Below are 115,343 nucleotides of genomic sequence, written 5' to 3'. Positions count from 1 at the left end.
TCGTGACCGTCCCCTGCCCGCCATCGAGGGAAGGCCACCTGATCCGTCCGGCGCGTCCCCGGGCTGCGCGTTCCGCGACCGCTGCCCGCGTCGACTGGACCGGTGTGCCGTGGAGAGCCCCGTGTTGTCCCCGCTCGGCCCGGAGCACGAGGTCGCCTGCTGGCGACCGGCGCCCCCGGCCCTGTGCCACGGACGGAGCGAGACCGAGGAGGCGGAGCGGTGAGGGAAGGGACGGGACTGACGCTGGACGACGTCACTGTCCGCCACCACGGGCCGTTCGGGCCGGTCACGGCGGTGGACGGGGTGTCACTGGAGGTTCCCCGGGGCACCACGGTCGGCCTGGTCGGCGAGTCCGGTTCGGGGAAGTCCACTCTGGCCCGTGCGGTCGTCGGGCTGCACAGCCCGTGCGCCGGGCGGATCACGGTCGGTGGGCGCGAGTACCGTGGGCGCCGGGCGGCCGATCGGCGCCGGCTGGGGCAACAGGTCCAGCTGGTGTTCCAGGACCCCGACACGGCGTTGGACCCTCGCATGACGGTCCGTCAGTCGCTCGCCGAATCAGCGGGGGCCTTCGTCCGGCTGGACCGCCGCGGCCGCGAACAGCGCGTCGCCGGACTGCTGGAACTCGTCGGTCTCGACGCCGGCTGTGCCGACCGGGTGCCGCGGCAGCTGTCGGGCGGCCAGCGCCAGCGCGTGGCCGTCGCCCGCGCGCTCGCCGTCGATCCGGCGGTTCTCGTCGCCGACGAGGTCACCTCGGCTCTCGACGTGTCGGTCCGGGCGGCGCTCCTCACCATGCTCCGGGACCTTCAGCGACGCATGGGCTTCGCCATGCTGTTCATCAGCCATGACCTCGCCGCCGTCCGCCAGGTGGCGGACGACGTCGCCGTGATGTACCTCGGTCGGATCGTCGAGACCGCCCCCACCGAGAACCTGCTGCGCGGCCCCCGGCATCCCTACACCCGAACGCTGCTGTCCGCCGTGCCGAGCCTGCACGCCGGGCGACGACCGGTCGCGGAACCGGTCCTCGTCGGAGAGGCACCCGACCCCGCGTCACCACCGACCGGATGCCGCTTCCACCCGCGCTGTCCCGTCGGGCCGAACCGGCGTCCCGGACGGGACGTCTGCGCCGCACGGGACCCCCAGCGGGACGCGGCCGGACAGCCGCACCGCGCCGCCTGCCACTTCCCGTTCCCGCACCCGGCCGGCGACTGCCCGCCCCCCGCCGGCGGCGGGCACGAGGACGTGCACGGTGACCGGCCTGCGCGGACCCCCGGGGACCTGCCGTCATGACGGCCACGGAACCGGGCACGCTTCCGTCCGGCGCGGACGCGGTCGTCGTGGGCGCCGGTGTGATCGGTGCCGCGGTGGCACTGGAACTGGCGCGCACCGGTCGGCACGTGGTGGTCGTCGACAAGTCCGGCGGCGTCGGCCACGGATCCACCAGCGCCTCCAGCGCGATCATCCGTTTCAACTACTCGACCTGGGACGGTGTCGCCACCGCCTGGGAAGCCCAGCACTGCTGGGCGGGATGGGCGGAGCACCTGGGCACCGCGGGCGGCCCCGGCCTGGCATCGTTCCGACGGACCGGAGCGGTGCTCCTCGACGCGCCGGGCTCCGGGACATCGGAGGTCATCGCACTGTTCGAGCGGGCCGGCGTGCCGTACCAACGCTGGGATGCCGCAACGCTGCGCAGCCGGGTCCCCGGCATCGACGCGGGACGCTACGGGCCCCCCAGACCCCTGCTCGACGAGGCGTTCTTCTCCGGCCCGCAAGGGGAGCTGGGCGCGCTGTTCACCCCCGACGCGGGTTTCGTCGACGACCCCCGGCTCGCCGCGCAGAACCTCGCGGACGCGGCGGCCCGCATCGGGGCGCGCTTCCTCTTCCACCGCACGGTCGTCGGTGTCCTGCGCCGCGAGGACCGGGTGGCGGGCATCCGGCTCGCCGACGGCACCGCGATCACGGCACCCGTGGTGATCAACGCCGCCGGGCCCTGGTCGGGCGCGTTCAACCGGACGGCCGGGGTCGGAGCCGAGTTCACCGTCGGTGTGCGCCCGCTGCGCGAGGAGGTCCACCAGGTGGCCGCACCGGACTGCCGGGGCGACACCACCTCGTCCAGCCCGGGCGGCGCCGGGACCGGGCGCGGCCCGATCGTGGCCGACGTCGACCTCGGGACCTACCTGCGCCCGCTCGGCGGACACGTCCTCATCGGCAGCACGCTGCCCGCCTGCGACCCCATGGAGTGGCTCGACGATCCCGACGCGTGCAACCCGCACCCGACGCCCGCCCGGTTCGACACCCAGGTGACCAGGGCCGCACGGCGGTTCCCGCTGCTGTGCGTCCCGAACCGGCCGACCGGCATCGCCGGTGTCTACGACGTCGCCGACGACTGGACCCCGATCTACGACCGCACCGATCTGGCCGGCTTCTACGTCGCCATGGGAACGAGCGGCAACCAGTTCAAGAACGCTCCACTGGCGGGCCGATTCCTCGCCGCGCTGGTCGACCGCGTCGAGTCCGGCCACGACCACGACGGCGATCCGCTGACCTACACGGGAGAACACACCGGCGTCGTCGTCAACCTGGGCGCGTTCTCCCGCAAGCGCCCCGTGGCCGAGGGCGCCGCCGCCCGAACCGTCCTGGGCTGACCCGTGGCGCGGCGGGGCCGGTGCCGTCCAGGAGCCGCCGCGCCGGACGACACCACCGGCCCGTGACGTCGGAAGGAGCTACCAGCGGCCGCGCGGCGGTGCGGAGCCGAGCTTGGAGCTCAGCACCTTCAGGAAGACCGGGAGCCTGTCCACCGCGGATTTGGGGACGGGAGTGACCTGGACCGTGTCCCGCACCACGTCCTGTACGACGAGCCGGTAGGCACCGTCCTCCTGGACGAGTTCGGCGGCGTAGAGCAGTGTTTCCACCAGGGGTCCTTCGGTTGTGTCGTGTGACGAGTCAGGCGCCGTTGGTGAGCCAGGCGGTCCACGCCTTCGTGGCCTGCTGTTCGTCCGCGTCCTCGGCGAACAGGTGGTGGCCCAGCCAGATCGGCCAGTTCCAGGAGCTGCCGTTGAAGAACCGGTACAGCGCGTCCGGGCCGCGCAGGCCCACGAAGTCGGGGCTGAGCCAGTCCACGACCACCTCCTGCGGGCCGCCGTCCGCACCGGGGACGTCGAGCGACAGCCGGTCGCCGACGGTCGCGTCGTCGGCGAGGCCGAGGCGTCGGCGCAGAGCGGCGAAGTCGGCGGGGTCGTCGGTGCGCTCGTCGCGGCCGGCCTTGATGTAGACGGCGGGGCGGGCGGCGAAGTGCCTCAGGTACTCGGCGAGACCGTGCTGGTAGAAGTCGACGTGCTTCTCGGCCGCGTCCGCCTTGGTGTCCCAGTAGTCGTCGACGACTCCCGTGTGCACCCAGTGGATTCCCATCCGCAGGTGGCTGGTTCCGTCGTCGAGTGGCTCGATCCGGTAGGTGAGGGTGTTGGAGAACCCGTCGTCCAGGGCCACGCGCACGGCGAAGTGGTGCGGCGGGTCCCACGCCACGACGGTGCCGTCCGCCCGGGTGACCTTTCCGCCGACGTGCGGCTCGACCTCCATGGGGTACAGCCAGCCGAGGTTGCCGGCGCCGGTGGCGACCGCCTGCCAGACCTGTTCGGGCGTGGCGGTCAGATCCTGCTCCCGGCGGACCTGGAACTCTCGGGCCATGGTCAGTTCTCCTTCGTCGTCGTTCATGGGGGTCAGTAGCTGAGCGGCAGGGCGTTCAGCCGCCGTTGCAGGGGGTTGGGCCGCCATTCGAGGGCCGCCCCGTCGGCCAGCCGCAGGTGCGGGAGCCGACGGACCAGCGTGCCGACGGCCACCTCGGCCTGGAGCCTGGCCAGCGGGCCGCCGAGGCAGAAGTGCGGTCCGTTGCCGAAGCTCAGGTGCCGGTTCCCGGGGCGGGTCAGGTCGAGCCGGTCGGGGTCCTCGAAGCGCTCGGGATCACGGTTGGTCGCGGCGAGGAACAGGTACACCAGCTCGCCCTCGCGCAGCGTCCGCCCGCCGATCTCGACGTCCTCGGCGACGACCCGGACGATCGCCTGGGTCGGCGTGTCGTAGCGGGTCAGTTCGTCGACGGCCGTGCGGATCAGCGCCGGGTCCTCGCGCAGCCGGGCCAGCTGGTCGGGGTGGCGCAGCAGGGCGAGCATGCCGTTGCCGACCAGGTGGGTGGTGGTCTCGTCTCCGGCGGTGATCAGCACGAAGCAGGTGGACAGCAGTTCGGAGTCGGTGAGCCGGTCGTCCTGCGCCTGTGTCGCGACCAGGGCGCTGACCAGGTCGTCGCCCGGGTCGGCCCGGCGTCGGCGGACGAGCCGGGCGAGGTACTCCTCGTACTGCTCGATGGCGGCCTCGGACTTGTCGATGTCCTCGGAGAGCCGGCCGAGGCGGCGGAACCAGCTCTTGACCTGCGGGCGGTCCTCGGGCGGAATGCCGAACAACTCGCAGACCACGGACAGCGGCAGCGGGGAGGCGACCGCCTCGATCAGGTCCATGGACGACCCCGCCGCGACCGCCTCGTCGACGAGCCGGTCGACGATCCGCTGGATGCCGTCGCGCAGGGCTTCGACCCGCCGGGCCGTGAAGGCGCGGTTGGCCAGCTTGCGCAGCCGGGCGTGGTCCGGCGGGTCGGTGTTGCTCATCACCCGGCCGAGCCGGTCGGTGAGCCTGCTGAAGGCCTTCAGGTCGCCGCCGAGCGCGCCGTAGGCACGGGTCATCCGGTCCCGGTCGTTGGACAGCCGCAGGTCTCCGAGGGCCGCCTCGACGTCGGTGTACCGGGTGAGGTACCAGATGCCCTGGTCGCTGCGGTGGACCGGGCTCTCGCGCCGCATGCGGGCGTAGAACGGGTACGGGTCCCGGCGGGCCTCGGGCGTCCGCAGCGCCGCGGCGAGGTCGCCGGGCCGGACGAGGCCCGCGGCGTCGCGGGCCTCGTCCAGGGTGTCGGTGGAGGTCAACGTCGGCCGCGCTACCGCTGGGCGTCCATGGCGTCGACGAGGCTCTTGGGCCGCATGTCGGTCCAGGTCCGCTCGACGTACTCCAGGCATGCGGCGTGGGTGCCGGGGCCGTGGGCGACGGTCCAGCCGGCGGGGACGTCCGCGAACTGCGGCCACAGCGAGTGCTGGTTCTCGTGGTTGACGAGCACGAGGAAGGTGCCCTCCTCGTCCTCGAACGGGTTGGTCATGGGAATCAGTCCTCCTGGTTGTGGGTCGGGGTGTCACCGGTGGCCTCGACGAGCCTGGCGGCCAGAATCGGTCCGATCTGGGCCAGCGAGCCGGCCTGGGTCATCCGGTCGTGCCGGGTGGTGATCTCGTGCGACTCGATCCGGCCGGCGATGTACGGGCGCCAGGTTCCGGGCCCCGCGTCGTTCCCGTCACGGTCGATGGTGGAGTTGAACAGCAGCAGGTCCCCGTCGAACCTGCCGGGGACGAAGTCGACCGCCAGCCTGGCGTTGTTGATCATGATCTGGACGACGACCTCGATCTGCTGCCCCGTCAGTCCGGCCAGCGCGCTGCCCCGCTCGCGCAGGATCTCGGCGACCTCACCGTAGGTCAGCGGCCGGTCGCCCAGCTCGTCCGGGCTGCAGTCGAGCACACCGACGAGCACGTCACGCTCCGTGGGTACGGGTACCTCCTCGAACGCCACGTCCTTCACCGGGTAGGCGTCCAGGATCGCCAGCAGCGCGGTCCGCTCGCCGCGCGCCTGAAGCTCGCAGGCGATCGCGTGGGCGATCAGCCCGCCGGCGGACCAGCCGAGCAGCAGGTACGGGCCCTCCGGCTGGACCTTGCGGATCTGGTTGACGTAGTCGGCCGCCATCTCCTCGAAGGACGTCGGCCGGGGCTCGGGGCGGCCGAGGCCACGCGCCTGGATCGCGTAGACCGGGTACTCGGCACCGATGTGGTTCAGCAGCCCGCTGTACGACCAGCTGATGCCGCCCCCGGGGTGGATGCAGAACAGCGGTGTCCGGCTCCCGGTCGTGCGCAGCGGCAGCAGCACGTCCAGCGCGTCGTCGGGATCGTTCATGATCAGGCGCTCCGTCAGCCCGGCCACGGTCGGCGCTTCGAACAGCGTGCGCAGGCCCACCTCGACGCCGAGGGTCTCGCGGACGCGGGAGACCAGGCGGGCGGCGAGCAGCGAGTGGCCGCCCAGGTCGAAGAAGCTGTCGTCGAGGTACACCTGCTCCCGGCCGAGGACCTGGGCGAACAGGTCGCACAGCAACTGCTCCTGCGGCGTCCGCGGTCCGCGCCCGGCGCCCGGCGCACCGTAGTCGGGGGCCGGCAGGGCGGCCCGGTCCAGCTTGCCGTTGGCGGTCAGCGGCAGCACGTCCAGGCCGACGAACGCCGACGGCACCATGTAGTCGGGCAGTTCGCGGCGCAGCCGGTCGGACAACTCGCCTGATTCGGGCGCACCTTCGGGAGCGGGCACCAGGTAGGCGACGAGCCGCTTGTCGTCCGGCTGGTCCTCCCGGACGACGACGGCCGCCTGGGCGACGCCCGGGCAACTCGCGAGCACCGCCTCGATCTCGCCGGGCTCGATCCGGAAGCCGCGCAGCTTGACCTGGTGGTCGGCCCGTCCGGCGAACTCCAGCGTGCCGTCGTCCAGCCACCACGCCAGGTCGCCCGTGCGGTACATCCGGCTCCCGGCGGGCCCGTACGGGTCGGCGGTGAACCGCTGTACCGTCAGGCCGGGCCGGCCGATGTAGCCCCGGGCCACGCCCACCCCCGCGAGGTACAGCTCGCCGACCACGCCGGGCGGCACCGGCCGCAGCCCGGCGTCGAGTACATAGGCGCGCATGTTCGTCATCGGCCGGCCGATCGGCACGGTCGCGGCGTGTTCGGAGAAGGTGCGCACCGGGTGGCAGGTGGCCAGGGTCGTGGCCTCGGTGGGCCCGTAACCGTTGACCACCGTGATGCCGGGGCAGGCTGCCAGCACCCGGGCGACGGCGGCCGGGGAGACCACGTCACCGCCGGTCCACACCTCGCGTACCCCCGCGAGCAGGTCCGGCCGCTCCTCGGCGACCAGGCGGAACAGGCCGGCCGTCAGCCACAGCCCGGTCACCTGATGCTCGCCGACCGCCTGGTGCAGCAGGTCGAGATCGAGCCGTCCGGGCGGCGCGACCACGATCCGGCCGCCGATGAGCAGCGGCACCCAGTGCTCGTACGTCGACAGGTCGAACGCGGTGGGGGAGTGCAGCAGCACCCGCTCGTGGCCGCCCTCGCGCCAGCAGGGGGTGAGGGCGTGGGCGATCACGTCACGGTGGGTGACGGCCACGCCCTTCGGTCGCCCGGTCGAGCCGGAGGTGTACATCACATACGCCAACTGCCGCGGATCACACACCACTTCGGGGTCGCCGGCATCCGACTCGGCCTGGATCAGCGCGGTCAGCACGTCCTCGGTGAGGACCAGCGCGGCCCCGGACTCCCGGAGGATCAGATCGATGCGGGACTGCGGGAACCGCGAGTCGAGGGGCACGTAGGCGCCGCCCGCCTTGATGATCGCCAGGATCGCCACGACCAGATCCGCCGAGCGCTCCAGCAGCACCGCGACCGGTGTCTCCGGCACCACGCCCTGGCGGATCAGTGCCCGCGCCAGGCGGTTGGCCCGCAGGTCGAGTGCGCGGTAGGTCAGCTCGGTGCCGCTCGCCACGACGGCCACCGCGTCCGGGGTGGCCCGTACCTGACGGGCGAACAGCTCCGGCAGGGCGGCCTCGGGCAGCTCGGCGGCGGTGTCGTTGAACTCGTGCAGCAGCCGGTGGCGTTCCTCGCCGGACAGGATGTCGATCCGGCTGACCGGGCGGCCGGGGTCGGCGACCACCGCGCGCAGCAACCGCGTCCAGCGGGCGAACAGCAGCTCCACGGTGCCCGGGTCGAACAGATCGGTGGCGTACTCGACCGCACCGGCCATGCCGTCGAGGCTGCCGTCCGGTCGGTACTGCTCGGCCAGGCTGAACGTCAGGTCGACCCGCGCGGTGCCGGTGGGTGCCTCCAGGTAGCCGGTCGACAGTCCCGGCAGCGTGAACTCGCCCAAGGGCGCGTTCTGCAGGGCCAGCATGATCTGGAACAGCGGGTGGTGCGACAGCGACCGGGCCGGGTTGACGACCTCGACCAGGTACTCGAAGGGCACGTCCTGGTGGGCGTACGCGGAGAGCGCCTTCTGCCGTACCCGGCGGAGCAGTTCGGTGAAGCCGGGGTCGCCGCTCGTGTCGGTGCGCAGCACCAGGGTGTTGACCATGAACCCGACGAGGTCGTCCAGCGCCTGGTCGGTGCGCCCGGCGATGGGACTGCCGATCGGGATGTCGGTGCCGGCGCCGAGCCGGGTGAGCAGCGCGGCGAGACCGGCCTGGAGCACCATGAACATGCTGGCGCCGTGCGCGGTGGCCAGGTCCCGCAGTGCCTGGTGCAGTTCGGCGTCCAGCCGGACCGCGAGCCGGCCGCCCTGCTGGGAGGCCACGGCCGGCCGGGGCCGGTCCGCGGGCAGGTGCAGCCGTTGCGGCAGCCCGGCCAGCTCCTCGTTCCAGTAGGCGAGCTGTCGGGCGAACAGGCTGTCCGGGTCGGCGGCGTCGCCGAGCAGCTCGCGTTGCCACCGGGTGTAGTCGGCGTACTGCACCGGCAGCGGGGACCACGGCGGTTCCTCGCCCCGGCAGCGGGACGCGTAGGCCGTCGCCAGGTCGTGGGAGAGCGGGCCCATCGACCAGCCGTCGGCCGCGATGTGGTGCACCACGAGCAGCAGCGCGTGCCGGTCGGGGGCGAGCGCGTACAGTTCCGCGCGGATCGGCGGCTCGGCGGCCAGGTCGAAGCCGCGCTGCGCCCCCTCCGCCAGCCGGCCGGCCAGCCGTACGTCATCGAGCTCGACGACCGGCAGCTCGGGGCGGGCCTCGTCCGCGCTCAGCACGAGCTGGTACGGCACGCCGTCCGCCTCCCGCAGGACCGTCCGCAGGCTCTCGTGCCGGGCGATCACGTCGGCGAGCGCGGCCTGCAGCGCCGCACGGTCCAGGTCGCCGTCCAGGCGCAGCGCGAGCGGCATGTTGTAGGTGGCGCTCGGCCCGTCCAGGCGGTGCAGGAACCACAGGCGCTGCTGGGCGAAGGACAGCGGGATCCGGTCGGGGCGCGGACGGGCGGCCAGCGCGGGCCGCTCCGTGACCGAGCCGTCGAGGCGGGCCGCCAGGGCGGCCACGGTCGGGTGTTCGAAGAGCGTGCGGACTTCGAGCTCCGCGCCGAAGGTCGTGCGGACCCGGGCGGCCAGGCGGGTCGCCAGCAGGGAATGCCCGCCGAGGTCGAAGAAGCTGTCCTCGACACCGACCCCGGGCAGCCCCAGCACATCGGCGAAGAGTTCCGCGAGCAGTTGTTCCTGCGGGGTGCGCGGCGCCCGCCCGGTCGCGGCCGTCCCCAGGTCGGGGGCGGGCAGCGCGCGGCGGTCGACCTTGCCGCTGGCGGTCAGCGGCAGTGCGTCCAGGACGACGACGGCCGAGGGCACGAGGTAGCCGGGGAGCCGGTCGCGCAGCCGGTCGCGGAGCGCGCCGACGAGGGCGTTCACGGCGCGGCTCCCGGTCGGGCGGTTGGTGAGCGAGGACAGCGCGGTGCCGGACTTCCGCAGCGGCCGGTAGGCCTCGACGGGAGCGTCCTGCGAGGGGCCGCCGATGACGACGTCCAGGGCGTCGGGCGCGACGGCCGACCAGGTGACGTCCACCCGGCGGCCGAGTTCCTCGCCCAGCGCACGGAAGTCCTCCGGGTCGGGCAGGTCGTCGTGGTCCGGGCCGTGCAGCCGGTCCAGCAGTTCGGCGAGTGTGCCGTCCCCGTTCTGCACCGCCCGCGCCAGTGCCGCCTCGCGGGCGACGCGCCGGTTCGGCACCCCGGTGACGCGCACCGGGTCCGTGCCGGTGCGGGCGAGTCGCTCGCGCACCTCCGCGAGGCCGGCGACCTCGCGGCCCCACGTCAGCTCCCGAGGCGCGGCCGGTGCCGTCGGGACGGCCGACCGCTCGTGCAGCGTGACGTCGTAGCGGTAGCGAGTGAGCTCGTTGTGGTGCCGGCCGCGCTTGACCTCCACGGCCACGGCACCGACGGTGCCGCGGTCGCGCAGGACGGTGAAGAAGTCCGGGTCGACCAGGAGTTCCTTCTCCACCAGAAGGGCCTGCTCCACGGCACGGCGCACCGAGGGCAGGTCGGCGCCGTCATCGGCCCGGTGGAGCTGGACGGCCGTCGCCAGGGGGCGCAGCAGCCGCAGATTGCGGACGTCGCCCACGAAGAGCGCGCCGCCGGGGGAGAGCAGCCGCATCAGCCGGTCGATCACGTCCGCGAGGTAGTCGGCGGACGGGAAGTACTGCACCACCGAGTTCAGCACGATGGTGTCGAACCGCCCGGCCGGCAGCCCGTCGGTGTCGTGCGCCGGGCGGGTCTGCAGCACCACCCGCCGGGCCAGCCGCTCCTCCCGCGCCACTTGGGCGGCCAGCGCGTCGATCGCGGTGGCGGAGAAGTCGGTCGCCCAGTAGGTCTCGCAGTGCGGTGCGATCTGCGAGAGAAGCAGACCGGTGCCGACACCGACCTCCAGCACCCGGCGGGGGCGCAGGGCCAGGATGCGGGTCACGGTGGCGTCCCGCCACTCCCGCATCTGCTCGACCGGGATCGGGCTCGCGTCGTAACTGCTGTTCCAGCCGACGAAGTTCTGGCCGAAGGCGGCTTCCTCCGGAGCGATGGGCAGGGCTTCGTAGATGTCCCGCCACTCGCCCACATGGTCCGCTTCGAGGCCGCTGTCCCGGGACGCCTCCTGGCGCGGGACGACGTAGCCGACGAGCCGGTCGTCCCGGGCCAGGACGGCGGCCTGGGCGACGTCGGGGTGCTCGGCCAGGGCCGCCTCGATCTCGCCGAGTTCGATGCGGAAGCCGCGTACCTTCACCTGGTCGTCGGTGCGGCCGACGTACTCCAGGGCACCGTCGGTGCGCCGGCGGACGAGGTCTCCGGTGCGGTACATGCGCTCGCCGTCCGTGCCGAACGGGCAGGCGACGAACCGCCCGGCCGTCAGCCCCGGCCGGTTCAGGTACCCGCGCGCCAGGCCCGCCCCCGCGACGTACAGCTCTCCGGCCACGCCCGGCGGCACCAGCCGCAGCCGCTCGTCCAGGACGTACACCCGGGCGTTGGCGATCGGTCGGCCGATGGGCGGCACGCCCGATCCCGGGGAGAGCGGGTCGCTCATCGTCGCGCAGACCGTCGTCTCCGTCGGCCCGTACGCGTTGATCATCCGGCGTCCCGGGGCCCAGCGGGCCACCAACTCCGGTGCGCAGGCCTCACCCGCCACCACCAGTGTCGACACGCTCAGCGCGTCCTGCGGCAGGGCGGCCAGGACGGACGGCGGCACGGTCACGTGGGTGACCGCGAGGTCCCGGTCGGTCAGCGCGGCGACGGGCTCCGCCGGGGGCAGCACCAGGGCCGCGCCGCGCAGCAGGGCGGTGAAGACCTCCGACACCGAGGCGTCGAAGCTGGGCGAGGCGAACTGGAGCACCCGGCTGTCGGGTTCGATCGCGAACCGCTCGATCTGGGCGGTCACCAGACTCGCCACGCCGGTGTGGCTGACCATGACGCCCTTGGGGCGGCCGGTGGAGCCGGAGGTGTAGATCACGTAGGCCGGGTGGCGGGCGTCGAGTGCGACCTGGGGGTCGGTGTCCGGCCAGTCGCCCTCGGCCACGGTCGCGGGGTCGTCGATCACCACGGTGGGGCGGGCGTCGTCCAGCATGAACGCGATCCGCGCCTCGGGGTAGGACGGGTCCACCGGCAGGTAGGCGGCGCCGGCCTTCAGCACGCCGAGGACCGCCACGACCGACTCCACCGATCGCGGCAAGGCGACGGCCACGATCTGCTCCGGGCCCACGCCCCGGGCGATGAGCGCGTGCGCGAACCGGTTCGCCCGTGCGTTCAGCCGGCTGTACGTGAACTCGGTGTCGCCGCAGACGAGTGCGACCGCGTCCGGTGCCGCCGCCACCCGCGCCGCGAACGCCTCCGGCACCGGTACGGCGCCCACCTCGCGGGCGGTCGCGTTGTTGTGCTCCAGCAGCCGGTGCCGCTCGTCGGCGTCCAGGAGGTCGACCGTTCCGATCGGCTGCTCCGGATCGGCGGTGAGCTTCTCCAGCAGGAGTGTCCAGCGCCGGGCGAGGGCGGCGACGGTGTCCCGCTCGAACAGATCGGTGGCGTACTCCAGCACGCCGACGATCCCGGCCGGGGTTCCGTCCGGCCCGAACTGTTCGGCGAGGTTCACCCCCAGGTCGAACTTGGCGGTTCCGGTGGCCACCGCGTAGGTGGTGACCTCCAGGCCGGGCAGTGAGAAACGGCCCATCGGCGCGTTCTGCACGGCCAGGATGGTCTGGAACAGCGGGTGGTGGGACAGCGACCGGGAGGGGTTCAGCACCTCCACGAGGTGCTCGAAGGGCACGTCCTGGTGCGCGAAGGCCGACAGCGCGGTCTCCCGCACCCGGCCGAGCAGTTCGGTGAACGTCGGATCGCCGCTCGTGTCGGTGCGCAGCACCAGCGTGTTCACGAAGAAGCCGACCAGGTCGTCCAGCGCCTCGTCCGTACGTCCGGCGACCGGGCTCCCGATCGGGATGTCGGTGCCCGCGCCCAACCGTGTGTACAGCGCGGCGAGGGCCGCCTGGAGCACCATGAACAGACTGGTCCCGGTGCGCCGCGCCAACCCCACCAGGGCCGCGTGCAGTTCGGGACTCAGCTCCAGGCCGACCTGGTCTCCGTGCCAGCGGGCGACGGCCGGCCGGGGCCGGTCGGCGGGCAGCTGGAGCAGCTCCGGAAGCTCTGACAACTGCTGCTTCCAGTAGTCGAGTTGTTCGGCGAACCGGCTCTCCGGGTCTGCCGCGTCACCGAGCAGATCGCGTTGCCACAGCGTGTAGTCGGCGTACTGCACCGGCAGTTCCGGCCGGTCCGGTGCGCGACCCTCGCACCGAGCGGCGTACGCCTCGGCCAGGTCGCGGGCCAGCGGACCGGTGGACCAGCCGTCACCGGCGATGTGGTGCATCACCAGCAGCAGTACGTGCTCCTGCGGTGCGAGCGCGAACAGCTCCGCCCGCAACGGCGGCTCCACCGCCAGATCGAAGGGCAGCCGGGCGGCCTCGGCCAGCCGCTCCGGCAGTCCGGCCTCCGACACCCCGGTCGACCGTACCCGGGGCCGGGCCGCGTCGGGTGCCAGGACGAGCTGGCACGGTACGCCGTCGACCTCCGGGAACACCGTCCGCAGGCTCTCGTGCCGGGCCACCACGTCGAAGAGTGCCGCGTCCAGCGCCGCCGCGTCGAGCGTCCCGGTCAGCCGGAGCGCCAGCGGGATGTGGTACGTCGCGGCGGTGCCGTCCATGCGGTGCAGGAACCAGAGCCGGCGCTGGGCGAAGGAGAGCGGTACCGCCTCCGGCCGCACCCGCGCCGTCAGTGCCGGGCGGGCCCGGCCGGCCTCGGCCAGCGCCTCGGCCAGGCCCGCCGGAGTGGGCGTCTGGAAGAGCGTGCGCAATGCCAGCTCCACGCCGAGCACCGAGCGGATCCGTGCGACCAGCCGGGTGGCGAGCAGGGAGTGCCCGCCCAGGTCGAAGAAGTCGTCGTCGGGCCCGATCCGGGGCGCGCCCAGCACCTCGGCGAACAGCTCGCACAGGATCTGCTCCTGCGGCGTCCGCGGCGCCCGGCCCACCGCCGTGGTCGTCCACCCGGGCGAGCGCAGCGCCGCCCGGTCCAGCTTCCCGTTCGGCGTCAGCGGGAGCGCGTCCAGCAGGACGAACGCCGACGGCACCAGGTAGTCCGGCAGCCGGTCGCGCAGATAGGCCGTCAGCTCCGCGGGGTGTACGACCGCCCCGTGGCGCGCCGCCACGTAGCCGACGAGCCGGTCGTCCCGGGCGAGGACGGCGGCCTGGGCGACGTCGGGGTGCTCGGCCAGGGCCGCCTCGGACTCGCCGAGTTCGATGCGGAAGCCGCGTACCTTCACCTGGTCGTCGGTGCGGCCGACGTACTCCAGGGCACCGTCGGTGCGCCGGCGGACGAGGTCTCCGGTGCGGTACATGCGCTCGCCGTCCGTGCCGAACGGGCAGGCGACGAACCGCCCGGCCGTCAGCCCCGACCGGTTCAGGTACCCGCGCGCCAGGCCCGCCCCCGCGACGTACAACTCCCCGGCCACGCCCGGCGGCACCAGCCGCAGCCGCTCGTCCAGGACGTACACCCGGGCGTTGGCGATCGGTCGGCCGATCGGCGGCACGCCCGTCCCCGGGGAGAGCGGGTCGCTCATCGTCGCGCACACCGTCGTCTCCGTCGGCCCGTACGCGTTGATCATCCGGCGCCCGGGTGCCCACCGGGACACCAGCTCCGGCGTACACGCCTCACCCGCCACGACCAGAGTGGCGGCCGTGACGTCGGTGTCGTCGAGTGCCGACAGGGCCGAGGGCGGCAGCGTCACGTGCGTGACGTCGAGCCCGCGGTCCGTCAGGGCCTCCAGGGGGGCCTCGGACGGGGCCAGGACGAGGGCGGCACCCGTGAGCAGGGCGCTGCACAGGTCCCAGAACGAGGCGTCGAAGCTGGGCGAGGCGAACTGGAGCACCCGGCTGCCCGGTGCCACGCCGAGCCGCTCGACCTGCGCCGCGACCAGGCCCGCCACGCCGGTGTGGCTGACCATGACGCCCTTGGGGCGGCCGGTGGAGCCGGAGGTGTAGATCACGTAGGCCGGGTGGCGGGCGTCGAGTGCGACCTGGGGGTCGGTGTCCGGCCAGTCGCCCTCGGCCACGGTCGCGGGGTCGTCGATCACCACGGTGGGGCGGGCGTCGTCCAGCATGAACGCGATCCGCGCCTCGGGGTAGGACGGGTCCACCGGCAGGTAGGCGGCGCCGGCCTTCAGCACGCCGAGGACCGCCACGACCGACTCCACCGATCGCGGCAAGGCGACGGCCACGATCTGCTCCGGGCCCACGCCCCGGGCGATGAGCGCGTGCGCGAACCGGTTCGCCCGCGCGTTCAGCCGGCTGTACGTGAACTCGGTGTCGCCCCAGACGAGTGCGACCGCGTCCGGTGCCGCCGCCACCCGCGCCGCGAACAGCTCCGGCAGGTCCGATGCGGGAGTCCCGCTCACGGGGGCGGGCAGCAGCTCGCGGCGCTCCTCCTCGGACAGCAGGTCGATCCCGCCGATCGGCCGGTCCGGAGCGGCCGCGACCGCGCCCAGCAGCCTGGTCCACCGGGCGAAGAGGGTCTCCACCGTCGAACGGTCGAACAGGTCGGCGCTGAACTCCACCGCACCGCTCAGACCGGCCGGCGTGCCGTCGGACCCGTGCCGCTCCGCCAGGCCGAAGGTCAGATCGAGCCGGGAGGTCCCGGTGGGCACGGCCATCCCGGTGGCCCGCAGGCCGGGCAGTTCGAAGTCGCCGCCCGGTGCGTTCTGCACGGTCAGTCCGGTCTGGAACAGCGGGTGGTGGGACAGCGACCGGGAGGGGTTCAGCACCTCCACGAGGTGCTCGAAGGGCACGTCCTGGTGCGCGAACGCCGACAGCGCGGTCTCCCGCACCCGGCCGAGCAGTTCGGTGAACGTCGGATCGCCGCTCGTGTCGGTGCGCAGCACCAGCGTGTTCACGAAGAAGCCGACCAGCTCGTCCAGCGCCTCGTCCGTACGCCCGGCGACCGGGCTCCCGATCGGGATGTCGGTGCCCGCGCCCAACCGTGTGTACAGCGCGGCGAGGGCCGCCTGGAGCACCATGAACAGACTGGTCCCGGTGCGCCGCGCCAACCCCACCAGGGCCGCGTGCAGTTCGGCGTCGATCCGCACGTCCAGCAGGTCACCGCGGTACGACATGGCGGCCGGACGCGGCCGGTCGACGGGCAGGTGCAGCTGGTCGGGCAGCCCGGCCAGCGCCTCGGTCCAGTAGGCGACCTGGCGGGCGAAGACACTGCCCGCGTCGTCCTCGTCGCCGAGGATCTCGTGCTGCCACAGGGTGTAGTCGCCGTACGTCACCGGCAGCGGGGGCCAGTCGGGCGCCGCACCGTCCCGCCGGGAGGCGTAGGCCGAGGCGAGGTCGCGGGCCAGCGGGTCCATGGACCAGCCGTCGCCGGCGATGTGGTGCAGCACCAGCAGCAGTACGTGCTCCCGCGGCGCGAGCGCGAACAGCTCCGCCCGCAACGGCGGTTCCGACGTCAGGTCGAACGCGCGCACCGCCGCCTCCCGCAGCAGGGTGGGGACCTCCGCCTCGCCGACCGCGCGCACGGTCAGCGGGACGGTGACCTCGGCGGCGTCCAGGACCCGCTGGTGCGGAACGCCGGAGGTGTGCGGGAACACCGTGCGCAGGGTCTCGTGCCGGGCCACCACGTCGGCGAGCGCGGCACCCAGCGCGGCCCGGTCGAGGTCGCCGGACAGCCGCAGGGCGAGCGGCATGTGATACGTGGCGCTCGGCGTCCCGAACTGCTGGAGGAACCACAGGCGGCGCTGCGCGAACGACAGCGGCATGGGCTCGCGGCGGGGCCGGGGAACCAGGGCCTGCCGCGCGGCGCCGGCGTCGTCCAGGCCGGCCGCGAGCCCGGCGGGCGTCGGCGTCCGGAACAGGCTGCGCAGTTCCAGCTCGACGCCGAGGGTCGCCCGGACCCGCGAGACCAGCCGGGTGGCGAGCAGGGAGTGGCCGCCCAGCTCGAAGAAGTCGTCGTCGACGCCCGCCCGGGGCAGGCCCAGCACCTCGGCGAACAACTCGCACAGGATCTGCTCCTGCGGGGTGCGCGGCGCGCGGACGTTCCCGGCGGTGTCCGGCTCGGGCGCGGGGAGCGCCGCACGGTCCAGTTTCCCGTTCGCCGTCAGCGGCAACGCATCCAGCAGCACGAACGCCGACGGCACCAGGTGGTCCGGCACCCGCTCGCGCAGGTACGTCGTCAGCGCCGCAGCCGTCGCCCCGGACCCGGCCGAGGGCACCACGTAGGCGACGATCCGGGTCTCGTCCGGCCGGTCCGCCCGGGCGAGCACCGCGACCTGGGCGACACCCGGATGCGTGGCCAGCTCGGCCTCGATCTCGCCCGGCTCGATCCGGACCCCCCGGACCTTCACCTGGTGGTCCGTACGGCCCCCGAACTCCAGCTCGCCGTCGGCGCGCCAGCGGACCAGGTCACCGGTGCGGTACATCCGTGCGCCGGCCGGACCGTACGGGTTGGCGACGAACCGGGTGGCGGTGAGCCCGGGCCGGTTCAGGTAGCCGCGGGCCAGCCCCGCCCCGGCGAGGTACAGCTCGCCCGGCACACCGGGGGCGACCGGCCGCAGGGCCGCATCGAGGACGTACACCTGGCAGTTGGCGATCGGCCGGCCGATCGGCACCGGCAGTGGGCAGTCGGCGGGGTCGGCGGGCAGCGGGTAGGCGGTGATCACATGGGTCTCGGCGGGGCCGTAGTGGTTCTGCAGCACCCGGCCCGGCCGCCGGGCCTGGAGACGGCGTACCGCACCGCCCAGCCGCATCGCCTCGCCGGCCTGCGCGATCAGCCGCAGGGCCGGCAGCTCCAGTCCGGCCTCCTCGGCGGCCTCGGCCAGCGCCTCGACCACCAGGTTGGGCGCGAACAGCTCCTCGACGGCGTGCCGGTCCAGCCAGCGGGCGAACAGCTCGGCGCTGCGGCGCTGCTCCTCGGTCGGCACCACGAGGGTCTTGCCGTACAGCAGTGCGGACAGCATCTCCTGCACCGAGACGTCGAAGCTGATCGCGGTGAACTGCGCGGTGCGCGTGCCGGGTTCGCCACCGACGGCCCCGTGATGCCACGCCAGCAGGTTCAGCAGCCCGGCGGCGGGCATCACCACGGCCTTCGGCCGGCCGGTGGAGCCGGAAGTGTAGATGACGTAGGCCGGGTGGCGCGTGTCCACGGCGACGGCCGGATCGTGCTCCGGCTGCTCCTCGACGGGGGTGACGGCCGCGAGGTCGTCGAGCACCACGGCCGGACGCGCGTCCTCCAGCATGAACGCGATGCGGGCGGCCGGGTAGTCCGGGTCGACCGGCAGGTACGCCGCACCCGTCTTGAGCACCGCGAGGACGGCGACCACCAGCTCGGTGGAGCGCGGCAGCCGCAGGGCGACGACCTGCTCCGGCCCCACCCCGCGCGCGATCAGCGCGTGCGCCAGGCGGTTGGCCCTGCGGTTCAGCTCCCGGTAGGTCAGCGCGGTGTCCTCGAACACCACTGCCGGGGCGTCCGGGGTCGCCCGGACCCGCTCCTCGAACAGGGCCGGCAGACCGGCGACGGGAGCCGGGCCGGCGGTGTCGTTGCGCACGACCAGCAGCTCGTGCCGCTCCTCGGCGGCGAGGACGTCGATCCGGCTCAGCGGCCGGTCCGGCTCGGCGACCACCGAAGCCAGCAGGCGCAGCCACCGGGCGACCAGCCCCTCCACCGTGGCACGGTCGAACAGGTCGGTGCTGTACTCGACCCGCCCGACGATGCCCCCGGCCGGTCCGCCGGTGCCGCCGCGCTCCAGCAGGTGGACGGAGAGGTCGAACATCGCCGTGGGCGTCCGCACCAGCACGATCTCGCTGCTCAGACCGGGCAGGGCGAACTCGGTCCGGGGCACGTTCTGCAGGGCGAGCAGCACCTGGAACAGGGGCTGGCGGGCCGGCGACCGGGCCGGGTTGAGTGCCTCGACGAGGTGCTCGAACGGCAGGTCCTGGTGCGCGTACGCCGCCAGCGCGTTCTCCCGGACCCGTCCCAGCAGCTCGGCGAAGGTCGGGTCGCCCGAGGTGTCGGTGCGCAGCACCAGGGTGTTGACGAAGAACCCGACGAGGTCGTCCAGGGCCTGGTCGGTCCGGCCGGCGATCAAACCGCCGACGGGGATGTCCGTGCCCGCGCCGAGCTTGTCCAGCAGGGCCGCCAGCGCGGCCTGCAGCACCATGTAGACGCTGGCCCCGTGCTCCCGGCCCAGGCGGATCAGTCCGGCATGCAGCTCGGCGTCCAGCTCGACCGCGAGGTGACCGCCCGCATAGGAGGGCACGGAGGGACGGTGGCGGTCGGCAGGCAGCCGGATCTGCTCCGGAAGACCCGCCAGCGTCCGCGTCCAGTACGCCGTCTGGCGGGCGAACAGGCTGTCCGGGTCGGCCGCGTCACCGAGCAACCGGTGCTGCCACAGGGTGTAGTCGGCGTATTGCACGGGCAGCGGCGCCCACTGCGGTTCCTCGCCACGGCGGCGCGCCGCGTACGCGGTGGCCAGGTCGGCCGACAGCGGGCCCAGTGACCAGCCGTCACCGGCGATGTGATGGACCACCACCAGCAGGACGTGCGCGTCCGGTGCCACCTCGAACAGCTCGGCGCGCAGCGGTGGTTCGGCGGCGAGGTCGAAGCCCTGCGCCGCGGCCGCCACCAGCAGCTCCGGCAGCTCCGAGTCGTCGGCCGGGGTGGCCCGCAGCTTCGGCCGTACCGCCCCGGGTGCCAGGACCTGCTGGAACGGCACGCCGTCCGCGGCCGGGAAGAGCGTGCGCAGGCTCTCGTGCCGGTCGGCGACGTCGGCGAGCGCCCTTTCCAGGGCCGCCCGGTCCAGTGGTCCCGAGAGCCGCCACGCCAGCGGCATGTTGTAGACCGGTCCGGAGCCCTCCAGCTGGTGCAGGAACCACAACCGCCGCTGCGCGGACGAGAGCGGTACCCGGGCGGGCCGCTCCACCCGCCCGAGGGCGAGCCTGGCCCGGTCGGCGCCCCCCAGAACGGCGGCCAGCCCGGCCACCGTCGGGGTCCGGAACAGGGTGTGCAGCGCCAGCTCGACGTCCAGGGTCGCCCGGATACGAGCCACCAGCCGGGTGGCCAGCAGGGAGTGTCCGCCCAGGTCGAAGAAGCTGTCGTCGACGCCGACCTGTGCCAGGCCCAGTACCTCGGCGAACAGCCCGGCCAGCACCTGTTCCTGCGGGGTGCGCGGCGTCCGGCCGGCCCGGGACCCGGTGAACTCGGGCTCGGGCAGGGCACGCCGGTCGAGCTTGCCGTTGGCGGTCAGCGGCAGGGCGTCGAGGACGACGAACGCGGCGGGCACCATGTAGTCCGGCAGCCAGGCGCCGAGACGGGTGCGCAGCTCCTGCGGCCGGAGCTCGGCGCCGGGGGCGGGCACCAGGTAGGCGACCAGGCGGGTGTCCTCCGCCTGGTCCTTCCGGGCGATCACCGTGACCTGAGCGACCTGCGGGTGTTCGGCCAGCGCCGTCTCGATCTCGCCGAGTTCGATCCGGAAGCCGCGCACCTTCACCTGGTCGTCGGCACGGCCGAGGTATTCCAACTGCCCGTCGGCGCGTCGGCGCACCAGGTCCCCGGTGCGGTACATGCGCTCACCCGCGGTGCCGAACGGGCAGGCCACGAACCGCCCGGCGGTGAGCCCGGGCCGGTTCAGGTAGCCGCGGGCGAGGCCCGGGCCGGCCACGTACAGCTCCCCGGTCACGCCCGGCGGCACCAGGCCCAGCCGCTGGTCCAGCACGTACGTCCGGAACCCGGCGACGGCACGCCCGATCGGCGGCACGCCCGGCCCCGGCGACAGCGGCTCGCTCATCGTCGCGATGACCGTCGTCTCGGTCGGACCGTACGCGTTGATCATCCGGCGCCCCGGCGCCCAGCGTGCCACCAGTTCCGGCGGGCACGCCTCACCCGCGACGGCCAGCGTCGGCACGGTCACCGCGTCCGGCGACAGCGCCGCCAGCACGGACGGCGGCACCGTCGCATGGGTGAGAGCGAGGTCCGGATCGGTCAGTGCGGAGACCGGCTCGGCCGCGGGTGCCGGCACCAGCGCGGCACCGGTGAGCAGGGCTCCGCACAGGTCCCACAGCGAGACGTCGAAGCTGGGGGAGGAGAACTGGAGCACCCGGCCGGTCGCGTCGATGCCGAGCCGCTCGACCTGCTCGGCCACCATTCCCCGCAAGCCCGCGTGGCTCACCACCACACCCTTGGGCCGTCCGGTCGAGCCGGACGTGTAGATCACGTACGCCGCGTGCTGGGCGTCCACCGCGACGGCAGGGTCGGTGTCCGGCCACTCGGACACGTCGGCCACCGTCGCCGGATCGTCGACCACCACGGCCGGCCGCGCATCCTCCAGCATGAACGCGATCCGCGACTCCGGATACGCCGGATCCACCGGGAGATAGGCGGCTCCCGTCTTCAGGACGCCCAGGACGGCCACCACGAACTCCACCGACCGCGGCAATGCCACCGCCACGATCCGCTCCGGACCCGCACCCCGCGCGATCAGCGCATGAGCGAACCGGTTCGCCCACGCGTCCAACTGGCCGTACGTCAACTCGCTTCCCTCGCAGACCAGGGCGACACCCTCGGGCGTCGCCGCGGCCTGCGCCGCGAACATCTCCGGCAGACTGGCGGTGCCCGCCCCGCTCCCGGCGGCGGGCAGCAGCGCGCAGCGCTCCTCGCCGGAGAGCAGATCGACACGGCCGAGCCGCTGCAGCGGGTCGGCGACGGCCGCCCTCAGCAGCCGCACCCAGCGCGCGACCATCGTCTCGACGGTGGCCGGATCGTACAGATCGCTCGCGAACTGGACGAACGCGTCGATCCCGTCCGGGGAACCGTCCCCGGTGTGCCGCTCGGACAGCGAGAAGACCAGGTCGAACTTGGACGCGCTCGTGGTCAGCTCCACCTCGCCGACGCGCAGCCCCGGCGGGGCGAAGTCCGCCCGGGGCGCGTTCTGCAGCACCAGCATGACCTGGAACAGCGGGTGGTGCGCCAGCGACCGCACCGGGTTGAGGGCCTCCACCAGGTACTCGAACGGCAGGTCCTGGTGGGCGTACCCGGCCAGCGCGGTGTCCCGCACCCGCCCCAGCAGCTCGGCGAACGTCGGATCGCCGGAGGTGTCCGTACGGAACACCAGGGTGTTGACGAAGTAGCCGACCAGCTCGTCGAGCGCCTGGTCGGTCCGGCCGGCGATCGGGCTGCCGAGGGGGATGTCGTCGCCCGCGCCGAGCTTGCTCAGCAGCGCCGCCAGCCCGGCCTGGAGCACCATGAACAGACTCGTCCCGTGTGCGCGGGCGAGCTCCCGCAGACCACGGTGCAGCTCCGCGTCCAGCCCGGCACGCACGAAGCCGCCCCGGTGCGAGGCGACCGCCGGGCGGGGCCGGTCACCGGGCAGCTGGATCTGCTCCGGCAGACCGGCCAACTGCTCCACCCAGTAGGCCGACTGGCGGGCGAACGGGCTGTCCCGGTCGGTGGTTTCGCCGAGCAGCTCGTGCTGCCACAGGGTGTAGTCGGCGTACTGGACCGGCAGCGGCGCCCACCGGGGCTCCTCGCCACGGCAGCGCGCCGCGTAGGCGGCGGTCAGGTCCTGTGCGAGCGGGCCCAGCGACCAGCCGTCGCCCGCGATGTGGTGGAGCACCACCTGGAGCACGTGCTCGTCCGGCGCCAGCTCGAACAGCTCGACGCGCAGCGGCAGATCCACCGCCAGATCGAACGGCCGGGCCTTCGCGGTCGCCAGCAGGTCCGGCAGCCCGGCCTCGGCGGCCCGGCTCACGTCCAGCCGCGGGCGAGCCGCCACGACGTCCAGCACCCGCTGGTACGGCACGCCGTCCACCACCGGGAAGACCGTGCGCAGGGTCTCGTGCCGGGCCACCGCGTCCGTCAGGGCGGCTTCCAGGGCCCCGCGGTCCAGGTGTCCGGACAGCCGCCAGGCCAGGGAGATGTGGTAGTCCGCGCCGGCACCCTCCAACTGGTGCAGGAACCAGAGCCGCCGCTGCGCGAACGACAGCGGGATCTGCTCGGGGCGCGCGTGCGGCACCAGCGCCCGCTGCGCTTGGCGGGCACCTGTCAGGGCGGAGGCCACGCCGGCCGGGGTCGGGGTCTCGAACAGGGTGCGCAGCTCCAGCTCCACCCCCAGGGTCGCGCGGACCCGGGCGGCCAGGCGGGTCGCCAGCAGCGAATGCCCCCCGAGGTCGAAGAAGCTGTCCTCGACGCCGGCCTCGGCCACCCCGAGGACCTCTGCGAACAGCTCGCACAGGATCTGCTCCTGGGGCGTACGCGGCGCGCGGCCGGTGTGCGCCGGAGCGAGGTCGGGGGCGGGCAGCGCACGTCGGTCCAGCTTGCCGTTGCCGGTCAGCGGCAGGCTCTCCAGGGTGACGAACGCGGCCGGCACCATGTACTCCGGCAGCCGTTCCCGCAGGTGCTCGCGCAGTTCCGCCGAGCGCGGGACGGCCCCCGGGGCGGGCACCAGGTAGGCGACCAGCCGGGTGTCGTCGGCCCGGTCCTGGCGGGCCAGGACGGCGACCTGGGCGACACCGGGGTGCGTGGCGAGCGCCGTCTCGATCTCGCCGAGTTCGATCCGGAAGCCGCGGACCTTCACCTGGTCGTCGGCCCGGCCCACGAACCGCAGGCTGCCGTCCGCACACCGGCGCACCACGTCACCGCTGCGGTACATGCGGGCACCGGCCGGCCCGAACGGGTCGGCCACGAAGCGTCCGGCGGTCAGACCGGGCCGGCGCAGGTAACCGCGCGCCAGCCCGGCGCCCGCGACGTACAACTCCCCGGGCACGCCCGGGGCCACCGGCCGCAGATGCGCGTCCAGCACGTACGTGCGCAGGTCCGGGACGGCCGTGCCGATCCCGCCGGCGGCGGTGCCGGACCGGTCGAGCGCGGCGTGGGTCACGTGCACGGTGGTCTCGGTGATGCCGTACATGTTGACCAGCAGCGGCGCGTCGTCCGGGTGCCGCTCGTACCAGCTCGTCAGCCGGGCGTGCTCCAGCGCCTCACCGCCGAACACCACGGTGCGCAGGGCGAGCGAACGGCCGGTCTCCGGTGCCTCCTCGTCCGCCTGCATCAGCTGGTAGAAGGCGGACGGCGTCTGGTTGAGCACCGTCACCCGCTCCCGGGCGAGGAGCTCCAGGAACGCGTGGGGCGAGCGGCTGGTCTGGTGGTCCACGACCACCAGACGGCCGCCGTGCAGCAGCGGGCCCCACAGCTCCCACACCGAGAAGTCGAAGGCGTAGGAGTGGAAGAGGGTCCAGACGTCCTCGGCGCAGAAGCCGAACAGCTCCCGGGTGGTGCCGAACAGCCGCACCACGTTCCGGTGCGGGACCACGACGCCCTTGGGGTCGCCGGTGGACCCGGAGGTGTGGATGACGTAGGCGGGGTGGCCCGGATCGAGGGGGACCTCCGGGTCGGTGTCCGGCAGCCCGCCCAGGTCGGTGGCGTCCAGCAGCAGCCGGTCCACCGCGTCCGTGCCCGGCAGTTCGCCGATCAGGTCCGTCGTGACGAGCAGTGACGGCCGGGCGTCCCGGAGCAGGTAGGCGATCCGGGCGGCGGGGTACTGCGGGTCGACCGGAACATAGGCGGCTCCCGCCTTGAGCACGGCGAGGACCGCCACCACCAGCTCGGCCGAGCGCGGCAGGGCCAGCGCCACCAGCTGCTCCGGCCCCACGCCCCGGGCGATCAGGTGGTGCGCGAGCCGGTTGGCCCGGGCGTTCAACTCGCCGTAGGTCAGCGAGACCTCGCCGCTCACCACGGCGACCGCCGCCGGGTTCGCCCGTACCTGCTGCTCGAAGAGCGCGGTGATGCTGGTGTCCGGCGACTCCCCGCTCCGGCCGACGGCGGCCGGCGACAGTGCGCGGAGCTCGTCGGCGGACAGCACGTCCACCTGGCCGATCCGCCGGCCGGGATCGGCCACCACGGCACGGAGCAGCCGCAGCCACCGATCGACGATCCCCTCCACGGTGGTCGCGTCGAACAGGTCGGTGCTGTACTCCACCAGGCCCGACAGCCCGTGCGCGCCGGGCTGTTCGGTCAGCATGAAGGTCAGGTCGCACTTGGCCGTCCCGGTGTGGACCAGGTCGGTCGCCACGCGCAGCCGCGGCAGGTCGAACGTGCCGAGCGGCGCGTTCTGCAACGCGAGCATGGTCTGGAACAGGGGGTGGTGCGCCAGCGACCGGGTCGGGTTCAGAGCCTCCACGAGGTGCTCGAACGGCACGTCCTGATGGGCGTACGCGGCCAGCGCGTCGGCACGCACCCGGCCCAGCAGTTCGGTGAACGACGGGTCGCCGGAGAGGTCGGTGCGCAGCACCAGGGTGTTGACGAAGAAGCCGACCAGGTCGTCCGCGGCCTCGTCGGTGCGTCCGGCGATCGGCGTGCCGACCGGGACGTCGGTGCCCGCGCCGAGCTTGCTCAGCAGGGCGGCCAAGCCGGCCTGGAGCACCATGAAGAGGCTGGCCCCGCCGTCACGGGCGAGCGCGCGCAGACCCCGGTGCAGCTCGGCGTCGATCCGCACCGGCAGGAGGGCGCCCCGGTGGGACGTCACCGCCGGCCTGGTGCGGTCGAACGGCAGCTCGACCTGCTCGGGCAGGCCCGCCAACTGACGCTTCCAATAGTTCAGTTGAGCGCTCAGCAGGCTGTCCGGGTCGGAGCCTTCACCGAGCAGCTCCTGCTGCCACAGGGTGTAGTCGGCGTACTGGACCGGCAACGGTGACCACTCCGGCTTCGCTCCTTCGGAACGTGCCGCGTAGGCGGTCGCCAGGTCCCGCGAGAGCGGACCCATGGACCAGCCGTCGCCGGCGATGTGATGCACCACCAGCAGCAGTACGTGCTCATCGGCTCCCAGCCGGAACAGCTCGGCGTGCAGCGGCGGCTCCTCGGAGAGCCCGAAACCGTGCCGGGCCGCCTGTGCCAGCCGGTCCGGCAGCTCGCCCTCGCCGACCTCGGTCACCCGCAGACGCGGCCGTGCCTCGTCGAGGTCCAGCACCCGCTGGCACGGCACGCCGTCGACCACCGGGAAGGCGGTGCGCAGAGACTCGTGGCGCTCGACCACGTCCGCCAAAGCGGCTTCCAGGGCCCGCTGGTCGAGGTCGCCGGACAGCCGCAGCGCCAGCGGGATGTTGTACGTGGCGCTGGGTCCGTCCATGCGGTGCAGGAACCACAACCGGCGCTGCGCGAAGGACAGCGGGATCGCCTCGGGCCGCTCACGCCGTCCCAGCGCCGGCCGGGCCCGGTCCGCGCCGTCCACCGCCGCCGCCAGTTCCGCCACCGTCGGCGCGTCGAACAGGTCGCTCAGCCTCAGCTCCACCCCCAGCGCCGACCGCGCCCGGGCGACCAGCCGCGTCGCCAGCAGCGAATGCCCGCCGAGGTCGAAGAAGCTGTCCTCCGGCCCGGCCTCGGCCACCCCGAGCACCTCGGCGAACAGTCCGGCCAGCACGTGCTCGGTCGCGGTGCGCGGCGCACGGCCCGGGGCGGCCACCGCCTTCTCGGGGGCCGGCAGGGCCCGTCGGTCGAGCTTCCGGTTCGGCGTCAGCGGCAGTGCGTCCAGCATCACGAACGCGGTCGGCACCATGTACTCCGGCAGCCGCTCGCGCAGGTGCTCGCGCAGCGCCGGCACGGCCACCGGAGCACCGGGCGCCGGCACGACATAGGCGACCAGCCGGGCGTCCTCCTCGGTACGCACCAGCACGGCGGCCTGCGCGACCTGAGGGTGCTCGACGAGCACGGCCTCGATCTCGCCGAGTTCGATCCGGAATCCCCGGACCTTGACCTGGTCGTCGGTGCGGCCGAGGAACTCCAGGTTCCCGTCCGGATCCCACCGCACCAGGTCGCCGGTGCGGTACATCCGCGAGCCGGCCGGCCCGAACGGGTCCGCCAGGAAACGCTCGGCGGTCGGGCCCGGCCGGTTCAGGTAGCCCCGTGCCAGGCCCGCGCCGGCGATGTACAGCTCACCCGCCACACCCGCGGGCGCCGGCCGCAACGCGCCGTCCAGCACGTACAGGCGGGTGTTGCCGACCGGCCGGCCGATCACCGGACGCGGGCTCGACGCCAGCGGCGCGACGACCGAGTTCACCGTGCACTCGGACGGGCCGTAGAAGTTCAGGCAGGACACCCCGTCGGCCGAGCGCAACCGCTCCCACAGCTGCTCCGGGACGGCCTCCCCGCCCGCCGCGACCATGGCGGGACGCCACCGGGGATCGTCCAGCATCCCCTGCGCGACCAGAACGCGGAGGTACGACGGAGTGGCCTCGACGAAGTCGAGCCGGCAGCGCCCGGCGTACGCGACGAAGGCGTCGGGGTCGGTCCACGTCGCCTGGTCCAGGACGTGCAGCTCATGGCCCGCGAACAGGGCGAGCAACTGGTTCCAGCACGCGTCGAACGAGACCGACGTGGTCAGGGCCACCCTCAGCCGCTGTCGTTCGGCGAGCAGGGGCGGGTACAAGGTCCGCTGCTGGTCGGCGAACAGGTTGAGCAGGCCGCCGTGGGTCGCCAGCACTCCCTTGGGCCGCCCGGTGGACCCGGAGGTGTAGATGACGTACGCCGGATGCTCCGGAGCGACGGCCGCCCGCGGGTCCGTCGCCGGACGGCCCGCCACCATCGCGGCCGTCTCCGGTTCATCGAGCACCAGCCGCTCGGCGGGACCGGCCTCGGGCAGCCGCTCCCGGACACGGGTGTCGGTCACCACCAGGACCGGCCGAGCGTCGTCGAGCATGTACCCGATGCGGGCGGCGGGGTACTCCGGGTCGACCGGGACGTACGCGGCCCCGGCCTTGAGTACCGCGAGGATCGACACCACGAGTTCCGCCGAGCGCGGCAGGGCCACCGCGACCAGCCGCTCCGGCCCCACCCCACGGGCGATCAGGGCGTGCGCCAGCCGGTTCGCCCGTGCGTCCAGTTCCGCATACGTCAGGGACGCGTCCGGCCCCACCACCGCGACCGCGTCGGGTGCCGTCCGCACCTGCGCCCGGAACACCTCCGGCAGGCTCTCGGTGCGGGCCCGGGTCACCGTGCCGGTGCCCCGTGTCAGCAGCGCACGCTCCTCGTCCGCGCGGAGCAGGCCGATCCGGCCGACCGGCCCCTGCGGTGCGCGGTCCGTGAGGGTGTCCAGGAGCGCGATCAGCCGCCGCTGGTGGGCGGCGAGTTCGTCCCGGCCCCAGGTCCCGGGCGCGCCCTTGAGTTCGACCCGGAGTTCGTCGTCTCCCCGCCGGCCGGTGACCCAGAGGGCCAGCCCGGCGGTCGGTTCCGGGAGCAGGTAGTGCAGCGTGGCGGGGTGCCCGGCGAAGCTCGACGCGGAGTCGAAGACCATGATGTTGACGACGAGCGGGAACGTCGCCCCGGGGGAACCGGGGACGCCGAGGTCCCGGAACAGATCCTCGCTGCGGTAGCGCTGGTGCGCGAGGGCCGCGTCGGCCTCCCGTGCCACCTGGGCGACGAGGTCGTGCCACGGCGTGTCCGGCCGCATCGGCAGGCGCAGGGGCACCACGTTCGCCATGCTTCCGGGCGTGGTCAGCAGCGTGCGTCCGGCTCCCTCGCGTCCGGTGACGGGGAGGCCGATCAGCACGTCCCCGTCCCCGGTGAGCCGGTGTGCGTAGAGAGCCGCCGCCGCGATCAGCGGACGGGACCAGTGGATCTCGTTCTGCGTCGTCCCCGCTCGCAGCGCGTCCACGGGGAGCACCGCCGGTTCCACCGCGGCGTGCGGGCCGCTCCCGTCGCGCGGAGCCCGGCCGGTGAACCGCGTGGGTTCCGCCTGGCCGGCGAGCCGCTCCGCCCAGTACGCCTGATCGGAGGTGAACTGTTCCGAGGCGCGGTAGTCGGCGTCGGCGCGGACCAGCTCGGTCAACGAACGGAACGGCGACGGCGGGACCGGAGCGCCCGCGGCCAGCGCCGTGTACGTCCGCGTGAACCGCCGCCGGACGAGGGAGAGGCCGAATCCGTCCATCACCAGGTGGTGGTAGTTCTGGTAGAGGAGGTGGTGTGCGGGCGACAGGCTGATCAGCGCGAAGCTGAAGAGCGGATCGCGCGCGAGGTCCAGTGGACGCATGCGGTCCCGGGCCATCCACGCCAGGGCCGCCGCCCGGGGGTCCGGCTCGGCGCTCAGGTCGAGCAGCTCGGGTGCCCAGTCCCATGTCCCGCGGACGACCTGTCGCGGTTCCTGCCCGTCGTCGGCGAACGTCACGTGCAGCGCGTCGATCTCGTCGACCACCCGGCGCAGCGCGGTCTCGAAGAGCGCCGCGTCGACCGGGCCGTGGACCTCCAGATAGTCGCCGATGCGGTAGGCGTCGACCGCTGTCCGCGCGCGCTGCTCGGCGAGCCAGATCTCACGCTGGGCCGCCGTCAGGGGAAGGGCGTCGCCGTCGCGACGGGACATGGGGGTACCTCCAGAAGTGTGGGCAGGCGTGGGCGCAGGGCGTGCCGGGACACGCCGACCGCGGTGATGTCACGCGGTCGGCGGTCGGGTGGCGCGGCAGCTGCGGTCAGGCAGCGAGTTCGCCGGCCTGGAGTTGCCAGAGGGATGCGTAGAGTCCGTGCTGGGCGAGGAGTTCGTCGTGGGTGCCCTGCTCGGCCACGACTCCGCCCTTGTCCAGGACGTAGATCCGGTCGGCGTGGCGGACCGTGGAGAGGCGGTGGGCGATGATCACCATGGTCCGGTCACCGGCGAAGACCCGGAGCGTGCGCTGGATGGCGGCCTCGGTCTCGTTGTCCACGGCGGAGGTGGCCTCGTCGAGGATCACGACCGGCGCGTCCTTGAGGATCGCGCGGGCCAGCGCGATCCGCTGCCGCTGGCCGCCCGAGAGGGCGGCGCCTCGTTCACCGATCACCGTGTCGTAGCCGTCCGGCAGCGTCGCGACGAAGGTGTGTGCCTCGGCCATCGTGGCCGCCTCGACCACGGCCTCGTCCGAGGCGTCGAAGCTGCCGTAACGGATGTTGTCGGCGATGGTGCCGTCGAAGAGGAAGGGGTCCTGGGCGACGAACCCGATCGCGTGGCGCAGATCGTGCCGTGACATGTCGCGCACGTCCCGACCGTCGAGCAGCACGCTGCCGAACTCGGCGTCCTGGAACCGCATCAGCAGCTTGGCGATCGTCGTCTTGCCGGAGCCCGTGGCGCCGACGAGGGCGGTGACCTGCCCGGCGGGCATGGTCAGGGAGAGGTCTTCCAGCGCCGGCGGGCGACCGGGGTAGGCGAAGGTCACGTTGTCCAGGACGAGTTCCCCGCGCACCGTCTCGGCGTCGAGCGGTCCGCCGGTGCCGTCGGTCTCGGCGGGCAGGGCGCGCAGCCGCTGGACCCGGTCGTACGCGGTGATCGTGCGCTGGTACTGGTCGACGATGCCGCCGAGCCGGTTCATCCGCAGCAGCACCATCTGGGGCAGTCCGATCAGCGGGCTGAACACCTCGAACGGCAGGCTGCCGTTGAGTACCGACCGGCCGCCGATCAGCAGGGTCCCGGCCATCGAGCTGGTCGTGCAGACCCGGACGATCTCGCCGTGGCGGATCGTGCTCCGGTCGGTCTGCTCGCTGCTCTCCTGGGCCTGTCCGCTCAGCCGGTCGATGCGCTCGGCCTCGTAGTCCTCGGTGCAGAAGCTCTTGACGGTGGCGCCGGCCTCCAGCGTGTTCACCAACTGGCTGTGCAGCCGGGCGCGCTGCTCGCCGGAGACGGCGTAGTCGGCCGCGACCTTGTCCTGGTAGTGGAACGACAGCCAGGCGACGACCGGGATGGGCAGGAACGCGATCCAGGCGATCTGCGGCGCCAGCAGCAGGAACAGCGGCACCAGGAGGGCCAGGCTGGTACCCAGTTGCAGCAGGTCGTTGGCCGACGTGGCGAAGAAGGTGCCCAGCTGCCGGACGTCCTCGGTGAGCGCGCCGGCGATCCGGGTGGTCCGCTCGCCTTCCAGGTGCCGCAGTTCGAGGTGCTGCACATGGGCGTACGTGCGGTTGCGCCAGTCGTGCTCGATGTCCTGGCCGAGCCGGCGCCACTGGAGGTTGGAGGAGTACGAGAGGCCCGCCACGGCGGCACAGGCGGCGGCCACCAGCCCCGCCAGCCCCCAGAGTTGAGCGGACGCGGTGGTCAGGCCGAAGCGGACGAGCGGCGCGGCCTCGCCCTTGATGAGGATCAGCGCGGTCCAGCCGAGGAAGGTGCCGAGCGCCATCTCCGAGACCTGGCAGGCGACCGACAGCGCGGACGCGCGGTAGAGACGCCGGCGGTGCGGTCCCACGATCTCCAGCAGGGGATGCCGTTCGGCTCCGGTTCCGGGCAGGTCCTGGGCCGCGTCGACCGTTCTGCGCCAGGCCTTGCGTACGACGGCCCCGGTCGCCACCGCCACGGCGCCCAGCGCCACCAGCTGCTTGCTCAGCGCCGTTCCGCGGATCAGGGCGATGCCGGCCGCCACCCCGCCCCCGACGGCGAGCACGGGGCGTACGGCGCCGTGCTCCGCGGGCGGGGTGGCTGCGGCGGCGGGCCGTTCCGGCGCCGGACGTCCCGCTCCGGCGGAGCCCTCCACGACCAGGGTGACGGCTCTGCGGAGGAGTCGGCCCACGTCCGCGGCCTGCACCCGCGCGTCGTGCCGCACGAGGACCCCGCCGGTGATCGGGCTGGCCTGCGCCTCGGTGATCCCGGGAAGGCGTCGCAGGACCGCGGCGAGGACTTCGGCCGCCCGAGGCCGCCCGAGAACCGGCTTCACGTCCCAGCGCTGGCGGCCCGGAATGACGGAACGCGGACGCACGTCCACATCCGCGGAGCGATTTCCGGCTGCGACAGCCAGCAGAGATGGCATGTGTACGATCACCTGTTTGTGGAGGTCGCAATAACCGTGACGAGCGCGACGAATCAATGCGACGGAGTGGAAAGTCCCGGGGAAAACGATGCGGCCGGCGGATGTGCGGCCGACCGCCACTCGGGCGCATTTCCCCGAGCCCGTGCGGCGGCCCGGGCCGCTGGACGAACCTTCAGCGCGCCTTGCCGGCGCCGGCCGTCGTCCGGATCTTCGGAGCCCTCGTCTCGCCCTCGGTCCGGGCGGCGGCCTCTCCGGCCTCGGCCTTCGGGGCGCCGCTCTCGGCGGCCTGCCGGCCGTCGGCCGTACGGGCTCCGACGTCACCGGCGGCGATCTGCGCCGACACCACCTCGGCGGCCACTTCGGCCGCGAGGTCGTGGAGGTTCTCTCCGGCCTCGTGGGTCGCCTTCTTCACCTCGAGGGCGAGACTGACGGACGTCTTGACGACGCCTCGCATCAGCGGCTTGATGAGACGCTTCGCCAGCGGCGCGGCGATGAGGCCGATCAGGAAGGGCGGTACTACGGGCGGCATGGTGCTCCATCCTCTCTACGCATACGTATGACGGGGACCCCCGGCACTGCAAAAACGGAGCAGTGCACAGTCGGGCGGACGGAAGCACCCGTTTCCTGAATGAGCGAATTCCCTGCGGGCCGAATATCTCGTCGAGAAGGTCCAGCACCCGCTCGTCCATCACCGTAGTCGACCCCTGTCCATCGGAGCCAAATAATCTCGACCGGTTTCACTCATGCGAGTGTTGTTGATCTTCCCGGGCAACGTTGATCGCCTTATGCGCCACTCACCGGTCGGTCTATTGGGCTGATATTCCTATGAATTAAGGGCTGTCGCGTTCGCGGGATGACGGGCCGGGTCGCCCGCGTGCCCCGCGTGTCGCACACCGTGCCGCCGTACGCTGGTCGGCGCGCCGGCACGGCGCGGGGGCGGCGGAGCGAGGGGAAGAGCGTGGCGGGTGCGGGGGAAGCGTACGAGGTGCGGCCGATACCGGAGTTGCTGCGCGACAACTCCGCACGGCACGGAGCCGAGGCCGCGTTCGCCGACGACCGGCGCGAAGTGAGCTGGGCCGAACTGGAGCGCAGGACCGGCCGATTGGCGGTGGGGCTGGGCGTCGGCCGAGGCGCCCGGGTGGCGTTCTGCCTCGACGACGCCGTGGAACTGGCCGAGGGACTGCTCGCCACGGTGCGGGCCGCCGCGGTCGGCGTGCCGTGGAGCGCGCGCGGCACCGACGCCGAACTCGCCGCGCTCCTCGCCGACTGCGACCCGGCCGTGCTGGTCACCGACCGGCGGAACCTGCCGCGCGTCACCCGGCTGACGGCGGGCCGGGCGATCCGGCTGGTGGTGACCGGTGAAGGCCCCCTGCCGGACGGCGCCACGGGCTACGAGACCCTCACCGCCGTACCCTCCGCCGCGCCGCCGGACGACCTGGGCCTGGACGAACCGGCCTGGCTGCTCTACACGTCCGGGACCTCCGGCACCCCCAGGGCCGCGGTCTCCAGCCAGCGCTCCGCGCTGTGGTCCTCGGTGGCCTGCTATCTGCCACGGCTCGGTCTGTCGGCGTCCGACCGGGTGCTCTGGCCGCTGCCGCTCGCGCACACCTACGCCCACTCGCTGTGCGTGCTGGGCACCACGGTGGCCGGGGCGAGCGCCCGGATCACCGCGCACGCCGAGCCGGCCGCGCTGGTCCGCCTGGTGGACGCGTACGCGCCGACGGTCCTGGCCGGTGTCCCGCTGACCTACCAGCGGTTGCTCGACGCCGGACTGGGCGCGGTCCCCTCACTGCGGTTCTGCGTCACCGCGGGAGCGCCGAGCGACCCGGAGCTGCGGACGCGGGCCGAGGAGCGGTTCGGTGCCCCGCTGCTCGACGGCTACGGCAGCACCGAGACCTGCGGCAAGATCGCCCTGGAGTCGCCGGACGGGCCGAGGGTGCCCGGTGGCAGCGGGGTGCCGCTGCCCGGCATGGACGTCCGGATCGTCCGTCCCGGGACCGCGGAGGACGTCAGCGACGCCGAGGACGGCGAGATCTGGGTGCGCGGCCCCGGCGTCATGCTCGGCTACCACCATCGGCCCGAGGAGACCGAGGCCGCCCTGCGCGACGGCTGGTACCGCACCGGTGACCTGGGCCGGCTCGACGAGGTCGGCTGTCTGACCGTCACCGGGCGGGCCGGCGACCGGATCGTGCGCGGCGGCGAGAACGTCGACCCGGCCGAGGTCGAGCGCGTCCTGCGGGACCTGCCCGGGGTACGGGACGCGGCCGTGGTGGCGCGCGCCCATCCGCTGCTGGGCGAGGTCCCGGTGGCCTTCGTCGTACCGGAGCACCGGGCACTCGATCCCGGAGGTCTGCTGCGGGCCTGCGCCAAGAAGCTCTCCGCCCACAAGGTGCCCGAGGAGATCCTGTTCACCCCGGCCGTGCCGCGCACCGGAGCCGGCAAGCCGCGCCGCGCCCTGCTGCGCCAGACACTCACCGGACACCGCGCCGACCCGGTCCTGCCGCCGGGGGCCGACCGGACGCCCGCCGAGCGGCGGGCCGCGCTGACCGGCCTGGTGTGCGAGGAGACCGCGGCGATCCACGGGACGCCGGCCGAGCCCGCCGTGGCGTTCGCCGACCTCGGGCTGACCTCGATGGACGCGATGACCCTGTGGCACCGGCTCGCGCTGCGCACCGGTCTGCGCCTGCCCGCCACGCTGGTCTGGGACCATCCCAACCCGGCCGCCGTCGCCGCCTACCTGGAGACCCGGCTGTACGGGACGGCCGTACCCGCCGCACCGCTCCCGCCCCGCGGCCCGCAGGCGGAACCGGTGGCGATCGTCGCCGTCGGCTGCCGCTATCCGGGCGGGGTCGACTCCCCCGAGGACCTCTGGCGCCTGACGGCCGGGGGCGTGGACGCCACCGGCGACTTCCCCACCGACCGGGGCTGGGACCTGGACACCCTGCACCACCCCGACCCCGACCGGCTCGGCACCACCTACGTCCGCCGCGGCGGGTTCCTCGACGACGTGGCGGGCTTCGACCCGCTCTTCTTCGGCATGTCGCCCCGCGAGGCGCTCGCCACCGATCCGCAGCAGCGGCTGCTGCTGGAGGTCGCCTGGGAGACGCTGGAGCGCGCGGGCATCCCCGCGCCCGCACTGCGCGGCTCCGCCACCGGCGTCTTCGTCGGCCTCATGCACGTCGGCTACGGCCCCGGGGTCTCGCCGCACGAGCTGGAGTCGCACATCGGCATCGGCTCCTCGGGCAGCGTGGCCTCGGGCCGCATCTCCTACGTGCTGGGGCTGCGCGGCCCGACCCTGACCCTGGACACGGCCTGCTCCTCCTCGCTGGTCGCCCTCGACCTGGCCGCCAGATCGCTGCGCGCCGGGGAGTGCACGCTCGCACTGGCGGGCGGGGTGACGGTGCTGTCGGGCCCGCAGCCGTTCATCGCGTTCAGCCGTCAGCGCGGCCTGTCCCGGGACGGCCGCTGCCGGTCGTTCGCCGCGGACGCGGACGGCACCGCCTGGGCCGAGGGCGTGGGCCTGGTGCTGCTGGAGAAACTCTCGGACGCCCGGCGCAACGGCCATCCGGTGCTGGCGGTGCTGCGCGGCTCCGCCGTCAACTCCGACGGCGCCTCGAACGGGCTGACCGCCCCCAGCGGCGAGGCCCAACGCGCACTCGTCCGGCGGGCGCTGGCCGACGCGGGACTGGAGGCGGCCGACGTGGACGCCGTCGAGGGACACGGCACCGGAACCGCGCTCGGCGACCCGATCGAGGCCGGCGCCCTGCTGGCGACCTACGGGCAGGGCCGGGACCCGGAACTCCCGCTGTGGCTCGGCTCGGTGAAGTCGAACCTGGGACACACCCAGGCCGCGGCGGGGGTCGCCGGGCTGATCAAGATGATCGAGGCGATGCGCCACGGCGAGCTGCCCGCCTCGCTGTACGCGGACCGGCCGTCGCCGCACGTCGACTGGTCCTCGGGGGCGGTACGCCTGCTCGACCGGGCCCGGCCCTGGCCGCGCCGCGACCGGCCGCGCCGCGCCGCGGTCTCGTCGTTCGGCATCGGCGGCACCAACGCCCACGTGATCATCGAAGAACCCTCCGGGCCGCCGGCCGACCCGCGGCCGGTGCGCGGGTTCCCGGTCACGCCCTGGCTGGTCGGCGGGGGCGACGAGGCGGGCCTGCGCGCCCACGCGGCCGTCCTGGCGGCCGAGCTGGCCGGCGAGGAGGACGCGCTGGACGTCGCGTACTCGCTGGCGACCACCAGGGCACCGCTGTCCCACCGGGCCGCCGTCGTGGCACCCGACCCCCAGGGCCTGCTCGCCGGACTGCGCGACCTCGCCGCCGGCGTCGACGGTCCGGCCGTGCTGCGCGGCACGGCGCGGACCCGCCCGAAGCTGGCCCTGCTGTGCGCGGGCCAGGGCGCCCAGCGGTCCGGCATGGGCCGCGGACTGCGCGCCGCCTTCCCGGTCTTCGACGCGGCGTTCACCTCCCTGTGCGAGGAGTTCACGCCCTGGCTCGACCGGCCGCTGCTGGAGGTGATCGACGCTCCCGACGACGGCCCGCTGCACCGAACCGACTACGCGCAGCCCGCCCTCTTCGCCTTCGAGGTCGCCCTGCACACGCTCCTCACCGAGTTCGGGGTACGGCCGGACCACCTGGTCGGACACTCGGTCGGTGAACTGGCCGCCGCCCATGTCGCCGGGGTGTTCTCGCGCGCCGACGCCGTACGTCTGGTCGCCGCCCGCGGCCGGCTGATGGCCGCCCTGCCCGACGGCGGCGCGATGGCCGCCGTCCGTGCGCCCCTGGCCGAGGTGACGGCCCGGCTCGGGGACGTACCGGGCCGGATCGCCGTCGCCGCGGTCAACGGCCCCTCGTCGGTGGTGGTCTCCGGTGACGAGGACGCGGTGACCGCGCTGACCGGGCTGCTGGGACGGCCCGCCCGTCGGCTGCGGGTCAGTCACGCCTTCCACTCGCCGCTGCTGGACCCCATGACGGCCGAGTTCCGCGCCGTCGCCGAGTCGGTGACCTACCACCGGCCCGCCGTCCCGGTGGTGTCGACGCTGACCGGCCGGCCCGAGACGGACGCGCTCGCCACCGCCGGCCACTGGGTACGGCAGGTCCGTGAGACCGTGCGCTTCGCCGACGCGGTGGCCCGGCTGTCCGAGGACGGTGTCGGCCTGTTCGTGGAAGCCGGTCCCTCGGCCTCGCTCGCGGCGGCGGCCGAGGAATGTGCCGGTCCCGACGGGGGCGCGGTGTTCACGTCGTGCACCGACCCGCGTACGACGCTGGAGACGCTGGCCGCGCTGCACGTGCACGGCGTGGACGTCGACTGGCGGGCGGTGTACGCGGACAGCGGTGCCCGCCGGCGCCCGCTGCCGACCTACCCCTTCCAGCGGCAGCGCTACTGGCTGGACGCCGTACGCCACCCGGTCCCGGCGGGACATCCCTTGATCGGGCACCCGCAGCCCGACGCCGACGGACCTCGGATCCGGCACACGGCCGTGCTCTCCACCACCCGGCACCCCTGGCTGGCCGACCACCGCGTCGGCGACCGCCCGCTGGCCCCGGCGACCCTCTTCGCCGAGCTGGCCTGCCGTGCCACGGGCGCCGACGGCCCGGTCCGGCTGACCGAACTGGCCTTCCACGAGCCGCTCGTGCTGCCCCCGGCGCGGCCGATGCGGGTACAGGTGGTGACCGACGCCCCGGACGACTCCGGCGCACGGTCGGTGGAGGTCTGGGCCCGCCCGGCCGACGGGACGACCCGCTGGACCCGGCACGCCACGGCGACGCTCGCCCCGGCAGCGGCACCGCCGCCCGCCGACCCGGGCGGGACATGGCCCCCCGCGGGTGCCCGGCCCGTCCCCGTCGACTATCCGCGCCTGGCCGCCCACGGCCTGCACTACGGCCCCGCGTTCCGCGCGGTGACCGCGCTGTGGCGGCGGGACGACGAGGTGTTCGCCGAACTCGCCCTGCCCCCGGGGGAGGCGGCCACGGCCGCCGCGTACACCCTGCACCCGGCACTGTTCGACGCGGCCCTGCACGCCGCACCGCTGGCCGACTCACGGGGCCCGGCCCCCGCCACGCCCCGGGTGCCGCTCGCCTGCACCGGCGTGACGGTGTACGCGACGGGCGCCTCCGCCGCGCGGGCGGTGGTACGGCGGCTCGGCCCGGACGAGTTCCAGGTCAGGCTCAGCGATCCGGCGGGGCGCCCCCTCGCGGCCGTGACGTCCGTCGTCACCCGGGCCATGCCGGCATCCACCGAGACGTACCGCCTGACCTGGCGACCCGCGGCACCGGCTTCCGGCACCGGCGACACCGACCGCGACCCCGAGGTGCTGGACCTGGCCCGCCCGGCCGCCGCCCTGCCCGACGGAACCCCCATGCCGGACCGGGTGCGCGCCCTTCTGTCGGCCGTGCTGGAACGGGTGCGGGAGCGGACCTCCGGCGCCCGGCCGGGCCGTCTGCTGGTGCTCACGCACAACGCGACCGGCGACGACCCCGACCCGGCCGAAGCGGCGGTCGTCGCACTCGTGCGCAGTGCCCAGTCCGAGCACCCCGGCCGGATCGTGCTGGCCGACCAGCGGGGAACTCCCGCCACGGACAGGGAACTCGCGGCGGCGCTGCGCTCGGGTGAACCGCAGGTCGTCCTGCACGCGGGCGCCGTACTGGTGCCGCGGCTGGCGCCCGCCGGTCCGCCCGCCGAGGCGCCGCCCGCGCTGGACCCGGAGGGCACGGTACTCGTCACGGGCGGCACCGGTGCGCTCGGGGCGAGCCTGGTCCGGCATCTGGTCGCCGACCACCGCATCCGGCACCTGCTGCTGACCAACCGCAGCGGCCGTACCCCCGACTGGGTGGCCGAAGTACCGGCCGAGGTGCGGGTGACGGCCTGTGACACGGGCGACCGCGAGGCCGTGCACGCCCTGGTGGCATCGTGCCGGCCGGCACTGACAGCGGTCTTCCATCTCGCCGGCGCGCTCGACGACGGCCTGGTGGACACCATGACGTCAGAGCGGCTCGCGGCGGTGCTCGCACCGAAGGCCGACGGCGCCTGGTACCTCCACGAGGCGACACGCGACCTCGACCTGTCCGCCTTCGTGCTCTACTCCTCGGCGGCCGGAGTGCTCGGCCGGCCCGGTCAGTCCAACTACGCCGCCGCGAACGGCTTCCTGGACGCGCTCGCCCGGCACCGCGCGGCCCACGGACTGCCCGCGCAGGCGCTGGCCTGGGGACCGTGGACCACGGCGGGAGAGGCCGGGATGGCGGGCCGGGTCGCACCCGGCCGGCTCGTCGAGGGCGGTGTCCTGCCCGTCACCGAGCGCGAGGGCATCGCCCTCCTGGACACGGCGCTGCGGACACCGGAACCGGTCCTGGTGCCGGTCCCGCTGGACCTCGCGGCCCGGCGCCGCCCCGACGCGTCACCGCTGCTCGCGGACCTGCTGCCGGCCCCCGCGCCCGGGAGCGAACAGGCCGGTGGACCCCAGGCGCAGGGCGAGGCCCCGGCCCCGCAGGCACCCGGCGCCTGGCGGGAACGGCTCACCGCCGTCCCCGAGCCGGAACGCGAAGCCCTGCTCGCCGACCTGATCCGCGCCGAGATCGCCGCCGTGCTGGGCTTCCCGGACGCCGCCTCGCTCCCCGACGACCGCGCCTTCACCGACCTCGGCTTCGACTCCCTGACCGCCGTACAGGTCCGCAACCGGCTCAGCGCGTTCACCCGCGTACGGCTGGCCCCGACCGTCGTGCTCGACCATCCCACGCCGGCCCGGCTGGCGGCACACGTCCACGCCGCCCTGCTCGCCGCGGGAGCGATGCCGCCCGACGGGGGCGAGCAGGGGACTCGGCCGGAGACCGGACCGCCCGCCCCGTACCGCTTCGGCCCCCTCTACCACCGAGTGCTGCGCGAGAAGGGCCCGTTCGAGGCCATGGCGCTGCGCCATCTCGCCTCCTACGCCCTGCCGGTCTTCTCCCGTGCCGAGCGCGCCCGGTACGCGGTCCCGCCGATCCGGCTCGCCCGGGGCGACGGCACACCGGTCGTGTACCTCCCGGACTACCTCTCGCCCCACCGCCGCCGCCCCCTCGCGCTGGCCGAGCGGCTCGACGGCGCGCACGACGTGTTCCTGCTGGAACACCCGGGGCTGGGGGAACACCGGGGTGTGCCCGACGGCATGGACACGCTGGTCCGGGCACACGCCGACACCGTCCGCGCCCTGCCCGTCGAGACACGCCCCGTCCTGGTGGGCTTCTGCGCCGGTGGGGTGATCGCGCACGCGGTGGCCCGGCACCTCGCCGAGAGCGGGCGACCGGCGGCCGGTGTGATCCTGATCGACACCCATGCCGGGGTGCTGCGCCGGGACGATCCGCGGGGGCTGGCCCTGATGGCCGCCGGTGCCGCGCTGCCGGAGGACGTCGTCGCGGAGTCGGACGACTCGCTGCTCATCGCCGGGGGCGGCTACGCGCGCGTGCTGGAGGACTGGCACCCCGAAACCTCGCCGGTGCCCACCCTGTTGCTCCGCGGCCGGCCCACGGCGGACATGCGGCGCATCGACCCGGACGCGGACTGGCAGCCGCACTGGCCGCTCCCGCACGAGGGCGCGGACCTCCCCGGCGACCACCACTCCGTGCTTCACCGCGACGCCGACGGCACGGCGGCGGCGATCCGTGCCTGGCTGACCAGGTGATCGCGACCAGGCACCCGAGAACAGGAGACCCCCGATGACCTCGGACTACGATCTCGTCGTCGTGGGCGGCGGCCCGGCCGGCTCGACCGCCGCGACGGCCGTGGCCCTGCGCGGGCACCGGGTGCTCCTGCTGGAACGGGAGACCTTCCCCCGCTACCAGATCGGCGAGTCGCTGCTGCCCGCCACCGTCCACGGCCTGTGCCGGCTCCTCGGCGTCGCCGACGACGTCGCCCGGGCCGGCTTCACCCTCAAGCGTGGCGGCACCCTGCGCTGGGGCCGCGACCCGGAGCCCTGGCGGTTCTCCTTCGCCATGACGCCGCGCCTGCCCGATCCGACGGCGACCGCCTTCCAGGTGGAGCGCTCGCGCTTCGACGAGATCCTGTTGCGCAACGCCGAGCGGGTCGGAGCCGAGGTCCGCGAGGGCAGCCCGGTGCGCCGGGTGCTCGCCGAGGGCGGGCGGGTGTGCGGGGTGGAGTACACCGGTCCGGACGGGGCGGCGCGCACGGCGCACGCCCGGTTCGTGATCGACGCGTCCGGCGGCGGCAGCCGTCTGCACGGCGAGGTCGGCGGGCCCCGGGTGTACTCGGACTTCTTCCGCGACCTCGCCGTGTTCGGCTACTTCGCCGGCGGCCGACGGCTGCCCGAACCGGACGGCGGCAACATCTTCTGCGCCGCGTTCGACGCCGGCTGGCTCTGGTACATCCCGCTGCGCGACGACCTGACCAGCGTCGGCGCCGTGATCGCGCCGGAACACTACGCCGCCGTGCAGGCCGACCCGCGCGGCGCCTGGCGGGACATGATCCGGGCCTGCCCGGACATCGACCGGATGCTCACGGGTGTGCCGGCGGCGGTCGAGCCGCCGTACGACCGGGTCCGCGTCCGCAAGGACTACTCCTACTGGAAGCAGTCGCTGTGGCGGCCGGGCATGGCGCTGGTCGGCGACGCGGCGTGCTTCGTGGACCCGGTGCTTTCCTCGGGTGTCCATCTGGCCACCTACGGAGCCCTGCTGGCCGCCCGCGCGGTCAACTCGGCGCTGGACGGCAGCTTCCCGGAGGAGCGCGGCTTCGCCGAGTTCGAGGCACGCTACCGCCGTGAGTACGGGGTGTTCTACGACTTCCTCGTCGCCTTCTACGACATGGAGCGCAACGAGGAGTCGTACTTCTGGTCGGCGAAGAAGATCACCCGCGTCGACGGTGACGAGGCCGCCGCCTTCGCGGAACTGGCGGCGGGCATGGCCTCCGGCGACACGTCCGTGCTCGGCGCCGCGCAGCACGCGAACCGCAGGAGCGCCGCCGCGACCGAACTGGACGAGGCGGTGAACAGGCTGGCGGCCGGCGACGGGCACCTGAATCCGCTGCTGTCCGCCCGGATCGTCAGAGACACCTTCCGCACCGGAAACAGCCTCCAGGAGCAGGCCCTGTACGGCGGCCCGCTCGACGGCCCCGACCCGGCGGCCACCGGCGAACCGACGGTCGCGGAGGACGGGTTGTCCTGGCTGACGCCGTAGGGAGCGGCCCGCACTCCGAGCGCCCCCGCCACGAGACGGTCGTCCTGGCCGCCTCGACCGCGTCGAGCCGTGCCGCCCCGTGGACGACCGCAGTGCCTCGACCTGCTTCCCGCGCCGGCGGGTTCGGCTGTCGCGCCGGCACGTCCGGTCGCGGGTGAACGGGCAGGATTCGTGTCCCTACGGGTCCGATGCACGCGTCCGCGTGTCCTGGCGAGCCGACAACGGCGAGGATCGGTCGGGCCTATGGCGTGCCGGCCCGATCCGATCCCAGCCGATCCGGTTCCCCGGTTCCGGTCCGTTGCGGTCCCTGGTCCGCCCCAGACGTCCCGTCCCGTCCCCGGCCGCCGCATGGCCGGGTGCCCGACTTGTCCGAGGCGCGACACGATGGCGCCTCAAGGCAGGAGTTGAGTTGCACATACGCCGAAGCGCCGCGCCTCCCCGGCGCAGACGCCTGGCCGCCGGCGCCGCCGCGCTGACCGCCGCCGTACTGGCGGCTGTCACCGCGGTCGTCCCGGCCCACGCGGCGACCGGTGAACGGCCCGCCAAGCCGTCCGCCGCACAGCCCGCACGAGGTCACACCGCACCGCTGTGCGGCCCGCCCAAGCCGCACGAGTTCACCTGCTTCGGGCTGCGCCGCACCGACCTGCCGGCCCGTCAGGGGCTGCGCGGCGCCGACGACATCCCGCAAGGCTTCGGTCCCACCGACCTGCGCAGCGCCTACGACCTGCCGGCCGACGGCGGCGCCGGCGCGACGATCGCCGTGGTCGACGCCTTCGACAACCCCAACGCCGAGACCGACCTCGGCGTCTACCGCGCCCAGTACGGCCTGCCGCCCTGCACCACCGCCGACGGCTGCTTCACCAAGACCGACCAGCGCGGCGGCACCCACTACCCGGACCCCGACCCCGGCTGGGCGACCGAGATCTCCCTCGACCTGGACATGATCTCCGCGGTGGCACCCAAGGCCCGGATCCTGCTGGTCGAGGCGGACAGCGCCACGATCGAGGACCTGGGGGCGGCCGTGGACCAGGCGGTCGCGCTCGGCGCGAAGTACGTCTCCAACTCCTACGGCTCCAACTACACCTTCTTCCCGGAGGATCCGGCGGAGTCGGCGGCGGACGTCCACTACGACCACCCGGGCGTCGCCATCGTCGCCTCCTCCGGCGACTACGGGTACGGCGTCGCCTATCCTGCCGCCTCACCGCACGTCACCGCGGTCGGCGGCACCACGCTCGGCAAGGACCCGTCCGCGGCGCGCGGCTGGTCGGAGTCGGTGTGGGACCACGACGGCGCCGGCACCGGTTCCGGCTGCTCCCGGTACGAACCCAAGCCGGCGTTCCAGCGGGACACCGGCTGCCCGGGACGCACCGTCGCCGACGTCGCGGCGGTCGCCGACCCGGACACCGGTGTCGCCGTCTACGACTCCTACGGTGACACCGGCGGCTGGGGCGTGGCCGGCGGAACCAGCGCCTCGGCACCCATCATCGCCGGTGTCTACGCGAACGCGGGCACACCCGCCGCGGGCAGCTACCCCGCGGTCTACCCGTACGCCGACGGCGGCACCGGACTGCACGACGTGACCACCGGGTCGAACGGAACCTGCGCACCGGCCTACCTGTGCACCGCGGGCCCGGGCTACGACGGCCCCACCGGCCTCGGCACCCCCGACGGCACCGCCGCCTTCACCATGGGCCCGCACGGCACGCTGACCGGCACGATCACGGACTCGGCCGCCGGCGCTCCCGTCCCGGCGGCCGAGGTGACGGCCGGTTCGTACAGCACCACCACGGACGGCCACGGCCGCTACACCCTGCCCCTGCCCGCCGGCGACCACGACGTCCGGGTGACGGCGTACGGGTACGCGCCGGGCACCCTGACGGGCGTCCGCCTCACCGACGGCGGCACCGCGACGGGGGACCTGGCGCTGCGCAAGCTGGCCACCCACCGGGTCGCCGGTACCGTCACCGACGGCTCGGGACACGGCTGGCCGCTGCACGCGAAGATCACCGTGGACGGGGTGCCGGGCGCCCCGGTGTGGTCCGACCCGGTCACCGGCGCCTACCGCCTCGACCTCCCCGAGGACCACACCTACACCCTGCGCGTGGTCGGCGACGACAGCGCCTACCGGTCCCTGGAGCGCAAGGTGACCGTGGACGGCGCGGACCGGACGGTGCCCCTGACCCTGCCCGTGGACACCTGGGCCGAGAACGACCCGGCGTACACCGTGAAGGCGGAGACCGTCGCCACCGAGACGTTCGACGACACCTCCGCCCCGCCCCCCGGCTGGAGCGTGACCGGCACTCCGGGAACCGGGCAGGGCTGGGCGTTCGACGACCCCGGCGGCCGGGGCAACAACACCGGCGGCTCCGGCGGCTTCGCCGTCGCCGACGACGACCACGCCGGGGACACCCCGCTGGACACCTCCCTGACCAGCCCCGCCTACGACTTCCACCGCGCCGGAGACCCGGCACTGAGCTTCGACTCCGACTACGAGGGCTCCGGCGAGCAGCAGGGCGAGGTGCAGATCAGCACCGACGCCGGCCGGACCTGGACCACGGTGTGGCACCAGGACCAGCTGTGGTCGAGCGGCCGGGTGGAGATCCCGCTGACCGACTACGCCGGCGAGTCGGCCGTACGGGTGCGGTTCCACTTCACCGGGCCCGGCCTGCTCTGGGCGGTCGACGACGTCACCGTCACCGAGCGGGTGGCCACTCCCGTGCCCGGCGGCGTCCTCACCGGCACCGTCACCGACGCGAACACCGGCAAGGGACTGATCGGCGCCGCCGTACGCACGGACCGCCCGGACGGGCCGACCGCGCCGACGACCGCCACGACCGGTGACCCGGGCGTGGGCGACGGCGCCTACCGGCTCTTCGTCCCCGGTTCCGGCGGGACCGCCACCGCGACGGCCGCCAAGCCGTCCTACGTCACGGCCACACGACAGGTCGCGGTGCCCGCCGACCGGGTCACCGCCGCCTCCTTCGTACTGAAGGCGGGCCGGCTGACGCTCCGTCCGGCCCGGATCGACGCCACCGCCGGACAGACACCCGTGCGGCGGAAGGTGACGGTACGCAACACGGGCACCGCGCCGATCCGCCTGGGCGTCGGTGAGCGCACCGGCACCACCCCGGGCTCCCCGACGCCGGACACCGCCTGGCGCTCCCTGCCCGACCTGCCCGTCCCCGTGATGGACAACGCGGTCGACACCTACCGGGGCGAGCTGTACTCCGCCCTCGGCTCCGACGGCCGGACCCCGCTCGCCGACCTGTACGTGTACGACCCCGCCACCCGCACCTGGCGGCAGGGTCCGTCCGCGCCCGAACCCCGGCAGGCCACCGCGCACGGGTTCATCGGCGGCCGCCTGTACACCGTGGGCGGCTGGGGTCCCGAGGAGACCGTCAGCCGGACCACGCAGGTCTTCGACGCGGACACCGGCCGCTGGTCCAAGGGTCCGGACGTCCCCGAAGGACGCTACGGAGCGGCGAGCGCCGTGCTCCACGGGCGGCTCTACGTGGTCGGCGGCTGCACGAACACCGACTGCTCGGACACCGTGTACGTCCTCGACCCGCGCTCCCGGTCCTGGTCCCGGGCCGCCGACTACCCGCAGACCATCAGCTGGGCCAACTGCGGCACCATCGACGGCAGGCTGTACTGCGCGGGCGGCGCCCACGACTACCTGGAGACCGGTGACGCCTACGTCTACGACCCGGCCTCCGACAGCTGGCAGCCCATCGCCGCCATGCCGACCGGCCTGGCGAGCGGCACCCACGCCGCCGCCAACGGGCGGCTGCTCGTCTCCGGAGGCTTCAAGCGCGTCGGCGCCAACCGGGTCCTCACGGCGGAGGGCTACGCCTACGACCCCGGGACGAACGCCTGGAAGCGGCTGCCGGACGCCCCGACCGCCGTCTACCGCGGCGGCGGCGCGCCCGGCCTGTACCGGGTGGGCGGCAGCGACGAGCCCCGATTCCCGGTGCCCGTGCCCACCGCCGTCCTCCTGCCGGGTTACGACCGTACCGAGACGGACGTCCCCTGGCTGACCGAGAGCAGGCACCGCCTGACCCTGCGCCCGGGGCAGACCGCGTCCTTCACGGTGACACTCGACCCGCGCCGGCTCTCCCGGCCCGGCGACTGGACGGCCTCCCTGACGCTGACCACCGACGGCCCGTACTGGGTGCCGGAGATCCCGGTCCACCTGCGGGTGCCGGACCGCACCGCCCCGTAGCACCGGCGGGGGAGGGGACCGCACCGCCGGACGGCTTCGACGCCGTCCGGCGGTGCCGTTCTCGCCGGGCCGTACCGGGAGACCCCCGGTCGTGCGGCGCGGGCACTCTTCCTGCGGTGCGACGGCGGGGCGGGGGCGTGAGCCGTGTCAGCGGACGACGTCGAAGACGTTCTTCTGCAGGCCGTTGGCGTAGGCCTCGTGCTCGACGAGCTTCAGCTTCTGGGTGTCCTTGTCCGTGGTGCTGAACAGGCGCTTGCCCGCGCCGAGCAGGAGCGGGAAGACGAGCAGGTGGTAGCGGTCGATCAGGCCGGCGTCCGAAAGGGCCTGGTTCAGGGAGGCGCTGCCGTGGACGATGATCGGGCCGCCCTCGGTCTCCTTCAGCGCGGCGACGTCGTCGAGCGAGCGCAGGATCGTCGTCTCGCCCCAGTTCGACACCAGGTCGTCCTCGGTGAGGGTGGTGGAGACGACGTACTTCGGCATCACCTTGTAGTCGGCGAAATCCTCCATGTCGGGCCACACCGGGCTGAACGCCTCGTAGCTGGTCCGGCCCATCAGCATCGCGGTGGCCTCCTTCTGCTCCCGGCCCTTGATGTCGAACGCCTCGGGGAGGAACTCGACGTCCTTGAAGGTCCACCCGGCGTTCCGGTAACCGGCCTCGCCGCCCGGGGCCTCCACGACACCGTCGAGCGAGATGAAAGCGGTGCTGATCAGGGTACGCATCTTGGGTTCCTCGGTATCTCGTGTCCGGTGCTCGGCGTGTTCGGCCGGTGCGCGCTTCGACCAGGCTTTCACGGCCGCGGCGCACCCACCATGATCTTTGACCGTTGGCCGCGGAGAAACTCATCGGCCGTCCCCGTCCCATCCGGCGATCTCGGCCCAACGGCTCGGCTCGGGAGGCCCCACCCCCGCCCGACAGCGGGACCCGCCAGCGGCGCGACACCGGAGAGCGGTGCGGGAACCGCCCCGGCCGGTGGCACCGCGATCACCGGCATCGGCAGCGTGCCGCCGCCGCAAGGGCGTCGCCCATCGGAAGCAGACCAACTCGCGGGCCGTCCGGCCAGTACCGACGATGAGGTCGAGATCCCCTACCTTGAGGAAGTCCGCATGCCCTCCCCTCCCTTGACCGGGCCGCCCCGCCGTCTTCGTGACGCGGCCCTGCTCTCTTCCGTCTGCTGCCTGGCCGCGGGCGCGCTCGCCGGATGCGGCAATGGCACCTCTGGCTCCGGCGACGCGGCCAGCCGGACCCCCACGGCCCCGAACACGGCTTCTTTCAGCAGCGGGACGTTGCCTTCCGCGCTGGCATCCTCCGCGTCGGCGGCCGTCGCCTCCGCCCGGGCCTCGGCATCGGCGGCCGCCTCGTCGGCATCGGCGCGGGCCTCGGAGTTCGAGGCATCCGTGTCGGCCGAGTCCGCCCGCAGGACGGCCGCCGCCGAAAAGGCGGTCAAGGGCGTCAAGGGAGGCGGGAACGCCCGGTCGGAGGTCGGCATGACCGGCCTGCCGAAAGCAGAGACCGGCGATGTCCTCGCGGTTCTGATCACCATCACCAACAAGACGCGGCAGAAGGCGTCCTATGCCGTGCAGGTCGACTTCGAGGACGCGAACCACCATGTGGTCGAGACCCGGTACACCGGCGCGGAGGACCTCCCGCCGGGCAAGAAGGAACAGCCCATCGTCTTCAGCCACGAGCCGCCCGAACCCAAGCTGACCCCGCGCCTGACCAAGGCGCAGCGCTACTGAGATGTCGTTTCCGCCGTCGCCCCCGGACGCCGGCGCGCTGCGGACGTGGCGCGCGCCGGCCGGCCCGAGCGTCCGCGACGGCGCTACTCGTCGCCGGTCCGGGCGGGCTGGAGGAACGCCTCGTCGACGTAGCACCAGGCCCAGTCGTCCCCGGGTTCCACGGAGCGCATCACCGGATGCCCGCTCTCCTCGTAGTGGGCAGTCGCGTGAGCGCCCGGCGAACTGTCGCAACAGCCGACGTGGCCGCAGGTCAGACACATACGCAGCGAGACCCACCGTCCGCCTCGGGCGGAACACTCCTCGCACACCCCGCCCGGCGGCGCGGGTGGCATGTCCGTGCTCGTGTGCTCGCAGCGTCGTCCCTGCGGGCGTCCTCCGTCCGGCCGCACGGTCCATCCGGTCATGGGTCATCCCTCCGGGCGGAGCGTTCCCGCCGGCGACGCCGGCCACTGCCCCTGCTCACAGACCGACGATCCTGACGACGAAGAACGCGGCGATCATCAGACAGCCGATGACGATCAGCGTCAGCCAGAAGTACGGGTGCTCCCACATCCCGCCGTCCGCTCGCTCGGGATGGGCTTCCGCGGTCGAACCCTCAACGGGCGGAGTCTCTCCCGGAGGGTGCAGAGCATCGGTCATGACGGCACCTCCGCCGCGCCGAGGCGCTGCTCGCGGTCCTCGTAGTTGGCCAGGGCGAGCCCCAGGGCGAAGAAGGTGGGTGCCCACTCGCCGACGAAGATGCCCCAGCGGTCGGCGCGTTCCAGGTCCTCCGTCCTGCTGGAGGCGAGCCATGAGACCAGCGAAAGCCCGATGGAGGCCGTTGCCGCCAGGTAGGCGTGCTCGCTCGTGACGCCCGCGTGGTGGAGCTTTTCCACGATCATCTTCACTCCTGGTGTGACGGAACGAATACACAGTGCGCTGCGTGAGGAAACGCAATCACTCCCCTTTCGACCCCTGCCGGCCTTGTGGATGCGGTGGGTGTCCGGCGCACGGCCGGAGTGGAGGGCCCGGGGCACGACGCGCGCTCGGCGCCGCGTGTGCGGCGGTTGCGCGCTGCGGTGGGTGCGCTGAGGATGGATCGGGGAGTTCCCCCGGGGGGTGACCGTCACCAGCAGCGGCCGGTGCGTCGGGCCGCATGACTGGGCACCCGTGTGCCCGAGACGTGGAGTGAGTGTGACCGAGCTTCCGCCGCCGATCACCCCGTACCTCGAACCCGCCGCGAAGGAGCTGGCCGAGGCGACCGACCCGCACCCCAGGATCTACGAGGTCCCCCCGGAGAAGGGCCGTGACATCCTGCTCGGCCTGCAGAGCGACACCAGCGTGCCCCGTCCGGACGTCGACGAGGAATGGGTCGACGTGGACGCCGGTGAGTGGGGCACGGTCCGCACCCGCATCATCCGCCCCAAGGGGGCGAGTGGGGCACTGCCGGTGGTGTTCTACATCCACGGAGCCGGCTGGGTCTTCGGCGACGACAAGACCCACGACCGCCTCTTCCGTGAACTCACTGTCGGCGCGAACGCCGCGGGCGTCTTTCCCGTCTACGACCGCGCGCCGGAGAAGAAATACCCCACCCAGGTGGAACAGAACTACGCCGTCGGCCAATGGGTCCTCGAACACGGCGCCGAACACGGCCTGGACACCTCACGCGTCGCCGTCACCGGCGAGTCGGTCGGCGGCTGCATGTCGGCGGTGTTCGCGCTGATGAACAAGGAGCGCGGCGGGATCGACCTCAAGGCCCAGTGCCTGCTCTACCCGGTGACCAACGCCGACTTCGACACCCCCTCCTATCTTCAGTTCGCCGAGGGCTACTACCTCACCCGCGACGGCATGAAGTGGTTCTGGGACGCGTACACCACCGACGACTCCCAGCGCGCCGAAGTGCACGCCTCCCCGCTCCAGGCCCCTCTCGAACTGCTCCGGGGGCTGCCCACCACACTCGTCATCACCGACGAAGCCGACGTGCTGCGGGACGAGGGCGAGCAGTACGCCAACAAGCTGCGCGAGGCCGGTGTCGACGTCACCTCGGTCCGGGTGGCCGGCATGGTCCACGACTTCCTCCTCCTGGACAGCCTGCGCGACACCCGCGCCGCGAACATCGCCCGCAAGATCGCCATCGACTTCCTGAGGACGGCGCTCCACGGCGGCTGAGGGAAGTCACGCATCCGCTCCCTCGTCTGCGGGGGCTCCCGGGCCGGTCCGATGCCCTCGCCCCGGCAGGAAACGGTCACGATCGACCTCGGTGGCCGCACGGGCACGGGCGCGACGGCTTTCCGAGCAGCGTGTCCGGGTGAGGGTGGGGGAGTGGTGCCGTCGGCCGGCACGGCGAGCGGCGTGGCGAGCGAACGGAAGGGCCCCAGGTGGCCGCGGCGAGCGACGCGCACCTGGGGCCCTTCCGGTGGCACGCCTACGCGGTGCCCTGAGACGCGGACAGCCAGGCGCGGTAGCGGCGCAGCGCCCGCCGCTGCTTCCGCTGCTCGGCGATGAGGGCGAACGCCGGGTGGGTGCGGGGTGTCGGGCGGCTGCCGCGGGCGATGCGGCGCATCTGGTGGCGGACCTGTGCCATACCGGCGGCCGAGGCGAGAGCCTTGTCGGACCAGGTGACCGGCCGCAGCCGGTCGTCGGCCTCGCGGCCCTGGCGCCAACGGTCCGGCAGGTCCGGGGTGACGGCGAGGGCCGTGCCCATGCCGATGATCGCCACGCCGCTCTCGAGGACCCTCTCCGCGGTGTGGCGCTGGGTGATGCCGCCGGTGAGCATCAGCGGCAGCGGGCTGGTCTTGACCAGGTCCCTCGCCAGGTCGAGGAAGTACGCCTCGCGGGCCTGGGTGCGCTCGTCGGCGGGGCGGCCCGACATCGCCGGGCTCTCGTAGCTGCCGCCGGAGAGTTCCACGAGGCCGACGCCGAGGGGGGCGAGCATCGCGATCACCTGGCGTGCGTCGTCGGCGTCGAAGCCGCCGCGCTGGAAGTCGGCGGAGTTGAGCTTCACCGCGACCTCGAAGGACGGGGAAACGGCGGCGCGCACGGCGCGGACGACGTCCAGCAGCATCCGGGCCCGGTTCTCCAGCGATCCGCCCCACTGGTCGGTGCGCTTGTTGACCAGGGGGGACAGGAACTGCGACAGCAGGTAGCCGTGCGCGGCGTGCACCTCCACACCGTCGAAGCCCGCCTGTTCGGCGCGCTGGGCCGTGACGGCGTACCGGGTCACGGTGGCCTGGATCTGCTCGGGGGTCATGGCGACGGGGCGGCCGAAGCGGCTGCTGTGCTTGCCCAGGTCGACGGCGACCGCGGACGGGCCCCACACGACCCCGGGCATGTCGGACCCGATCTGGCGGCCGGGGTGGTTGATCTGCATCCAGATCGCCCCGCCGCCGGACTTGCCGGCCTCGGCCCACTCGACGAACGGCTCCAGCGGCGCGGCCTCGTCGAGTACCACGCCGGCGGGGCCGGTCAGCGCCTCGGCGTGGACCATGACGTTGCCGGTGATCAGCAGTCCGGTGCCGCCGGCGGCCCAGCGCCGGTACAGCCCGAACAGCTCCTTGTCCGGGAGCTGGCCGTCGCCGGCCATGTTCTCCTCCATGGCCGCCTTGGCGATCCGGTTGTTCAGCACCTGCCCGGAGCGCAGGGACAAGGGCGAGAACAGCTCGCTGGTCATCCGAGTTCCCCTCTCTGTCTCGATGGCTTACGATGTATGCATCGTTCACATTAAAGCAGCGATGTAAACAACGTAAACATGAGGGAGTGTGACCTATGTCGCAAGCGGGCGGCTCGTATCACCACGGGGATCTGCGCGCCGCCTGTCTGCGCGCCGCGCGGGAGTTGCTGGAGGAGGACGGCAGTGCCGGGCTGTCCCTGCGGGCGGTGGCGCGGCGGGCCGGTGTGTCGGCGACGGCTCCCTACCGCCATTACGCGGACCGCGACGCGCTCGTCTCCGCGGTCGCCGCGCAGGGCTACCGCGAACTGGCCGAATATCTGGCCGCGGCGCATCCCTCGCCCACGACTCCCGACGAGCTCGCGGCGGTCGCCGTCGCCTACGTCCGCTTCGCGCTCGAGCGCCCGGCGCTGTTCCGGGTGATGTTCGCCGAGCCCTGCGATCCCCACAGCGAGGAACGGGTCGCCGCGACCACCGCGATCTCGGAATACGTCCGCGGCATCGTCCGTGGTGCCTTTCCCGGCGCCGACGTGGAGGCGCTGTCGACCACGGTCTGGGCCCTGGTCCACGGCCTGGCGTTCCTGCACCTCGACGGCAAGCTCGACACCTCCACCCCCGACGTGGTCGCCGACCAGGTCCGCGCCGCCGTCCGCGCACTGTTCACCGCCCCTGCGGCACTGTCACGAACGACAGCCGCACCGCACTGAAGGGTGTTGCAGAAGGCTTGGTGGCGGGCACCTTGTCTGTAGGGGCGTGTATCGAAAGTGCCTGGTGAGGATGGCGGGGAGCCCATTTTGTGATCCAGAATGATCGGATGGTCACGCTTGAGACTTCCCGCTTGATCCTGCGTCGCTGGCGCGAGGAAGACGTTGCGCCCATGGCTGCCATCAATGCCGACCCCGAGGTCATGCGATGGATCCGTGACGGCAGCGTCCGTGACGAACAGCAGACGCGCAGCGGGATCCAGGCATGGGAGAGCGAGTGGGAGTCACAAGGCTTCGGCCTGTTCGCCGTGGAGATCCGGTCCACTGGCGAGCTGGCCGGGTTCACCGGCCTTTCGGTGCCCGGCTTCTTGCCGGAGGTACTGCCGGCGGTTGAGGTCGGCTGGCGGCTGGGACGTTCCCACTGGGGGCAGGGCTTGGCCACCGAGGCCGCTGCAGCCGCTGTACGGTTCGGGTTCGCAGAGCGAGGGCTGGAGCGGATCGTCAGCATCGCTCAAGTGGGCAACGACGCCTCCGAACGGATCATGACCAAACTGGGGATGCGTCCGGTCCGTGAGACCGTCAATCCCACCGGCGGTCGGCGAGTCCGGGTGTTCGAGTTGTCGTCGGTCCAGTACGTCACCACCACTCGTTGATGGCCGCAACGAGGACGGATTCCGCGGCGGCGCAGGTCGGCGCGGTTCTTCCGGCAGGCGTACGCCTTGTCAGCCCGCACGCGGTCGGGACAGACACGCGGCCGACCGGTCCCTATGCGGGGCACACGGATCTGCTCCATCACCCGTTCGAACTGCGGCGAGTCCCCCCCGCTGCCCCGCCGTCACCACGATCGACATGGGCCTCTGACCCTGCTCGACAGCCAAGTGCAGTTGACGCCTGAGTTTCGGGCGACGATCACGCTCGGCCTGGTCCTCAACGCCGCCGTGCTGTGGACCACCCGCTACCTGGACGCCTCCGTGGAGCAGCTGCGGACGCTGCCACCCGAGCAGCGCGAGTACCAAGTGCCGGACGAGGACGGCCCATTGCCGCAGCGGCGCAGTTGCTGACGAACTGAGCAGCGCCGTTCGTCGTCACTGCTTCACGGGAACATTTCGTTGTGCGGGGTGAGGGGGAGCGGATGGACGAGGGCGCGGAGCTGGCGGGGCGTTACCGGCTGACCAGGCGGATCGGCCAAGGCGGAACGGGCCAGGTGTGGCAGGCCGAGGACCTGCGCCTGCGCAGGCAGGTGGCTGTGAAGATTCTGCTGGAGGTGGCTCTGCCGGACGACTCCACTCAGCAGCGGCAGATACTCGCCCGGTTTCATCGTGAGGGGCGTGCGACAGCGCAGCTTGCGCACCGCAACATCGCCGCCGCCTACGACGCGGGGGAACACGAAGGCAGGCCGTTCCTGGTGCTCGAACTGCTGCATGGCCGCGACCTGCGGACAGTGCTGGAGCAGGAGTTCCCCCACGGTATGCCTCTGCCTTTGGTGGCGGACTACGGTGCGCAGGTTGCCGATGCGCTGGCCGCCGCGCACGGCGCCGGTGTCGTGCACCGCGACATCAAGCCCGGCAATCTCATGCTCCTGGACGACGGCACCGTGAAGGTCTGCGACTTCGGGATCGCCCGCCTCCGCCACAGCGCAACCGAGCCACAACTGACGCAGACGGGAGTGGCGATCGGCACGCCGGCATACATGGCGCCCGAGCAGTTCGAAGGCGCACCGGTTGACTCTGCCGCCGACATGTACGCACTCGGTGCCACGCTTTTCCGTCTGTTGACCGGCCGTCCGGTGTTCTCCGTGCCGGACCCGGCTGCCTTGTACTTCATGCACGCGGGGAAACCGGCACCTCGCGTGAGCTCGCTTCGCACCGATGCCCCGCCGACACTGGACGCTCTCATCGACACGTTGCTCGCCAAAGACCCCCGTCGACGGCCGACCGCAGCCGACACCGCCACCAGCCTGCGCAGGCCAGCGATGAAGGCAGCCGTGACGACCGCGGTGGCTGCGGCGGGCACACCGGCGCCTGCCGACCTGGCCGAAGCCGTACGCACCGCGAGAGGCATCAGCCACGAGTGGCTCGAACACGAGACACTGGTCAAGATCGCCGAAGTTGCGGCCTCGTCAGACCCGGCCATGGCCAAGGCACTGTTGACCGAGGCGGAGCAGTGGGCCCGCACCCGAGACGGAAACCTCTTGGTGAAGATCGGTCGTGCTACGACCCCGCACGATCCCCGGCACGCGGTAACGCTCCTCCAGGAGGCCGAACAGCTGATCCGCCGAGAGTGCGCCCGGTTCGGCAGCAAGAGCGGGAAGCTTGCTGCCTTCCATGGCAGGAGGCTCCGGGACATCGCAACGGCCTGGGCCCCACTCGATACCGACCGCGCCGTCACGCTCGCCCGCGAAATCGCGCACCCCGGCCGGCGAACCGCCGCACTGGGAGATATCGCCGTTGCCCTGGCATCACAGGACTTCTCGGCCGCGCTGCGGGTGGCCGATCTGATCAAGCGTGACAAAGACCGACCGCTGGTCTCCATCGCCAGGGCAGCGGCCGGCACAGCCCCTGCCGCTGCCGAGCAGTTCGCGCATGCGATCCATGAGCCGCGACTCCGGGCCCAAGCCCTGGTCGAAGTTGCCAAGGTCGTTGCCCTACGGGACTGCCCGAACGCCCTACGTATCGCAGGGACGATCGACCAGGAACTCGGCTCCGGCCAGGAGGACATCGCCCGCGTACTCCTTGCTGCAGGCTGCCCTTCGGCCGCCGCACAGATCGCTGCCTCCATCCCTGCGAACGACTACGGCCGACGAGGTCTGGACGTGGAGGTATGTCAGGCCCTCGCTGTGACCGACCTTGACGCGGCCGAGGATTTCGCTCGATCGATACCGCACCGTCAGCGTGTCGAGGCCGTGACTGCCGTCTGCCGAGAGCTTGCCGTGTCCGACATCGACCGTGCGGAACGACTCGCCCGATCCCTACCGGACCACAATGATCGCGCGGTCGTCCTGAGCGATATCGCGCTCGCCGTCGCCGGCCATGAACCCGCCCGGGCACACGCCCTGCTCACCGCCGCGGCTGACGATATCCGTGGGCTGCACCACGGTGGGTTCGCTCTGGCGACCATCGGCGCCGCCATGAAGCAGGTGAACGCGGACGAGGCCATAGCTTTACTGATCGAGGCCGAGGCACTGGCGGGCGGGCCCCGCTGCGAGCACGTTGCGGCAGCGCTCGCAGCAGCCGATCCGGCCGCCGCCGAACGCATCGCCCGTAAAATCCCCAGAAGGGATACACGTGGGCTTTCGTTCAGCGCCGAAGCGGTAGCTGCTGTCGACCCGGCAGCAGCGGAGCGGATCGCCCGCAGGATCTCGTCCTCGTGGGAACGCAACCGAGCACTCACCGAAGTTGCCGTCGCCGCAGCTGCTGTCGACCCGGCAAGCGCACGGCGCATCGCCAACGGGCGGGAAGAAGCACTGCTCGCCATCGTCGAGCGGCTTGTTGCCATCGCCCCCGATGCCGTCGGCAGGTTCGCCTGTGAACTCGCCGAGGCCGCCACGGGAGACCACGCGCGACACTTCCAGCTCCGCGTCGCGAGACTCGTCGCACTTGCCGACCCCGCCGCTGCGCGACGCATCGCCGCGACCGTCTTGCCCCCCGAGCGGCAAGACCAAGCGCTGCGGGCGATCGCGGAGGCCCTCATCGGCATCCCGGGAAGATAGGCCCCGGCGCCCAAGGCACCGAGTTGCAGCGTACAGCCGTTGCTGCTCGGCGAAGGCCGCAACCGGCCGGTGTCCCTGTCGTTCGTCTCGGTCACCGCGATGTCAGCGCCGTGAACCTGGCGGGCCGTGCCGTTGCCGGTTCCTCCGTACCGGGCACAGGAGTGGGCCGGAGCAGTTCGCCGAGCAGAACCGCAGCGGGACGATTGCGTGCGTTACCGCTGGTCCGGGTTGAGCTCCGCGTAGACCATCTCGACCAACTCGTCTGCCTCAGACGTTCGGGAGTCGGCGGGAACCTCGTAGTACCCGCCCAGGGTGGTGATCACATCCCTCTCGGAGTTGTCGTACTCATGGAGACGGTCTTCCCGCTCCTTGGAGTTTTCGGGGTGGGGGTTTTGCCACCACCACACCTGGTTCCGGATCTCGTCCTTGGAGAGGAGGCCTGTCAGGACGATGTCTCTGCCCTGAACCTTGCCCGTGATCCTGACGGAGTTCGTATCGGTGGCCATGCCCCTGTCTCCTGTCGTCGAAGGGAGCCGCCCTTCCGGGCCTCTCTTGTCCAGGCAGCGGATACCCGGTGGAACGTATCTCTCACGGTCCGAAGTCCGGCGCGCGTCGGTCGGTGGTGCGGTGTGGAGCGCGTCGTAGGCGCGGGTCAGGTGTCGACCGAGCCGACCGCGTCCTCGGGGACGTAGACGGTGCGGGCCTTGCCGCACTTCGCGCGCTGCGGGGCGGCGCTGCGCTACTCCGCCGGATGGCGGAGGAGCGCGGCCGGCCTTCGGCCACGCCCGGATCGAGACAGGTGCGGGTCCGGTTGCCGAACAGGTCCTGACTGAGGATGCGCGGTACGCGCGCCTCACTGACCGAGGCGCGTTCGTGCTCCTGCCTGTGGTTCGCCGGGTTCAGCAGCAGGGGCGGGCGGCTCGGCGGTGCTCATTCGTTGTCGACCGATGCCAGGAAGTCGCGGATCAACGCGGTGACGATCGTGGGCTGTTCGAGCGTGCTGCTGTGTCCTGAGCCCGTCACCACCTCCAGTCGCGCCCCGTCGACGGCGGCCGCGATGCGCTCCGCGTCCGCGCGGGGTGTGGCCACGTCGTCGGCGCCGACGACGACCAGGGTGGGCGCGGTGACACGGCCGAGCTCGTCGTGGACGGGGGGACGGTCGGCGACGCCCAGTACGGCCTTGCGTACGCCCGCCCGTTCACAGCGCCGCAGCCGCCGTACCCACTCGTCGACGACGGCCCTGCTCGCCGGCGAGGCGAGGAAGGCGGGACCGAACATCGTGGCCTTGACCTTCCCCAGGACCGGCCGAACCCCGGTGAGCCGGTAGACGTTGGCCAGCAGCCGGTATTCGCGGACCTTGCCCGGGTCCTCGCCGTCCGCGCTCGTGTCGAGCAGCGTCAGCGAACGGAGCAGTTCGCCGTGCCGGGCCGCGATGCGCTGGCCGACGAACCCGCCCATGGAGAGGCCGACGTAGTGGACCGGGCCGAGGCCGAGCCGCCCGATCAGGGCGACGGCGTCGGCGGTGAGGGTGTCCATGTCGTACCCGGAGGGCGTCGCCGGTGTGTCCCCCTGGCCGCGCCAGTCCACTGTCACGCACCGGTAGTCCTGGCGGAGCGCCTCGACCTGCGGATGGAACATCCAGCCGCTGAAGAGCAGTCCGTGACCGAAGACGACGGCGGGCGCGTCGGGCTTTCCCGGAGGCGCCCCGGTGTCGGTGTAGGAGATCGATGCGCCGTTGACGTCGACAGTGGGCACGTGCGGCTCCTTCACGCTCGGAGGCGGCTCCGCCTGCGGGTGGCAGCAGAGCATAGAGGTGTGCTGAGCGCTGCTCAACAGTCTTGTTGAGCATTGCTCAGCAAGTTAGGGTCGCGCCATGAACGCCGAGTCCGTACCGTCCCGTGTGCGACTGAAACCCGAGGAGCGCCGGACGCAGCTGATCGACATCGGCCTGCGCCTGCTGGTGACCCGCCCCATCCACGAGATGTCGGTCGACGAGGTGGCGGCGGAGGCGGGGATCTCCCGCGGCCTGCTCTTCCGCTACTTCCCGACGAAGCGGGACTACTACGTCGCCGTCGTGCAGGCGGCCGCACGTCGGGTGCTGCTGCACGCCAAGGCCCCGGCGGAGGGCACCGCGACGGAGCGGATGCGGGGGATCGTCGAGGGCTTCGTGTCGTTCGTGCAGCGCCGGAAGGGTAATTACGTGGCGCTCGTACGGGCCGGCGCGGGCGGCGACGAGCTGGTCCTGCGAGTCTTCGACAGCACGCGCGACATGCTGGTCGACCGTGTGCTGGAGGCGGCGGGCGTGACCCACCCGACGCCGCTGTTGCGGCTGGCCGTGCGCGGCTGGCTGGCCATGGCCGAGGAGATGGCCATCGACGCCACCGACGAGGTGGTCACCACGGCCGACCTGGTCGAGCTGCTCGTGGGCAGTCTGGAGCGGGTCGTGGAGCAGTTCGCCGGCACATCGCACGGAGCGCCTGTCGGCCGCCGCCCGGCAGACCCCGGTCGCGATCACGAGCATTGTTCGCCGGAAAGGGGACCACGCGGCCCTTCCACGAGGTCTTCGGCCTCGTCCGTCTCACCGTGATCGCGCAGCAGATCCACCACCGCCACCACCACGGTCGGACCCGCGACCCCGCCTTCCGCCGGCTCCGGCCGGCGGCCGCCCACCACGACCACCGATGCCGTTCGGCGAACCGCCGATCCGGCAGCTGACACGAGAGACACCGGCATGCCCCTCATTTCCCTGGTCCGGCACGGCCAGGCGTCCTTCGGAGCGAAGGACTACGACGCCCTGTCCCCCCTCGGCCGCGAACAGGCCACCGCCGTCGGCCGGGAACTGGCCCGCCGCGGCCTGCGTGACCCGCACCTCATGAGCGGCACCCTCACCCGCCAGCGCGACACCGCACGACTGCTGGCGGCAGCGGCCGGATTCACGGCTCCCGTGCACGAGGACCCACGCTGGAACGAGTACGACCACGTCGCCCTGCTGGCCCGGTACACCGACCCGGCCCCGGACGACCAGGCGGACTCCCAGGCCCTGCAGGGGCTGCTCGACCGGGCACTGGGAGCGTGGATCGAGGACGCGGAGGACACCGCTCCCGACGGATGGACCGCTTTCGGGAACGGGATCGCAGCCGTTCTGAGCGAACTGTCCACCCGCCTCGGTCAAGGCCGCGACGCGGTCGTCGTCACCTCGGGCGGTGTCCTTGCCGCACTCTGCGGCGCCCTGCTGTCCCTACCGCCCGCCGCGGTCGTGGCCCTGAACCGCGTCACGGTCAACGCCGCCGTCACCACCCTCGTCGTCGGCCGTTCCGGAACCAGCCTCCTCACCTTCAACGACCACGCACACTTCACAGGGGACCACCGCGGACTGCTCAGCTACCGCTGAGGGCCCCCGGCGACGGTTCACCGAGGCTCCCCCCGACGTTGACACGGAGGTGACACGGCTGCGGGAGGAGCGTGCGTCAATACCGTCGCCGGGTGCTTCCGGCGACGGTACTGACACGGAGCGGGGATCGCGGGGCCGCGCCGGCGCCCGGGGCCCGAGTGGCATCGGCAGAGGGTCGTCGCCCTGATGCGATATTGCCGTGTTCACGTCAGTGGCGTCCTGGGGGCAGGGTAGCCCCAGCGTTCGTCCGCCCCCCATGAGGAGCAATGCAGACATGAGACGGCTCATCGCGCCCTTGTGCGCCCTGTTCGCCCGGTTATGGATGGTTTCACAAAGATATCGTCGGGACGGACCCCGTCGTGGTCCACGGCGGGTCAGATCCAGCGGTAGTTGGTGTCGTCGAGGGTCGGCAGGAGGGCCAGGGCAGCGTCGAGCGGTGCGGTGGGAGTAGCGAGATCGGCGAGCGGAACCGGTGGGAACAGTGCCTTGTCAGCCGTGTCCTTGTAGTGGCTCCAGGTGAGGTGGCCGGCGCCGGCGGTGTCGTCGTGTTCGACGGTGCGCAAGTGAGCGCGGGTGGAGTTGTCGATGTGGACGCGGAAGACGAGGTGGAGTTTGCGGGGTGGGGTGGGTCCGGGGCGGGTGACCATGGCGTCCTGGATCCAGGTCAGATGCGGGACACCGGTCGCATCTGTGAGGTCCAGGCCCAGTTCTTCGTCGAGTTCGCGCGCGAGAGCTTGATGGATGGGTTCGCCGGGTTCGACGTTGCCACCTGGCAGGGTGTACTGGTCCTGGCCGTCCTTGGTGCGGTGGATCAGGGCAATCTCTTCCCCGTTGAACAGGGCTGCGGCGACGCGGACCTTGATACGGGTGAATGGCTCGGCAGCGGTCATCGAGGGGTTTCTCCTTCGGTGGGTGAGGTGCCGTGGTGTCCCTGGGACAGGAGGCGAAGGCAGATGATGCCGCACGCGAGTCGCACAAGCCCCTGGTGCAGATCAGCGCGGTGTTCGTAGCGGATCCGCAGGCGTTTGAACCGGTGGAACCAAGCGAAGGTTCGCTCGACGACCTACCTCGTACGTTGGGGTGCCGTGCCGGTCCGCGATCACGTGGTGCTTGGATCCAGGGCGGCCGCGGTCCACGGGAGAGGGCCCGACATGATCCCCTCTTTGTGTGCGCGAACGTGGGAGCCGTCAATCGCGCAGTTGTCCATCTTCAGCAGGCCCACTCTGCGCAGTTCTGCGAGCAGGTTCTGATGCAAGCGGGGCCATACACCGGCTTCGGTCCACTCTCGCAATCGGCGCCACCTGGTCACCCCCTAACAGCCCACCAACTGGGCAGGGACGTCTCGCCAAGCAACCCCCGTCCGGAGAACGCAGACGATGCCGCCCAAGGCACCCCGATCAGGTATCCGAAGCCGACCAGGGTGGCGGGGCCTGCGAACAGGTGGCGGTGGCGGCAACGGAGCTATGCGCTGCCGAAGTTCATCAGGAACAAGGTCTGCAGACACAGGGCGGACCCTGCCCATCGAGATCGTCAGTCGCCACCCGCCACACCGATCTCACTCTGAAACGATCAGTTAGGCACCCTGGTCCCCACAACCTCCGTCGGGCACGCGGCGGCCGGCGACTACCCGATGGGCCACGGACGGCACGAGGACACCCCCCCTCGCCCGGCTCGGCATGGTTCCCTACGTCCTCCGGAGCCGTTCCGGACCAGAGGGCGCCAAAGGGGGGAACGGCCCGCGGGGCGCGGAGCCCCGCGGGACGCCCCTGCCGGTCAGGGGTGGCCGGTGTGGTCAGGTGGGGAGGTTCCACTTCTGGTGGGAGCCGCCGTCGCAGTCCCGGATGTCGACCTTGGTGCCTGGTCGCGTCCGTGACGGCCGGGCTCGGTCTGGGCGTCACCCTGCCGGCGACGGCGACGGCGACGGCGACGGCGACGGCGATGGCGATGGCGACGGCGATGGCGACGGCCACGGCCGCCGCCCCCAGCGCTTCGGCGCATGCCTCGCGCTCCGCCTCCGCCGCCGCGCCGGCCTCCTTGCGCCTGATGCCGCTGGGCGACTCGATCACTTGGGGTGTCGGCAGCCCGTCAGGCAACAGTCACCGGGGCTTCCTGTGGAACAAGCCGGCCGCGGAGGGGCACGCGCTGGACTCCGTCGGCTCGGGCCGCAACGGCCCCATGTCCGCCCCCGACGACGAGGGCCACTCCGGCTGGCACATCGACCAGATCGCCTCCCTCACCGACTCCGTGCTGGCCCCGTACCGGCCCAACGCCGTCGCGCTGGAGATAGGCACCAACGATCTGAACGGCAACTACCAGGTGCCGACCGCGCCCGACCGGATGAGCGCGCTGATCGACCAGATACTGCGGGACGCGCCCGACGCGACCGTGCTGGTCGGCAGCGTGATCGTCTCCACCAGCGGCACGGAGGAGCCCAATCGCCCGGCCTTCGACGAGAAGTTGACGCAGATCGTCCAGTCCAAGGCGTCCGCGGGCAAGCATGTGCGGCTCGTGGACATGAGCGCCCTGACACCTGCGGATCTCTCCGACGCCCTCCCCCCGAACGGCAACGGCTTCAGCAAGATGGCCGACGCCTTCGACGCGGGCGTGCGGGCCTCGGCGCGACAGCGCCACGCTCGGCCGGCGGGCTCGGCCAGAGCGTCCTGCGGCCCGCCATGGTGGAGCGGGTCAGGGCGTGGGAGGCGGACGCGGCCCGACCTCTTTTTCCGTGCAGAGGGACGGGGAGGGGTGCCGGTAGCCGTGTACCGGCACCCCTCCATGATTGCGTCAGCCGGGCCAGGTGCCGGTCGGACGGCGGGTGGAGGCCGCCCCGGCCCGGTCAACGGCGGCTTTGACCCCGGCGAAGACGGCCCCCTGCGGGACGGCGGGGAGCAGGACCTCGCTCCAGGTACGGTCCTCACCCGTGGCGTCGGGCGCGTCGTCGTCGTGGCCGAGCATCTCCCACGCCTGTTCGGACGCCGCTCCGGCGATCACACCGCTGGTGGCAGCCAAGGCCGGACCGACCGGCTTGTCAGCGATCTTCGGGGCTTTCCCGCCGCTCACCCCTTGCGACGGCGGCAGACCATCCACGCCGCGACCGCCACACCGGTGGCTGCCAGCAGCAGGTTGCGGTTGTCCCGCGCCATCCGTGCGCCCTGGGCGGTCTTCTGCTGCACCGATTCGGGGGCCTTGTCCTGCCACAGCTGGCCGGCCTGGCCGGCCTTCGCGCGGGCCTGATCGGCGGCCTGGGCGGCCTTGTCCTTGACCGGGTCGGGCAGCTTGGCCTGGACCTGCTGTGCCAGGTCGGCGGCCTTGGCCTTCAGCTCGCCGGTCTTGACCGTGGCCTGTTCCTTGACCGCGCCGGCCTTCTCCTGGGCGCGGGCCTTGACGTCGGTCTTGGCCGCGAGGGCCTCGACCGTCTGGCCGAGCTCCTCGCGGGTCTGCTCCACCTGCTCGCGCAGTTCCTCGGGGCTGTCGGCAGTGGGCTCGTCGTGGGGCGGCTGGGTCATCGCTGTGCGCTCTCCTTGATCTCGGCCACATCGGCCTTCACGTTTTCGACCGTCCGCTGCGGTGTAGGCGGTGCGGCTTGGTCGACCTGCTTCTTCCCGCTCATGGCCATGACGGCGGCGATCACACCCAGTACCGCTGTGGTGATCAGTGCCGCGGCCCACACCGGAAGGAGGAGCGCCAGCGCGGCGATGCCGGTCGCCACCAGAGCCTGCAGCATCAGGAAGCCGACCACTCCGGCTCCGCCGAACAGGCCGCCGCTCCTGCCGTAGCGCTTGCCCTTCTCCTTCATCTCCGCCTGCGCCAGGCGCATTTCACCGCGCACCAGCTCCGTCAGCTGCTGCGATGCCTTCTGCACCAGCTCGCTCAGCGGCTCCTGGCCGGCAGGGTGCGGGCTGTGGTCGGTCCCCGATGAGTACGGCTGCGTGCTCGACACGGCGGTCACCTCCCGTCCATCTCGTTCCTGCGGGGCCGGCAGTCCGACCCCCTCATGGCGCGCGAGTACCCCGAATGACCCAGTTCAGGGGCCGCCCGCAGCCGGGATGGGAATCGTCTTTCAGGACGGCAGCGCCGTGGGGGGCGCACAACGCGCGCACAGCCACCGGCAGACCGCAGTCTCCTTGAAGGTGCATGCCTTCGCGCCCTCCGTTTGCCGCCAGACGATCCAGGGAGCCGCGGCGGCGGCCCTGGGTGGCTTGTCCGGTGTGTGCCTGGCGGTGGGGCTTCGGGCACGCGGCGCCGCCCGCTCTGCAGGTTCGAGCGGGCCGAGGCGCGCGAGGCGGACGCCTCCGTGCACACGTTGCCGCACGCGGACGCCTCGCCGGTGTGTTCCCCGGTCGACCTCGGCATCTGCGCTCGCCCTCTGCTGATATCGGGGCCGGCCGTGGCGTCCTCGCGCGGTTGGCGTCCGTGGTGGGCTTGCGTCCGACCCGGACCTCATTCCACTGCAGAGGGATCGTCTTCAGTCCGGTTCTATGGCCGGTGGCGCAGGAAGAGGGCGGGGGCGTGGCGGGTGAGCCAGGCGCTGGTCAGGCCAATGGCGGCGCCGGCGGCCACGTCGCTGGGGTAGTGGGCGCCGGACTGCACCCGTTCGAGGGCCACCAGGGCGGCTGGCACCGCGCACAGCGCGCCGGCGGCCGGCCAGGCGGGGGCGACGGCGGCGGTGAAGGCGACCGCGGCCGCGGTGTGCCCGGAGGGGAACGAGGAAGAGTCGGGGCGGTCGGCGACCTCGTCGTGCGGGATCCATTCCGCGGGCGGCCTGGGGCGGTCGGCGAGTTGCTTGCACAGACCGTTCGATGCCAGCTGCGCCACCGCCAGGGCCACCAGCCCGGCGGCCGCCGCCTTGCGGCCCCTCCACCCGCCCCGCCACGCCATCGCGGCCGCCGCCCCGCACCACAGCTTCGAGCTCTCCGCGGACTCCTCCACCGCCGACAGCACCTTGGCCATGCCCGGCGGGATGCGGGAGGCCGCCCGCTGTGTCACAACCCGGTCAGTCTCACGCAAGCCTGTCAGCAACCTCATGAACTGCGGATATCCCCAAGCGCTGCCCGGTAAGCGCAGGAGCGCCAGGATCAGTCCGTCACCGCTGTGCGACGGGCATGATGCGTTCAGTCTCCACCCGCTGGCGGACGGTCTCGGGGTCGAACGACGGGCCGAGCAGGATGGCGAGGTTACTGATCCACAGCTGGATGAGGAAGACGATGAGCCCGGCCATGGTGCCGTACGTCTTGTCGTACGAGGCGAAGTTGACGACGTAGAACGCGAAGGCGGCGGAGGCGATCAGCCAGATGACCCAGGGCGAGGAAGCCACCAGATGTGATCGACCGGAACCCCTTCACCAGGGCGTGGGGGGTGGCCCAGTACAAAAGGGCGATCATGATCATGACCAGGACCACCAGGACGGGCCACTTGGCCACCCGCCGAGTACCCCCGAGCACCCTCTCATCAGGATGCAGATGCAGAGGCAGTCCCTGCAGCCGTCACTTTCCTGGACGACCTCGCCGGTGTGGGCACACGCACCGGCTGGTTCGCGTTCGTTGCCCCGCGTGGGTGGGCAACCCAGATCGTGACAGTCACGCGGCAGTGTCAGGCCGCCTCGGTGTGCCGCGCGGTCTGCCGGGCCGGACGGGGCTCGGTGGCGGACGGGCCGGCGTCGTGGACCAGTCGCAGGTGACGTTTCCGGGCATGGCGGGCCGCCGACGGCCCGGCTGACAGCCGGTCCTCGAGGCGGTCCATGGCGTACAGCAGTGCACCCAGGGCGGGCAGCAGCAACACGGCGACAGCGATCACGGCCCATTTCCCTCTTGGTCGGTGATATCCGGTCGGGTTCCCACCGCGACCCGGTCAGCAGCTGACCCGCGTGAAAGTGTCGTGACCATAGTGTGTGGACGAGGTTCGGCCGGTGGGGTCTGACCGCTGCCGGTGCATGGAACGCGGCGGCGGAAGCATCCGAGAAGGCATGGAGTGTGTGATCTACCGAGAGCAGACGGGCGAGTGCGAAGAGATCGACGCCCGGCAGGAGGACGCAGAATGCCAGGGCACCCTCGACCGCCTGGCGGTGCTGAAGCCTGACGAGTTCGCCTGGATCCGGATGGACGACCCCCGTGAGGATGAGCTGCAGCGGCTGGGGGAGTACCTGAAGCTGCATCCTCTGGCGATCGAGGACGCGGTCCAGGCACATCAGCGGCCGAAACAAGAGCGCTACGGAGACGTACTGGCGGTCGCCGTGAAGACGCTGTGGTTCGTCGAACAGACAGCGGATGTGGAAACCGGCGACGTGATGGTCTTCCTCGGTCCCTCCTTCGTGCTGACCGTCCGGCATGGCACCGCCGACCCGACGGTGGAGGCGGCCCGCCGACTGGGAGACGCCCCGGAGATGGCAAGGCTCGGACCGGTGAGCGTCCTGCATGCCGTCACCGACGTGATCGTCGACGCCTACGCACAGGCGGCATCCCAGGTCCGTTCGGACCTCACCGACCTGGAACGGTGTGTGTTCTCACCCGCCCGCGACGACCTCACGGAGCAGATCTACTCGCTCAAGCGGGAGGTGGTGGAGTTCCGTGACGCCGTCCAGCCACTGGTCCCCGTCGTGCAGCACTTCACCGCGCCCCATGCCGACTGGCCGCAGCAGATGGTGCCGTACTTCCGCGACGTCGCCGACCACCTCACCCGCACCGACACCGAGGTGCGCGCCCTGGACGACCTGCTCGGCTCCGTCCTCGACGCCCACCTGGCCAAGGTGGGCACCTGGCAGAACGACGACATGCGCCGCATCAGCGCGTGGGCGGCCATCCTGGCCATCCCCACCATGGTCGCCGGGATCTACGGCATGAACTTCGCCCACATGCCCGAACTGGACTGGCGTTACGGCTATCCGTGCGCGCTGGCCGCGATGGCCGTCGGGGCGGGACTGCTGTACCGGGCCTTCCGCCGCAACGGCTGGCTCTGACGGCACAACCGCTCCTGCCTCAGCTCGCCGCGGGCCCGCTGCCGCCGGCTCGGCCGGGCGCGGCAGCCGGATGGCCACCGGAGTCTGCCTGCACAGAGGCGGACGCAGTCCAACGGGCGGCACCTGCACTGCCATGCGATGCATACGAGCGACAGCGCAGTCAGCGCGCCGCAATGCGGTGAATGCGTGGCGAACGCTGAAGCGGGCATGGGCCGGGCCGGGCCCGGAGCAGGATGTGGCCGTGCAGGCCATGAAGCGGCGTTGGCCGCCTGGATCGCCTGGGCGGCCAGGGCACCAACCAGAGCCAGAACGGCCACGGTGTCCGCAACGCCTGATCGGGTCCCTGCCCTGCTGCACCCAATCCGCCGCACGCGTGGGTCGAGTGCGGCGGGATGCACGGCATTGACTGTGCGGGTGGGCGCCCCTGCAGGCTCCCGCCGCACTGACGTGCCCTCGTCCGCCTGGTACACCTGCGGCGCACGGGACCCTTCGCCCAGTTCTTGGTCGGCTTCGCCTTCGCCGGTGCCGCCCGTGCCCACACGACAGCCGCCATCGCCCTGCCGTGGCTCGGTGGGTCTCGCTGCTTCAGTTGGTCGTGTTGCGGTGCCGTACAAAGATCGCTGTGGGGATGGCGATGACGAGCAGGGTGATGCCGCCGATGAGCAGGCCGAGGTGGACGGCGTCGGTGAAGGCGCGTGCGGCGGCGTCGGTGACGGTGCGGGCGAGAGTGGCGGGCAGTTCGCCGGCCCCGCCGCCGTGGACGGCGCCGGCGGCGATGCGGGCGGCGTCCGGGGCCGGTATGTCTGCGGCGATGAGGCGGTCTTCGAGGTAGTGGGGGAAGCGGGTGGTGACGATGGTGCCGAGGATGCTGGGGCCGAGGACGGAGCCGATCTGGCGGAACATGTTGACCGTGGCGCTGGCCATGCCGGCCTGCAGCCGTGGCACGCTGTTGACCGCGGCGGCGGTCGAGGGGGCGGTCAGGAGCGCGGATCCGATGCCTGCGATGAGCAGGCCGGGCCACAGCGCGTTGTAGCCGGTGAAGGGGCCGATGGCCAGCAAGGCGAGGGCTCCGGCGCCCAGGACGACGAGCCCGGCGGTCAGCACGAGGGTGAAGCCGACCTTCTGGACGAGGCGTCCGGCGAGTGCGCTGACCACGATGTAGGTGGCGAACATGGCCAGGAGCCGGACGCCGGTGGCCAGTGCGGACAGTTGCTGGACGCGTTCCATGTACAGGACGGCGAGCAGTGAGGTGCCTACGAAGCCGAACATGGAGGCCGCGGCGACTCCCATCACCGCGGTGTAGGAGGGGTTGCGGAACAGGCGCAGGGCGAGCATGGGGTCGCGGTGGCGTACTTCGGCGGTCAGGAAGAGCACGAGGGAGACGGCGAAGACGGCATACATGGTGACGATGCGGCCGGAGGTGTAGCCGGAGGATCCGCCCTCGATGATCGCGTAGGTCGCCGAGGCGATCGCGACGGTGCCCAGGAGGACTCCGGGGAGATCCAGCCGGCGGGTGGGGTGCTTGGACTCGGCCACGAGGAACGGCGTGAGGATCACGGTGAGCGCGCCGATGGCGACGTCGATCAGGTACACCGAGTGCCAGGTGAAGTGGTTCAGGAGCAGGCCGGCGCCGAGCGGGCCGACGGCGAGTCCGAGGCCGGAGCAGCTGGCCCAGGCGCCGATGGCCTTGGTCCGCTGGTGCGGGTCGGTGAAGGAGTGGCTGACGATCGACAGGCTGGCGGGCAGGACGGCCGCGCCTCCGAGGCCCATGACCGCCTGTGCGGTGATCAGCAGCCCTGCGCTGTCGGCGGTGAAGGCGAGCACGCTGCCGACGGTGAAGACGGCCGCCCCTGCGAGAAAGACCGCGCGGCGTCCGATCAGGTCGGCCAGGGTACCTGCGGACATCACCAGACTGGCGACGACCAGGGAGTAGGCGCTGGTCACCCAGACCAGCGTGCTGGCCGAGGGGTGCAAGTCCTGCTGGATGGCGCCGAGCGCGCCGATGGTGGACGAGACGTCGACGAACGCCATCATCACGCCGAGACACACGGTGAGCACGCCGCGCCAGGGATGGGCGGGTGTTCCGCCGTGCCCGGAAGAGGGGGTGGCGAGAGCGGTGGCGGCTTGGGCGGGCGGGCGTGCGGCGCCTGTCGCGATTGGCTGACTGCTGTTTTGCATAGTCAGGAACGTAGCAGCCTGACTGTTAAAAGCACTAGTCAGATTAGGATGGGGGCATGGAACGCGTTGACCGGCAGAGCGAAGAGGCAGTGTTCACCCGCGCGGGCGAGTTCGCCGACCGGGACGCCTTCACGGCGACCGGCTGGTGCGCCATGGAGAGATCACTGGAAGTGGTCGGCACCCGTTCGGCGATGATGCTGGTCAGGGAGGCGTTCTACGGCGGGCGCCGGTTCGACGACCTGGTGCGGCGCACCGGTCTGGCCGAGACGGTGGCCTCCAAGCGGCTGCGACAGCTGGTGGCCGACGGTCTGATGGAGCGCAGCCCCTACCGGGAGCCGGGTGCGCGCACCCGGTACGAGTATGTGCTGACGGACCGGGGCCGGGCCCTGTTCCCGCTCTTCGTGGCCCTGATGCGGTGGGGGCGGGCCGTGGGCGAAGACGTGCGCGGCGGGGTGGAACTCGCCCACGCCGGCTGCGGCGCCCCGCTGGTGCCCGCGGTGCGGTGCGAGGCCGGGCACGACGTGTCCATCGGTGAGACCGAGGCGCGCCTCGCCCCTCGGTAGCGGCGCGCGCATCCGCGGAGCCGTGCTCTTCCGTGATCCGGTGCATGGCGGCGCGGCGTTCAGTGAAGGCCGCCGTGAGTGCCTGGGCCAGGAGTTCGTCCTTCGAGGCGAAGTGGCGGTAGAAGCCGCCGTGGGTGAGACCTGCGGTGGCCATCATCCAGTGCGTGCGGGCACTGCACGCGTCGCCGCGGACCGACCTGCGGCGCGGTGGCGCCTGCCCCACGCTGGACGGCAAGACGGCAAGACGGCTGGGGCCAAGACAGTCCGAGGCAAGAGGGCTGCGTTCAACGAAGCTCTCGACACTGCGGTGGAGGGGGTATTTCGCGGAGAACCCCCCTCAAGGGATTCCGGTGGAAAGCGCCAGCAGTCAATGAGGAGGTGGATCCGGCCGCCGTTCCCCATCCGGCCGAGGTGGGACGCTGCCGCCCATGGCATCACGCAGGCGCGGGCCCGGAAACACGCCCTGACTCGTACTGACCGCACTTCTCGCTTGGCCAAGCGGCCTTACGATCTCCGGCACGCCGGAATCTCGTTCTGGCTCTGTTCGGGAATGGACCCGGCCGAGTGCGCCCGACGCGCCGGCCAGAGCATCGAGGTCCTCTTTCGCCACCACGCCAAGTTCCTTGACGGCCTTCAAGAGCGAGCGAACCGCCTCGTCGAGCAGTCCATGAACGAGGGGCAGCGCGTCAGCCAAGGTGACGTACCCGAAGGCTGAACCGGGGCTCTGGTCCGTGGCTGGTCCGGAAGCACTGGTCAGGAGGGGTACAGCCGGGGGAGGAACGGGGAGTCGGCGCGCGAGCCGGGCTCGGTCGAGAGCGGGCTGAGCGAAGGGCGCCTGACCGGTGAAAAGCCAGGTCAGGCGCCTTTTGCCGTGCGTCTAGAAGAAGCCCAGCTTCTTCGGCGAGTACGACACCAGGAGGTTGGTCTGCTGGTGGTACACGCCTGACCTCCCTCCTGACCTGCGACAAAGAGTGGAAACGTCGAGTGCCAGGCTGGTTCGGTCCGTACCTGGTCCGGATCTCAGAGTGGTATGTGGTGCTAGCGAGTGGGCCGCAATACCACATGGCACAGGCAGGCGGAAGCGTCTGCCGGTGTCCACGTGGTCTAGATCGATGCCGTGCACGCAGGTGGGACCTTCGGTGTCCAGGTGCGTCGATGGTGTTGGTGACAGGAACGTGACAGCGGCCAGGTGGCGACGGGGGTTCCTGCGTTCGGGGACAGCCTTTGCGTAGGCGGAGCCCAGCCGCATCCACCAGATGCTGACGGCACCGCCCCGTCACGGTGAACCAGATCGCCGGTGACAACCGTCGTGGTGCCTGGGCGCAGGGGCTGGTGGAACATCCGCCGGGTGCACCGCGTTCCCCCACGGGAGCCCGGGGCGGAGGCGGCCAGGATGGTGAGAAAGGTGGCGACATGCTGGAGACGGTGGGCCTGACGGCCGACGAGAGCGAGGTGTACCGCCTTCTGGTCGCCACCGGGACGGCGTCCGCTCAGGACATCTCCGGCCGCTCGGCCCTCGACGTCGTCACCGCGCGGCTGCTGCTGCGCGCGCTGGAGCACAAGGGCCTGGCGTCGGTGGTCGAGGACAGTCCCGAATGGTTCACGGCCGTGCCGCCGCAGGTGGCCCTCATGCCCCGGCTCCAACGCCACTTCGACGCCCTGGAACAGACCCGGGCCGCCGTCTACGAACTGGCGGAGACACACCGTCGCAGCGCATGGGCCCGGAGCACGGGCGAGGCCGTCGAGATCATCACCGGCGCGGCGGCACTGCGCCAGCATCTGCGGCAGCTCCAGGACGGCGCCGGCCGCGAGATGATGTGGTTCGTGAAGGCCCAGTACGTGGCCATGTCACCGGAGAGCAATCAGGAGGAGTTCGACGCGCTGGACCGGGGCGTGCTCTACCGGGCCCTGTACGAGCAGGCGTACTTCGACGACCCCGACTCGGTGGACTTTGTCGTCAAGGGCGTGTGTGCCGGAGAGGTCGCCCGGGCGGTGCCTCTGCTGCCGCTGCGGATGGCGATCGCCGACCGCTCGGTGGCCATCCTGCCGCTGGCGGCCTCGGGCACGTCCCGCAACCCCAGGGAGCTGCGGGCCGCGGTGGTGCGGGAGAGCAGCCTGCTGGACGCGCTCATCGCCCTGTTCGAACACCACTGGGAGATCGGTGCCCCGCTCCGGGTGACCGAGGAGGGCCAGATCGGCGGCGCCGGCACCACGGATGCCGCCTCGCCGGTCGGGGAGGACCGGCACCTGCTCTCCCTGATGGTCGCCGGTATGACGGACGAGGCGATAGCCGGACAGCTGCGGGTCAGCAAGCGCACCGTCCAGCGGCGTATCCAGGGCCTGATGAGCCTGGCGGGCGTCGCGACCCGTATGCAGCTGGGCTGGCACGCGGCCCGCCGCGACTGGCTCTGAGAGTACGGCGGACGCCGTAACGCACACGACCAGGGCCCATCGGACGTGTCCGGCGGGCCCTGTCCCCGTTCGTCCGGCCGCTGCGGCCGGGCTGCGCTACTCGCGGAAGCAGTTACTCGAGGTCGTGGCTACTACGCGAAGGCGGCTACTTGAGCAGGTAGCCCTTGATGACGGTCTCCTTGAAGGAGTCGCCCGCCGCGTCCTCGACGTGGACGCGCAGGCTGACCGAGCCGCCCGCAGCGCGGCGCGGGTGCTCCACGGTCACGGTGCGCTCCATGCCGGAGCCCCTGACCCGCACCGACTGCCAGGTCTTCCCCTCGTCGAAGGAGACCTCGGTGGTGAAGACGCGGATGGGCGACGCCGGGGCGCCGGCCGTCCGCTGGATCAGGACCGGGATGTCGAGCTTGCGGCCGGCCTTGGCCCGGTTCCACTCGTCCAGCTTCGGCGACATACGGATCGCGCACAGCGGCAGCGCCTGCCGCGTCGCCGTGGTCTGCGACCGGAACCGCCATTCCGCCCGCACACTCGTGGAGACGGAACTGGGGGCCATGTCACGGTTGTGCTCGACCGTCAGACGATAGTCGGCGGGGGTGGCGTCGGCCGGGACGTCGCTCATGCTCCAGTCCTGGGAGACCAGCTCACCGTTGCGCCACAGCTTCACCTCGGGCAGGCCGGACGTGGTGTCGGCCACCAGGTCGAGGTTGCCGTTCGCGGCCGACTGGAAGGGCCGGTACATCGTGTCGCCCTCACGGAAGGCGGCCATCTGGGACGAGAGGCCCACGGCCTGGATCCCGCCGTTCCAGCGCTCGTCGACCTGGGAGCCGGCCTTGTAGCCGTGCAGGTCGCTGAGATAGCTCTGCCCGTGCGCGTCCGGATCGAGGAAGCTGTTCTGGTCGAAGGCCGTCTGCCAGCGCAGGCCGTCTGCCGCCGAGAAGTAGTCGACGCGCCGGGCCGGGACCGCAATCCCCTCCATCGCCCGGCCGCTGACGCGGACGTTGCCGACGTACGTCCACACGATGCGCGTGGCCGTGGTTCCCGGCGTGGTGGCGGCGAACGTGCTGTTCACCCTGGCCAGTTCCGACTTGCGGGGGTTGTAGGCGGGATCCGCCGGGATGGCGCCGTGCACCGGTCGCGTGAGGTAGTAGACCGAGGCGGGGTTCCCGTCCGCGCCGGCCGGTTCGCCCCAGATACTGGTGACGAGGTACGTGAACTTCGAGTCCTTGTACTGGTCCGTCGGCACCGCGTACACGCCGCCGATGTGATCCGTGCCGATCGCGTTGTACATGGTGACCGAGAGCAGCTGCTCGGCCATGCTGATCGTGCCGATCTCGGCCGACATGATGCGTGCGGAGCGGCTCGGTGCCGACACCGTGACGGGCTTCGCCTTGCGGGCGTCGATGGTCACCTGCCGGTCGGCGCTCATCACGACCTTCGGTACGCCGACGATGGTGCCCTCGGTGAAGGAGGCGTCGAAGTAGAAGCCGCTCACCGAGTAGGTGTCCTTCGGCAGTCGCACCACCGTGCTGCTCTTGCCGAGCGCCTCGACCTCGTACGCCTTGCCGTCAGCCGAGTTGACGAGCAGGTAGGCGTTGTCGGGGGCGGCGCCCGTGCGGCTCTTCATCCCGATGCGCAGGTCGTAGGACGGCTGCTCGACATCCATGCCGAACGGGACGCGCACCGACACCTGGTCGTCCGCGGTGCTCGCGGTCACCACGCCGCTGTAGGCGGCGTACGTCGTGGTGGCTTCCGGGGTCGCGGTGAGGGTGACGGCCGCGGTTCCGTGCGCGGGCACGGTGACCGTGTCGGCGCTGAGCCGGAACAGCCCGGCGGGAGCGGGCACGTCCCTCTTACCGCTGCTCGGATTGTCCTTCAGCCGAAGGGTGACCGGTGCGGCGCCCGGGTTGCGGTAGGTGATGGTCTTGGTCACCGGAGGCCGCTTGCCGTCCGTCCAGCGGATCAGCCCGAAGCCCAGTGCGGTGGTGTCGGCGGTGACGTCCTGGTCGACCGCCCGGGCGACGTCGACGCGTCCGGCGCCCTGGAAGGAGGCGCCGTGCTCCTTGGCGCCGGTCGCCGACTGCATCAGCTGGCGCTTGACCTGCTCCGCCGTCCAGTCGGGGTGCTGCTGGAACAGGATGGCGGCGGCTCCGGTCACATGGGGCGTGGCCATGGACGTGCCGCTCATCGCGACATAGCCGTCGTCGGCGGTGGTGCCGCCCGCCCTCGCGGCGACGACGTTGACGCCGGGGGCGATGATGTCCGGCTTGAGGCCGGAGTCGCCCACCCGCGGGCCGACCGAGCTGAAGACGGCGAGGTCGTCGTCGTCCTCGGCCGCGCCGACGGCCAGCGCCCGGTCGTCGGAGGCGGGCGAGGAGACCTTGTCGGGACCGCTGTTGCCGGCCGCGGCCACGACCAACGTGCCGTGGTCACGGCTCACGGTGTCGACCATGGCCTCGAGGGCGTCGGTCTCCGGTGTGTCCGTGTCGCCCAGGCTGAGGTTGATCACCTTGGCGCCGTGCTGGGCGGCCCAGGCCAGGCCCTCGACGATGTCGGAGTTGTCGCAGTTGCCGTCCGCGGTGCACACCTTGCCGGACAGGATCTGCACGCCGGGTGCCACACCCTTGTAGCGGCCGTCGGAGGCCGCGCCGGAACCGGCGACCGTGGAGGTCACATGGGTGCCGTGACCGTTCAGGTCGTCGGTGTTCGGCTCGGTGGTGAAGTTCGCGGACTCGGTGACGAGGCCCTTGAGGTCCGGGTGGTGGGGGTCGTAACCGGTGTCGAGCACGGCGACCTTGACGCCGGTGCCGGTGTAGCCCTTCTCCCAGGCGTGCGGGGCCCCGATGCGCGGCACCGTGCTGTCGAGCTGGATCCTTGAGCGGCCGTCCAGCCAGACCCGGCGCACACCCGCTCCGAAGGACGTGGCGTCCGACCGGCCGGGGGCGATGCCCTCCCAGAACCCGGCTGCGTCCGCGCGGTGTTCGCCGAGGGTCGCGAAGGGGGTCCCACCGATGGGGCGGACGGTGTCGGCACCGGCAGCGGTCAGCTGTCGCCGGGCGGTGCCCGCGTCCCCGGCGTACTCGACGATCAGCGGCAGGCTCGAGCGCTGCGCGTACTTGCCCCGGACCAGGGCGGAGACGTTGAACAGCGCCTTGTCGAGGCGGCCCGTCGCGAGCAGCGGGAGCGTGTCGGCGGGTATGACCGTCCAGTCGCGACCGGCCTGGCGCTTGATGAACGCGACTCGTTCGCGGCCCTCGGCGGGCTCGACCGACACACTCTGCTTGCCCGAGGTGTCCGTCTCCAGCGTGACGCGGTCGCCGGTGATCAGGGTGAGCTGATGCCGGGAGATGATCGGCGACCGGGCCGCTCCGGTGCGCGCGGCGGCTTCCGTTCGCCTGGTGTGCGGGCCGAGGTCCTGAGCGGCGCCAGGGGCGGCGGTCAGACCGGCCACGAGCGCCACGAGGGCGGCGGCCGCCGCCGTATGCCGAGGCCGGGGAGGGCGGACCCAGCGGCGCCACTTGTTGTTCATGTCTCTCATGGGAGGACAGCGTGGTGCCGTCAAGTGCCGAGGTCAGCAGATTGCCCTGTCCACCAGGCGTCAAGTCACCTATGCGCCAACTCCTATACTTCATAAAGCGGGCAAACGTGGCCACGTTGGCGGCTCATAGACGAACCGATCGAGCCGCTCCCCGGGTGGTGTCAAGCCGGCCGCCGGAGATCCCGTATCTCAACCGAACGTGATCCCGTGATTTTGCCTGCGGATTCTGGACATGCTGGAGGAGGGGGCGTACACCGCACGACTAGGACAGGGTTCAGAGGCTGAACAGGCTGGGGTTGTCGCGGACGTAATCGGCCACCCCCGATGGAGGCCGCCCGGTGACCTGCTCGACCCCGTCCGCCTTGCGGTCGTATCGATTCTCGGCGTGAAGACGAGCCATGGTGGAGATGTGCTGAAAGGCATGGTCCGGCAGCCCCAGCGGTCTGAGATCATCGTTGATCCATTCCTGCAGCGGGACGTCCGTGTACCTGACCGGTCGTCCCAGAGCTGTGGAAAGCTCTGCCGCCATGACGGCGGCGTCCTCCGAGCGCGGGCCGGTCAGCTCGTAGATTCGGCCGATGTGTGGGGACGGATCGGCCAGGATCTCCTCAACAACCGCGGCGACGTCCCTAGCCGTCACAGGGGAGGTTTTCGCCCGGCCGAAGGGCAGTCTGATGCTTCCGTTCTTCGCGATCGAGGAGAAGCCGACACGGAACAGCGGGTTCTCCATGAACACAGTGGGCCTGATCTGGACGACGGGCAGGCCTGACCAGCCGAGGACCTGCTCCACCAGCCAGTGCTGCCGCTGCTGCACGGACTCAGAGGTGCTGGTGAGATCCATCTCCGAGACAGTGAGCTGCGACATGTTCACGAACACTTCCAGGCGTCCGTACGCGCGGGCGACGGCCGCTGCCGTCACGGCAGCCTCCAGATACTGTGCCGACACACCCATACCGAAGTACATACGTCCACAACCGGCCAGGGCGTCGGCAACGTCGACCGCGCGCGTCAGGTCTCCGACGACGACCTCCGCTCCCATCGTGCGCAGCGCCTCCGCTCGCTCATCCTCGCGATGCACCATGGCCCGGACGCACAGGCCCCTTTGCTGTAGGCCCTCGACCACAGATCGGCCGACGGCACCGACACTGCCCGCCGCGCCCGTCACCAGAATGGGCATCGCACGGGCTTCCGGGGTGCCGTCCATACGAGCAGACTGGGGTGCGCACCGCCACGGCGCAACCGGAGACGGCCGGCCTCGCCGACGTTGTGCCAGGCGGTCACCGTCTGTGAAGCAGGTCGGCCTGTTCGTCCGCCTCGGGTTCCGAGGCCGTCCTCTATACCGCTCGGCGCGGAGTGTGGTCCGTGCAGTGGCCGGGGTGATACGCCGGGGCATACAGGAACGCGGTCGGTAGCGAGGGGGTGGGCTGTCGGCGGGGTCGGCTACCTTCGAAAGGTCCCGAGTGGACCGCGCGTTCCCGCGCGCCTGATGGCTACTGGCCGGGCGGGAACGGTGTGCGGTTGTTCTGGCCCGGGGGCGGGCTCTTCCCAGCACCGGCTTTCCCCGGCCTCGCCCACGGTCCGGGCACCGGCCCGTGGGCGCGCTGACCACACTCCGCCACCCCCGCGGGCCGGACCCATCCCCTCCCCGCCGACAGGAGAGATGATCACCTTCCGCCTGCCTGCCGCCTCAGCCCAGGACGCCGAGGAGCGCTACCTCATGGACGCCGAGGAGACCAGCAGCGAGACCGTCAGCCTGCGCGTCGACTCCACAACACGCCTGGACCCGGACGTGGCCGGCCGGCCGCAGGAGGCCCTCATCCGCCTCACGGCGTAATACGACACGCTTCAGGGGTGCAGTGCTCGTTGCAGTGCCTCGATGGCGAGCGTGCGCGCGACCGTGGTTGCCTTGGAGTCGCGGAGGCTGTCGAGCATCAGGAAGTCGTGGACCATTCCCAGCACTCGGACCGCGGTGACGTCCACTCCTGCCTCGCGGAGCTTGGCGGCGTAGGCCTCGCCTTCGTCCCGCAGTACGTCGGCCTCGTCGGTGATGACCAATGTGGTGGGAAGGCCACGGAGCTGCTCGATGTCGGCCCGCAGCGGCGAGGCATAGATTTCGGTGCGCTGCTTGGGGTCCGAGGTGTAGGCGTCCCAGAACCACTTCATCCCGTCGCGAGTGAGGTAGTAGCCGTCGGCGAACTGCTGGTAGGACGGAGTGTCGAAGTTCGCGTCGGTGACGGGGTACAGCAGCACCTGGGCAGCCAGTTGCACATCTCCGCGTTCCTTGGCCATCAGCGCGAAGACCGTCGACATGTTGCCGCCCACCGAATCGCCGCAGACCGCTATCCGTGAGGCATCGAGGTTCTGTTCCCCGCCGTTTTGGAGGATCCACTGCCCGACCGCGTAGTTCTGCTCGATCTGAGTCGGGTACTTCGCCTCGGGGGCCCTGTCGTAGACGGGGAAGACCACCGCGGCGTCTGCTCCGACCGCCAGTTCGCGGATCAGCCGGTCGTGCGTCTTCTCGTCGCCGAACACCCATCCGGCGCCGTGGATGTACAGGACCACCGGGAGGGTTTTCATCGTTCCCCGGGGGCGGATGATACGCGTGCGGACGTTGCCGTACTGCCCGGCGTCGATGGTCACCCAATCCTCGTCCACCGCCGGCTTGGCCACCCCTTTCCCTTCCTGGAGACCATCGAGGATCTCGCGGCCGTTCTCCGGCGAGACCTCGTAGATGCGCGGATGTGGCGACGTGGCCTCCGTCAGCTCCCGGGCAGAGGGTTCCAGGACTGGGGTCGCGACGGATCGAGAAGCGGGCATGGTGCGCCTCCTGCCTCAGATGTAGCGGTACATGCGGCTGGCCCACCCACCTCCCATCGTCTCTCAGCAGCGCATCGGTGCAACCGCGGAACAGGGCGTGAGGCCAGGTCACGTTGGGGCGTCGAGGTCGCACCATGGCGCGGATCCACCGTCGGGTCCGGCTTGTGGCTGTACTTCCGTCCCTACGCGGGGCACCGCCGCATCCGAAATGGCCTGCCGAAGAAACCGACGGGCCGGCTGCTCGCTCAGGCGGCCCGACCGATCAGCAACCACCCGGTGAACCTTCGCGGTCACAGCAGTAGGTCCCTACCTTCTAGGCGAGGGTCTGCCCTGATCATTCGTAAGATCGGAGGGCCTGGGGGCTCTGGGCATGGCTTCAGGTTCTTAGCCGCTTCGATGGCTTAAGAGACTTGGCCGCTCGGAGCTCCGCGACGACTCGACCGCCCATTGGGAGACGCGACTCGATCGCTGCTGTGGGACAACGTCGGCGAGGTCGTCTGCGGGTGACGTGTGTGACGGCAAGCTGGCGGAGGTGACCGTGCCCAAGATCTGGGCCGGAGTGGACATAGGCAAGGAACACCACCACTGCGTGGTGATCAACGCGGACGGTGAACGGCTGCTGTCCCGCCGGGTCCTGAACGACGAGACCGAGCCACTCCAGCTCATCAGTGACGTCCTGGCGATATCCACCGACGTGCTTTGGGCCGTCGACCTCAATCACGGCGGCGCTGCCCTGCTCATCGGCCTGCTCCTCAGCCACAACCAGCCCATGGCCTACCTCACCGGCCTGGCAGTCCACCGTGCCTCGGCCACCTACAAGGGCGAGGGCAAGACGGACGCGAAGGATGCCTTCATCATCGCCGATCAGGCCCGCGTTCGCCGGGATCTGGGCCTGTTGCGTCCCGGCGACGAGATCGCCGTCGGCCTGCGCATCCTGACCAACCGGCGCCTGGACGTGGTCTTCGACCGGACCCGTCAGATCAACCGCCTGCGGGCCCAACTGCTGGAGATCTTCCCGGCGTTGGAGCGGTCGCTGGACCTGGCCGACAAGGGCCCGGTCATGCTGCTGACCGGCTACCAGACCCCGGCTGCGATCCGCCGCGCAGGCGTCAGGAGGATCGAGACCTGGCTGAAGAACCGCAAGGTCCGCAGAGCCGCCGCGCTGGCCAAGACGGCGCTGGATGCTGCCCAGGCCCAAATGACGGCACTGCCCGGCGAGAAGCTGGCCGCTGCCATGGTGGTCCGCCTTGCGAAGGGGGTGATGGCCCTCGACGAGGAGATCGCCGAGCTCGACGCCCTGATCGAGGCCAAGTCTCTTTGGTCAGCGTCGGGTCCGGAGGAGGCTGTCGGCGAGGTGGAGTGCGGCCTGGTAGGCGGAGGCGAGTTTGTCGGTTTGTGTGACCAGGGCGCGCCACTGCTTGAGGCGGTTGATGCACCGTCCGATGGTGTGGCGCTGCTTGGGGTGGGTGCGAGGCCGGCCAGGTCCGGTTCTCGGCACCCGAATGCGGGCCATGACCGTCTCGAAGGCAGGCGCGTCACGAGCCTGGCCCGCCGTGACGGCCAGAGCCAGGGGCCGCGCATGGGCGTCTGCGGCGAGGTGGATCTTCCTGCTCAGCCCGCCGCGGGAGCGTCCGAGCGCGTGGTCGGCCGGCTCGCTGTGACCTGCCGCACCCTTTTGAGTGCTCCGGCGGCGTGCTGGTGGGCCCGGACGACGGTGGAGTCGACCGACACGGTCCACGCGATGTCGTCGACGGCGTCCGCTGCCGCGAGGACGGCGCCGAGCATCTGTTCCCGGGTGCCGTCGACGGCCCACTTGATCAGCCGTTGGTGAGCGGTCTGGTACGAGCCCGGTTCGTCGGGCAGGTCCCGTCAGGGCGAGATGGTGCGGTACTTCCATGCGATGGCCTCGAGGGTGCGGCGGTGGTTGGCCCACCGTCGTCCGCGGACCGGGTCGGCCGGCACAAGCGGTTCGATCCGGTCCCACATCGCATCAGTGATCACTAGTCGGACAGGCACGTTCGATCAACTGATGAGCGCACCGAAGAGACACGCTCTGGACCAGTTCTCCCGGCCCTTGTGGCGGTGCTCAGGCCAGCAGGCCTTCGATCGCCACAGGAAGGTGGCGGGGGCCGCGCAGCACCGCGTTGGCACGGTACGGCGGCGGGTCCTCGAGCAGCCGGGAGAACTTGACCCGGCGGAAGAGTTCGGGGACAGCCAGATGGAGTTCTATGCGGGCGAGAGGGGCGCCGAAGCAGTAGTGGATGCCGGTGTAGAAGCCCAGGTGCTCGTTGTCCTTGCGGTCGGGATCGAGCCGGTCGGGGTCCTCGAAGCGCCGGGGATCGCGGTTGGCCGCGGCCAGCATGAGCCAGACCGGCGAGCCCTTGGGGATCGTGGTGCCGGCGACGTCGATGTCGGCCAGGGCGGTGATCCATGGGACGAACTGGACCGGGGGCTCGTAGCGGAGCACTTCCTCGATGAGCGGGACGGCCAGGTCCGGGTCTTTCCGCAACCGGTCGAGGAGGTCGGGGTGGCGCAGCAGGGTGAGGGTCGTGTTGCTGATGGCGTTGACGGTGGTTTCGTGGCCGGCGACCAGGAGCAGCACCGCGGTGGCCTCCAGGTCTGCCGGTGTCATGACGGGGGCAAGCGCGCTGAGCATCCCGGGGCCGGGGTGGCGGCGTTTGGTCTCGATCAGATCGGACAGGTAGGCGCCAAGGTCCTGGCGGGCCCGCCCTGCCTTTTCAGGGCCGCCGTCGTCGCCGGAGCGGGGGTCGAGTGACGACGCCAGGGCATCGGCCCAGACGTGGAAGCGCGGTTCGTCCTCGCGCGGCACGCCCAGGACCTTGCAGATGGCGGTGACGGGAAGGGGGTAGGAGAAGTCCTCCACGATGTCGACCTGGTCCTTGCCCTCGAAAGCGTCGAGCAGCTCGGTGACGACCTTGGCCCTGTCTTCGCGCAGGCCGTCGAGGAACCTGGGGCTGTGCGGCGGGCCGAACGGCCGGTTGATGGTGTCGCGCAGCCGGTCGTGCACGGGCGGGTCGGTGAAGATGAAGCTGGGCGGCAGTCCGGACTCCACCGGTTGCCCGACGCGGGCGTAGCCGGGTAGACGGTTGCTCGTGTCGTTGCTCATCCGTGGGTCGTTGGCCAGGCTCCGCACCTCGTAGTAGGTGCTGACCAGATAGGTGCCGTCCTCCTCCCGCCTGACCGGCTGCTTGCGCAGTTCCGCGTAGAGCGGATAGGGATCGGCCCGATTGGCGTAGTCGGTGATCTGCGCGGAGATGGTGCCGGACGTCATGGTGACTCCTAAGGGCTCCGAGCGGTGCAGGGCCGGTGATCAGGCATGCGACGGAACGAACGTGACACGCCGCTCGCTCGGTGAGTGGCCCGTCAGCGTGACGGTGGGCCCGTGGGTGGGCAGATGAAGGTCGGGAGAGGCCGGGTCGATCGGCTCCAACGTCTCGGTCCGGCGGTCGACCGAGCGGTACTCCGGCGGGAAGGGGGCGCCGGACGCGATCTGCTGCTCGTAGAACCCCAGCCACTTGGCTCCGTCAAAGGACGCCGCGGCGATGACGCGGCCGCGGTAGCCGTACGCCGCGACGAACCGTGCCTCGGCGAGCGCCCCCTGGGCGACGACCAGTTGGTCGCCCAGCGAGGGAACACCCACCGACTTGATGTTGACACCGAACTGGGTGGACCAGAACATCGGCAGCCACAGGTGCGGACGACGGTCCGGACCCGCACAGATCATGTTGTGGGCGGCGATCTCGGCCTGTTCGACCGCGTTGCCCCAGTGCTCCAGCGCCAGGAACTGGTAGTCGAACAGCGGGTGGGGGCTGCGGGCGACGTCACCGGCGGCGTAGATGTCGTCGGTGACGATGCCGTTGACGTCGAACACCCGGCACCCGGCGTCGCACGCGATCCCCCGGGGACCCGCGGCCACCCCCGAGCCGGCAAGCCATTCCGTGTTCCGCATGGCACCGAGCGAGACGACCGCCACCTCCACGTCGATCGCCGAACCGTCGGACAGATGGGCGCGCCTGAGCCGTCCCAGGTCGTCGCCCTCGAGGGCGGTGACGCTGACGCCGCACCTCAGATCGACTCCGTGCTTGCGCTGCAGCCGGTCCGTGACCGCGCCGATCACTCCGCCGAGCGCGCCGACCAGCGGCGCCGGGCCACGTTCGGCGACGGTGACGTCGAGGCCCAGCTCCCGGCAGGCGGAGGCGACCTCGGAGCCCGTGAAACCGGCGCCGATCACCAGCGCCCGGGACACGCCGCCGGTCAGCTTGCGGTGCAGGCGTGCGGAGTCGTCGCGGGTGCGCAACACGAACACTCCGTCCAGCGCGGCCTCTTCCGGGTGGAACCAGGGCCGTGCCCTGGTCCCGGTGGTGATCAGCAGGCGGTCGTAGGGTACGGTGTCGCCGTTCGTCAGGCGTACCTGCTTGGCGGCCCTGTCGAGGCTCTCGGCGGCCACGCCCAGACGCCAGTCGGCGTCGATGTCGCGCCGCCGCGGCAGCGCGGTGTCCTCGGGCCGTGCCCGCCCGAGCAGTGCCTGCTTGGACAGCGGCGGCCGGTCGTAGGGCTCGTACTGCTCGTCGCCGATCATGGTCAACGACCCGGTGAAGCCCTGCTCGCGCAGGGTCTCCGCCGCGCGCAGACCGGCCAGCGAGGCACCGACCACGACGATGCGGCCCTGGCGCCGCAGGGCCTGGACGTCCGTGTCAGCCGACATGAGGCTGCGCACCCTTGGTCGGCTCGTCGGAGTAGTCGACGAGGATGGCCTGGACCGGGCAGGCGGCAGCGGCCTTCTCCACCCGGTCACGTTGTTCCTCGTCGAAGCGAGGGGAGGACAGCAGCGCCTCTTCGCCGTGGAGGGAGAAGACGTCCGGGGCGAGAAAGACGCACTGCGCGAATCCCTGACACCGGTTGAGATCGACGACAAGCCTCATCTGGTGGAACACGCTCTCTGCGAGGCTGCGGTCGCCGCCGGCTGCGCACCCGACCGGCCAACCTCAAGGGAACAAGGCGCTGCCGGCCGCCCCAACACCGGACGGGCCGGGCGCGACCCGGGCGGCCGTCTGCGCTCGCCCCCGCGTTGAGGTGGACCTGCGCGACCACCAACCCGATGGGGCGGTCCGGCGGGAACTCCGGACAGGCGCCGAACGATACGTGTAGTGACAAACCGGCCGACCGCTAGTGGGTCGGGCCGCGGTTGCGGGCGGGAGGGGCTGCTCGGCCCAGACGTTCGGGCACGTCCCGGAATGCGAGGGAGCGGCGCGCAGGAGGCAGGGGCAGGCTGGATAGGGGAGGTGGGTCGCCGTGGCGCGAAACGAAGCCATTTCGCCCGTCGAGGGTGCGGCAGTACTGGAAGCGCTGTTCCACCAGTCCCCGACTGGCCTGATGGTCCTGGACACGGAGCTGCGAATCCTGCGGATCAGCGTCATAACGCCGGCCCTGCGCACAGCGCCCTTTGAACAGATCATGGGCCGGCACTTCACCGACGTGTATGACCTCTCCGCGCCTGGTGAGGTCGAGGCGATGCTGCGCGGCGTGCTGGAGAGCGGCGCGCCCGCACAGGGGCGACCGGTGGGGGTGCGTCCGAAGGGCGGGCCGGGGCCGGAGTACCAGGTCTCCGTCTCGGCATGTCGCCTTGAGGACACGAAGGGGAGGATCTTGGGGGTACTGACGGAGATACTCGATGTCACCGAACGCGAAAAGGTACGCGCCCGTCTGCGCGTCCTCGGCTCGGTGCGCGAGCGAGTGGGACAGACCCTCGACGTGGTGGCCACCTGCGAGGAACTGGTGCAGGCGGTGGTGCCAGACCTCGCCGACATCGCCGTGGTGGAAGTGGTGGAGGCAGCGGTGCGTGGCGAGGAACCTCCGCCGAGTCCTCTCGGACGGGAGATGCCGCTGCGCCGTGCCGCCTTCGGCCGCAGTGGCGGCGAGGAGCAGGTTCAGGCACATCCGGTAGGTGATGTACGGGCTCTGCCGTTTCCGACGCCTTACGCGCAGACGCTCACCGACCTCAAGCCCCGCCTGGTCGCCCTGGGCCCCGAAACGCCCTGGCTGGCGGCCGTTCCGCAGCGCGCCGAGGCGATCCTCGCCTCCGGTGCCCACAGTCTTATCACCACGCCCCTGACGCTGCGGGGAACCGTGCTGGGACTGATGAGCCTGTACCGCACCGGCCAGGGCGACGTCTACGACCAGGGCGATGTCACCCTCGCCGTCGCAGTGGCCGCTCACGCCGCGCTGTGCATCGACAACGCCCGCCGATACACCCGCGAACACACCATCGCCTTGACCATCCAGCGCCACCTGCTCCTTCCCGAGCCTGCGACGCAGACGACCGTTGAAACCGTGCACATGCTGGTGCCCTCTGAAACCGGCGGAGGCAGCGGGTTCGACACATTCGCCCTCTCCGGCGCCCGCACCGCCCTGGTGGTCGGCGAAGTAGCCGGCCAGGGCATCCACGCGGCCACCACCCTGGGACAGATAGGGACCGCCACGCGCTCCCTGGCCGCGCTCGACCTGGAGCCCGACGAACTCCTCGCCCGCCTCAACGACACGACCATCAGCCTGGCCCAGGAACGCACAGCTCTGCCGCCCGGCGATCCCATGCCGCTTACGGGAAGCTGCGTGTACGCGGTCTACGACCCGCTCGCCCAGACCTGCACCATCGCCCTGGCCGGCCACCCCCCACCCGTGATCGCCCATCCCGATGGCAGTACCGAGATCCCTCAGCTGCCGAGCGGGCCTCCCCTGGGGACCACCGAAGGGCCCCCCTTCGCTGCCACCACGGTCTCTGTCACCGACGGCAGCGTCCTCGCCTTCTACACCCCATCCCTCCTGACCACCTCCCGGTCCCCGGAGACACTCCAACGGGTGCTGGCCCACACCGACCGGCCGCTGCAGGATCTGTGCGACGACGTGCTCTACCGGCTGCGGAGCGACACCCGCCACGGCGACGTCATACTCCTCCTCGCCCGCACCCACACATTCCCCGCTGGTGAGGTCGCCGCGTGGCATCTCGACCACCATCCCAAAGCTGTCGCCGTGGCGCGCGACCACACCCAACTCCAGCTGAGCCATTGGGGAGTGGATGAGGAAACCGCGTACACCGCCGAAATGATCGTCAGCGAACTGGTCACCAACGCCATCCGCTACGGCGCACCGCCTGTGCGGTTGCGCCTCATCAAGGACCGCACGCTCTCCTGCGAAGTCCACGACAGCAATGCCCTCGCGCCGCGGCTGCGCCACGCGAAGACGGTCGACGAAGGCGGGCGCGGCTTGTTCATCATCGCCCAGCTCGCACGGACCTGGGGCGTCCGTTACTCCCTCGACGGCAAGACCGTCTGGGCCGAGCAGACTCTTCCGCCCGCAACCTCGCCCCGTCCCCCTCAGCGGTCATAGCGACAGCAAGGTCGCCCGAATCGTCGCCGGCCGACAGTGCCGGCAAGCGCGCGTCGGTGCAGCTGCAGCTGCAGCCGCTCGGCAGGATTTCGCCGAAGACGCCGCGAAGCACAGCATTGACACCGCTCCCACCTTGGCCAGGGCAACCGTCCGGATCCAGCAACCCTGCAGCAGCTGGCACTGTCAGCCGGGGAACTCCGCCACGGCCTTGCCGAGGTCACGTTCGAGGTCACCAGGCGTCTGAAGGCCCCGGTTCGCGAGGTAGTCCAGGCGCTCACGGGATTCGGGCAGTGCAACCAGGCTGAGGAACGTGGCCGAGTCGGAGCGGACGTTCGACGGGTGGGGCAGCGTGAGGTCATTGATCGAGCGCTTGGCGGCCTTGACCCCCTCGGGTGGAAAGCCTGCAATGCGCCTGGCCAGGCGCTCGACGAAGCCGTCCAGCTCGGCGTCGGGCAGGGCGCGGTTGATCCAGCCGTAGCGCTCCGCGAGATCGGCGTCGAAGTCGTCGGCGCCGGTGATGACCTCGATGGCACGTGTCCTGCCCAAGCGCCGGGTCAGGTGCTGGATTCCGCCGGCGCCGGGCAGGGCGCCTGTGCCGGACTCGAACTGCCCGAATACCGCGTTCTCACGCGCGGCGAAGATCATGTCGCAGGCCAGGGCAAGTTCGTTGCCACCGCCACGGGCCCTGCCACGCACCTTGGCGATGGTGATCACCGGCACCTGTGCCAGCTTGTACAGAAACATGCCGAGCGAGGCGTCACCGGGACCGCCGGCCTTCGCGGCCTCTGCGGTGTACTGCGGGATCGCCGTGAGGTCCACGTGCGCCGAGAAGAATTCTGGTGAGGCGCTGTCGATGACGACGACCCGCACGTCACCGGGGTCGGTGTACAGCGTGTCGACGAGGGAGACGAGGTCACGGACGAGGTCGACACCGAGGAGGTTGAGAGGGCCGGCGTCGAGGGTGGCGGACAGGACACCGGCCTCCTGTCGGGTCGGAATCGACGAGTAGGCGAATGTCATGATCATTTCCTATGGGTGGGGGTGCGGAGGGGAGCCGGGAAGTGGCCGAGGTACTACTGGAACCACTCAAGGGCCGTGCCCGGACGCGATTCGAACTGCGCCTGGTACGGCTCGAAGCACGCGCCGTGCAGCAGGACACCTTTGGGCTGCAGCGCCAGATCGCACACGGGCCCCCGTGTGCCGGGCGTGGTGGCCTGCGGGGTGCCCCTCAGGCGAGGTGCTCGCGGAACCACTCGATGGCGGCGCTGCTCGCCTTGTCGAACTGGGTGGTGTACGGGTCGAAGTGGCCACCCGGGATCGTCCGCAGTCGCTTGGGCTCCAGCGCTCGCTCGTAGGCCGCGAGGGCCAGGTCGGTCACGGTGACGGTGTCGTTGAGCGCGACCACCATGAGCAGCGGTGTGGGCGAGACCCTGTTGACCCAGATTCCGGGCTCGTACATGCGTGCGGCCCGGGTGGAGCGGACGGTGACCTCATTCTCCCACACACCGTCGGGCTTGGGCTGGAGGTAGAAGTCGATGGCTTCCTGCGTCCGGTACGACGCGGGCACCGCCGGGTCCCTGCCGACGATGGCCAGGGTGCGGGGGGCCTCGCCACGCGACTGGGCGCGCTCGTCCTCGGAGAAGCTTTCCTCCAGGGCCGCGACGGCCTCGGAGACGATGCGGCGCCGGCCCTGCTCGAAGCCGCTGATGGTTGGCACCTGGGAGACCACGGCCCGCAGTCGGCGGTCGGTCGCGCCCAGAACGATGGCGTGGCCGCCGGCGTAGCTGGCCCACAGGCCGATCTGCTCCGGATCGACCTCGGGGAGGCTCTCCAGGTGGCTCGCCGCCAGTCGGCGATCTGCCGCCATGGGTCGACGTCCTGGCGCGGCTGGCCGTCGCTCGCTCCGAAGCCGCGGTGGTCATGGGTCAGGACGACGAAGCCGTTCTCGGCGAAGGCCCGTGCGAACGGCTCGAGTCCGTGCTCCTTGACCCCGGCGTAGCCGTGGGCCATGGTGATCGCCGGATGCGGGCCCGGGCCGTCCGGCAGGAAGAGCCATCCACGCAGCTGTACCGCGCCGTCGGCCTCGAACTGGACATCCTTGCGCTGAATCATGGGACAACCTTTCTTAGTAGGGTCGGCCTTCAGCCCTGGTGGAAGGAGTCGGCGTCGATCTCGCCGGCCAGCCGGGTACGCAGTTCCGCGGAGAACGGGAGCGCGGCGCCCAGTGGCCGGTGGTGGATGGCGGCTCGGAGGGTCTGGCCGTCCGCATTCTTGGTCAGGATGGTGACGCCCTCGATCGGCAGGCCGCCGAACGCGGTGGCCTCCCACTCCAGGTAGGTTCGTGGGCCGTCGACGGTCTCCCGGATGAAGCGGAGCGACTCGTAGATCACGCTCGCCGCGCCCATTACCTTCTTCACCTGGTCGCGGCCTTCCGCCGGGCGGGTTAGGACGCTAGTCTCCAGGACCACGTCCTTGGTGAACGCCTCACCGAATGCGGCGGCGAACTTCTGTGCGAAGGCGTTCGTCCACCCCTGCAGGCGTGGCGGACTCCCGGCGCGGGGCAAGACACTTCGCGGCGACGCTGGAACGCACCGGCAGCACCGGTGGTTGCGACGGTTCCGGTGACGACGGCCGTGCACCCGCGTCGGGCACCGCGCCCGGCCTGCCCCGGTCTCCGGCCTGCTCGCGGTATCCGTCGGACAGGCCCTGGCCGACGGCCTGGGCCGCGGGATTCACCAGCGCGGAGTCCCTTCGGCCAGCTGCAGTTCGCCTCTTCCGAACGAGAACTTCTCCTTCGGCCGAAGTGAACTCCAACTTGCCGACGGCGCCCCGCGCTGGTGAACCACGGCCATGATGAGGTTGCCGCACCCGAGCCAGCCGCTGACCGGGCTCTCGCCCCGGACCGGCAAGCCAGGGAAGAGTACAGATGGGATGCCATGCTTGAAGGAGATGTGATGCAGGTAGCCGTGGTCACCTTCGACGGGTTCAACGAACTCGACAGCTTCATCGCTTCCGCGCTGATCAATCGATGCCGCAGGGAGGGTCTGGAAGCCTTCGTCACGACGCCGACGCCTGTGGTCACGTCGATGAACGGTGTAGAGGTGACAGGGCAGCGCCCGATGGCGTTCGTGGCCGAAGCCGATGTCGTGCTCATCGGTAGTGGCGTGCAGACGCGCGACGTCGTCGCGGACGACCGACTGATCTCCCGGCTGCGGCTCGCCCCTTCGCGACAGCTGATCGGTGCCCAGTGCTCCGGCGCGCTGGTGCTCGCCCGGCTGGGGTTGCTGGACGGCATGCCGGCCTGCACGGACATGAAGAGCCGGCCCTTTGTCGAAGCCTGCGGCGTCACCGTGCTGGACGCGCCGTTCCACGCCGAGGGGAACATCGCCACAGCGGGCGGCTGCCTGGCGTCCCAGTATCTCGCCACGTGGGTGATCACCCGCATGCTCGGGGAGGATGCCGCGCGCGACGTCATCGGCTACGTTGCTCCGGTCGGCGAAAACCAGGAGACCGTCGATCGGGCCATGCGCGCCGTCCACTCGGGCGAGGCTGCACTGCGCTGACGGCCCGTGATCAGTCTCGGTCCAATGAAGATCCACCATCTTGAAGCCGTCTGGTTACGACCTAATGTGAGCGATCGGTGCTGGTCACGGGCGGTTGTCCGGACTCAAGCTCTCGTCTGCCGCACGTGATCACGGGCCCACGGATTCCCCTGGCGTGGGGTGCCTGTGCGTAGGTTTGGGCGGGAGAGCGCTTTCGCCTGCGGGTCCGTCGACGAACCGTCTGTGCTGACCGCATCATCCTGCCCGCAGGCGCCGCACCTCAGGAGACCCACATGAACGAACTGCGCTGGAGCGGCTTCGGGCGCACTTCGAGTTCCTGGGCGCGGACACGGTCGACAGCGGCTTCGCCCGCGGATGCCTGGTGGGCAACCTCGGCGCCGAGGTGGCGGACCACTCCGAGGAGATCCGCTCCGCCGTCCAGGGCGGCTTCCAGCGGTGGGCCGCGCGCATCCGCCGGGTCCTCACCGAAGCCCGGGAAGCAGGTGAGCTGGACGCCGCTCTCGAGGTCGAGGAGGCCGCGCTGTTCATCCTCAGCGCCTGGGAGGGCACGCTGATCGCGGCCCGAGCCGACAAGTCCTCCGCTCCCTTCGACGCCTTCTTCCACATGGTCTTCGGCGTCCTCCTGCGCTGATCGCGACCGGCCGCTTCTGGACCCCGCAGGTGAGGGTGCGGTCGTCGGGAGACGCAGCCGGTACCGGACGTCGTCGCACGGGTCCTGGGGCGCCAGGATCGTCGTCTTCCCGCCGTATGCCTCCCTGTGCGACCGATGGATCGCGTCCCCAGGACGACGAACCCGTTCTCGGTGAAGGCGCGCGCAAAGGGCGCTGACGGCAAGGAGAACACCTGACCGATGCAGCAGCCTCGACAGGCTGGCCAGTTCTCTCGGGCCCCATCGCGCTCAGGGCACCGGGATCGGGAAGAGGATGCAGCTGCTGGTGGCGTGGGCCAGGAGCCGGTCGTCGGAGTCGCGGAGCTCTGCCTGGGCGAGGGCGGTGCGGCGGCCGCTGTTGAGGACGGTGCCGATGGCGCGGACCTTGCCGGTGTCGACGGTGATCGGGCGCAGGAATTTCAAGGTCAGGTCGATCGAGGTGTATCCCATGCCCCGGGGCAGCACGGACTGCACCGCGCAGCCGGCCGCCGAGTCGAGCAGTGTGGCGTAGACGCCGCCGTGGACGCTGCCGATCGGGTAGTAGTGCTCCTCGCCCGGCACCAGTACGAACACTGCCCGGCCGTGCTCGGCCTCCTCCAGGGTGAAGCCCAGGGCGGCGGCGATGGGCGGGGCGGGCAGGCGCCCGGCCAGGATCTCGCGGAGGAAGTCGAGACCGCGGTGGTGAGGGACGGCGTCGGTGGTGATGGCTGGATCTTCCCAGCCGAACACACGTGATCTGTACGTTGCGGCTCTTGCCCGGTCGCTTGTGTTGTCGGTGTGGCGTGCCGGTCGGCGATGGCGGGGCGGGCCACTTCTGCGGTGGAATCGTCCTGCAGGGTGTTTCAGCCGCCGCGGGGTTCAGGGCTGTCCGGGCCGACGCGAATGAGACCAAGGCCGGCGTCGACGGTCCGCTCATCACCATCCGGCGCGCCCGGTATGCCGGACGGCGGAAAAAAATGCCGTCCGGCGCGTACGGGTGAGCATCGAGATGGTCGACTGAGGGCGCATCGTCTTCCACGGCACTGGAGGCCAGGTCAACTGCGGTTCAAGAGGAGGGCGATGCACCGCAGAGTCACCGACTTGCCGCCGCCCGTGGAGGCGTTGACACGGACGTACGGGTGCCGACGGTTCGGCCCTGCTTGGGTTGGGTCCTTCGGAGCTCTTTGGTCCGCGAATGGCGGTGGGAACTCCCATGTATGCCAGACTGTAGCTTTAAGAACCCGATTGATTACAGTGGGTATCTTCTATGACGGGTTGCCTGGAGCGCAACGATGCCTCCGAGCAACCCGACTTCAAGCTCTAGAAGAAGCCAAGTTTCTGAGGGCTGTAAGAACAAAGAATGTTCTTCGTCTGCTGGTAGTGCTCCAGCATCATCTTGTGCGTCTCGCGGCCGATCCCGGACTGCTTGTAGCCGCCGAACGCGGCGTGCGCGGGGTAGCTGTGATAGCAGTTGGTCCACACGCGGCCCGCCTGGATCGCGCGGCCCGCGCGGTAGGCGGTGCTGATGTCCCGCGTCCACACGCCCGCACCCAGGCCGTACAGCGTGTCGTTGGCGATCTTGATCGCGTCGTCGAAGTCGTCGAAGGACGCCACCGAGACGACCGGGCCGAAGATCTCCTCCTGGAAGATCCGCATGCGGTTGTCACCCTCGAAGATGGTCGGCTGCACGTAGTAGCCGCCCTTCAACTCTCCCTCATGCTCGATGCGTTCACCGCCCGTGAGGATCTTCGCGCCCTCCTGGCGGCCGATGTCGAGGTAGGACAGGATCTTCTCCAGCTGGTCGTTGGAGGCCTGCGCGCCGATCATGGTGTCGGTGTCCAGCGGGTGGCCCGGCTTGATGAGCCGGGTGCGTTCGACGGCCGCCTCCAGGAACTCCGCGTAATGGCCGCGCTGGATCAGCGCCCGGGACGGGCACGTGCAGACCTCGCCCTGGTTGAGCGCGAACATCGTGAAGCCTTCTAGCGCCTTGTCCCGGAAGTCGTCGTCATGCGCCCACACGTCGTCGAAGAAGATGTTCGGCGACTTCCCGCCGAGTTCCAGGGTGACCGGCTTGATGTTCTCCGAGGCGTACTGCATGATCAGCCGCCCGGTCGTGGTCTCGCCGGTGAACGCGATCTTCGACACCCGCGGGCTCGACGCCAGCGGCTTTCCCGCCTCCACCCCGAAGCCGTTGACGATGTTCAGCACGCCCGGCGGCAGCAGATCCGCGATCAGGCTCAGCCAGTAGTGGATGGAGACGGGGGTCTGCTCGGCCGGCTTGAGGACCACCGTGTTCCCCGCGGCCAGCGCCGGCGCCAGCTTCCAGGCTGCCATCAGGATCGGGAAGTTCCACGGGATGATCTGCGCGACCACCCCGAGCGGCTCGTGGAAGTGGTACGCCACCGTGTCGTCGTCGATCTCGCTCAGCGACCCCTCCTGCGCCCGGACCGCCCCCGCGTAATAGCGGAAGTGGTCGATCGCCAGAGGGATGTCCGCCGCCAGCGTCTCCCGGACCGGCTTGCCGTTCTCCCAGCTCTCGGCCACCGCCAGCGGCTCCAGGCAGGCTTCCATCCGGTCGGCGATCTTCAGCAGGATGTCGGCCCGCTCCGCCACCGGCGTACGGCCCCACCCGGGCGCCGCCTCGTGCGCCGCGTCCAGCGCCCGCTCGACGTCCTCCGCCGTACCACGCGCCACCTCCGTGAACGGTTGCCCGTTGACCGGCGACGGATTCTCGAAGTACTGCCCGCGCGCCGGAGGCACATAGGTACCGCCGATGAAGTGGTCGTAGCGCGACTGGTAGGAGACGATCGCGCCTTCCGTGCCCGGCGCCGCGTAACGAGTCATCCTGGTCTGCCTCCCGGTGCGGCGCTGCCCGCCGTTGGGCAGCTCTCGGCGCGAGGCTAGATGAGCGGACGTTGCAAGTACGTTGCGTCACAGCTCCGCCCCGGCGCCCGGCCGGCCGGCACCGCCAGTTCGGCCTCCAGGACGGCGAGCCGGGCACGGACCGCGGCCGTGGGCCGCACCGCGGCGAGCGCCCGCCACACCTCGACCTCGTCCTCGCCCCACGGCGTGTGCGCCCAGTCCGCCAGCAGGTCCGGGTCCCCGTGCGCGATCAGCGCCGTGCGCAGCCCGCCGGCGAGCCGCTCCCGCAGCCGGACGATCGCCGGCGCCTGCGAGCCGGGCAGCGGGGGGCCGGTGTACGCCTCCACCGCCGCGGTGAGCGCACCCGTCTCCAGCCGCCGCTCGACCACGGTGGCGTCCGACTCGACCGCCGCCGTCAGGCGGTACGGCCGCGAGGCGAGCAGCCCCGGCCCCAACAGGCGACGCAACCGCACCAGTTCGGCCCGCAACGTCACCGGGGTCACGGACTCGTCCGCGTACAGCGCGCACAACAACTCGTCACCGCTCAGGCCCTCGGGATGCCGGGACAGCAGCACCAGGATCTCGCTGTGCCGGCGGCTGAGCCTGATGCTCCTTCCGTCGAGGGCGAGTACGGCCTCGTCCCGGCCGAGCGCGCTCAGCAGCGGTGTCTCCTCGGGGCGCTCCGGAGCGAGCAGGGCGAGCTGTGCCTCGGCGGCCCGCGCCACCGCCTGCACGAAACCGAGGCTGTGCGGATGGGCGAGTCCGTCCCCGCCGGTGATGTCCACGGCTCCGAGGACCCGTCCGGTGCGGGGATCGTGCACCGGAGCGGCGGCGCACGTCCACGGTTGCACCTGCCGTATGAAGTGCTCCGCGGTGAAGACCTGCACGGGCCGGTCCACGGCGACCGCGGTGCCCGGCGCGTTGGTGCCGACCGCGCTTTCCGCCCAGCGGGCTCCCGGCACGAAGTTCATTCGGTCCGCGCGGCGCCGGGTCGCCGCATGTCCCTCCACCCACAGCAGTCTGCCGTGCGCGTCGCACACCGCCAGCAGATGTTCGCCATCGGCTGCGAAAGTGCCCATCAGCTCCCGGAACAGGGGCATCACCCGGGCCAGCGGATGCTCCGCGCGGTAGGCGCCGAGGTCGCCGTCGGTCAGCTCGACGCGGGCGGTGCCGTCCGGCCCGACACCGGCCCGCGCGCTGCGCCGCCACGACTCCGCCACCACCGACCGCACCGGGCGTGGCACCGTGCCCCCGGTGGTGAACGTGTCGTGCGCCCGGCGCAGCACCCGGACGCGCTCGGCGGGGTCGGCCCCCGGCTCCAGGGCAACCCATGGATCGGTCAACTCGGCCTCCCCGGAGGGTGAATCGTCGGTGTCGCGGTGGCGTACGCAGGGGTGGTGCGGTGGTGCACGGCGGCGGGGTGCGGCAGTGGTGATGCGGTGGGGCACGGCGGCGGCACCGCGAGGCACGGCGGATCGGGAGGTGACGCGGCCGGGCTCGGCGATGCCACGACCGCTGGGACCATCCTCACCCCCGGTGTCCGCACGGACAACCGGCACGACGGCGGCTCCACCTGTGGTCAGGCGAAATTGACCAGTCTGATGTAGCGCACCCAGTCCCAGCCCGGCCCTGGATCGTTGTGGTCGGTACCGGGCACCTGATAGTGGCCGATGATGTGCTCCCTGTCCCGCGGGATCCCGTACTTGGCGCAAATGGCAGCCGTCAGCTTCGCCGACTGCTCGTACAGGGCGTCGGTGAAGTAGGCGGGCTGGTCCACCCAGCCCTCGTGCTCGATGCCGATGCTGCGCGTGTTGTAGCTCCAGTTGCCCGCGTGCCAGGCGATGTCGGCTTCGTGTACGCACTGGGCGACGTGCCCGTCCGTCGAGCGGACCAGATAGTGCGCGGACACCTTCTTCTGCGGATTGCCGAAGATGGCCAGGGCGTCGGCGTACGTCTCCTGCGTGACGTGGATGATCACCCGGTCGACGGCGTACTCCTCGGGGCGGTCGGCCAGCGTGTAGTTGGAGGAGCTTGCCGCCCGCCACTCGGCGGGTGGGTAGTCGACGGTCGCGGTCTCGGCGCCGGCACGTGTGTCGGGAAGCAGTGCGCAGGGGACGGCGGCGAGTGCCGCGCCCTTCAGCAGCCGTCGTCGGCTGAGCCGCGGTTCCGCTCGGTCCTTGTCCATGGGGGAAGCCTTTCGGGGTGCCTGGGCCGGGGGGTGGGGGGCCCGGGAGGGCCTGGGGGATGCCTTTCGGAATGCCGTTCGGCATGCCTGGGGGCGCTGCTCGGGAGGCGTTCAGGGAGGGTGGTGCGGGCTTGGGGATGCCGTGGGAGGCGGCGTGGCGCGACGGCCGGAGGTGTTGCGAGAGTCGGGGTGGGGCGTCAGCCGGAGGTGTTGCGGGAGGCGGGGAGGGGCGGAGGTGTCAGTGGCGCAGAGCCCGCGCGGTCTCCCGCAGCCGTGCGTGCACGCCGCGGTACGTCTCCCGCGCCGGCAGCCACTCCTTCCGGAGCTTGGCCACGCACGTGTAGTTGGTGTCGCACACGTTGGCCAGCGGTGATTCGACCGCCTGGGTTGCGAACTGGTACGCGTCCAGCTCACTGAACCCGTAGTCGCGCACCAGCCACCGGACCAGGTCGAGCTGCGATATCCGGAACGCGTCCTCCAAAGGACGGGCCGAGCCGGTCGAGATGAGGTGCGTGTCCGACTCCAGCCGGGGCCACGGTGTGGCGACGTCTTTGAGGAGGTCCACGACCACCACCGTGTTCATGGCGCACTCCACGGCCACGCCGCAGGTCTCGCCCTCACCCTGCCGGGCGTGCCCGTCGCCGAGGCTGAACAGGGCGCCCGCGACGTTGACGCCCAGGTAGCAGGTGACGCCGGCCCGCATCTCGGGTGTGTCCATGTTCCCGCCGTGGGCGTCCGGCACCAGGGCCGAGCGCACCTCCAGGTTGGCGGGCGCCACTCCGACCGTTCCGTGCATCGGGTCCAGGGGCAGCTCCACCTGGATGTCGCTGTCCCGCGCCTGGAACAGGGCGGTTCTGCGAGCCCGGTCCAGCTGCCAGATCCACACCCGCTCCGGCAGCGGTGGCTGGAGACTGGCCGTGGTGGGGGTGGAGGTGAGCGCGCCGAAGAGGGGGACCGTCGTGGACGCCGCCCAGTCGCGCGCGGGTTCGATCGACACGAAGTGCACGGCCAGGGTGTCACCGGGTTCAGCGCCCTCGATGTGGAAGGGGCCGGTCTGCGGATTGAGGTAGGGGAACTCGCACACCTCGGACACGAGGTCCTTCTCGGAGCGGACCCGGCCGGCGAAGCAGTCCTCCGTGTACAGGTCGAGGACCGTGCCGGGTGCGATCCGCGCCAAGGGCGCCGCTCCGCCGAACGTCCAGGCGTACTGATCCGGTTCCGGGCGCACGGTGAGGATCCGGGGGTCGGTCATCGTCGCTTGACTCCCTTCCGAGGGATGGTCGGTTCAGGCCGGGACGGGTCCTGGCCGGGTGATCGCCACCGTCTGCCGACGACGGTGGATCAGCGGACCACGGTCCCGTCCTGCCGGTCGGTACCGGGTTCGTACACGTCGAGGTGGACCCGCGCGGTCTCGGCTATGCGCTCGGGGTGCCGTCGTACGAGCACGAGCAGGACCACCGCACCGGCCGCCATCCACGCGCCGACGACCGGGCCGGCGTAGGACACCGGAGGCGTCAGTTGCGTCACGAAGTCGAACACCGGGAGCCCGGCGGCCGTCAGCAGGGCGGGGACGAACGCGGCGATGCCCAGCACCGGGAGCAGCAGATGCCGTACCGGCTTGAAGGCGGCTCGGCCCCCGCGCAGGAAATAGCCCGAGCAGGAGACGTTGACGACGATGTAGACGGCGATGACGACCGTGACGATCACCGTGGCGAGAAGCACGTACGCGGTCACGGGGTCGTAGGCGAAGCCCAGCCCGAGCACCGCTGCCACCGCCACGGCGGTCTGCACGGCGATGCCCGCCACGGGGGAGCGGTGCCGGGGATGGAGCGTGGCGAGGAGGCCGGGCAGGACGCGGATGCGGGCCAGGGCGAAGGCCGTACGGGTGGAGACGTTGGCACATGCGTTGGCGTTCGCGATCGCGGAGTTGATCACCGCGAGGAACACCAGCACCCAGAAGAGACCGAACGACGCCCGGGCGACGCCCTCCCAGGACGCCTCGCCGGAGGCACCGAACCGGTCGAAGCGGTCGGGGCCGAAGTAGACGGTCATCGCATACGTCGTCAGCACATAGAAGAGGCCGATGCCCAGAGCTGCCCCGAGGACCGCGCGGTACATCGTCCGCCGTGGGTCGCGGCTCTCCTCGGCGAGCGGTGCCGCCGCCTCGAATCCGGCGAACGCCAGCACCGTGTACACGGACCCGGCGAACACCCCGGCGGTCCCCGCGTACCCGTCGGCGGTGTGGGACGTCCCGAACACCGACAGGGTGTTGGCGCTGCCGGCCCGGGCGATGAGGACGACCGCGAACACCAGGAGGACGAGGATCTCGAAGATGCCGAGGACGGTGCCGAAGCGGGCAGAGGCCCGCACGCCGAGGTAGCCGGTGACAGCGATGACGACCACTCCCGCCAGTGCCCACGGCCACCACAGGTCCTCCGGGTACGCGGACCACTCCGCGTGCAGCGTGCCCGCCACCGTGAAGCCCAGCTGCAGAAGCAGCAACGGCGGCACCAGCATCTCCACGAAGACGTAGGCCCAGCCGACGAGGAAGCCGACGGCCGGGTGCAGACCCCGTGCCGCGTAGGTCGCCACCGAGCCCGCCGCGGGCAGCTCCCGGGCCAGCTCGGCCACACAGGAAGCGGTGAACAGGCAGGCCACCAGAGCGATCAGCACCGCCAACGGAAGGCTGCCACCCGCGAACGGGGCGCCGGACGGGATCGACGCGGCGACCGCGGCGGCCGGTGCCATCGCCGTGACGCTCTGGAACAGGACCTCGCGTAATCCGAGGGCGTCGCGCCGCAGCGCCCCGGTCTGCTTCCCGTGCATGTGTCCCCCGATCCGTGCCCGTCCGCTGTCACCTGCCGCCTGCGCGTTTCCTCATTCCGTCGGCGCCCGGCCGTCCATGACGGCCCGTCGAATGCGCCTCGCGTGAATCACGGTACGGCGCGGCCGGGTTGGGCAGAAGGGCATGCCACGGTTCCGTGGACAAGTCGCGGCTTGTGGATAATTCGATCACCCGATCGGGCGAGTTCCGGTCGTGCCGAGGGCCGGGGAATCGGCCGTGCCGAGGGCCGGCGAGCGGGTGTGTCGAGGGCCGGGGAATCGGTCGTGCCGAGGGCCCGCGAACCGGTCACGTCGAGGACTGGCGAATCCGGTCACGCCGAGGTCCGGCGGCCAGGCCGTGCCCGAAGATCGGCGAATCGTTCCTTCGGCAGACGCGCCATTCCCTCGGTCGTCGGTCGCGGAATGCCACGCGGCGAGCGGCAGCCGGACGGGGGCCGTGTGCGACGACGTCCTGGGAGGCGTAGTCCGCGCGCGGTCTCAGGAACGTTCCGCCACGACCGCCGGATCGTCCAGTACCGCTCGGACGACCGAGTGCGCGGCGCCCAGCAGCGGGCCCTGCGGGCCCAGCCCCGACACCGCCACCGGGCACGCGGCACCCGCCGTACGGCCCGTCAGCTCCGACTCCAGCGGCGGCAGCAGCCAAGGGGAGAGGCCGGCCAGGGCTCCGCCCAGGACCACCGTCTCGGGGTCGAGGAGATTCACCGCTCCGGTCAGAGCGATGCCGAGCGCCGTACCCGCGTCCCGCAGCGCGGCCCGCACCCCCTCGTCACCCGCCTCGGCGCGCTCCGCGAGGAGGTTCACCAGGTCCTCCCGCGGCTCCAGCCCGGCCGCGCGCAGTACCGCCTCCTGGCCCGCGTACTGCTCCAGGCACCCCCGGCCGCCGCACGGGCAGGCGGGACCGTCCGGACGTACCGGCACATGGCCCAGCTCGCCCGCGAAGCCCCGGGTCCCGCGCAGCAGCCGGCCGTCCACGACGACGGCGGCACCGATGCCGATCTCGGCCGACACATGGAGGAAGTCAGGAGGTGTTCCGGCACCGAGCCACAGTTCGGCCAGGGCTCCGAAGTTGGCCTCGTTGTCCACGGTCAGCGGCCAGCCGCCGGGCAGCAGGGAGCCGAGGTCGGTGTCGTGCCAGTCGAGGTTCGGAGCCCGTACGACCGTCCTGGCGTCCCTGGCCACCAGGCCGGGCACGGCCACCGCGAGACCGGCGGGCCAGAGTTCCGCGCGTTCCGCCTCCGCGACGACCCCGCTGATCAGCGCCGTCAGCTCCTCGATCACGACCCGGGGAGCCCGGCCACGGTTCGTGCCGTGCCGTACCGCCCGGGCGCGGACCTCGCCGCGCAGGTCGACCACGCACACCGCCAGGTGGTCGACGCCGATCTCCGCCCCGATACCGGCCGGCCCCCGGCCGCTCACCGCGAGCGCCGATCCCGGCCGGCCCACCCGGCCCGGCCGCCCGGGGCCCAGTTCCTCCAGCAGCCCCCGGCGGATCAGCTCGTCCACCAGGGTCGAGACCGCGGCCCGCGTCAGGCCGATGCGTGAGGCGACCGCGGCCCGGGACAGCGAACCCTCGGCGCTGACGGCGTGCAGCACCCGGGCGAGGTTGCGTCGGCGCATGCCCTGCTGGGTGTCCGGCAGGGCGCGTCCGGCGCCCGGCGGGCGCGCCTCGTGCAGCGGTGCGGTCATGCCTCCGTCGATCCTCGGTGTCTGCGGCCCGGCTGTGCCGGGCCGCTCGGTCACTGGGTGTCCGGCTCCCGCTCCAGCAACGGGGCCGCGTCGGAGAGTACCCCGGTGATCCGGTCCAGCGTCGCCCCGTCCCGTTCCACGGCCTCCAGCACGGGGCCCGCGGCCGTGTTCCAGCGACGGGCCACCGCCGCGGGATCCTCGCCGGTCAGCAGCCCGGCAGCCTGGGCTGCCGCGCCCAGGGCGACCAGTTCCCTGGCCTCCGGGACCTGCACGGGCCGCCCGGAGAGCCTGCGCACGGTCTGCTGCCAGGCCGTCCCCCGGGCCCCGCCGCCGATCAGGAGCAGCGGGGAGCTGCGGTCCGCGTCCTCGTCGAGGACCAGGTCGAGGGCCCTCAGCAGCGAGTGCACCGCACCGTCGTAGGCGGCCTGCAGCAACTGGCCCGCGGTCGTGTCGTGGCGCAGCCCGTGCAGCAGTCCGGAGGCGTGCGGCAGGTTCGGCGTGCGCTCACCGTCGAGGTACGGCAGCAGGGTCACGGAGCCGCCCAATTCGACCGCCTCGCGGTCCAGGCCCAGCAGGGCCGCGACGCGGTCCACCGCGAGCGTGCAGTTCAGGGTGCAGGCGAGCGGCAGCCAGTCCCCGCGCGCGTCGGCGAAGCCGGCCACCGTGCCGGTCGGATCGGTGGGGCGGTGCTTGGCGACGGCGTAGACGGTGCCGGACGTGCCGAGGCTCAGCACCGGGGTGCCGGGCCGCAGGCCGAGGCCCAGGGCCGCCGCCGCGTTGTCGCCGGTACCGGGGGCCACCAGCGTGCCCTTGGAGAACGGCAGGTCGTGGTGTTCGCGCACGGTGCCGGCCACCTCGCCGGGGCGCACCACCCGGGGCAGCAGCGCCGGGTCGAGACCGAGGTGCGCGAGGGTCTCCTCGTCGTACGCCTCGGTCTCGGACGCCCACCAGCCGGTGCCGGAAACGTCGCCGCGGTCGGTCGTGCCCTGTCCGGTCAGTCGCTCGGTGAGGTAGTCGTGGGGGAGTCGTACCGCTCTGGTCGCACGGACCGCCTCGGGCTCGTGCTCGGCGAGCCACGCCCACTTGGTGGCCGTGAAGGACGCGCCGGGCACGCTGCCGGTGCGCTCCGCCCATGCCTTCGGTCCGCCCAGCTCGGCCACGAGACGGCGGGCCTGCGGCGCCGAGCGGACGTCGTTCCAGAGCAGGGCCGGACGCACCGGCTCGCCGTGCGCGTCCAGGGTGACCAGACCGTGCTGCTGCCCCCCGATCGACACCGCCGCCGCCTCGTGGGCCGCCTCACCGCACTGGCGCAGCGCCGCGCACAGGGCGTCCCACCACTGGCGCGGGTCACTCTCCCGGCCCGCCCCGGTGGTCACCGTGTGCGGTGCCTGGCCGGCGGCCACGACCTGCCCGGTCGCCGCGTCGACGACCAGCGCTTTCGTGGACTGGGTGGACGTGTCCACCCCGACGACGAGCGGACCCTCGGCTGCTGACATCGGGCTCTCCCTCTTCCGCGGCTCCGCGGGATGTGCGGTGCACTGTCGAAGACACCTTGCTGTCGAAAGACATCTTGTCTCTTCCCAGCGGTGCGTCCGCATACTAATTTGTAAACGGCCATGACGAAATAGTCGTACGGAGCAAGGAGCCGCGGCATGAACTACCAGCCCACCCCCGAGGACAGGTTCACCTTCGGCCTGTGGACCGTCGGCTGGCAGGGGAGGGACCCGTTCGGCGACGCCACCCGCCGCGCCCTCGACCCGGTCGAGACGGTGCGGCGCCTGGCGGAGCTCGGCGCCCACGGAGTGACCTTCCACGACGACGACCTGATCCCCTTCGGCTCCTCGGACACCGAGCGCGAGTCGCACGTGAAGCGGTTCCGGCAGGCGCTGGACGCCACCGGGATGACCGTCCCGATGGCCACCACGAACCTCTTCACGCACCCGGTCTTCAAGGACGGCGCGTTCACCGCCAACGACCGCGACGTCCGCCGGTACGCCCTGCGCAAGACGATCCGCAACATCGACCTGGCGGTCGAACTGGGCGCGAAGACGTACGTCGCCTGGGGTGGTCGCGAGGGCTCAGAGTCCGGGGCCGCCAAGGACGTGCGCGCCGCCCTGGACCGTATGAAGGAGGCCTTCGACCTCCTCGGCGAGTACGTCACCGCCCAGGGCTACGACATCCGCTTCGCCATCGAGCCCAAGCCGAACGAGCCTCGCGGCGACATCCTGCTGCCCACCGTCGGTCACGCGCTGGCCTTCATCGAGCGCCTGGAACGGCCCGAGCTGTACGGCGTGAACCCGGAGGTCGGCCACGAGCAGATGGCCGGCCTGAACTTCCCGCACGGCATCGCGCAGGCCCTGTGGGCGGGCAAGCTCTTCCACATCGACCTCAACGGCCAGTCCGGCATCAAGTACGACCAGGATCTGCGGTTCGGGGCCGGAGACCTGCGGGCCGCCTTCTGGCTCGTCGACCTGCTGGAGACCGCCGGCTACGCGGGACCCCGGCACTTCGACTTCAAGCCGCCGCGGACCGAGGATCTCGACGGTGTGTGGGCGTCGGCGGCCGGCTGCATGCGCAACTACCTCATCCTGAAGGAGCGCTCGGCCGCCTTCCGTGCCGACCCGGAGGTGCAGGAGGCGCTGCGCGCGTCGCGGCTGGACCAGCTGGCCCAGCCGACCGCGGCCGACGGCTTGCAGGACCTGCTCGCCGACCGTGCGGCCTTCGAGGACTTCGACGCGGAGGCGGCCGCCGCGCGCGGCATGGCGTTCGAACGACTCGACCAGCTGGCGATGGACCACCTGCTGGGGGCGCGGGACTGACCGTCACGCGCGCGTGGGAGCGGCGGTCACCGCGCGGGCGAGAAGCCGTGAGCCACAGGGCCGCCCGCACCCGCGCGGGCGGCCCCGTGTCCCGGCCGGCTCCCGCCCCTCCGGAACAGCGTCCGGACAGACGTGAGGCCGGACCGGACGGCACAGCACGTGTCGTCCGGTCCGGCCTTTCCGCCGCCGGCGGGCCGGAACCCCGGCCCGCCGGGCTCCTTCAGAGCTTCTTGGGCAGCCGGACGTAGACCACGGTCGTCTTGATGCCGCTGTCCACCAGACGGCCCTGGGCGTCGAACGCGCCCGCCCCGTCGGTCATCCCGAAGTCGTTGTCGTTGACGAGCGCGAGAGTGTCGCGGTTCACGCGCGCGATGCCCTCGATCTTCCCGGGTACCCCGGCGACCTTGCCCAGGTCCACCACGAGCTGCTTGGACAGGACCGGCACACCGGCCGTGGCCGGATCGTCCAGCTGCTCCAGTGACGGAGACGTCGTGTCGTCGTCCCACCGGCCGCCGAGGATGTTCACCCTGCGCCCCAGCTCGACCAGCTGCAGCCGGGCCGCCTTGTCCGTGCGCTCCTCGACGAGCAGCCGGTCCCGGCCGACGGCCACCACCGAGGAGATCTTCAACTCGGAGGTGTCGTCCTCGCTCGGGTCGACCACGTTCACCGGGTCGAACCGGTAGGCGTACTCGGCGGTGACGGCCTTCTCGCGCGGCGAGAAGCGCAGCAGACGGGTGGTGAGCGAGGCGTCCCCCGTGTCCGCGTCCGGCAGCGGGAGCGGGCTCTGCAGGGCCACCACCAGGCCGCCGCCGGGAAGCAGCGCGAGCCCCTCGAAACCGCGGTTGACCTTGCGGTGCAGCAGGACCGACGGCAGCGCCTCCACGACCGGATAGTCGGTGCCGGTCAGGTTCAGCCCCCTGGGGACGTAGCGCGTGAGCACCTTCCCGCGCGCGGAGACATGGACGAGCGAGGGGCCGTACTCGTCGACGAGCCAGAAGCTGCCGTCCCCTGCCCGCACGATGCCCTCGGTGTCCAGGCCGTTCGGGTCGTAGGAGAGCGGCGTCCGCGCGTCGTAGGTGTACGGCGCCTCGTCCCGGCTCGGCTGGTTGGGCAACCCGGTGACGGCCTTACCGGAGGAGGTGGTCACGGGTATCGCGTCGACGACCTCGACCGTGTCCCCGGAGACCCGGATCCTGACGATCGCGGGGTCGAATCCCGGCACCGGGAAGGTGCGGCGCTTCTTGCCGTCCACCTTGATCTGGCCGTTGGGGCCGCGGTCGGTCACCGTCCAGTACTCGCCCTCGCGGCCCGCCGGATAGATGTCGCTGCCGATGCCGCCGAGCTTCACGCCGTGATCGTCGGCCACGCTGTCGGGCAGCAGCGCGTTGCTGAACGCGCCGAGCGGAGTCTCGCCGAGAGTCGCGGTGCGGACGACACGCGCATCCTTGGACGGCGCCGCCGTGGCGGTCCCCGCGGCCACGAGAACAGCGGCCAGGGCGACGGGCAGACCCGTGACGACGGAACGGTGGACACGGCGCCGGCCTACGGCATGCGGGGACATCGGGCCTCCTGGGAGCAAGGTCGTTGACTGCGGCCACGATTGGGCTCCTGGAGGAACGCCTGGCGATCGCCGGGTGAACGTCCGGCGTCCGCCGCTCATCGGATGGCGCCGAGCCCGTCATGACGAGACGTCAGGAGGGCTCTCCCGACGGTCTCCGCGTCCCGAGCCGCGCGGAAGCCAGTGCCGTCGCGGGGTCGGCGTCCGCTCCGCCTGCCGGGATCCAGCGGCCTCCCGCCTCGCGATACGGCCACCAGCGGCCCTCACGCCCGAGTCGCAGCTGAACGCCTTCGTCCCGGACGGTCCACCGGTTGCCGCTCCGGTGGAGATCCGGCCGTTCGTCCGCCTCCCAGGCCCCGTGCAGGGCCGCACGCGCGCGTGCGAGGACGACGCCCTCGAGCTGCCACTCCTCGTCGAGCACGGCCAGCGCCGCCGCACCCCCGGTCCGCCAGGCGAGGACGGCCGTGGCCAGGCCGTCGTGACCGCGTCCGGACCCCACGGCGAGCCGCTCGGTGACGGCGGCGGGGGCGGGGCCGCATGCCAGCCGTACGGCGTCCTGAGCGGCCGTCACCTCGCCGTCGCCCGTACCGTCGCCGCAAAGGGGCGCCGCCAGCAGCTGGTACGCCGCCACGGCGGTGCGGCGGGCAAGGTGTTCCAGTGCCGCGGGATCGACCTCCGGCCCGGCTGCCGGCCCGGCCGTGAGAGAAGGGGGCGAGCCGGGCGCCGAGGGGAGCGCGGGCAACGCCGGCAGCGGGGGAACGATGTCGGCAGCCGCCCATGCCTCGGCCGCGTCCACGCCTTCCACGGCGACCGGTTCCAGGTGCCGCACGGTCCCGCGGACGTGCAGCTCCGCCAGGAAGGCGTCCTTCTCCCGTCCGCGCAGCAGCAGGAGCAGAAACGGATCCTCGTCCAGCAGCCACGCCACCTGCTGGCACAGGGCGGCGGTGTGTCCGCAGTGGTCCCACGCGCCGCAGTCGCATGCGGGATCCAGATCGCCGAGGCCCGGCAGGAGGTCGATGCCCGCCACCGCCGCGTCCTCGATCAGAAGGGGCGGAAGCTCCCGGTCGAGCAGCGCGGCCATGTACCCGGCCTGTTCCACGGCGAGATCCTGGAACCTCCCCCACTCCGCGTCGGACAGCTCGGGCAGCAGCACGTCGGCCCGGTGGACCGCGCCTCCGGGAGCGCGTACGACGGCGGTGACCCGGCCCGGCCGTACCGTCACCGCCCCCACACCGCCCGCGCGCGCGAGCCGGCGTCCCGCCTTGACCACCGCCGCTTCCAGGGCCGCGTCCTCCAGGGCCCGCAGCCAGGCGCGCCCCCACCAGCTCTGCGCGAAGCCACGCCCGCGCGCGGGCGGCAACGCGGCCACGGTGCGCCCCGCGTCACGGCCGTGCTCGTCGTCGTAGCGGCTCATCGTGCCTCCCCGTGTCATCGCGTCTCCCCGCGCAGTTCCACCAGTGCGGCCAGTTCCTCGTTCGAGAGTTCCGTCAGGGCGGCGTCGCCGGTGCCGAGCACCACGTCGGCCAGTTCCTGCTTGCGGCCCAGCATCTCCGCGATGCGGTCCTCCAGGGTCCCCTCCGCGATCAGCCGGTGCACCTGCACCGGACGGGTCTGCCCGATGCGGTACGCGCGGTCGGTGGCCTGTGCCTCGACCGCCGGATTCCACCAGCGGTCGTAGTGCACGACATGTTCGGCACGGGTGAGGTTCAGTCCCGTTCCGGCGGCCTTGAGGGACAGCAGGAACACCGGTGCCTCGCCGGCCTGGAAACGGCGCACCAGAGCCTCGCGCCTCGCGACCGGCGTCCCGCCGTGCAGCAGCAACGAGGCCACCCCGCGGTCCGCCAGGTGCCGTTCGAGGAGCCGGGCCATCCGCACGTACTGGGTGAAGACGAGAACTCCCGAGCCCTCCGTGAGGATGGTGCCGAGCAGTTCGTCCAGCAGCTCCAGTTTTCCCGAGCGTCCCGCGAGCCGCGGATCGTCCTCCTTGAGGAACTGCGCCGGATGATTGCAGATCTGCTTCAGGCCGGTCAGCAGCTGCACGATCAGGCCCCGGCGGGCCATGTCGTCGGCGACGGCGATCCGGTCCAGGGTCTCGCGTACCAACGCCTCGTAGAGGCCCGCCTGTTCAGCGGTGAGTGCCACCGGGTGATCGGTCTCGGTCTTCGGCGGAAGCTCGGGCGCGATACCGGGATCGGACTTGCGCCGCCGCAGCAGGAACGGCCCGACGAGCCGGGCGAGCCCGCGCGCGGCCGCGGGGTCACGGCCGCCCTCGACGGGATGCGCGTACCGCGCACGGAAGGTTCCCAGGCGGCCGAGCAGGCCGGGTGTCGTCCAGTCGAGGATCGCCCACAGCTCCGTGAGGTTGTTCTCCACCGGTGTGCCCGTGAGCGCCACGCGCGCGCGTGCGTCGATCGTCCGCAATGCCCGTGCGGTCGCGGAGTAAGGATTCTTCACGTGCTGTGCCTCGTCCGCCACGACCATCCCCCAGGGCACCCCGGCGAGCCGTGCGGCGTCGAGGCGCATCGTCCCGTACGTCGTCAGGACGAACTCCCCGTCCACCGGAGAGCCCAGCTCGCGCCCGGGGCCGTGGAACCGGCGCACCGGCACGCCCGGAGCGAACCGTTCGATCTCACGCTGCCAGTTGCCCAGGAGCGAGGCCGGGCAGACGACGAGAGCGGGACCGGCCGACGAGGGCTGCGTCTGCAGGTGCAGGTGCAGCGCGATCAGCGTGATCGTCTTGCCCAGGCCCATGTCGTCGGCCAGGCAGCAGCCCAGACCGAGTGCCGTCGTGCGGGCGAGCCAGTCGAGGCCGCGCAGCTGGTAGTCCCGCAGGGTCGCGGCCAGGCCGGGCGGCTGTCCGACGGGAAGTGCCTGCCCGTCGGCCGTGAGCCGCTCCAGCAGCCCCTCCAGCCATCCCGTCGGGCGCACCTCGACCCGCCGGCCGTCGACCTCCGCCGAACCCGTCAGCGCCGCGGCGAGCGCCTCGACGGGAGCGAGGGGTCGCTCCCGCTCGGTCCGGGCCCGCGCCGCCTCCCGCGGATCGACCAGAACCCACCCGTCGCGCAGTCGCACCAGGGGTCGTTTGGCCTCCGCGAGCCGGTCCAGCTCCTCCCGGGACAACTCCCGCCCGCCCAGGTCGAACCGCCAGCTGAGGGTGACCCGGGTGGCCGCGGACAGGAACGACGACGGAACGAGGGCGGCCACGGACGAAGCGGTGCCGTCGTCCGGTGGGCCGATGGCCGCGTGCGCGGTGAGGCCGCGGGCCGGCTGCTTCGGCCAGTGCACGTCGACCCCCACCGCGGCCAGCGCCCGCGCGCCCTCGCCCAGCAACTCGGCGATCTCGTCGTCGGCCAGGTCCACGGCATCGGGCACGGCGACGGAGAGCAGCGGCGTCAGCGGCGGCCAGGCGCGGGCCGCGCGTCGCAGTGCCAGAAGGGCGTCCGCACGCGCGCGGGGCGCGGATGCCCCGGCATCAGCATCGGCCCACAGGCCGGCGGCGTCCATGACGTCCGCCGCTCCGTTCTGGCCGTGCACCTGCAGTACCGCACGGAAACGGATCGGGGCGTCGTCGGCGGGCACGGCGTCGTCGAGACCGGACGCCTCCACCCGCAGCGACAGTCGCACCCCCGCGTCATGGCCGGCGGCGATGTCGTCGGCCCACGCCCGTAGTGCCGGAAGATGCCGAGGCTCGGGTGCCGCGTACGCGGGACCACCGGTCACCATGGGGGCGGCGGGGGAGCGCGGGAGCACGTCGGCGACCGCGTCGAGGAAGGCACGCAGCAGCCGCTCCGGGTCGGGCAACAGCAACGGTCCCTCCGCCGCGACAGGTACCGCGTGGGCCTCCGGGGGCATGGCGGCGGCGAGTTCGCGGACCAGCTCCGCGTCACGCGCGGACAGGGGTCCCACGCGCCAGGTGTCGTGGTCGCCCGGGGACAGGCCCGGCAGGAGGAGACCGCGTGCCAGGAAGCCCAGGGCCAGTTCACCGGCGGTGCGCCAGAAGGCGGCGGCCCGGTGTTCTCCCGGCAGCGCACGCGCGCGCGTGAGCACCGGAAGAGCGCTGCGGACCGGCAGCAGGAGGACAGGCAGAGAGGCACGCTCGACGCCGCCGCCCGCGGCGGGGACGACGAGGTCCACAGACGTCGGGGAGCCTCCCGGGAATGCGGGCGGAGCCTCGCCGTCCGGTCGCCAGAACCCGATCCGGCCCGCACGCGCGGGATCGGAAGGCAGGAAGACGACGCAGCAGTGGGTCAGTTCGGACAGGTCGTAGGGGGGTGCCGTGGGAGTGGTCTGCACAGCTCTGCCGAACTCCTCAAATTTGACTACTCGCTCGGAGTCGCCGAGGGTACAGCACGCCGAGGGCATCACCGTCCTATCGGTAGGGTGGGCTGGATCACTTCACCATCTGTTCGACGGCCGGCCTCTCGCTCGTGACCCGGACGGGCGGTGGGAAGGGCGGTTGGCATCAGCGCGCGGGGGAGCATGACGGGGACACGGAGCCCGGAGATCCATGAAGCCGGGGTCGCCGGGACCGGCCCGCATGCCGCCGGGCTCGCGCCGTCAGGCGTCTCCGGCTCGGCCGGCGCTGACGGGTCTCGCGGGAGGGGCTGACGGGTCTCGTGGGAGGGGCGCCGCTAGCCGGGGCCATGAGGGGGCGCGCCTCCGGGATGTCTCAGGGGCGGGGCGCGGAACCGCGGGGGACGGGAGACCGTTCTCAGATCAGAGAGCGGCAGCGGCCGCGGAGGAGGCGAGGCTCATGTCCAAGAACGCGAAGATCGCCGCAGGGGGCGTGGTAGTCGGCTTGATCCTGCTGATTTGGCTGCCCTGGTGGGTGGCGTTCCTGATCGTCGTGGGAGTTCCCGCGGTCGCGTACCTCGCCCTGGACCCCTCACAGCGCCGCAGGCTGCGCCGGGTCACCCGGAAGGAGTTGGGCCGCTGAGGCACCGGCGCACTCCCGGGCGACACGCGCCGAGGAGCCCGCACGGACCGGCCGGGCCACCGGGAGCCGCGCCGCCGTGCGGGGCCCCGCTCCCTGGCGAGCACGGGAGGCGTCGCCCGGCCCTCCCGGCTCACAGGGGCCGTACGGCCATCTTGTCGAGCGCCTCCAGCAGACCCGGCAGCTCGGGCCCACGGCCGACCGGCAGGACCTCGCCGGGCTCGTCGTCGAGCAGGACGAACGCGATGTCGTCGGTACGGGCCACGATCGACCAGCCGGGGCCGTCGGCGCGCAGCGTCCGGGCCTCGCCCGGGGCGAACGACGAACGCACCCGGCCGAGCGGCGGCGGAGAGCCGACGTAGGCACGCGCCTCCGCGAGCACCCGACGGACACCGGCATGGCCGCCGCCCGAAGCGCCGGCCCCGCTCTCCGGCGCGGACTCCGCGGCCTCGGCCTGCTCACCGGGCGCGGAGAAATCGGCGTCGCTGATCTGCTCCCGCCAGGCCGCCCACTGCAGTGCGATCTCGTCGGCACCCAGACGGCGCTGTGCCGGTCCCCAGGAGCCGGTGTCCGGCGGGCGCAGCGCCGACCGGCCCGCCACCTCGGCCGAGGGATCGTGCGGTGCGGGCACGCCGGGAGCGGCGACGGCGACGGCCAGCGGCCAGCCCGGCAGGGCGGTGACCACCGCACGCTCGTCCGGTGACAGCTCGTACTCCATGCCGCAGTCCCACGAGGCGATCGCCACCGCGACCAGTGAGACGTCGTCGATCACGACCGTCCAGCGCGCCCCGTCCCCGTCCTGGCCCAGTACCAGGCCGTATCCGTCGGCGCGTGGCGCGAGGTCCAGCGCCGTGCACGCCTCCGGGTAGTCGTCGCCCAGCACGCTCGGAAACTGCGCCGGCGTGAGCAGTACCGCCGTCAGCACGTACAGCGCATCATCGGCGGCGACGGCCTCGTCGTTCGTCCCAGCCATCCCAGCCTCCCCAGTGGTTCACCCAACGGCGCGCACCCTAGTGCGAGCGGAAGCAGCTTGTCACGACTCCTCGCACCACGCGGAGCTGCAGGTTTCCACCTGGACAGGGGCGAAACGGCCACATCCGGAGAACGATGTTCCACTCACGCCGCGGGCAGCCCGAGGAGGTCACGGGCCACCGCGCCGGGCGACTCGTCACGCTCGCGGGCCAGTGCGACGACCGCCCGGCAGGCCAGCTCGCTCACCCCGAAGGACAGTGCCTCCGGCGACACCCATCCCGCGGCCTCCTCCATCCGGTCCTGGTCGTCCTCCACACGAGCCGCCACATGGACGGCCGCCGCTTCGAACAAGTTGTGCGCACGCCGCTCCGGGGCGTCCACCGGCCGCGCGGGCGCGGAGGTGCGGAGCCTGCCGACGTACCTGCGGATCATGTCGAACACACGGACCACCCTTTCCCTGAACGAGGCCGGTACCGATCGCCCCACCTGCTCTCCTACAACCTAGAGTTGGAGCTTCGGTGGCATAAGGGGGAGGCGACGTGGTGAAGCGTTTCGAGCGGCTCGGGCAGATCCGTCGGCTGGACCCGGTGGCGGACGCGCTGGAGATCTATCGGATCAGCGCCACGTTCGAGTTTCCCTGGGACTACACGCGCGCCCTCGAACTGGCCCTGTACCGCACCTACGCGGTGCCGAGCATCGGGCGGCTGCTCGCCCGGACCGCGGAGCTGACCGAGCGCACGCAGAAGCGGTACGACGACACGGCGCTCCTCCTCGACACCGTCCTGGAACACGGCTTCGCGGCCCAGGAGGGGCGCACGGCGATCCGCCGCATCAACCAGATGCACCGCAGCTACGACATCAGCGACGACGACATGCGGTACGTCCTGAGCACGTTCGTGGTGGTGCCCCGGCGCTGGATCGACGCCTACGGCTGGCGGCGGCTGTCCCGGCACGAGATCGTCGCCACCACCGAGTACTACCGCACCCTCGGCGGGCACATGGGGATCCCCGACATTCCCCGGACCTACGAAGAGTTCGAAGCCCTTCTCGACTCCTACGAGGAGGCCCACTTCGGCTGGGACGAGGGGGCCCGGCAGGTCTCCGACGCCACCCTCGGCCTGATGACGTCCTGGTATCCCCGCCCGCTGGCCCCGCTGGCCCCGCTGCTGCGCACGGCGACGCTCGCCCTGCTCAACGACTCGCTCCTGCGGGCGTTTCGGTACCCGCGCCCCGGCGCGGCCACCACCGCGCTGGTACGCGGTGCCGTCCGGACGCGCGGCCGACTGGTCCGGCTGCTGCCGCCGCGCCGGGCCCCGCACTACGCCCGTCAGAACTGGGAGATCAAGAGCTACCCGAACGGCTACCGCGTGGCCGACCTGGGCACCCGCCCGGTCCCGGGCATGGGCGGTTGTCCGGTACGGCACCGGGACACCTCAGCGGCCGACCCCGTCGAGTGACGCCAGCGTGTCGCGCAGCCAGGTCAGTTCGGCCCGGCTCGTGGCACGGGCGATGGTGAGGACTCCCCGCCGGAACGGGTCGTCCAGTTCCTCTGCGCGCAGTGGCCGGTCGCCGTCGTAGAAGAAGCTCGCCGGCTCCTCCAGGAAGGCCAGACGGCGACGGAGGACGGCCGCCTGCGCGGCGGGGTCCGCCAGGTGCCGAAGGAACGCGAGCAGCGTGAACCAGTTGTTCTCGTCGGTGATTTCACGCGGGGCCGGCTCGGCGAGCCGGCGCTTCAGCTCGCGCCTGCCCTCCTCGGTCAGGCTCAGCACGTGCCGGGGTGCGGCCACGGCGCCGGGCTCGGTGGCACGCACCAGCAGACCGGCCTTCTCCAGTCGCTTGATCGCCGGGTACAGGGTGCTCTCGGCGACGGGACGCACATGGCCGGTGAGCGCCGCGATGTGGCGGCGCAGTACGTATCCGTGCAGTGGGGCGTCGTACAGGAATCCGAGGATGGCGAGTTCGAGCATGACCGCATTCTTCCGCAGGGATACATCGCTCCACCAATACTGTCTTGACGCTATACCTCGGCTCCGATGTATGTTGGGTCGCAGAGCGCAAGGAGGGGTGCGATGCAGCAGGCCACGTTCGACAGCAGGGGAAGCCGTATCAGCTGGACCGAGGTGTCCGGGGCGGAGCCCGCCCGGGTGTATCTGCACGGGCTCGGATCCCTGTCGGCCGTGTATCACGCACACATCGCGGCCCGGCCGGAACTGACGGGGCGGCGCAGCCTGTTCGTCGATCTGCCCGGACACGGCACGAGCGACCGGCCCCAGGACTTCGGGTACACGCTGGAGGACCATGCCGACGCCGTCGCGGTCGCCCTGGACGCGGCCGGCGCCACCGGCGCGGAACTGATCGGGCACAGCATGGGCGGTGCCGTCGCCGTCGTCCTGGCGCACCGGCGGCCCGATCTCGTCTCCCGGCTGGTACTGACCGAAGCCAATCTGGACGCGTTCCCGCCGTCGACCGCGGCCAGCAGCGGAATCGCCGCCTACGGAGAGGACGAGTTCGTGGAACGGGAGTACGCGCGCGTGCTGGACGCGGTCGGTCCCCTGTGGGCGGCGACGATGCGGCTGGCCGACCCGCGCGCCCTGCACCGCAGCGCCGTCGGCCTGCGCAAGGGCTCGGACCCTGTGATGCGCACGCTCCTGGAGGGGCTGCCCGCCGACCGTGTCTATCTCCAGGGCGAGCACAGCGGTGAACTCGAGGGCCGGGAGAGCCTGGAAGCCGCCGGCGTGCGCGTGGTGACGGTGGCGGGCGCCGGGCACAACGTCATGTTCGACAACCCCGGCGCTTTCGCGGCGGCCGTCGCGGAAACGGCCTGATCCGCCCCGGCCGTCAGGCCTCGCGCACCGCGAGCGCGAGGAAACGGGAGTCCTCGTCGACATACGACGTCATGCGCCAGCCCGAACGGGCCAGAAGAGGGCGGAGGTTGGGCTCCGCCCGCAGATCGTCCGGAGTGAGCGGGCGGCCGTGCCGCGCCGCCAGGGCCGCGCGGCCGATGGGATGGAAGAGCGCGAGCGCACCGCCGGGCCGCACCCCACGGGCCAGTTCACGCAGGTTGGCCACCGGACGGGGCAGATGGGCGATCAGACCGGCCGCGAACACGGCGTCCAGGCAACCCGAACGCAGCGGCAGCGACGCGACGTCCGCGAGCAGCAGGCGCCCGTCCCGGTCCCGGCCCGCCCGCGCGGCTTCCTGGAGCATCGCCGGCGTCAGATCGGCCCCGAGCACCACCCCGGAGGGGCCCACGGCGGCCCGCAACGGCGGCAGGGCCCGCCCCGTGCCGCAGCCCGCGTCCAGCACACGGTCCCCCTCCCGCAACCCGAGATCGGCCACGGCTGCCGCGTAGGCCGGCCCGTCGTCCGGGAACCGGCTGTCCCAGTCGGCCGCCCGGGCGGTGAAGAAGTCCTGGACGTGTGTGTGGTCGTCGCTCATGCTCCGCATGATTCCTCACCGGCACGAGGGATGTCTCTGTGCGCACGTTCGAGCGGGACGCGATCGTTCCGTCGCAATTGTGCTCCATATTCCGCCACCTTTCGAAATGCGCCCCCGCCGTGCGCCCCTGCCCCCTAGCGTCCCGGGGCCATGGGACACCTGGACCACGCCGCCTTCGGCTGGCTGACCCCCGTGCTGTCGTACGTGATGGCCTGCATCGGCGCCGCACTCGGACTGCGCTGCACCGTCCGCGCACTCGCCACCACCGGGCGCTCGCGCCGCAACTGGCTCGTCACGGCGGCCTCCGCCATCGGGACGGGCATCTGGACCATGCACTTCGTGGCCATGCTCGGCTTCCGTGTCAGCGGTACCGACATCCGCTACGACGTGCCGCTGACCATCCTCAGCCTCCTCGTCGCCATGGCCGTGGTCTGCGCCGGCGTCTTCGCCGTCGGTCACAGCCGTGACCGCAACCGCGCCCTCCTCCTGGGCGGGCTCACCACCGGGCTGGGCGTCGCCAGCATGCACTACCTGGGCATGGCCGCGGTCCGGCTGCACGGCGACGTCACGTACGACCCCGCACGCGTCGGACTGTCGGTACTGATCGCCGTGGCCGCGGCGACCGCGGCCCTGTGGGCCGGACTCAACATCAAGTCGCCGCTCGCGGTCACCGTCGCCTCCCTCGTCATGGGGGCGGCCGTCAGCAGCATGCATTACACCGGGATGTCCGCGGTGAGCGTGCGCGTGGACCCCTCCGGCGACACCCTCCCCGGGGCCACGGCGATGCAGTTCATCTTCCCCCTCGCCGTCGGCCTCGGGTCCTACCTGTTCATCACCTCGGCCTTCGTCGCCCTCTCTCCCACGGCCGGCGAGCGCGAGGCGTCCGCCTCCGCCCAGCGGCCCGTCGAAAGCGTCGCCCGCTAGCGGGGCCGGCCCGAACGCACCGCCCACGTCCCGAACGAGGAGGCCATGCGCCCACCCCGTACACCCGAGAAAGCCACCGCCCCGGCACACCGCCCGCGCGGACGCCGCGCACATGCGGGCCCGCCCGCCGACGAGGGCACCGATCACCCGCTCGGCGCGCCGACCGCCCCGGCACGCGCGCGGGGGAGCCGCCGGCACCTGCGGCCCCGGACGGTGCGCGCCAAAGTGGTCAGCCTCCTGATGGTGCCCGTCGTCTCCCTGCTCGCCCTCTGGGCGTACGCCACCGTCAGCACCGCCCAGGACATCGCCCGGCTGCGCCAGTCCCAGCGGGTCGACGCCGAACTGCGCACCCCGGTGGCCGCGGCCGTCACCGCGCTCCAGGCCGAACGCACCGCGGCCGTGCGGTACGCCACCACACCCGGAGTCGGGAACGGCGAGGACCTGGAGGACCTCGCGGCCCGCACCGACCGGGCCGTGGCCAAGCTGCGGCTCGGCCGCGGCAGCACGGTCGCCGACAGCCAGGAACTGCCCGCAGGAGTCTCCCAGCGTCTCGATGCCTTCGTCACCGGTGCCGAGCACCTCCGCACGCTGCGGACGGACGTACTGAGCCACGGGACGGGCTGGAACGCCGCGTACGCGCAGTACACCAAGAACATCGGCGCGGCCTTCGCCGTGGACGGCGCCCTCACCGGCGTCCAGCAGGCCGACGTCGCCTCCGACGCGCGCGTGCTGCTCGAATTCTCCCGCGCCGCCGAGGCACTGGCCCAGGAGGACACCCTGCTCGGCAGCGCACGCACCGCCGGCACCCTGCGGGGCGAGCGCCTGCGGCTCTTCGGCGCCGCCGTCGCCGCCCGCCGCACCCTCACCGATACCGCTGTCGCCGATCTGCCCGCCGCTCAACGCGCCGCCTGGCGGGACCTGACGAACAGCGCCTCCTACACCGCCCTGGGCACCGCCGAGGACAAGCTGCTCGCCGCCGGTCCGGATGCCGGGCCGGCCGACATCGCACCGAGGGCCGCCTGGAGCGCCGACCACGCGCGCGTGCGGGACGGCATGCGGACCATCGCGGCGGCCACGGGCCGCGCCGTCGCCGGCCGTGCCGACCCGGTCACCCGCGGCCTGCTCAGCCCCGCCGGCGCCGCCGTGCTCTTCGGGCTCGCCGCAGTCGCCGCCTCCCTCGTCATCTCCGTCCGCATCGGGCGCGCACTCGTGATCGAACTCGTGAACCTGCGCAACGACGCGCTCGAGATCGCCCGCCGCAAACTCCCGGAGGCGATGCGGAAACTGCGCGCCGGCGACGAGATCGACATCCAGGCCGAGGCGCCCGCCGGGCCACCCGCCGAGGACGAGACAGGACAGGTCGCGGAAGCCCTCACCACCGTCCACCGGGCCGCGCTCAGCGCCGCCGTGGAGCGCGCCGAACTCGCCAGCGGCATCTCCGGAGTCTTCGTCAACCTGGCCCGCCGCAGCCAGGTCCTGGTCCACCGCCAGCTCAGCCTCCTGGACAGCATGGAGCGGCGCTCGGACGACCCCGACGAACTGAGCGACCTGTTCCGTCTGGACCATCTCACCACCCGGATGCGACGCCACGCCGAGAGCCTGATCATCCTTTCCGGCGCCGCACCCGGCCGGGCCTGGCGCATGCCCGTGTCCCTGACCGACGTCGTACGGGCCGCCGTCTCCGAGGTCGAGGACTACGCGCGCGTGGAGGTGCGTCAGTTCCCCGAGGCCCACGTCGTCGGCACGGCCGTCGCCGACCTCACCCACCTCCTCGCCGAGCTGGTCGAGAACGCCGCCCAGTTCTCACCGCCCCACACGCGCGTACGGGTCACCGGAGAACCTGTCGGCAACGGCTACGTCCTGGAGATCGAGGACCGGGGGCTCGGCATGGGCACCGACACCCTCGCCGAGGCCAACCGGCGCATCGAACAGTCCGAGGCGCTCGACCTCTTCGACAGCGACCGTCTGGGACTCTTCGTCGTCAGCAGGCTCGCCTCCCGGCACGACATCAAGGTGCATCTGCGGACCTCCCCCTACGGGGGCACCACCGCAGTGGTCCTGCTGCCGAC

The 115,343-nt window shown here is 72.0% G+C and carries 73 protein-coding genes and 7 pseudogenes (2 of these 80 running past the window's edge); 29 read left to right on the top strand and 51 right to left on the bottom strand.

Annotated features, from left to right (window positions below; genetic code table 11):
* The 3 genes in view from ACZ7KF_RS21260 to ACZ7KF_RS21250 are tightly spaced (each overlapping or abutting the next) and all read left to right on the top strand, a layout consistent with a single transcriptional unit that may run on beyond the window.
* A protein-coding gene (locus ACZ7KF_RS21260; protein WP_471077034.1) for a dipeptide/oligopeptide/nickel ABC transporter permease/ATP-binding protein crosses the window boundary here: on the top strand, positions 1–223 show its 3' portion. 1,721 nt of this gene lie to the left of the window's left edge; 223 of the gene's 1,944 nt are visible here — the last part of the coding sequence; its start codon lies off the left edge, out of view; the stop codon is at positions 221–223.
* The gene (locus ACZ7KF_RS21255) at positions 220–1,287 is read left to right on the top strand and encodes an oligopeptide/dipeptide ABC transporter ATP-binding protein (RefSeq protein ID WP_471077031.1); all 1,068 of its coding nucleotides are present in this window, start codon (positions 220–222) and stop codon (positions 1,285–1,287) included. Before ACZ7KF_RS21260 ends, ACZ7KF_RS21255 begins: the two co-directional genes overlap by 4 nt.
* Complete coding sequence (locus ACZ7KF_RS21250) at positions 1,284–2,642, top strand: NAD(P)/FAD-dependent oxidoreductase (RefSeq protein ID WP_471077029.1); 1,359 nt, start codon at positions 1,284–1,286, stop codon at positions 2,640–2,642. Before ACZ7KF_RS21255 ends, ACZ7KF_RS21250 begins: the two co-directional genes overlap by 4 nt.
* Positions 2,643–2,720: 78 nt before the next feature.
* Here the strand turns inward: ACZ7KF_RS21250 and ACZ7KF_RS21245 are convergent, their stop codons facing one another.
* The 7 genes from ACZ7KF_RS21245 to ACZ7KF_RS21215 form a co-directional block, all read right to left on the bottom strand.
* A complete protein-coding gene (locus ACZ7KF_RS21245) occupies positions 2,721–2,909 on the bottom strand; it encodes a hypothetical protein (protein ID WP_471077026.1) in 189 nt (62 codons plus the stop codon).
* 31 nt (positions 2,910–2,940) lie between these two features.
* Positions 2,941–3,708 carry an SRPBCC family protein gene (locus tag ACZ7KF_RS21240; RefSeq protein WP_471077023.1) on the bottom strand — a complete coding sequence of 256 codons (768 nt, stop codon included), beginning with the start codon at positions 3,706–3,708 and terminating at the stop codon, positions 2,941–2,943.
* Between the two features lie 5 nt (positions 3,709–3,713).
* The gene (locus tag ACZ7KF_RS21235) at positions 3,714–4,961 is read right to left on the bottom strand and encodes a cytochrome P450 (RefSeq protein ID WP_471077020.1); all 1,248 of its coding nucleotides are present in this window, start codon (positions 4,959–4,961) and stop codon (positions 3,714–3,716) included.
* Positions 4,962–4,972: 11 nt separating this feature from the next.
* Entirely contained in the window at positions 4,973–5,188 is a 216-nt protein-coding gene (locus ACZ7KF_RS21230; RefSeq protein WP_471077018.1) for an MbtH family protein, read from the bottom strand.
* Between the two features lie 5 nt (positions 5,189–5,193).
* Complete coding sequence (locus tag ACZ7KF_RS21225; RefSeq protein WP_471077015.1) at positions 5,194–29,031, bottom strand: non-ribosomal peptide synthase/polyketide synthase; 23,838 nt, start codon at positions 29,029–29,031, stop codon at positions 5,194–5,196.
* A gap of 106 nt (positions 29,032–29,137) precedes the next feature.
* A complete protein-coding gene (locus tag ACZ7KF_RS21220; RefSeq protein ID WP_471077012.1) occupies positions 29,138–31,381 on the bottom strand; it encodes an ABC transporter ATP-binding protein in 2,244 nt (747 codons plus the stop codon).
* A 223-nt stretch (positions 31,382–31,604) separates the two neighbouring features.
* Positions 31,605–31,961 (bottom strand): DUF5132 domain-containing protein, encoded by a 357-nt coding sequence (locus tag ACZ7KF_RS21215; protein WP_471077009.1) that lies wholly within the window; start codon positions 31,959–31,961, stop codon positions 31,605–31,607.
* 429 nt (positions 31,962–32,390) lie between these two features.
* Between ACZ7KF_RS21215 and ACZ7KF_RS21210 the strand changes: the two genes are divergently transcribed.
* The 3 genes from ACZ7KF_RS21210 (at position 32,391) to ACZ7KF_RS21200 (ending at position 45,817) form a co-directional block, all read left to right on the top strand.
* Complete coding sequence (locus tag ACZ7KF_RS21210; protein ID WP_471077006.1) at positions 32,391–40,088, top strand: SDR family NAD(P)-dependent oxidoreductase; 7,698 nt, start codon at positions 32,391–32,393, stop codon at positions 40,086–40,088.
* Positions 40,089–40,122: 34 nt separating this feature from the next.
* On the top strand, positions 40,123–41,595 hold the full coding sequence (locus tag ACZ7KF_RS21205; RefSeq protein ID WP_471077003.1) for a tryptophan 7-halogenase: 1,473 nt from the start codon (positions 40,123–40,125) through the stop codon (positions 41,593–41,595).
* A 472-nt stretch (positions 41,596–42,067) separates the two neighbouring features.
* Positions 42,068–45,817, top strand: a complete 3,750-nt coding sequence (locus ACZ7KF_RS21200; protein WP_471077103.1) for a Kelch repeat-containing protein — start codon at positions 42,068–42,070, stop codon at positions 45,815–45,817.
* 147 nt (positions 45,818–45,964) lie between these two features.
* Here ACZ7KF_RS21200 and ACZ7KF_RS21195 read toward each other — a convergent pair whose 3' ends face one another.
* Positions 45,965–46,537, bottom strand: a complete 573-nt coding sequence (locus tag ACZ7KF_RS21195; RefSeq protein WP_471077000.1) for a dihydrofolate reductase family protein — start codon at positions 46,535–46,537, stop codon at positions 45,965–45,967.
* A 365-nt stretch (positions 46,538–46,902) separates the two neighbouring features.
* Positions 46,903–47,262 (bottom strand): hypothetical protein, encoded by a 360-nt coding sequence (locus ACZ7KF_RS21190; RefSeq protein ID WP_471076997.1) that lies wholly within the window; start codon positions 47,260–47,262, stop codon positions 46,903–46,905.
* 40 nt (positions 47,263–47,302) lie between these two features.
* On the opposite strand from ACZ7KF_RS21190, the gene ACZ7KF_RS21185 reads away from it, so the two are divergent.
* Positions 47,303–47,554 carry a hypothetical protein gene (locus ACZ7KF_RS21185; protein ID WP_471076994.1) on the top strand — a complete coding sequence of 84 codons (252 nt, stop codon included), beginning with the start codon at positions 47,303–47,305 and terminating at the stop codon, positions 47,552–47,554.
* Positions 47,555–47,637: 83 nt separating this feature from the next.
* Here ACZ7KF_RS21185 and ACZ7KF_RS21180 read toward each other — a convergent pair whose 3' ends face one another.
* The 3 genes from ACZ7KF_RS21180 to ACZ7KF_RS21170 all read right to left on the bottom strand — a co-directional run bounded on the left by ACZ7KF_RS21180 (position 47,638) and on the right by ACZ7KF_RS21170 (position 48,435).
* A complete protein-coding gene (locus ACZ7KF_RS21180; RefSeq protein WP_471077102.1) occupies positions 47,638–47,886 on the bottom strand; it encodes a UBP-type zinc finger domain-containing protein in 249 nt (82 codons plus the stop codon).
* Positions 47,887–48,013: 127 nt separating this feature from the next.
* On the bottom strand, positions 48,014–48,193 hold the full coding sequence (locus ACZ7KF_RS21175; protein WP_471076991.1) for a DUF6480 family protein: 180 nt from the start codon (positions 48,191–48,193) through the stop codon (positions 48,014–48,016).
* Positions 48,190–48,435 (bottom strand): hypothetical protein, encoded by a 246-nt coding sequence (locus ACZ7KF_RS21170; protein WP_471076988.1) that lies wholly within the window; start codon positions 48,433–48,435, stop codon positions 48,190–48,192. The genes ACZ7KF_RS21175 and ACZ7KF_RS21170 overlap by 4 nt, the downstream gene beginning before the upstream one ends.
* 292 nt (positions 48,436–48,727) lie before the next feature.
* On the opposite strand from ACZ7KF_RS21170, the gene ACZ7KF_RS21165 reads away from it, so the two are divergent.
* The gene (locus tag ACZ7KF_RS21165) at positions 48,728–49,702 is read left to right on the top strand and encodes an alpha/beta hydrolase (protein ID WP_471076985.1); all 975 of its coding nucleotides are present in this window, start codon (positions 48,728–48,730) and stop codon (positions 49,700–49,702) included.
* 256 nt (positions 49,703–49,958) lie between these two features.
* Here ACZ7KF_RS21165 and ACZ7KF_RS21160 read toward each other — a convergent pair whose 3' ends face one another.
* A complete protein-coding gene (locus tag ACZ7KF_RS21160; RefSeq protein ID WP_471076982.1) occupies positions 49,959–51,203 on the bottom strand; it encodes an NADH:flavin oxidoreductase/NADH oxidase family protein in 1,245 nt (414 codons plus the stop codon).
* Positions 51,204–51,298: 95 nt separating this feature from the next.
* On the opposite strand from ACZ7KF_RS21160, the gene ACZ7KF_RS21155 reads away from it, so the two are divergent.
* Both ACZ7KF_RS21155 and ACZ7KF_RS21150 read left to right on the top strand, forming a co-directional pair.
* The gene (locus tag ACZ7KF_RS21155; protein WP_471076980.1) at positions 51,299–51,907 is read left to right on the top strand and encodes a TetR/AcrR family transcriptional regulator; all 609 of its coding nucleotides are present in this window, start codon (positions 51,299–51,301) and stop codon (positions 51,905–51,907) included.
* Positions 51,908–52,014: 107 nt separating this feature from the next.
* On the top strand, positions 52,015–52,557 hold the full coding sequence (locus ACZ7KF_RS21150) for a GNAT family N-acetyltransferase (protein WP_471076977.1): 543 nt from the start codon (positions 52,015–52,017) through the stop codon (positions 52,555–52,557).
* Positions 52,558–52,571: 14 nt separating this feature from the next.
* On the opposite strand, the pseudogene ACZ7KF_RS21145 reads toward ACZ7KF_RS21150, so the two are convergent.
* Positions 52,572–52,791 (bottom strand): annotated as a pseudogene (locus ACZ7KF_RS21145) (transposase); the annotation flags it as partial.
* Here ACZ7KF_RS21145 and ACZ7KF_RS21140 point away from each other — a divergent pair.
* Both ACZ7KF_RS21140 and ACZ7KF_RS21135 read left to right on the top strand, forming a co-directional pair.
* Positions 52,789–52,965 (top strand): hypothetical protein, encoded by a 177-nt coding sequence (locus tag ACZ7KF_RS21140; protein WP_471077105.1) that lies wholly within the window; start codon positions 52,789–52,791, stop codon positions 52,963–52,965. The pseudogene ACZ7KF_RS21145 and the gene ACZ7KF_RS21140 overlap by 3 nt on opposite strands.
* A 71-nt stretch (positions 52,966–53,036) precedes the next feature.
* Positions 53,037–55,613 (top strand): serine/threonine-protein kinase, encoded by a 2,577-nt coding sequence (locus ACZ7KF_RS21135; protein WP_471076974.1) that lies wholly within the window; start codon positions 53,037–53,039, stop codon positions 55,611–55,613.
* 212 nt (positions 55,614–55,825) lie between these two features.
* On the opposite strand, the gene ACZ7KF_RS21130 is transcribed toward ACZ7KF_RS21135, so the two are convergent.
* Positions 55,826–56,119, bottom strand: coding sequence for a hypothetical protein (locus ACZ7KF_RS21130; protein WP_471076971.1), 294 nt, complete (start codon positions 56,117–56,119; stop codon positions 55,826–55,828).
* A 424-nt stretch (positions 56,120–56,543) separates the two neighbouring features.
* On the bottom strand, positions 56,544–57,368 hold the full coding sequence (locus ACZ7KF_RS21125) for an alpha/beta fold hydrolase (protein WP_471076968.1): 825 nt from the start codon (positions 57,366–57,368) through the stop codon (positions 56,544–56,546).
* Between the two features lie 118 nt (positions 57,369–57,486).
* On the opposite strand from ACZ7KF_RS21125, the gene ACZ7KF_RS21120 reads away from it, so the two are divergent.
* A complete protein-coding gene (locus ACZ7KF_RS21120; protein ID WP_471076965.1) occupies positions 57,487–58,200 on the top strand; it encodes a TetR/AcrR family transcriptional regulator in 714 nt (237 codons plus the stop codon).
* A gap of 144 nt (positions 58,201–58,344) precedes the next feature.
* Positions 58,345–59,004 carry a histidine phosphatase family protein gene (locus ACZ7KF_RS21115; RefSeq protein ID WP_471076962.1) on the top strand — a complete coding sequence of 220 codons (660 nt, stop codon included), beginning with the start codon at positions 58,345–58,347 and terminating at the stop codon, positions 59,002–59,004.
* 374 nt (positions 59,005–59,378) lie between these two features.
* On the opposite strand, the gene ACZ7KF_RS21110 is transcribed toward ACZ7KF_RS21115, so the two are convergent.
* Complete coding sequence (locus tag ACZ7KF_RS21110; protein ID WP_471076960.1) at positions 59,379–59,894, bottom strand: NUDIX hydrolase; 516 nt, start codon at positions 59,892–59,894, stop codon at positions 59,379–59,381.
* Positions 59,891–60,526: pseudogene (locus tag ACZ7KF_RS21105) on the bottom strand (transposase). Before ACZ7KF_RS21105 ends, ACZ7KF_RS21110 begins: the two are co-directional and overlap by 4 nt.
* Before the next feature lie 416 nt (positions 60,527–60,942).
* On the opposite strand from ACZ7KF_RS21105, the pseudogene ACZ7KF_RS21100 reads away from it, so the two are divergent.
* Positions 60,943–61,536 (top strand): annotated as a pseudogene (locus tag ACZ7KF_RS21100) (SGNH/GDSL hydrolase family protein); the annotation flags it as partial.
* Between the two features lie 252 nt (positions 61,537–61,788).
* Here ACZ7KF_RS21100 and ACZ7KF_RS21095 read toward each other — a convergent pair.
* From ACZ7KF_RS21095 to ACZ7KF_RS21070, 6 genes and pseudogenes are all read right to left on the bottom strand, one after another.
* Complete coding sequence (locus tag ACZ7KF_RS21095) at positions 61,789–62,064, bottom strand: DUF4235 domain-containing protein (RefSeq protein ID WP_471076957.1); 276 nt, start codon at positions 62,062–62,064, stop codon at positions 61,789–61,791.
* Positions 62,061–62,510 carry a DUF3618 domain-containing protein gene (locus ACZ7KF_RS21090; RefSeq protein ID WP_471076954.1) on the bottom strand — a complete coding sequence of 150 codons (450 nt, stop codon included), beginning with the start codon at positions 62,508–62,510 and terminating at the stop codon, positions 62,061–62,063. The genes ACZ7KF_RS21095 and ACZ7KF_RS21090 overlap by 4 nt, the downstream gene beginning before the upstream one ends.
* Entirely contained in the window at positions 62,507–62,878 is a 372-nt protein-coding gene (locus ACZ7KF_RS21085; RefSeq protein ID WP_471077099.1) for a phage holin family protein, read from the bottom strand. The genes ACZ7KF_RS21090 and ACZ7KF_RS21085 overlap by 4 nt, the downstream gene beginning before the upstream one ends.
* A 602-nt stretch (positions 62,879–63,480) precedes the next feature.
* A complete protein-coding gene (locus tag ACZ7KF_RS21080; protein WP_471076951.1) occupies positions 63,481–64,029 on the bottom strand; it encodes a phosphatase PAP2 family protein in 549 nt (182 codons plus the stop codon).
* A gap of 97 nt (positions 64,030–64,126) precedes the next feature.
* Positions 64,127–64,424 (bottom strand): annotated as a pseudogene (locus ACZ7KF_RS21075) (YihY/virulence factor BrkB family protein); the annotation flags it as partial.
* 169 nt (positions 64,425–64,593) lie between these two features.
* A complete protein-coding gene (locus ACZ7KF_RS21070; RefSeq protein WP_471076948.1) occupies positions 64,594–64,797 on the bottom strand; it encodes a hypothetical protein in 204 nt (67 codons plus the stop codon).
* Positions 64,798–64,966: 169 nt separating this feature from the next.
* Between ACZ7KF_RS21070 and ACZ7KF_RS21065 the strand changes: the two genes are divergently transcribed.
* Positions 64,967–65,956, top strand: a complete 990-nt coding sequence (locus tag ACZ7KF_RS21065) for a magnesium and cobalt transport protein CorA (protein ID WP_471076945.1) — start codon at positions 64,967–64,969, stop codon at positions 65,954–65,956.
* A 585-nt stretch (positions 65,957–66,541) separates the two neighbouring features.
* On the opposite strand, the gene ACZ7KF_RS21060 is transcribed toward ACZ7KF_RS21065, so the two are convergent.
* The gene (locus ACZ7KF_RS21060) at positions 66,542–68,134 is read right to left on the bottom strand and encodes an MFS transporter (RefSeq protein ID WP_471076942.1); all 1,593 of its coding nucleotides are present in this window, start codon (positions 68,132–68,134) and stop codon (positions 66,542–66,544) included.
* Between the two features lie 56 nt (positions 68,135–68,190).
* Between ACZ7KF_RS21060 and ACZ7KF_RS21055 the strand changes: the two genes are divergently transcribed.
* Both ACZ7KF_RS21055 and ACZ7KF_RS21050 read left to right on the top strand, forming a co-directional pair.
* The gene (locus ACZ7KF_RS21055) at positions 68,191–68,697 is read left to right on the top strand and encodes a winged helix-turn-helix transcriptional regulator (RefSeq protein ID WP_471076939.1); all 507 of its coding nucleotides are present in this window, start codon (positions 68,191–68,193) and stop codon (positions 68,695–68,697) included.
* 1,413 nt (positions 68,698–70,110) lie between these two features.
* On the top strand, positions 70,111–71,109 hold the full coding sequence (locus ACZ7KF_RS21050) for a helix-turn-helix domain-containing protein (protein ID WP_319144947.1): 999 nt from the start codon (positions 70,111–70,113) through the stop codon (positions 71,107–71,109).
* A 145-nt stretch (positions 71,110–71,254) separates the two neighbouring features.
* Here the strand turns inward: ACZ7KF_RS21050 and ACZ7KF_RS21045 are convergent, their stop codons facing one another.
* Both ACZ7KF_RS21045 and ACZ7KF_RS21040 read right to left on the bottom strand, forming a co-directional pair.
* Positions 71,255–74,632 carry a S8 family peptidase gene (locus ACZ7KF_RS21045; protein WP_471076936.1) on the bottom strand — a complete coding sequence of 1,126 codons (3,378 nt, stop codon included), beginning with the start codon at positions 74,630–74,632 and terminating at the stop codon, positions 71,255–71,257.
* A gap of 283 nt (positions 74,633–74,915) precedes the next feature.
* Positions 74,916–75,845, bottom strand: a complete 930-nt coding sequence (locus ACZ7KF_RS21040; protein ID WP_471076933.1) for an NmrA family NAD(P)-binding protein — start codon at positions 75,843–75,845, stop codon at positions 74,916–74,918.
* Between the two features lie 456 nt (positions 75,846–76,301).
* On the opposite strand from ACZ7KF_RS21040, the gene ACZ7KF_RS21035 reads away from it, so the two are divergent.
* Positions 76,302–76,475 carry a hypothetical protein gene (locus ACZ7KF_RS21035; protein ID WP_471076930.1) on the top strand — a complete coding sequence of 58 codons (174 nt, stop codon included), beginning with the start codon at positions 76,302–76,304 and terminating at the stop codon, positions 76,473–76,475.
* Positions 76,476–76,486: 11 nt separating this feature from the next.
* Here ACZ7KF_RS21035 and ACZ7KF_RS21030 read toward each other — a convergent pair whose 3' ends face one another.
* Positions 76,487–77,458: an alpha/beta hydrolase gene (locus ACZ7KF_RS21030; RefSeq protein ID WP_471076927.1), complete on the bottom strand. Its 972-nt coding sequence runs from the start codon at positions 77,456–77,458 to the stop codon at positions 76,487–76,489.
* Between the two features lie 538 nt (positions 77,459–77,996).
* Here ACZ7KF_RS21030 and ACZ7KF_RS21025 point away from each other — a divergent pair.
* Positions 77,997–78,770, top strand: a pseudogene (locus ACZ7KF_RS21025) (IS110 family transposase); the annotation flags it as partial.
* A gap of 9 nt (positions 78,771–78,779) precedes the next feature.
* Here ACZ7KF_RS21025 and ACZ7KF_RS21020 read toward each other — a convergent pair.
* From ACZ7KF_RS21020 to ACZ7KF_RS21005, 4 genes and pseudogenes are all read right to left on the bottom strand, one after another.
* A pseudogene (locus tag ACZ7KF_RS21020) lies at positions 78,780–79,474 on the bottom strand (IS5 family transposase).
* A 70-nt stretch (positions 79,475–79,544) separates the two neighbouring features.
* Entirely contained in the window at positions 79,545–80,750 is a 1,206-nt protein-coding gene (locus ACZ7KF_RS21015; protein WP_471076924.1) for a cytochrome P450, read from the bottom strand.
* 39 nt (positions 80,751–80,789) lie between these two features.
* A complete protein-coding gene (locus ACZ7KF_RS21010; protein ID WP_471076921.1) occupies positions 80,790–82,184 on the bottom strand; it encodes an NAD(P)/FAD-dependent oxidoreductase in 1,395 nt (464 codons plus the stop codon).
* The gene (locus tag ACZ7KF_RS21005) at positions 82,174–82,401 is read right to left on the bottom strand and encodes a ferredoxin (RefSeq protein ID WP_471076918.1); all 228 of its coding nucleotides are present in this window, start codon (positions 82,399–82,401) and stop codon (positions 82,174–82,176) included. The genes ACZ7KF_RS21010 and ACZ7KF_RS21005 overlap by 11 nt, the downstream gene beginning before the upstream one ends.
* Before the next feature lie 370 nt (positions 82,402–82,771).
* Between ACZ7KF_RS21005 and ACZ7KF_RS21000 the strand changes: the two genes are divergently transcribed.
* A complete protein-coding gene (locus ACZ7KF_RS21000; protein ID WP_471076915.1) occupies positions 82,772–84,862 on the top strand; it encodes a SpoIIE family protein phosphatase in 2,091 nt (696 codons plus the stop codon).
* Between the two features lie 183 nt (positions 84,863–85,045).
* Here ACZ7KF_RS21000 and ACZ7KF_RS20995 read toward each other — a convergent pair whose 3' ends face one another.
* From ACZ7KF_RS20995 to ACZ7KF_RS20980, 4 genes and pseudogenes are all read right to left on the bottom strand, one after another.
* Positions 85,046–85,882, bottom strand: a complete 837-nt coding sequence (locus ACZ7KF_RS20995; protein WP_471076912.1) for an enoyl-CoA hydratase/isomerase family protein — start codon at positions 85,880–85,882, stop codon at positions 85,046–85,048.
* Positions 85,883–86,090: 208 nt separating this feature from the next.
* A complete protein-coding gene (locus ACZ7KF_RS20990) occupies positions 86,091–86,729 on the bottom strand; it encodes an alpha/beta hydrolase (protein ID WP_471076910.1) in 639 nt (212 codons plus the stop codon).
* A 47-nt stretch (positions 86,730–86,776) separates the two neighbouring features.
* Positions 86,777–86,974, bottom strand: a pseudogene (locus ACZ7KF_RS20985) (alpha/beta hydrolase); the annotation flags it as partial.
* A 29-nt stretch (positions 86,975–87,003) separates the two neighbouring features.
* A complete protein-coding gene (locus ACZ7KF_RS20980; protein WP_471076907.1) occupies positions 87,004–87,501 on the bottom strand; it encodes a nuclear transport factor 2 family protein in 498 nt (165 codons plus the stop codon).
* 315 nt (positions 87,502–87,816) lie between these two features.
* On the opposite strand from ACZ7KF_RS20980, the gene ACZ7KF_RS20975 reads away from it, so the two are divergent.
* Both ACZ7KF_RS20975 and ACZ7KF_RS20970 read left to right on the top strand, forming a co-directional pair.
* Positions 87,817–88,425, top strand: a complete 609-nt coding sequence (locus ACZ7KF_RS20975) for a DJ-1/PfpI family protein (protein ID WP_471076905.1) — start codon at positions 87,817–87,819, stop codon at positions 88,423–88,425.
* 286 nt (positions 88,426–88,711) lie between these two features.
* Positions 88,712–89,056, top strand: coding sequence for a TetR family transcriptional regulator C-terminal domain-containing protein (locus ACZ7KF_RS20970; RefSeq protein WP_471077096.1), 345 nt, complete (start codon positions 88,712–88,714; stop codon positions 89,054–89,056).
* 267 nt (positions 89,057–89,323) lie between these two features.
* Here ACZ7KF_RS20970 and ACZ7KF_RS20965 read toward each other — a convergent pair whose 3' ends face one another.
* From ACZ7KF_RS20965 to xylB, 8 genes are all read right to left on the bottom strand, one after another.
* Positions 89,324–89,803, bottom strand: a complete 480-nt coding sequence (locus ACZ7KF_RS20965; protein ID WP_471076902.1) for a PaaI family thioesterase — start codon at positions 89,801–89,803, stop codon at positions 89,324–89,326.
* Between the two features lie 570 nt (positions 89,804–90,373).
* A complete protein-coding gene (gene exaC, locus ACZ7KF_RS20960; RefSeq protein WP_471076899.1) occupies positions 90,374–91,897 on the bottom strand; it encodes an acetaldehyde dehydrogenase ExaC in 1,524 nt (507 codons plus the stop codon).
* Between the two features lie 56 nt (positions 91,898–91,953).
* Positions 91,954–93,258 (bottom strand): GAF domain-containing protein, encoded by a 1,305-nt coding sequence (locus ACZ7KF_RS20955; RefSeq protein ID WP_471076896.1) that lies wholly within the window; start codon positions 93,256–93,258, stop codon positions 91,954–91,956.
* 236 nt (positions 93,259–93,494) lie between these two features.
* The gene (locus ACZ7KF_RS20950) at positions 93,495–94,100 is read right to left on the bottom strand and encodes an N-acetylmuramoyl-L-alanine amidase (protein WP_471076893.1); all 606 of its coding nucleotides are present in this window, start codon (positions 94,098–94,100) and stop codon (positions 93,495–93,497) included.
* 238 nt (positions 94,101–94,338) lie between these two features.
* A complete protein-coding gene (locus tag ACZ7KF_RS20945; RefSeq protein ID WP_471076890.1) occupies positions 94,339–95,352 on the bottom strand; it encodes an acetamidase/formamidase family protein in 1,014 nt (337 codons plus the stop codon).
* Positions 95,353–95,441: 89 nt separating this feature from the next.
* Positions 95,442–96,926, bottom strand: a complete 1,485-nt coding sequence (locus ACZ7KF_RS20940; RefSeq protein WP_471076887.1) for an APC family permease — start codon at positions 96,924–96,926, stop codon at positions 95,442–95,444.
* A 495-nt stretch (positions 96,927–97,421) separates the two neighbouring features.
* Positions 97,422–98,630: an ROK family protein gene (locus tag ACZ7KF_RS20935; RefSeq protein WP_471076885.1), complete on the bottom strand. Its 1,209-nt coding sequence runs from the start codon at positions 98,628–98,630 to the stop codon at positions 97,422–97,424.
* 50 nt (positions 98,631–98,680) lie between these two features.
* Complete coding sequence (gene xylB, locus ACZ7KF_RS20930; protein WP_471076882.1) at positions 98,681–100,126, bottom strand: xylulokinase; 1,446 nt, start codon at positions 100,124–100,126, stop codon at positions 98,681–98,683.
* 156 nt (positions 100,127–100,282) lie between these two features.
* Here xylB and xylA point away from each other — a divergent pair, with 156 nt between their 5' ends.
* Complete coding sequence (xylA, locus tag ACZ7KF_RS20925) at positions 100,283–101,449, top strand: xylose isomerase (protein ID WP_471076879.1); 1,167 nt, start codon at positions 100,283–100,285, stop codon at positions 101,447–101,449.
* A gap of 220 nt (positions 101,450–101,669) precedes the next feature.
* Here the strand turns inward: xylA and ACZ7KF_RS20920 are convergent, their stop codons facing one another.
* The 3 genes from ACZ7KF_RS20920 to ACZ7KF_RS20910 all read right to left on the bottom strand — a co-directional run bounded on the left by ACZ7KF_RS20920 (position 101,670) and on the right by ACZ7KF_RS20910 (position 107,300).
* Positions 101,670–103,010: an esterase-like activity of phytase family protein gene (locus tag ACZ7KF_RS20920; protein WP_471076877.1), complete on the bottom strand. Its 1,341-nt coding sequence runs from the start codon at positions 103,008–103,010 to the stop codon at positions 101,670–101,672.
* A gap of 130 nt (positions 103,011–103,140) precedes the next feature.
* Complete coding sequence (locus tag ACZ7KF_RS20915; protein ID WP_471076874.1) at positions 103,141–104,421, bottom strand: SWF or SNF family helicase; 1,281 nt, start codon at positions 104,419–104,421, stop codon at positions 103,141–103,143.
* 14 nt (positions 104,422–104,435) lie between these two features.
* A complete protein-coding gene (locus ACZ7KF_RS20910; RefSeq protein WP_471076871.1) occupies positions 104,436–107,300 on the bottom strand; it encodes a DEAD/DEAH box helicase in 2,865 nt (954 codons plus the stop codon).
* A gap of 460 nt (positions 107,301–107,760) precedes the next feature.
* Between ACZ7KF_RS20910 and ACZ7KF_RS20905 the strand changes: the two genes are divergently transcribed.
* Positions 107,761–107,943, top strand: a complete 183-nt coding sequence (locus ACZ7KF_RS20905) for a hypothetical protein (RefSeq protein ID WP_471076869.1) — start codon at positions 107,761–107,763, stop codon at positions 107,941–107,943.
* 130 nt (positions 107,944–108,073) lie between these two features.
* Here ACZ7KF_RS20905 and ACZ7KF_RS20900 read toward each other — a convergent pair whose 3' ends face one another.
* Positions 108,074–108,913, bottom strand: coding sequence for a hypothetical protein (locus ACZ7KF_RS20900; RefSeq protein WP_471076866.1), 840 nt, complete (start codon positions 108,911–108,913; stop codon positions 108,074–108,076).
* Between the two features lie 143 nt (positions 108,914–109,056).
* Entirely contained in the window at positions 109,057–109,353 is a 297-nt protein-coding gene (locus ACZ7KF_RS20895; protein WP_471076863.1) for a hypothetical protein, read from the bottom strand.
* Positions 109,354–109,454: 101 nt separating this feature from the next.
* On the opposite strand from ACZ7KF_RS20895, the gene ACZ7KF_RS20890 reads away from it, so the two are divergent.
* Positions 109,455–110,369 (top strand): oxygenase MpaB family protein, encoded by a 915-nt coding sequence (locus ACZ7KF_RS20890; RefSeq protein WP_471077094.1) that lies wholly within the window; start codon positions 109,455–109,457, stop codon positions 110,367–110,369.
* Here ACZ7KF_RS20890 and ACZ7KF_RS20885 read toward each other — a convergent pair.
* Complete coding sequence (locus ACZ7KF_RS20885; RefSeq protein ID WP_471076861.1) at positions 110,346–110,879, bottom strand: PadR family transcriptional regulator; 534 nt, start codon at positions 110,877–110,879, stop codon at positions 110,346–110,348. The two genes, ACZ7KF_RS20890 and ACZ7KF_RS20885, sit on opposite strands and share 24 nt — an antisense overlap.
* 102 nt (positions 110,880–110,981) lie before the next feature.
* Between ACZ7KF_RS20885 and ACZ7KF_RS20880 the strand changes: the two genes are divergently transcribed.
* Positions 110,982–111,737, top strand: coding sequence for an alpha/beta fold hydrolase (locus ACZ7KF_RS20880; RefSeq protein WP_471076858.1), 756 nt, complete (start codon positions 110,982–110,984; stop codon positions 111,735–111,737).
* Positions 111,738–111,750: 13 nt separating this feature from the next.
* On the opposite strand, the gene ACZ7KF_RS20875 is transcribed toward ACZ7KF_RS20880, so the two are convergent.
* Positions 111,751–112,350 carry a class I SAM-dependent methyltransferase gene (locus tag ACZ7KF_RS20875; RefSeq protein WP_471076855.1) on the bottom strand — a complete coding sequence of 200 codons (600 nt, stop codon included), beginning with the start codon at positions 112,348–112,350 and terminating at the stop codon, positions 111,751–111,753.
* Between the two features lie 150 nt (positions 112,351–112,500).
* Between ACZ7KF_RS20875 and ACZ7KF_RS20870 the strand changes: the two genes are divergently transcribed.
* Positions 112,501–113,274, top strand: a complete 774-nt coding sequence (locus ACZ7KF_RS20870) for an MHYT domain-containing protein (protein ID WP_471076853.1) — start codon at positions 112,501–112,503, stop codon at positions 113,272–113,274.
* Positions 113,275–113,319: 45 nt separating this feature from the next.
* Positions 113,320–115,343, top strand: the 5' portion of a protein-coding gene (locus ACZ7KF_RS20865; RefSeq protein ID WP_471076850.1) for a sensor histidine kinase. It continues 586 nt past the right edge of the window; the window shows 2,024 of its 2,610 coding nt (coding positions 1–2,024); it begins with the start codon at positions 113,320–113,322; its stop codon lies beyond the right edge, outside the window.

The sequence above is a fragment of the Streptomyces sp. NPDC038200 genome (assembly GCF_055600785.1).
The sequence above is the reverse complement of the archived record's forward strand: the minus strand, read 5'-3'. Positions and strand labels throughout refer to the sequence as shown.

Excerpts from the sequence above, each read along its gene's own strand:
- ACZ7KF_RS20990 (WP_471076910.1), bottom strand. The coding sequence starts at position 86,729 with ATGGCGGCAGATCGCCGACTGGCGGCGAGCCACCTGGAGAGCCTCCCC.
- ACZ7KF_RS21005 (WP_471076918.1), bottom strand. The coding sequence starts at position 82,401 with ATGAGGCTTGTCGTCGATCTCAACCGGTGTCAGGGATTCGCGCAGTGC.
- ACZ7KF_RS21015 (WP_471076924.1), bottom strand. The coding sequence starts at position 80,750 with ATGACGTCCGGCACCATCTCCGCGCAGATCACCGACTACGCCAATCGG.
- ACZ7KF_RS21160 (WP_471076982.1), bottom strand. The coding sequence starts at position 51,203 with ATGACCAGCGAGCTGTTCTCGCCCTTGTCCCTGCGCTCCGGGCAGGTG.
- ACZ7KF_RS21035 (WP_471076930.1), top strand. The coding sequence starts at position 76,302 with ATGATCACCTTCCGCCTGCCTGCCGCCTCAGCCCAGGACGCCGAGGAG.
- ACZ7KF_RS21120 (WP_471076965.1), top strand. The coding sequence starts at position 57,487 with ATGAACGCCGAGTCCGTACCGTCCCGTGTGCGACTGAAACCCGAGGAG.
- ACZ7KF_RS20995 (WP_471076912.1), bottom strand. The coding sequence starts at position 85,882 with ATGACATTCGCCTACTCGTCGATTCCGACCCGACAGGAGGCCGGTGTC.
- ACZ7KF_RS21055 (WP_471076939.1), top strand. The coding sequence starts at position 68,191 with ATGGAACGCGTTGACCGGCAGAGCGAAGAGGCAGTGTTCACCCGCGCG.
- xylA (WP_471076879.1), top strand. The coding sequence starts at position 100,283 with ATGAACTACCAGCCCACCCCCGAGGACAGGTTCACCTTCGGCCTGTGG.
- ACZ7KF_RS21205 (WP_471077003.1), top strand. The coding sequence starts at position 40,123 with ATGACCTCGGACTACGATCTCGTCGTCGTGGGCGGCGGCCCGGCCGGC.
- ACZ7KF_RS21010 (WP_471076921.1), bottom strand. The coding sequence starts at position 82,184 with ATGTCGGCTGACACGGACGTCCAGGCCCTGCGGCGCCAGGGCCGCATC.
- ACZ7KF_RS20905 (WP_471076869.1), top strand. The coding sequence starts at position 107,761 with ATGTCCAAGAACGCGAAGATCGCCGCAGGGGGCGTGGTAGTCGGCTTG.
- ACZ7KF_RS20915 (WP_471076874.1), bottom strand. The coding sequence starts at position 104,421 with ATGAGCCGCTACGACGACGAGCACGGCCGTGACGCGGGGCGCACCGTG.
- ACZ7KF_RS20950 (WP_471076893.1), bottom strand. The coding sequence starts at position 94,100 with ATGGACAAGGACCGAGCGGAACCGCGGCTCAGCCGACGACGGCTGCTG.
- ACZ7KF_RS21115 (WP_471076962.1), top strand. The coding sequence starts at position 58,345 with ATGCCCCTCATTTCCCTGGTCCGGCACGGCCAGGCGTCCTTCGGAGCG.
- ACZ7KF_RS21050 (WP_319144947.1), top strand. The coding sequence starts at position 70,111 with ATGCTGGAGACGGTGGGCCTGACGGCCGACGAGAGCGAGGTGTACCGC.
- ACZ7KF_RS21225 (WP_471077015.1), bottom strand. The coding sequence starts at position 29,031 with ATGTCCCGTCGCGACGGCGACGCCCTTCCCCTGACGGCGGCCCAGCGT.
- ACZ7KF_RS21250 (WP_471077029.1), top strand. The coding sequence starts at position 1,284 with ATGACGGCCACGGAACCGGGCACGCTTCCGTCCGGCGCGGACGCGGTC.
- ACZ7KF_RS21175 (WP_471076991.1), bottom strand. The coding sequence starts at position 48,193 with ATGACCGATGCTCTGCACCCTCCGGGAGAGACTCCGCCCGTTGAGGGT.
- ACZ7KF_RS20900 (WP_471076866.1), bottom strand. The coding sequence starts at position 108,913 with ATGGCTGGGACGAACGACGAGGCCGTCGCCGCCGATGATGCGCTGTAC.
- ACZ7KF_RS21240 (WP_471077023.1), bottom strand. The coding sequence starts at position 3,708 with ATGAACGACGACGAAGGAGAACTGACCATGGCCCGAGAGTTCCAGGTC.
- ACZ7KF_RS21230 (WP_471077018.1), bottom strand. The coding sequence starts at position 5,188 with ATGACCAACCCGTTCGAGGACGAGGAGGGCACCTTCCTCGTGCTCGTC.
- ACZ7KF_RS21045 (WP_471076936.1), bottom strand. The coding sequence starts at position 74,632 with ATGAACAACAAGTGGCGCCGCTGGGTCCGCCCTCCCCGGCCTCGGCAT.
- ACZ7KF_RS20975 (WP_471076905.1), top strand. The coding sequence starts at position 87,817 with ATGCAGGTAGCCGTGGTCACCTTCGACGGGTTCAACGAACTCGACAGC.
- ACZ7KF_RS21180 (WP_471077102.1), bottom strand. The coding sequence starts at position 47,886 with ATGCCACCCGCGCCGCCGGGCGGGGTGTGCGAGGAGTGTTCCGCCCGA.
- ACZ7KF_RS20870 (WP_471076853.1), top strand. The coding sequence starts at position 112,501 with ATGGGACACCTGGACCACGCCGCCTTCGGCTGGCTGACCCCCGTGCTG.
- ACZ7KF_RS21080 (WP_471076951.1), bottom strand. The coding sequence starts at position 64,029 with ATGAGGTTGCTGACAGGCTTGCGTGAGACTGACCGGGTTGTGACACAG.
- ACZ7KF_RS21060 (WP_471076942.1), bottom strand. The coding sequence starts at position 68,134 with ATGCAAAACAGCAGTCAGCCAATCGCGACAGGCGCCGCACGCCCGCCC.
- ACZ7KF_RS21155 (WP_471076980.1), top strand. The coding sequence starts at position 51,299 with ATGTCGCAAGCGGGCGGCTCGTATCACCACGGGGATCTGCGCGCCGCC.
- ACZ7KF_RS21215 (WP_471077009.1), bottom strand. The coding sequence starts at position 31,961 with ATGCCGCCCGTAGTACCGCCCTTCCTGATCGGCCTCATCGCCGCGCCG.
- ACZ7KF_RS21170 (WP_471076988.1), bottom strand. The coding sequence starts at position 48,435 with ATGATCGTGGAAAAGCTCCACCACGCGGGCGTCACGAGCGAGCACGCC.
- ACZ7KF_RS21150 (WP_471076977.1), top strand. The coding sequence starts at position 52,015 with ATGGTCACGCTTGAGACTTCCCGCTTGATCCTGCGTCGCTGGCGCGAG.
- ACZ7KF_RS20880 (WP_471076858.1), top strand. The coding sequence starts at position 110,982 with ATGCAGCAGGCCACGTTCGACAGCAGGGGAAGCCGTATCAGCTGGACC.
- ACZ7KF_RS21040 (WP_471076933.1), bottom strand. The coding sequence starts at position 75,845 with ATGGACGGCACCCCGGAAGCCCGTGCGATGCCCATTCTGGTGACGGGC.
- ACZ7KF_RS20920 (WP_471076877.1), bottom strand. The coding sequence starts at position 103,010 with ATGTCCCCGCATGCCGTAGGCCGGCGCCGTGTCCACCGTTCCGTCGTC.
- ACZ7KF_RS21185 (WP_471076994.1), top strand. The coding sequence starts at position 47,303 with ATGACCGGCCTGCCGAAAGCAGAGACCGGCGATGTCCTCGCGGTTCTG.
- xylB (WP_471076882.1), bottom strand. The coding sequence starts at position 100,126 with ATGTCAGCAGCCGAGGGTCCGCTCGTCGTCGGGGTGGACACGTCCACC.
- ACZ7KF_RS20935 (WP_471076885.1), bottom strand. The coding sequence starts at position 98,630 with ATGACCGCACCGCTGCACGAGGCGCGCCCGCCGGGCGCCGGACGCGCC.
- ACZ7KF_RS21135 (WP_471076974.1), top strand. The coding sequence starts at position 53,037 with ATGGACGAGGGCGCGGAGCTGGCGGGGCGTTACCGGCTGACCAGGCGG.
- ACZ7KF_RS20940 (WP_471076887.1), bottom strand. The coding sequence starts at position 96,926 with ATGCACGGGAAGCAGACCGGGGCGCTGCGGCGCGACGCCCTCGGATTA.
- ACZ7KF_RS21110 (WP_471076960.1), bottom strand. The coding sequence starts at position 59,894 with ATGACCGCTGCCGAGCCATTCACCCGTATCAAGGTCCGCGTCGCCGCA.
- ACZ7KF_RS20945 (WP_471076890.1), bottom strand. The coding sequence starts at position 95,352 with ATGACCGACCCCCGGATCCTCACCGTGCGCCCGGAACCGGATCAGTAC.
- exaC (WP_471076899.1), bottom strand. The coding sequence starts at position 91,897 with ATGACTCGTTACGCGGCGCCGGGCACGGAAGGCGCGATCGTCTCCTAC.
- ACZ7KF_RS21195 (WP_471077000.1), bottom strand. The coding sequence starts at position 46,537 with ATGCGTACCCTGATCAGCACCGCTTTCATCTCGCTCGACGGTGTCGTG.
- ACZ7KF_RS21130 (WP_471076971.1), bottom strand. The coding sequence starts at position 56,119 with ATGGCCACCGATACGAACTCCGTCAGGATCACGGGCAAGGTTCAGGGC.
- ACZ7KF_RS21090 (WP_471076954.1), bottom strand. The coding sequence starts at position 62,510 with ATGACCCAGCCGCCCCACGACGAGCCCACTGCCGACAGCCCCGAGGAA.
- ACZ7KF_RS21065 (WP_471076945.1), top strand. The coding sequence starts at position 64,967 with ATGGAGTGTGTGATCTACCGAGAGCAGACGGGCGAGTGCGAAGAGATC.
- ACZ7KF_RS20885 (WP_471076861.1), bottom strand. The coding sequence starts at position 110,879 with ATGCTCGAACTCGCCATCCTCGGATTCCTGTACGACGCCCCACTGCAC.
- ACZ7KF_RS21030 (WP_471076927.1), bottom strand. The coding sequence starts at position 77,458 with ATGCCCGCTTCTCGATCCGTCGCGACCCCAGTCCTGGAACCCTCTGCC.
- ACZ7KF_RS20875 (WP_471076855.1), bottom strand. The coding sequence starts at position 112,350 with ATGAGCGACGACCACACACACGTCCAGGACTTCTTCACCGCCCGGGCG.